Raw genomic sequence first — 112,360 nt, 5'->3', positions numbered from 1 at the left:
GCTAATTCGGAGGGAAGTGCGACGGGACAACCGTCCATAGAGAAAACCACAGAGAACAGATGACCAGCAGCGTCACACGGGAGGTTAAGTCGTTAAATAAGGATTTGAAGAACTTTGGTTGCGGATTGACTAAACAATTGAGAACCATCACCGGACATGTAGCAGCTGCCGAAGGCTGCGTTCGGCTGCGAAGCAGACGTTAAATCAGCCAATGCGGTATGGCAGGTTCATCCGGTGCCAGAATGTGCGTCTGCTTCGCAGCCGGACGCAGCCTTCGGCAGCTGCTACAGGGAGTACGGGGTGTTATTTAATTTCTAAATACTGCTTGGGACTTTCTGATTTGCGGCCCGCAGGCCTCGCGCGCCTAATCGGCGCCTTGTCATTCAAGGTCCGATAGATGGAAAACGTTCGCGCAATCTCCCGCCCCGCCGTCTGGCTGATGTTCAGCATCATTCTTGTCGCCCTGAACCTGCGGCCTTCCATGGCCGCCGTCGGTCCTTTGCTGTCGGCGATTCGCGGTGACATTGCGCTCAGTTTCAGCCTGGCCTCGCTGTTGACCATGCTGCCAGTGATGGCGATGGGACTGGCGATGTTCTTTGGCCTGAGCGTCAGCCAACGAATCGGCGAACAACGCACCGTGGTGCTCTCGCTGCTGATCATCGGCGTGGCCACGGTGTCGCGGTTATTCCTCGATTCCGCGGCCGAACTGATCCTCAGCGCCGTGCTGGCGGGTATCGGTATCGCGCTGATCCAGGCATTGATACCGACGCTGATCAAATCCCGCTTCAGCGACAATGTTTCCATGTGTATGGGGCTCTACGTCACATCGATCATGGGCGGCGCAGCGATTGCGGCGTCGTTTGCGCCGCTGGTGATGATCCGCACTGGCAGCTGGCGTGTGGGCCTGGCGATCTGGGCGGCGCTGGCGCTGGTAGCGCTGCTGTTTTGGTGCGTGCAACGTGAAAGGCTGCCTGCTCAGGCGCAGCGCAATGGGTCGTTCTTCGGCAATTCCCGCGCCTGGCTGCTCGCAATCTTCTTCGGTCTGGGCACGGCGTCCTACACCTGCGTGCTGGCCTGGCTGGCGCCGTACTACGTGGAAAAAGGTTGGAGCGAACAAAACGCCGGGTTGCTGCTGGGGTTCCTGACCGCCATGGAAGTGTTATCCGGCCTGCTGACACCGGCCATCGCCAACCGCAGCCATGACCGGCGCGTGGTCCTGGTGGTGTTGCTGGCGCTGATCATGGCCGGTTTCTGCGGGCTTGTTCTCAGCCCACAACACCTGACTCTGTTGTGGCCCTGTCTGCTGGGGCTTGGCATCGGCGGTCTGTTCCCGATGAGCCTGATCGTGTCCCTGGATCATCTGGACAACCCCCGGCGTGCCGGTGGCCTGACTGCGTTCGTGCAAGGCATCGGCTACCTGATCGCCGGTCTCTCGCCGCTGATTGCCGGGATGATCCGCGACCAGCTCGGCAGCTTCGAATGGGCCTGGTGGTCACTGACCGGCGTCATGGCAGTGATGGTCCTGATGGTCTTGCGCTTCGATCCGCGGCATTACGCCCAACACATTCGCTGACCCGGGAACCCACATCATGAAACACACTGGCTTCGCCGCCGCTCACCTCGGCATGTTGCTCTGGGCACTGTTGATCGCTGCATCGTTCTCGGCGGCAGCACAGGTCAGCCAGGCCATCGACCCGATCCTGCTGACCGGTTTGCGCCTGCTGTTCTGCGCCTTGGTGTTTTTGCCGCTGTTGCTGTTCAAGGGCGATAGCGCCATGACCGTCCGCGGACTGTTCGGCCATGCCGTGCTCGGCTTGCTGCTGGCGGCGTATTTCGGCTCGCTGTTCGAGGCGTTGCGCTACACCTCGGCCGTCAACACCGGAACGATGTTCACCTTGGTGCCACTGCTGACATTGCTGTTCGAAGCGGTTTTGATGCCCGACAGCCACCTGAAACAGCGGGTGCTGCCGATGCTGATGGCCGCTGCCGGGGCCGTGTTGCTGGTGTTGAAAGGCGCAGACCCTGGTGAGCTGCCATCGCTGTATGCAGTGTCGGTGTATGGCGTCGGTTGCGTGGCGATGGCGCTTTACTCGCCCCTGAGTCAACGACTCAAGGCCCGCAGTCTCAAGGGGCGCGGCCCGGTGGGCATGACTTTCTGGAACATGCTGTTCGGCGCGTTGTTTCTGCTGGCATTCTGTGGGCTCAGCGGCGGCTGGCGATCGGCGTCATTGCTGACCGTGAGCGATTTCTGGTGGCTGATTTACCTGGCGGTGTTCGCCACGCTGGCGACCTTCTGGCTGCTGCATCGGGCCATCGGCGTTATCGCCCCTTCCTCGGTCATTTCCTACATTTACCTGAGCACGCTGCTCCTCACCGTTTTTCACTGGTTCTGGTTCCGTCAGCCGCCACTGCCGCTGGAAATCATCGGCGCGCTGCTGGTCGGAATCGGTATGTGGGCCTTGCTGATGTCCAGTCGCCGCGGGGTGCCTGCAGCCGTTCAGGGCTGAAGACCGCTGGAATTGCCCCACAACTTTCCATGAAAAAGCCTACAAGGCATTCTCCTGGCACCATCGTTCCGTTAGGATCTGTCGCACAAGTTTGCGCACAGTCAGCGCAAGGAGCACAGCGAGACCCAACGGATGCTGAACAGTAACTTGCTTAGAAAGCTCGATATGCAGGACCTCATGGTGTTTATTGCCGTGTATGAGCAAAGCAGCGTCAGCGGTGTATCCGAGGCGCTCTGCGTCAGCCAGTCCACCGTGAGTTACTGCCTGAAAAAGCTGCGCACCAGTTTCGAAGACGAACTGTTCATCAATACCCGAGCGGGTATGCGTCCCACCTACAAAGCCAGCACCATGTACACCCACGTGCTGAAGATCCTGGAAAGCATCAACCTGTGTCACGCCGGTGCGCCAGCATTCGACCCCACCCTGCAACCCGTCACCTTCAATATCTGCGCACCGGAATACTTCGAGCAGTTGATCCTGCCGCGCCTGTTGAAAAGCTTCGATTTCGCCGACCTTCCAGTGATGGTCAACATGCACAAGTTCGAAACCGACATCCCGGCCGAAGAGCTACGCGACGGCAGCCTCGACCTGGTGATTTGCTTCGGCCCGAACTTTCATCGCAGTCACGGCGATTTCAAATCCCGGATGCTGCTGGAGGATGACCTGGTCTGTGTCTTCGATAAACGTGCCTCACCACCGGAGCGGCGTTTAAGCCTGCAAGCCTTTGTTGAACGCCGGCACGTGTTCCCGACACCTTGGACGTCCAGCACCAACATGGTTGACGGCTGGTTGGCGCAGCAGGCGCAAAAACGCCAGATCGTCGCGCGCTCCAACAGCTACAGCGCGGCACTGAAGATGATCACCGGCACCGACTTCATCCTGACCCTGCCTCGGCGTATCCAGCAATTGCTGGCCAACGACGCGATCTTCAAACATTGCGAAGCGCCCAACGGCTTGCCGGGATTCAGCCTCGACATGCAGTGGAGCCAGAATGTCGATCAGGACAGCGCCAACACCTGGCTGCGCGAGCAAGTGGTCAAGGCCTGCACCGAGCAGGAAATGGCGTGAAACTCAGAGGGCTATCTTGGTGTAGGAATCTCGATCGATGTCGAGGATTTCGACGGCCAGCTGGACTTCAATGCCCGTCGGCCATTCACATAGCTCCTGCACCACAGCCAGCAAACTTTCGGACAACTGCTGCTTGATCTGTGGCGAACGACCGCTCAACAGCGCCAGTTTCACGTGCACAAAGGCTCGCTCACCTGACAACGTGCCGACCTTGAACGTCTCAACCTTCACCGCTCGGCTCTTGATGTCGTATTCGGCAGCAAACTGACCGGAAGCCACCAACGCATTGTTGAGTCGGATCAACGCCACGTCAGCATTGAGCTCGGGCAGGTTGGCGGTGTATTCCATGTGCAGGTGAGGCATGACTGAGCTCCTGAAAGTGGGCAGAAAGATCGTACATATATCACAGCATCGCCCTACTCACTCGGGCGGTAAAACCGCGCGCTCACTCATGAACGCCTCCAGCCGTGACCTCAACCAGCGCTCGGCCGGGTCGGTATCGACATGGCTGAGCCAGACCATCGAGAGGTCCAGAGTAGGCGTCTTGAACGGGAACGGTTCCTTGAACAGCTGGCCGGACGCGGCCATCGCTTCGGCGGCGTAGTCCGGCAGACTGGCAATCAGATCGGTCCCGGCCAGCAAGGCCGGCAACGAGCTGTATTGCGGCACGGACAGGACCACGTGGCGCGTGCGACCAATCTCCGCCAGCCACTCATCGGCGTAGCCACTGACATTGGCGGTGTGGGAAACCAGTACGTGCGGTCGCGCGCAATACTCATCCAGCGTCAGCGGTGTGTCCGATGCGTCCGCGCGCAAAATGTTGGGCAGGATGTGCCGCAACAGCTTGCGCTTGGCGTTGGCCGGCAGCCCGCGAGTCTGGCTGATACCAACGGTGATATCGCCGGACGCCAGCAAGTCCGGAATCCGCCAGTAATCGACATGCTGCACCACGAACACCACCTTGGGTGCTTCCTGGCGCAAGGCACGCAGCAATGGCGGCAGCAGGCCAAACTCGACATCGTCCGACAGCCCGATACGAAAGGTCATGGTGCTGCTGGTGGGGTCGAAATCATGGGTCAGGCTCAACGCCACCGATAACGAATCCAGCGCCGGCGACAGGTGCAGAATAATTTCCTCGGCCCGCGCCGTCGGCTCCATACGATGGCCGACGCGAATGAACAGCGGGTCGTTGAACATCGTGCGCAAGCGATTGAGCGCCGAACTGATGGTCGGCTGGCCGAGAAACAATTTTTCCGCCACCCGGGTGACGTTGCGCTCGAGCATCAGCGTTTCAAACACCACCATCAGGTTGATGTCGGCCTTGCGTAGTTCGTTACGATTCATCCACTGACCCCGCTCCCAAATCCGAAGGCAGTTTAGGTAGCTGCCGCAATCGGCGTCTATGCGACTCAAGCACATTTCGTTTAACGAAAATGCAGACCACCGACCAATCCTACGTCCCTTTCCTGATTTCGTTGCTCGTATGGCGGGACTCGCTTGCGCCACTAAGCTCAGCAACGTTTGGGGCAAAACGGCCCTGGCCATCGAAAAACATTTGAACTCAAGGGAGCCTAATCATGGCTAGAGATAAAGCGAAAGACGACAAACACTTCAACTGCACCCAGGACCATGAAGCCGATTACGTCGCCGGCCTTTACCCTCACGCAAAGGAAGAGGTTAAAACGTTCCTCAGGTCGGCCTGCAAGGATAATTCCCTGCACAACTCCACCCACAAGGATGTCTACGACCTGATCAAACGAAAACTGGGGCATTCACAACCATAAGGAAAGCCACTCGATCAAAACAAAGCTGCTCTGACTGAGCAGCTTCACCGTCTGAAGACTAGATTTCCTTGACCGGCGTCTGATCGTGGGTCCCTTTGATCAAGCTGATGGCATGCACACAATCAGACTTGTTGACGTAAGCCTCCCCACTGGCAATCGTTTCATGGTTACCCGCCCTCAAACGCCATCGCCATTGACCTTTGCCGGTCTGTGCGGTGCCACGGGTTTGCCTGTAAATCTCAAAATACATTGCTCGCTCCTTGCGATTGCTGATGACGGCAGATCAGTGATCTGCGAAACGAGAGTAGATGAGGTTTTTTTGCAGCAGGGTCTTTCAATGTCAGGGGATGTTTCGCAGATACAGCCTTGATTGATGGGACAACCAATAGATTCGGGGAACGGTAAATCGGGTGACTGCGCTGAGTAACTTTTCCCTTGAAAAGGCATATTTTTCTTACGCTGCGATGCTGTTCGGTCCGACGCAAAAAACACTGATTCGAACCTTTGATGATCGCCCGGTAATACATGCCTTACAGACTGCTCACTGATTCTTCTGTTGGGAAGAATCGTCAGCTGACAAGGCCAAAGGTTGTTCTTCCATCAGCACGTCAACTTCTTTAAATTCTGCTTCAGGCTGAGCCGGCTGAGGATGGGGCAGTAAACCCCGCACAGCCCTTTCAATCAGTGAAAGGATTCCATAGGTGATGAAGCCAAAGATCAGTCCAACCACCAAAATGCTCAAAGGGTGCACCTGCGCTGCATCGGGGCTTTCCAACATGTAGCTAAAAGCCTGAACGGCAACGGTCAGGCATGCCGTGAATGCGGCCACCAGCTTCACAAACACCCAAAACCGTCGCCATCTGTTCATGCATCCCCCCGACATCCGGTGATTTGCCCTGTATTGCATGATAGCTAATGACCAGAGTTACACCGAAAACCAGAAAATGCTGATGTGAGATCGGCGCAACTGTCTGATCGAAATCACTCATCGATCCAGCGTATCTTGGCGGAGTTAGCGGCAACGCGGCTGCGGAGGTGCGACGCGCTATCAGATGCTTATGCCAAACAGACTTACGAGGCTCATGATGAAAACCACGGACAAGTCGGATGGCACTTCGGTTACTGCGCCAGTCGAGAAGACGTCAACCGCCAATGCCTGGCGTACCATGCCTGGCGGCATCTGGGCGCTAGGCTTCGTCTCGATGCTGATGGATATCTCCTCAGAGATGATCCATGCCTTGCTGCCGCTCTATATGGTTACCGTGCTCGGGACCTCCGTTTTGGCGGTGGGTCTCATTGAAGGTATTGCCGAGGCTACGGCCTCGATCACCAAGGTATTCTCCGGGGCGCTCAGTGATCGATTGGGCAAGCGCAAGCTGCTCGCAGCGTTGGGCTATGGGCTGGGGGCACTGTCCAAACCGATCTTTCCTTTGGCGAGCTCGCTGGACTGGCTGATCGGGGCTCGCTTTATCGACCGCATTGGCAAAGGTATTCGCGGCGCCCCGCGCGATGCATTGGTGGCCGACATCACACCGCCGGCGATACGGGGGGCAGCTTTCGGCCTGCGGCAAACTCTGGATACCGTGGGTGCATTCCTGGGTCCGTTGCTGGCGATCGGATTGATGTGGCTGACCGCGAACCACTTCCAGACTGTGTTCTGGGTCGCCGTCATTCCGGCCTTCCTTGCCGTCGCAGTGCTGCTGGTGTTCGTTCACGAGCCCAAACAAGCGGAAGGAACGCGTCGGGTGCGTGCGCCTTTGAGTCGGCGGGAATTAGCCCGACTGGGCGCTGGCTACTGGTGGGTGGTGGGTGTTGCTGCGGTGTTCACCTTGGCCCGTTTCAGCGAAGCCTTTCTGATACTGCGCGGCCAGGCCGTCGGGCTCGCGCCGATGTGGGCGCCAGCGGTGCTTGTTCTGATGGGAGTGGCCTACTCACTGTCAGCCTATCCCGCCGGGGCCTTGTCTGATCGTGTCAGCCGCGTGGCGGTGCTCGGCGCAGGTCTGATTTTGCTGATTGCTGCCGACCTGACCCTGGCGTTCGCGCCGGGTATCGAAGGCCTGATCGTCGGCGTCGTTCTATGGGGCCTGCACATGGGGTTTACCCAAGGAATATTCGCCGCCCTGATCGCCGATTGCGCACCGGCTGAACTGCGCGGGACGGCATTTGGCATGTTCAATCTGTTAACCGGGTTGGCCTTGCTGCTGGCCAGCGTCATCGCTGGAGCGCTGTGGGACACGATAGGCTTCCAAGCCACTTTCCTGATGGGTGGCGGCTTTGCTGTTCTGACTTTGTTGGGATTGTGGGTGATCAAGGCGAGAGTTCAGGTTCGATAGCAAAGAGCAATACCTGAACGAAACGCCAGAAACGAAAAAGCCCCTGAAATCTTTAACAATTTCAGGGGCTTAGTCTTATTCAATAATGGCGGAGAGATAGGGACTAATCCGACTATTTAACCCAGCAAATACGGGGCTTTCTAGCCTTCCAGAGAATTTTGCTACAAAAACTTGCTACAAAAATCTTATGATCCGGGCATCAGCCCTCTAGTAGAGTAATGACATGGCATCAATTTGATACTGCGTTCAGGCACCTTTCATGTGCGTCTGGTCATCCCTAAAGACGTTCGGCACATCCTGAACCGTAGGCGAGCCGCCGCCCGCTAAAAATCAATAAGAATTACAAATAGTCTGTGTCCCAATTTTATTGCAGTATGTTGTTTTGTTTTGATTTTGAGAGTCGCTCAAGTCTTTCCATGTCTGAGCCTCGCGAGCAACCTGCTCATTATTTGCATCTATTTGATTTTTTCTCTGAGCAACCTGCATTGCTAGTGTGTTGCAATCGCCTTGCGATGGATTAACGGTATCAGCTACACGGCTAACGCGGCTTTTCAAAACTTCAAAATTGAATTGGTAGGTGTTCAAATTCCCTTCTGCATATGATTGGGCTCGGGCACCAACCTCTGGCGTAACATAGCCAGTCACAACGCACTTATGGATGCCTGTAAGCAATGTTGCGAACGCAGTGTACTGATCGTCTGAAAGCGGTGGCTTTTGCGTGACGCAGCCACTCAGCAGCAATCCAGCAACCAGCATAAAAATTATTTTTTTCATTCGCCATCCTTAGAGATCGTTGAGTGGTGGCCCAGCAGTGGCACCATTCGTTGATTCTACCCAATCCTACGGTTGCAGTGTCATACGCCGCGTATCCGGCGATTTTATGCGCTGGTACAAGTCCCAGCACTCAAAACCACCTCGATCTAAAAACGCACCGTTTGCCGGGCGTGTCGCAACCGGGAAAATCGGCTTCTATTCATCAATTTATTTACCACACGTTATGCATTTCGGTTTCGGCGATTTGCTAGAAATCGGATTACTCGCAAAATACTGCAAAGCACCGATCCAATTAGTCTTTATCTCGTACCCCTCAAATATAGGTACAGAGATTTCTGCAGGGTTCCATTCCGGCCGAGAAACACTCTCGAAGACGCTTTTGGCTTCCTTGTACTGAGTCCATTTGTGGAAGACATTTTTTCCATATTGAGCTTCTAGCAAAATATGAATAGCGGCAATCGCATCAAGCAAATTTTTGAAATTTGCATTTTTCAGGCTTCCGCCTCGATTGTGTTTCACTGAGTTATACGCGTCATACCATTCAAGCGTCTGCGTTGGTGATTGATTGTTCCAGTTAGCAAATGGCTGGAAAATCTTTAAATTCGGATATTGACCCAATACAACCTTGTATTCATTTAGCTTGAGTATTGGTAAGCAATGGATGTAGTCGGTCGTTTTATAGGATTTTTGTTGGGGATACCCGTTTTCCATCAATACCCTGAGCAAAAGGTATTCGACCTCAGTACATGCCAAAATCAAAAGCTCGCGTATCTTATGGCCGTAAGATTCAAAATTTGTAACCGATGGTTCAACAACGTAGAGAAGTGAATCTAATGAATCCTGAATCGCTTGGTAGGCTCTAATTTCTTGGTAGTAGCTATCCCCTACGTAGTTAAATTGAAAATTTCCTCTGCTGATTCGAGAGAAGAAAAATCCGGGATTCGCCACTTCAACCAAGTCGAGCACGTCAATGTTAATACTTTCGCAAAACCGAAGCAAATAAAAATAAATTGATTTTTCCGTTGGTTTTAAAATATCCCCACCCGCAAATCTTTTATCGTAATCACTTGAAGCTTGTTGAGTCCATTCCTTCCAATCTCGGCAATCGTATGTATAGAACTGACTATCTACATACAGATGAACTACGTTGCCTTCTTTTTGAAAGATTCCTAATAGGCCGTCCCGATTACGGAAAGCATAGCTTTGTAGCATCGTCTAATCCTTGAGCAATTTATCGTTAATCCAGTGAACAGATCACCGGAAAAGCGAAGCGAACACCAGAAAAATCCGCATTTGCGGCCTTACACTCTAAAATTGACGGAGAATTACCGCAGGCGATTACCTGTAGTCCTCGTAAGGAGTTTCCTCTACTGAGAATTCAATCCCGCCCGATAGACCTTGAACGCTTATGTCCATATCTTGAATTGTAAACTCTCCATCATCCACCTCATACGAAAGGTCGATCTCAACCGTAAACTCTAGCTTTCCTTCATCTACCTGAGTCGTATCTTCAAAGGTGTATATGACATCATCTTCTCTGTCATATCGACCATTTGCGTAGTCAGGTCCCGTAACAGACACACGGTAGTGCACCTCAACATCGCAAACGATTTGACAGTTCTCATCGTCAATATGGATGATAGATGGCTCAAAATCTCCAACACCGAGAATTGAGAACTCATCTACCTCCGCATCTTCCCACGTTGACGAGTTATAAGCATCGGCATCTTCAATTTGAGATTTTATACTCTGCTTAATATCTGCCTCATGCTCTTCGATATATTCTTTGATGAATTTCGAACGATCTTCATCATGGGCGTTATAAAGGTCGAGAAGTTTGCTTAGGCTGTCGACTTGGATGAATCGGGGGTTTTCTTCGCAGAAAGTAATCAAGTCCTTATCTTCGGAAACAACATATATTTCTTCGTGACCCTTCAAAGCACCACGAACAGCCAAAAGGGTAAACGCGTCAGGAAATTCATTTTTTTTCTTTCCACCTTGAAATGGTGGTTTTTGATCAAAGTACATCTCGACAATTTCGTTTCCATCTACTTTGCTTAAATCAACAATAGTAGTATTTGAATCATCGAGAAACTCATCGAAAACTTGAATTGCATGGTTTTCTATTTCTTTTTGATCGAAAGGCACAAATAAATTTTTAATGATATCGTCATTAGAATTCGTCAGGATTTTCGCTTTACGGCGAAATGCATTCACTCCATTGATAGCATCTCCAATGTGCTCACTTATTTTACGTTTTACTTCTCGGATAACTATCGTGCTGGTGATGTGATTTAGCTCACCATCACTACAAATATCTTTGAAAGACTCTAAGATCTTGGATGAGAAATCCAAACCAGCCTTCACAAAAAACTCTGTATCTACGAAGACATTCCTTGTTTGTAGCGGCATCGCGACCTCCTGAGATGACGGCTATTTGCTGCTCATACTCACCGTGCCACCGAAGCAAATCAACCCTCCTTTGGTTGATCTTTTCCTGCAGAGCCGCAGAGCCGCAGAGCCGCAGAGGGGGCTTTTAATGCACAATCGCTCGCGTGCTATGCAAAGCGAGGCGAACCCCCACTGTTTCGCACCATAGGCGGTCACACAGGGTGCTAGCCAATGAGACGTAGCGGTAGGACTTGATCGCTCAATCAGAAAATACAGACGAAAAAAAACAGCGATTTGGTCGCTGCAGTTTGGCAAAAAATTGCTGCAAACTACTGCTACAAATCACTGTTTCTTAACCTTCGCAACTCATTGATTTACAAAGGTTTTTTAATAATGGCGGAGAGATAGGGATTCGAACCCTAGGTACCGGTGAAGGTACAACGGATTTCGAATCCGTCCCATTCGGCCACTCTGGCATCTCTCCAACGGCGCGCATCATAACAACACTTTTGCCGGAAGCGAACCCCCTAAGCGAAATTTTTCCGTGCTATCAGATGCTTGCGTCGATTAAAGCGGTACGCCCAGACGATTGGCGACTTCTTCGTACGCTTCGATGACGTCACCGAGGCCCTGACGGAAGCGGTCCTTGTCCATTTTCTTGCCGGTGGCCTTGTCCCACAGGCGGCAGCCGTCCGGGCTGAATTCGTCGCCCAGGACGATGGAGCCGTCGGAGAACACGCCGAATTCCAGTTTGAAGTCGACCAGCAGCAGGCCGGCGTCGTCGAACAGTTTGCTCAGGACTTCGTTGACCTTGAGCGACAGTTCTTTCATGCGAACCAGTTGCTCGGCGGTGCCCCAACCGAAAGCCACGACGTGGGATTCGTTGATGAACGGGTCGCCCTTGGCGTCGTCCTTCAGGAACAGTTCGAAGGTGTAAGGGTTGAGCTTCATGCCCTCTTCAACGCCCAGGCGCTTGACCAGGCTGCCGGCGGCGTAGTTACGCACGACGCACTCGACCGGGATCATGTCGAGCTTCTTCACCAGGCATTCATTGTCGCCCAGCAGTTTGTCGAATTGGGTCGGCACGCCGGCTGCTTCGAGTTTCTGCATGATGAAGGCGTTGAACTTGTTGTTCACCATGCCTTTGCGGTCGAGCTGCTCGATGCGCTTGCCGTCGAACGCCGAAGTGTCGTTGCGAAACAGCAGGATCAAGCGGTCAGCGTCGTCGGTCTTGAAAACCGATTTGGCTTTGCCGCGGTAGAGTTCTTCACGTTTTTCCATGATGGGCTCCGCTTGCTAAGTAGGTGGGCTAGGCGATGTGTCGCCAGTCGAGCCCTGAATCTTGATCGGCCAGTTGCAGCCAGTCCGGGTCGCACCCGAGGGTGTCGACAAAACATTGCCGGGCCAGCTGCGGCAGGTTGTTCTTGCTGCTCAGATGGGCCAGGACCAGGTGTTGCAGGCCTTGCCAGCCCAACTCGGACACCAGGAATGCCGCCTGATGGTTGTTCAAATGCCCCAGTTCACCGCCTACCCGCTGCTTGAGAAAGTACGGGTAATGACCGCGAGCCAGCATGTCACGGCAATGGTTGGACTCGATCATCAACGCATCGAGGTCCCGATAACCGTCCAGCACCTTGTTGCAATACGAGCCCAGGTCGGTCAACAGGCCGAAACGCCGCTCACCGTCACTGAAGACGTATTGCGTCGGTTCCTGTGCATCATGGGCCACGGCAATGACGCCGATGCTCAGTGCGCCGATCTGCAGTTGCTCGCCGCCGGCCAGTAGGCCAGCCGGTTCTATGGGTTTGCGCATCCCGCGCAGGGTACCGCGACTGAGGTAGACAGGCAGATTGTAGCGCCGAGACAGCAAACCCACGCCATGCACGTGGTCGGCATGTTCGTGGGTCACGAGTATCGCGCTCAGCTGCGCAGGGTTCACACCCAGGCGCAGCAGGCGTTTTTCGGTTTCCCGCAGGGAGAAACCACAATCCACCAGCACATACGTGTCAGCGCTGGCTATCAGCGTGCCGTTCCCTTGGCTACCGCTGCCGAGAACGGCAAAACGCATGTGATCAGCCCAGATTGTCCTGAATCACGCTCAATACCTTGCGCGCCACATCTGCCGGCGCCACGGTGTTGATGTTTTTCTCTACGGTGACCTGGACGTTTTCGCCAACCTTGCTCAGGCGAACCTGATAACGCTCGGCACGGGCTTCAACTTCTTCCTTGTCCGGCTTGCTGCCGAACAGACCACTGAAGAAACCTGGCTTCTCGTCCTTCTTCTCGGCTTTTTCGGCCAGGTTGATGTAGTAGAGACCCAGGCTGCGGTTGATGTCTTCAACGCGCCACTCGCCCTGTTCCAGCGCACGACCGACGCTCGACCAGGCACGATCCAGGTCGGTGCCGACGTTCAGGACAGGGTTACCGCTGCCGTCTTCGCTCAGGCTGACACGACTTGGCGTATCGGCGTCACGCGAAGCCAGCATGGAGACCGAACCGCCCTTCTCCGAAGTGCGACTCATGCTCGCGAGCATGTCGTCGACCAGTGCCGCGTCCAGGCCAGTGTTGACCGAACGGTTGGTGAAGGCCACGTCGGCGGTGCTACCGGCAGGACGCTCGGCGCTGACCACGTAGATTTCGCTGGTGTTGCGCTGCACGCCTGGCTCGATGCGGACCCGCACGCGGGTTTCGCTGTCAGCGCCGACACCGGCTGCGCTCAGGCGCTTGGCCATCGCTGCGGACAGCTCGTCGGAATGCTGCCAGGTGGTGGTGAATTCGCCGGTTTGCGGACGCTGTTCGTCCAGACGGAAACCGTTGTCCTGGAAGAACTGCACGGCCACTGGCCAGGCTTCGGCCGGCGGGTTCTGAGCGACGATCCAACGCGAATCACCGGTCTTTTGCAGCGAGTAGGCGCTGGCGTCAGCCGCTGCCGACAACGGCTGCGGACGAGGAACGATGTACTCGCCCTTGACGGAGTCATCGGCCACGTTGCGCGGGATCGGCAACAGCGGATCCAGACGTTTGGCGGTGCTGACATCCGGCGGCAGTTGCATGGGTGCAGTCTGTTGCGCTTCCAGGTAATCGCTACCGCGGTCACGGAAATAACCTTCCGGGCCCCAGACCCATCCACAGCCACTGGTGCTGGAGATGATCAAGGCAAGTGCGGAAAGTCCGGCCAATCGCTTCATGCGTAGTACTTCCTCAATTAAACCAGGACGCCGCACTGGCGCAGGGCCGTGCGAAGCGTTTCATGACAAGGTGCGCTCAGCCAGGTCAGCGGCAGGCGAATGCCTTCGTGCATCAGGCCCATTTCGACCAAAGCCCACTTCACCGGAATCGGGTTGGCTTCGATGAACAGATCCTTGTGCAGCGGCATCAATTTTTCGTTGATTGCCCGTGCAGTCTCGGCGTCGCCCTTGAGCGCCGCCTCGCACAGGTCGGCCATTTCGCGCGGGGCGACGTTGGCGGTGACGGAGATGTTGCCCTTGCCGCCCATCAGGATCAGCTCGACAGCGGTCGGATCATCGCCGGACAGCACGATGAAGTCCTTGCTCACGCCATCAAGGATTGCCTTGGCACGCTTCATGTCGCCGGTGGCTTCCTTGATACCGATGATGTTCGGCACAGTGGACAGGCGAATCACGGTCTCGGCCTGCATGTCGCAGGAGGTGCGGCCAGGAACGTTGTAGAGGATCTGAGGGATGTCGACCGCTTCGGCAATGTGCTTGAAGTGCAGGTACAAGCCTTCCTGGGTCGGCTTGTTGTAGTACGGAACGACCAGCAGGCAGGCGTCGGCGCCGGCCTCTTTGGCGTTACGGGTCAGTTCCACGGCTTCGCGGGTCGAGTTGGCGCCGGTACCGGCGATGACCGGAATACGGCCATTGACCTGCTTGACCACGGCCTTGATGACGGCGATGTGTTCGTCTACGTCGAGGGTTGCCGACTCGCCGGTAGTACCGACCGCGACAATGGCATGGGTGCCGTTTTCAAGGTGGAAGTCCACGAGTTTGCTGAGGCTGTCCCAGTCAAGACGCCCTTGTGCATCCATGGGTGTGACCAGTGCCACCATACTGCCCGCAATCATGAAACCGCTCCTGCCGGAAAAAGAGAGCGGTAATGGTACTGGCGCCAAGATGCTTGTACAAGCGAAGTACTGCGCTGCTGCCATTCCCCTTGGCGCTGCTTTTCGCTACCCTTCAGACTTTGATCGGTACTGATAAGCTCGTACGCCGGGTTCCAGCCTCCATTTTCGGCATCACAAGCCCCGATCCAGCGTTGCCGCCCCTCGCTCCTGCCTCACTGGAGCATGTTGCAACCTTGTGGCTCGGGTTTTCTGAATTCGCATCCGCAGGCTCGTTCCCGGAAAAAAGCCCTTGGTCGTACCGACCGCTCATCGCTTTAGGAATGCTGCATGTCCACCCCCACAGTTCGCGAACAATTCCTTGTCATCAGTGCCCTCGGCGCCAACCCCATGGAGCTGACTAACGTCCTGTGCCGCGCCAGCCATGAAAACCGCTGCGCCGTGGTCACCTCTCGCCTGACACGTCATGGCGAGTGCAGTGCGTTGATCCTCGAGATCTCCGGCAGCTGGGACGCCCTGGCGCGCCTCGAAGGCAGCCTGTCGAGCCTCGCCAAGAAGCACGCCTTTACGGTCAACGTAGTGCGTAGCGCGGCGCTGGAGAATCGTCCTCAAGCCCTGCCATACGTCGCTTATGTCAGCTCGGCTTACCGCTCGGACATCATCAACGAGCTGTGCCAGTTCTTCATGGACCACAACGTCGAGTTGGAAAACCTGACCTGCGACACCTATCAGGCTCCGCAAACCGGCGGCACCATGCTCAATGCCACGTTTACCGTGACCTTGCCGGCCGGTGTGCAGATCAGCTGGCTGCGCGATCAGTTCCTGGACTTCGCCGACGCGCTGAACCTGGATGCCCTGATCGAACCGTGGCGCCCACAAAACCCAATGTAAGGAAGCTTTCATGGCCGTTGCCATCGACCAACCGGTTGCCGACTTCGAAGCACCCGCCACCAGCGGGCAGACCGTCAACCTCGCGAACCTCAAAGGCAAGCAGGTGGTGATCTACTTCTATCCAAAGGACAGCACGCCAGGCTGCACCACTCAAGGCCAGGGCTTTCGTGACCAGCTCGACGCCTTTAAAGCCGCCAATACCGAAGTCTTTGGCGTGTCTCGCGACAGCCTGAAATCACACGAAAACTTCAAGGCCAAGCAGGCGTTCACCTTCGAGCTGATCAGCGACAAGGAAGAAGTGCTCTGCCAGCAGTTCGACGTGATCAAGCTGAAAAAGCTCTATGGCAAGGAATATATGGGCGTTGATCGCAGCACGTTCCTGATCGACAAGGATGGTGTGCTGCGTCAGGAATGGCGCGGAGTGAAGGTGCCGGGGCATGTGGATGCGGTTTTGGCTGCAGCTCAGGCGCTGAACAAGGCCTGATTTTTAGCGTCCTTTCGGACGCTTTCGCGAGCAGGCTCGCTCCCACAGTTGACCGAGTTGTCCAGACAAACGCGGTTGAATGCGGGAGCGAGCCTGTTCGCGATGAGGCCCGACTCCCACCGCATATTCAATGTTCGCAGTTAAAGCAACGGCGCCACCACCGGCTCTTTGCGCGGCCACGCATCCAGTACGGCCTTGAACAAGGTTGCTAGCGGAATCGCAAAGAACACACCCCAAAAGCCCCACAGCCCGCCAAACAACAGCACCGCGCAGATGATCGCCACCGGATGCAGATTGACCGCTTCCGAGAACAACAGCGGCACCAGCACGTTGCCGTCCAGCACCTGGATGATTCCGTAGACCGCCATCAAATAGATGAACTGATCGCTCCAGCCCCACTGGAACAGTGCAATCAGCATGACCGGCACGGTCACCACCACGGCACCGACGTAAGGCACCACCACCGACACGCCCACCAGCAATGCCAGCAACGCCGCATAGTTAAGCCCCATAACCACAAAACCTATGTAGGTCACGCCACCGCAAATGAAAATCTCGATGACCTTGCCGCGAATGTAATTGGCGATCTGCCTATTCATTTCATGAGCGACGCGGGTGATCAGCGCCCGCTCGCGGGGCAAGTAACCCCGCACCCACTGACCGATCATCTCCCGGTCCTTGAGAAAGAAAAACACCAGGATCGGCACCAGCACCAGGTAGATCATGATGTTCACCAGCAACGGCAGACTCGACAGCGAGAACGTCAGCGCCCACTGACCGAACTTGCCGATCTCGCCCCGCGCCACTTCGATGGCCTGCAGCACCTGCTCATCGGACACCAGATGCGGGTAGCGCTCGGGCAGCAGCAATAACAGCGACTGCCATTTGGCGAGCATGCCGGGTAACTCGTTGAACAGCGTAATCAACTGATGCCAGAGCAACGGCACCACAATCACGATGAACACCAGCAACAGCCCCATGAACAACGCAAAGACCAATCCCACCGCCACCCCGCCCGGCGTGCGCAGGCGTTCGAGATTGACGACCAACCCTTGCATCAAATACGCCAGCACCATCCCGGCCAGCACTGGCGCAAGCATGCCGCCCAGCGTCAGTACGGCGGTAAACGCCAGAAACAGCAGGACCGCCAGCACCACGGCCTCTTCATCGGAGAAGTAGCGCTGAATCCAGTCGCGTAACACTTTGAACATCAATAATCCTTAGAAATGAACGCAGCAGAATTCAGGCTTTTTTCAACCAGTAGCGGTAAACACCCGCTTCATCTTCTTCACGAAGCAGGGTATGACCGGCCAATCGGGCAAAGGTGCGGAAGTCGCGCTGCGAGCCCGCATCGGTGGCAATCACCTTCAGCACTGCTCCGCTGGCCAGTCGATTGAGTTCCATCTTGGCCTTGAGCAACGGCAAGGGGCAATTCAGGCCGCTGGCATCGAGCTCGGCGTCATGGGCTACAGCGTCGGTCATTGCATCACTCCGGGGGCAGGTGGTCGAGCGGCTAGAATATCTGGTCCGAAGCGTAGTGTCCGGCTACAGTAAGGTCTTTGTCGACTAAGGCTTTGTGCATGACTTTTTTGCGCCCTACCCTGCTGACGCTCGCTTGCCTGCTCGCCTCACCGGGCTTCGCCGACGACCTGCCGTCACTCGGCGACGCCAGTTCTGCCATTGTCTCGCCGCAACAGGAACATCAGTTGGGCCGTGCCTGGCTGGCGTTGTTGCGCAGCCAGGTTTCGCAACTCAACGATCCACAGCTCAAGGACTACGTCGAATCCAGCGTCTACAGGCTGGTAGAGACCAGCCAGGTCAATGACCGGCGCCTGGAGTTCATCCTGATCAACAGCCCGCAACTCAACGCCTTCGCCGCACCAGGCGGCATTGTCGGGGTCAACGGCGGCTTGTTCCTCAATGCCCAGACCGAGGGCGAATATGCCTCGGTACTCGCTCACGAATTGGCTCACTTGTCGCAGCGCCACTTCGCCCGTGGCGTCGAAGCACAACAGCGCATGCAGGTGCCGATGATGGCCGCGCTGCTGGCCGGGATCGTGATTGCCGCAGCCGGCGCCGGCGATGCCGGGATCGCGGCCATTGCTGGCACTCAGGCGGCAGCCATTCAGGAACAGCGGCGTTTCTCTCGCCAGAACGAACAGGAAGCTGACCGCATTGGCATCCTCAACCTGGAAAAGGCCGGTTACGACCCGCGGTCGATGCCGACCATGTTCGAGCGATTGGCGCGCCAATATCGCTTTGACGCCAAGCCACCGGAATTTCTGCTGACTCACCCAGTGACCGAGTCGCGGATCGCTGACACGCGCAACCGCGCCGAACAGGCAAAACCCGGCGGCATCGAAGACTCTATGCGCTATCAGCTGATTCGTGCACGGGTCCAGTTGATCTATGAAGAAACCCCAGGCCTGGGCGCCAAACGCTTTCGTGCCCAGCTTGAAGAAAATCCGAAAAATGATGTCGCTCGCTATGGCCTGGCCATCGCCCAGATCAAGGGCGGCCAGTTGAATGAAGCACGAGAAAACCTCAAGGGGCTTCTGGCCAAATCGCCGAACGAGATCATCTACAACCTGGCGCAGGTCGATCTGGACATCACCAACAATCGTCTGCCGGACGCCCAGGCTCGGGTTGACCGAATGTTGACGCAGTATCCCGGCAACTATCCGCTGAATTCGGTGCGTGTTGACCTGCTGCTCAAGCAGAACCGTGCGCCCGATGCGGAAAAAGCACTGGAGAATCTGCTCAAGAGCCGCCCTGACGATCCAGACGTCTGGTACATGGTGGCCGAGACTCGCGGTCTGTCAGGCAACATCATCGGCCTGCATCAGGCCCGCGCCGAGTATTTCGCCCTGGTCGGGGATTACCGCCAGGCCATTCAGCAACTGGACTTCGCCAAGCGCAAGGCAGGCACCAACTTCCCGCTGTCATCGCGTATCGACGCACGGCAACGCGAGCTGATGGAACAGGAACGCATGATCAAGGACATGATGGGCTGATCTGCCTTTCAAACAAAAAAGACGGGCACAAAAAAACCGCCTCTTTCGAGGCGGTTTTTTATTTAGCCAACAACCGGATTATTCAGCCAGTTTGAAGGTAATGAAACTGGCGCGACCTTGACGCAGAACCCGCATCGACACCGAGCGGTTCTTCGGCAATGCCTTGGCAATATCCGTGAACTCCTTGGCAGAACTGATTGCCTGGTTATTCAGGTGAGTGATCACATCGCCTGGCTGCAGGCCAATCAGAGAAGCAGGACCGTCCTGGACTTCCTTGATGACGACGCCGCCTTTGAGGTCGTAGGTTTTCTTCTGCTCATCCGTCAGCTCGACCACGGAAACACCCAGCCGGTTACTGCTGCGCTCGATGGTAGATTTCGGCAGCGAATCCAGTTCTTTGCCTTCTTCCGGGATAGCGCCGACAGTCAACTCGACATTCTTGCGCTTACCGTCACGAATCACTTCCAGATCAGCTTTCGAGCCGGCCTTCAGCGCGCCCACCAGATGTGGCAGATCGGCGGACATGACGATCGGTTGACCGTTCATGCTCAGAATCACATCCCCTACTTGCAGGCCACCCTTGGCAGCCGGGCCGTCGTCCTGGATCTGAGCCACCAGCGCGCCGGCTGGCTTCTCCAGGCCGAACGACTCGGCCAGATCCTTGTTCACTTCCTGAATCACCACACCCAACCAGCCACGGCTGACTTTGCCACCGCTTTTAAGCTGATTGGAAACGTCCATCGCGACGTCGATCGGGATCGCGAACGACACGCCCATGAAACCGCCGGATCGCGTGTAGATCTGCGAGTTGATGCCGACCACTTCACCGGCCAGGTTGAACAGCGGCCCCCCAGAGTTACCCGGATTGATCGGCACGTCGGTCTGGATGAACGGCACATAGTTTTCGTTCGGCAGGCTGCGACCAACGGCGCTGACGATCCCTTGGGTCACGGTATGGTCGAAACCGAATGGCGAGCCAATCGCCACGACCCATTGGCCGGCCTTCAGGTCCTGGGATTTGCCGAGCTTGAGGACTGGCAGATCCTTGCCTTCGATTTTCAGCAGGGCCACGTCGGAGCGCGGATCGGTGCCTACCAGCTTGGCTTTCAGTTCGCTGCGGTCAGCGAGGCGAACGAGGATCTCGTCTGCATCGGCAATCACATGGTTGTTGGTCAGGATGTAGCCATCAGACGAGATGATGAAACCCGAACCCAGGGATTGGGCTTCACGCTGACGATCCCCACGTGGCGTACGCGGCTGTGGCGGCATACCGCGCTCGAAGAACTCGCGCAACATGGGCGGCAAGCCTTCAAGGTCGGGCATCTGCTCGTTCACTCTGCGATCCGGCAGCTTCTGCGTGGTACTGATATTTACCACCGCGGGCGAGGCCTGCTCGACCAACTGAGTGAAGTCAGGCAACTCGACCGCCTGAACAGCGACCGCCTGGCCCAGCACCAGCACAGTGGCAAAAATAGAAAGATAAGATTTCAAGCGTGGTATCGACATACGGCTCCCGTTACGACGAGCATGGTTAAGCGATATGGAGCAAGGAACACCGGGAACGATACGCCGGTATTTTTGTTCCGGGAACAACAAACAAGGCCAGAGCCGAGAGGCTCTGACCTATAAAAAAATTCGGGGATATTTGCAAGTTGAAATGCTCACCAAACATTTCGATTTCAGCTCGCTACTTGGTTGCAGTGGCGTCGCTGCGCATGGACAGCGCAATCCGTTCGGCGGTGCCTATCGGAATTTCACCGACCACGGTCACCATCATCTCGCCTTGCGGGGTAGTCAAGCGTCGGGAAACTGCAGCGGTCGGCCCCAACTGGGTGCGAGTGTCGGTAATTGTTGCGCCATTCAACGGCTCAAGGAAAACCGAGAAACGGGCCAGACCATCGTCATACATCAGACTGTTGACTTGGGTTTTGGTCTCTGGATCTTTGCGGGAAGTACTGCTGGCCAGCTCGAAACCTGGTGGTAACCAGTCCGAACGCCATACTTGCGCGGACTTGATTGCAGAGGCCTTGTCACTGTCGAGGGCGATGGTTTTGCAATCGGGGCCAGGCTGCAAGTCGCGGTCGGAAGGAACATCGGCGGTATCCAGTCGTGTGAACTGGAATCGCTCCAGCAACTGCCCACGTTCATTCAGAAGCAATGATTTGAGAGGCAGGCCGGTTTCTTTATCCAGATGCAATTCAAAACCGTAGCGATGTTGATCACGAGGTTTCAGTGAAACGATTACTGCCGCACGCCCAGCCACACGCGACTTGCCAATGACGGCAAGGTCGTACCAATTCTTGAGCTTTTGTGGATCGAGTGCACGAGCAGCGGAGCTGGGGGAATCTCCGAGTCCTGCGATCAGAATGCCGCTGACGCATTGAGTACGTCCATCAATGCGCACGACTTCCTGTGCCGAGCCGTCGAGCTGGAGTAAACGCTCGCGGACCTTGCCATCCTGGACGAGGTGCCAAATGTTGTGGGTAGAGAAACTACCGCTACGCTCGTAGACGAATGTACCGTGAAAGCTTTGCTGTTGCTCGGCTTGGCCCAGACGGGTCAACCAGTCCTGGGCTTCATCAGCATGGGCTGGAACAACAAACCAGCCACCGAGCAGAAGCGTAAGTAGAGGGATGGCGCGCATGATCCTCCTTAACGGTTTTCCAGGCTTGCTGCACGAGCGTAAGGCAGAGCGCTCTCAGTACCTTTCAGTGCAGCCTGTTGAGCATGTTGGCGCAAATAGCCTGGCAGACGCTGATCGTGCCAACCTGGCTGACCTTGCAATACGCCGTTGGCCATAGGACCAGTGGCTTCCGAACCCTCATTGTAGCCTGCCAATACAGCTGGACCCTTGACCTGAGGAACGGCCAAGCCTGGTTGACTGGAATGTTGAGCCAGTTCGACCCCAGCGATCTCGTCCTGGTTATACAGACGAACACCTGCCAGTACGGCGAGGGTTACCGAAGCAGCGACCGCCAGGCGACCCAGGCTGCGCCATGGACCACGGGTGGCTTTTGCTGGTACGGCTTCGTCAGCCAGCGCAGCAGAGACTGCCGCAGCGATATCCAGACGTGGAAGCAGCAAATCCTTGTGCATAACTGCCCGAGCGATTTGATAACGAGCCCAGGTATCACGGGTTTCAACATCGTCAAAGGCATTCAATACCCGACGCAATTCCAATTCGTCCGCTTCGTTATCCATCACTGCGGACAGCGATTCCTGCAGGGCTTCACGACTCATGGCGTTCCTCTCTTGGCTGTCGCCGCTGTCTCAGTTTTCCTGCAACAACGGCTGCAGGGCTTTATCGATGGCTTCCCGAGCGCGGAAAATCCGGGAGCGCACGGTACCCACCGGACACTGCATGACGGCCGCAATGTCCTCGTAACTCAGACCATCGAATTCACGTAAAGTTAAGGCCGTACGCAAATCTTCTGGAAGTTGCTGAATGGTTCGATGGACGGTGCCTTCGATCTCATCCCGCAGCAATGCACGTTCTGGCGACTCGAGATCCTTGAGGCCATGATCGCCATCGTAGAACTCTGCATCCTCGGAACTGACATCGCTATCCGGCGGCCGACGGCCGCGTGAAACCAGATAGTTTTTCGCCGTGTTGATGGCGATGCGGTAAAGCCACGTATAAAACGCGCTGTCTCCGCGAAAATTTCCAAGTGCACGGTACGCCTTGATAAAGGCTTCCTGCGCCACATCCTGGGCTTCATGGGTGTCGTGCACGAAACGCACGATCAACCCGAGAATTTTGTGCTGGTATTTCAGCACTAGCAGATCGAAAGCTCGCTTGTCGCCGCGTTGAACGCGCTCGACCAGCTGCTGATCCTCTTCCTGGGTTAGCATGAACACTCCTCGATAAGCTCGGAGGAGACTTGCATAACTAAACGACCAGACTTGCAAACATAGACTCGGGCTTTTCGCAAAAGTTCTCCCCCTCCAAGCAAGTTTCCTGCGGGCTCTGATTTGGCACGCACGAAAAGCGCAGCGCGGGTTAACCCGGCTGCGCGAATAATCTTGTCATCGGATTCACCGACAAGGATCAAAAATCACAGATCCCGCGCTGAAGCCGATACTGTCCCTTGAATCAGGCAACGGTCTATTGAGCCCGGGCCTTTGGCAAAAGTTCCAAATATTTATAGCTGTGCAAGACTGACATTGTGCAACCGTGAATAGAAAAAGACTGTTAAATCGCTGATACAGTCGTCTTGTCGCCGAGCCAGCCGAAAAACCATCCGACGAAGCGTCAGGTATTTTCCGTCACAGTAGTTTCACAATGCCATGTGTGCTCGCTATTGTGCCGCTCCCCCCCTCTATATACTAGTGGGCTGTGTGGCTGTCTTGACTCGCCGATCCAGCTGTCTTGCGCCAACCCCGACCCGGGTCGCTTTGAGCGGAATCCTGAAATGAGCCAACAGTTTCAACACGATGTTCTGGTAATTGGCAGCGGTGCTGCCGGCTTGAGCCTTGCGCTGACCTTGCCCGGTCATTTGCGCATCGCCGTACTGAGCAAAGGCGACCTCGCCAATGGCTCGACTTTCTGGGCGCAGGGTGGCGTCGCAGCCGTCCTGGATGACACCGACACCGTTGAATCACATGTCGATGACACCCTCAACGCTGGCGGCGGCCTGTGCCACGAAGACGCCGTGCGCTTTACCGTCGAGCACAGTAAAGAGGCGATTCAATGGCTGATCGACCAAGGTGTGCCCTTCACGCGCGATGAACAGTCCGGCACCGAAGATGGCGGATTCGAGTTCCACCTGACCCGCGAGGGCGGTCACAGCCATCGGCGCATCATCCATGCCGCCGATGCCACCGGCGCAGCGATTTTCAGAACCTTGCTCGACAAGGCCAGGCAACGACCGAACATCGAACTGCTGGAGCAACGGGTCGCGGTCGACCTGATCACCGAAAAGCGCCTGGGCCTTGAAGGTGATCGCTGCCTCGGCGCCTACGTCCTCAATCGCGGGACCGGTGAAGTCGACACCTACGCCGCTCGCTTTGTGATCCTCGCATCGGGCGGTGCAGCAAAGGTCTATCTCTATACCAGCAACCCCGACGGCGCCTGCGGTGATGGCATTGCCATGGCTTGGCGGTCGGGCTGCCGGGTGGCGAATCTGGAATTCAACCAGTTCCATCCCACTTGCCTGTATCACCCGCAAGCCAAGAGTTTCCTGATCACCGAAGCCCTGCGCGGCGAAGGCGCACACCTGAAGCTGCCCAACGGCGAACGCTTTATGCAACGCTTCGACCCTCGCGCCGAGCTGGCCCCACGCGACATCGTCGCCCGGGCCATCGACCATGAAATGAAGCGCCTGGGCGTCGATTGTGTCTACCTGGACATCAGCCACAAGCCGGAAGCGTTCATCAAGACTCACTTCCCGACGGTGTACGAACGCTGCCTCGAATTCTCCATCGACATCACCAAACAACCGATTCCAGTGGTTCCGGCGGCGCACTACACGTGCGGCGGCGTGATGGTCGATCAGCAGGGGCGCACCGACGTGCCTGGGCTATATGCCATTGGCGAAACCAGCTTCACCGGCCTGCACGGTGCCAACCGTATGGCCAGCAACTCGTTACTGGAGTGTTTCGTTTACGCGCGCTCGGCGGCGGCGGACATTCTGGAGCAACTGCCGCAGGTTTCGATTCCGGTTGCCCTGCCCGTCTGGGATGCGAGCCAGGTCACCGACTCCGATGAGGACGTGATCATCGCGCACAACTGGGACGAACTGCGGCGATTCATGTGGGACTACGTCGGCATTGTGCGCACCAACAAGCGCTTGCAACGGGCGCAGCACCGCGTGCGTCTGTTGCTGGATGAAATCGACGAGTTCTACAGTAACTACAAGGTCAGTCGGGACTTGATCGAACTGCGTAACCTGGCCCAAGTGGCCGAACTGATGATCCAGTCAGCCATGGAACGCAAGGAAAGTCGCGGTCTGCATTACACCCTCGACTACCCGAACATGCTGCCGATTGCCCTGGACACTATTCTGGTGCCGCCCACCTACGTCGACTGAACGTCAACCGAACCCGCAGGCGCCGATGCAGATCCGCCGCCTGCGAGTCACGGGGCACACAAATCGCCCTGACCCGTCGTTCACCCCGCAGGCGAAAACGCAGCACAACCAGCAAAGGTAGCGCCAGGCTGTCCGGTCGTAGCTGCACCGATTGCCAACCCGCCTCCTGATTCCACAACTGCCAGCCATCGGCATTGCGACGCAAGCCGCGAAATGCCCTTGGGTGTGTCAGCAGAATCTGTCGCGGTAGCGCCCAGGCGCCGTGAGCCAGACAGCAAAAAGCGCCGAGCAGACTGGCCCAGACCGGTAGAGAGAGAAGACACAGCGAGCCCAGCGCGAACAGCTGGGCCAGAAGATACGCCGCCAGCAACTGCCGCGAGGCATGCCAGCGGCATTCGAACGCATTACTTTGGCTGGACACGATCCAGAATCATGCGAACCATGCGCTGAAGCTCGGGATCTTCCGATTCGGCGCGTTCCATGAACCAGCCGAACATGTCCTGATCTTCGCATTCGAGCAGCTTGCGGTAGCAATCGCGGTCGACATCGTTGAGGTGCGGATAGACCTCTTTGACGAACGGTACCAGCAACACGTCAAGCTCAAGCATGCCGCGGCGGCTGTGCCAGTAGAGGCGATTCAGTTCAACATCTTCGACCATGGAGCGCTCCTCAAATAGGCGGCAAGTATACAGCCCCAGGCGGAGTCGGACACTCGGCTTTGGTCGGCCACCAACGATCCTTTGTGAACTACCCATTTCAAGAGCGCCCCCTTATGATGTCCCCCAGACTCTTTACCCTGCGATGACCCATGGCCGATTCTGCTTTTTTCTGCACCCTGTCTCACGAAGGCGTTCTCGCAGTACGCGGCGCGGATGCCGGCAAATTCCTGCAAGGCCAATTGACCTGCAACCTCAATTACCTGAGTGACACCCAGGCCAGCCTCGGCGCCCGCTGCACGCAGAAAGGCCGGATGCAGTCGAGTTTCCGCATCCTGCTCGAAGGCGACGGCGTTCTGATGGCCATGGCCACCGAACTGCTGGAACCGCAACTGGCGGACCTGAAAAAGTACGCCGTATTTTCCAAATCCAAACTGACCGACGAAAGCGCAGCCTGGGTCCGCTTCGGCATCGACCATGGCGATGCGGCACTGATCAGCCTCGGTCTTGATCTTCCTGCTGACACCGATAGCGTCGCGCGCAATGACGGCCTGATCGCCATTCGCGTCTCGCCGTACCGCGCCGAACTCTGGGTCGCCGCCGACCAGGCCGACCTTATCAAGGGCAAGCTGTCCGCCGTATTGACCGAAGGCGCTCTGAATCAATGGCTGCTGGGCCAGATTCGCGCCGGGATCGGTCAGGTCATGCCGAGCACTCGCGAGTTGTTCATCCCGCAGATGCTCAACCTCCAAGCCGTGGGAGGCGTGAGCTTCAAGAAAGGTTGCTACACCGGCCAGGAAATCGTCGCGCGCATGCAGTATCTGGGCAAACTCAAGCGTCGCTTGTATCGCCTGGCACTGGACGCCAACGAGTTGCCTGAACCTGGCACCCAATTGTTTTCCCCTACCCACGGCAGCTCTATCGGCGAAGTGGTGCTGGCCGCTAACGCCGGGCAAAACATTGAACTCCTGGCCGTGCTGCAAGCCGAAGCAGCAGAAGGAGGTGATATCCATCTGGGCGCGCTCGAAGGGCCAGCCCTGCACCTGCTCGACCTGCCTTACGAACTGGATCGCGATCGCGAAATCCAGCGTTAACAGCAGCATTTGTCGCAATACCTAGAGAAACGAAATGAGCGAGCTGGCGGAAAAGGTCCAACAGGATTTGGTTGAGGCCATCGATAACGATGACCTGGTTCTGCCAACGTTACCGGAAGTGGCCCTGCAGATTCGCAAGGCCGCCGAAGACCCGGAAATCAGTGTCAGCACCCTGAGCAAAGTGATCGGCCGCGATACCGCGCTGTCGGCGCGTCTGATCAAGGTGGTCAATAGCCCGCTGCTGCGTGCGACCCAGGAAGTCACTGACCTGCACACGGCAATCACTCGACTGGGCATCAATTACAGCAGCAACTTGGCCATCGGCCTGGTCATGGAACAGATTTTCCATGCCCGCTCCGAAGTGGTGGAACACAAAATGCGTGATGTCTGGCGCAAAAGCCTGGAAATCGCCGGGATCAGCTATGCATTGTGCCGCCGCTACACGCAACTCAAGCCCGACCAGGCAGCCCTTGGCGGACTGGTGCATCAGATCGGTGTATTGCCCATCCTGACCTACGCCGAAGATCACTATGAACTGCTGGCTGACCCGGTCAGCCTCAATCATGTGATCGATCACATTCATCCACTGCTTGGCGACAAGCTGCTCAGGGTCTGGGAGTTTCCGGAAATGCTGGTACAGGTGCCGGGGCTTTATCTGGACTTCAATCGAGAGTCAGAGCGGGTCGACTATGTCGATCTGGTGCAAGTGGCCAGCCTGTATTGCCACAAGGACACCGACCATCCCCTCGCCCGTATCGACGCATTCAGCGTGCCGGCGTTCAAAAAGCTGGGAATTGATCCGGAGAACGAGGCGATGTGCCGCGATCTGGAAGAGTCGCGGTCGATGTTTTACTGATTACTGTGGCGAGGGAGCTTGCTCCCGCTCGGCTGCGCAGCAGTCGTAAACCCGATAAATACGGCTTATCTGAATTAACGCGGTGAATGGTTTTGGGGCCGCTTCGCAGCCCGGCGGGAGCAAGCTCCCTCGCCACAGGTGTTTCAGCAACCTACCCGGCGATAAAACTCACCCGCACCTTCAACCCCGCCTGCTCGCCATCGTGCAGGCTGATTTGAGCCAGGTGTGCGCGGCAGATCTCGCCAACAATCGCCAGCCCCAACCCCGAACCGGCCACCTGCTGGTTGCGTCGGTAAAAGCGCTCGAAGACCCGATCGCGTTCTTCAAGAGGAATGCCTGGGCCGTCGTCCTCGACCTCCAGCACGGCCGGTGCCGTGACCCGAAGAATCACGTTGCCCCCCGACGGTGTATGGGCCAGTGCGTTATCCACCAGATTGCTCAACAGTTCATTCAACAGCGTTGGCTCGCCGCGTAACCACACCGGTTCATCCGCTTCCAGCGCCAGCGCCACACCACGTGCGTGGGCCAGCGGCGCCATGGCCATGCCGAGTTCGCGAGCCAACTGACTGAGGTCAAGTAACTGCGCGCCGCCCTCGGCGATGGCCCGGGCGCCATTTTCGACCCGTGCCAGCGAGAGCAATTGATTGGCAAGGTGGGTCAAACGGTCCGTGCCTTGGGCGACGGTTTCCAATGTACTGCGCCAGGTTTCGGGTTCGGTCGAGCGCAACCCCAGCTCCAGTCGCGCCTTCAGCGCCGCCAGGGGAGTACGCAGTTCATGGGCGGCATCGGCGATGAACTGCGCCTGACGCTCGAACTGCCCGCGCAGGCGCTCGGTAAAGTGATTGAGCGCACGCACCAAGGGCCACAACTCGTGCTGCACTTCCACTAACGGTAATGGCCGCAGATCGTCCGGCTGACGCTCTTCCACCGCGGTGCGCAAGCGTTCCAGCGGACGCAACGCGGCGCTGACCGCAAACCACACCAACAACAACGCACCCACCGCCAGCATGCCCAGACGCAGCAACGTGTCCGCCGCCAGGCTGCGGGCCATGCTGACCCGCGCCTCATCGGTTTCCGCCACGCGGATTTCCGCCATGCCGTTCATGTTCGGTTCGCTCACCGGTTTGAGCAGGCTCACCACACGGACGTTCTGCCCCTGATACTTGGCGTTATAGAAACGCGCCAGTGCCGGATAGTCATCGGTTCGCGGCGTTCCCGGCGGCGGTGGCGGAAGGTTTTCGTAACCGGAGATCAGCTTCTGATTGATGTCGTTGACCAGGTAAAAAATCCGCCCTGCGCTGTCGTAGGCGAAGGTGTCGAGGGCCACGTAGGGCACGTCGGCGCTCAGCGTACCGTCACGTTGGGAGACGCCCGCCGCGATGGTCCGCGCCGAGGCCAGCAAGGTCCGGTCATAGGCGGTGTCGGCCGCTTCGCGACCGTTCCAGTAAGCGCTCAAACCACTGGCCAGCATCAACACCACCAGCAACAACGCCAGATTCCACAGCAACCGCCAACGCAGGCTGCTGGGCTTATGCATCGCGGCTTTCCAGCAAGTAGCCGAGACCGCGGAAAGTCACGATGACGACCGGCTGGCCGTCGAGCTTTTTGCGCAGGCGATGGACATAGATCTCGATGGCGTCGGGGCTGGCCTCTTCGTCCAGTCCGAAGACTTGCGAGGCCAGTTGTTCCTTGCTCATCACCCGGCCCGGACGGGCGATCAGGGCTTCGAGCACCGCCTGCTCGCGGGAGGTCAGGGTCAACAACTCTTCGCCGAGGGTGAAGCGCCGGGTGTCCAGGTCATAGGCCAGCACGCCGCAGCGCTGCAGGCGTTCGCCGCCGAGCACACTGCGGCGCAGCAAGGCTTTGACCCGGGCTTCGAGTTCGGTCAGTTCGAAAGGTTTGGCCAGGTAATCGTCAGCGCCGAGGTTCAGGCCGTGGACCCGATCCTTGACGTCGCTGCGGGCGGTCAACATCAACACCGGCAGGTTCTTGCCCCGCGCTCGCAGGCGCGCCAGCACTTCGAAGCCATCCATGCGCGGCAAACCGACGTCGAGGATCGCCACCGCGTATTCCTCGCTGCTCAACGCCAGGTCGGCCGCCACGCCGTCGTGCAGCACATCCACGGTCAGCCCGGTGCTCTTGAGCGCCTGGGCGACACTTTCGGCCAGCTGCAGATGGTCTTCGACGAGCAGAACACGCATGGATCCTTACCTCATTCAGGGATGGCCGACGCCATTCTTTGGCGCGGAGTTTACAGCCGCAACCGCCGCTGTGAAGCCCGAAAACCGTGAAAGTCTTCTGAAAGGTTAGCGAAAGGTTGGCCGGTTAGAGTCCAGCCACGGACAGTTTCGACTGCCGTCGCTACCGCACATAGCGTACGAAAAACGCCTCGAAGCGTTTTCGCCAATAAGAACAATAAAACGGAGTACTTCAAGATGCTGTCCATGCAGCTCCAGGCTTGCCCGCCTGCTCGCTTTTCCCGTCTCAGCCACACCGCCCTTGCCAGCGCCGCCGCCCTCGCCGGCTTTTCGCCGTTGAGCCAGGCTGCCTTCTTCGAAGACAGTACGGCAACCTTCGAAACCCGCAACATGTATTTCAACCGCGACTTTCGCGACGGTACCAGCGCCCAGCAATCCAAGCGGGACGAATGGGCCCAGGGGTTCATGCTCAACCTGCAATCGGGTTACACCGACGGCACCGTGGGATTCGGTGTCGATGCGCTGGGCATGCTGGGGGTGAAACTCGATTCTAGTCCGGATCGCACCGGCACCGGTCTGTTGCCGACCCATGACGACGGGCGCGCGGCGGATGAATATTCCAAGCTCGGCCTGACCGGCAAAATGAAAATCTCCGACACGGAACTGAAAATCGGCAGCCTGATTCCGGAATTGCCAATACTCAAGGCCAACGACGGGCGCATTCTGCCGCAGACCTTTGAAGGCGGCCTGCTGACCTCCAAGGAGATCAAGAACCTGACCTTCACCGGCGGGCGCCTGGAGAAAGCCAAGGACCGCGACAGCACCGACTTCGAGGACATCGCCCTCAACAACAAGAACAGCCGCTTCGCTGGCACCGTGGCCGGCAAGCACTTTGATTTTGGCGGCGTGGATTACAAGTTCACCGACAAAATCATCGGCAGCTACCACTTCGCTCAACTCGATGAAGTCTATAACCAGCATTTCCTTGGCGTGGTCGCCTCGCAACCGTTCGGCCCCGGCACGTTAGGCACCGATCTGCGCCTGGCTATCAGTGACGACGAAGGCGCAGCCCGGGGCGGCAACATCGACAACCAATCCCTGAATGGGCTGGTGAGCTACGCCTTGAGCGGGCATAAATTCAGCGCCGGCTATCAGTACATGTCCGGCGACAGTGCCTTCCCTTATGTCGATGGCAGTGACCCGTACCTCGTCAACTTCGTGCAGATCAACGACTTTGCCGGCGCCGAAGAACGTTCCTGGCAGGCTCGCTACGACTATGACTTTGCCAAACTCGGCATTCCCGGCCTGAGTTTCATGAGTCGTTACCTGAGCGGTGACAACATCAAGCTCAAGAACGGCGACGAAGGCAAAGAGTGGGAACGCAACACCGAAATCAAATACGTCGTACAAAGCGGCGCGCTCAAGGATGTCGCTGTGCGCCTGCGCAATGCCACTTACCGTTCCAACTATTCCGCTCGCGATGCCGATGAAGTGCGTCTGCTGGTGAGCTATAGCGTTGCCCTTTGGTAATTCAGTACGTCCATAACAAAAACTCCAAGGAGACTTGAATGAACCTGTCACTGCGTAAAGTTGCTCTCACCGCCAGCGCCCTGCTTTTCGCCGGCCAATTGCTCGCCGAACCCAAACGCCCGGAATGCATCGCCCCGGCCTCGCCAGGCGGCGGTTTCGACCTGACCTGCAAACTGGCGCAAAGCGCGCTGGTGAATCAGAAACTGCTGACCAAGCCGATGCGCGTGACCTACATGCCAGGCGGTGTCGGCGCGGTAGCGTACAACGCGGTGGTCGCCCAGCGTCCGGCCGATGCCGGCACGCTGGTGGCGTGGTCCAGCGGTTCGCTGCTGAACCTGGCCCAAGGCAAATTCGGCCGTTTTGATGAAAACGCCGTGCGCTGGCTGGCGGCCGTTGGAACAAGCTATGGCGCCATCGCGGTGAAAAGCGATTCGCCTTACAAAACCCTGGACGATCTGGTTCAGGCATTGAAGAAAGATCCGAGCAAAGTGGTGATCGGCTCCGGCGGCACCGTCGGCAGCCAGGACTGGATGCAAACCGCCCTGATCGCCAAGGCAGCCGGGATCAACCCGCGCGACCTGCGTTACGTCGCCCTCGAAGGCGGCGGTGAAATCGCCACTGCCCTGCTCGGCGGCCACATCCAGGTCGGCAGCACCGACATCTCCGACTCCATGCCGCACATCCAGAGCGGTGACATGCGCCTGCTGGCCGTGTTCTCCGAGAAGCGTCTGGACGAGCCGGAAATGAAAGACATTCCGACCGCCAAAGAGCAAGGCTACGACATCGTCTGGCCAGTGGTTCGCGGCTTCTACCTCGGGCCAAAGGTCAGCGACGAAGACTACGCCTGGTGGAAAGACGCGTTCGACAAGCTGCTGGCTTCCGAGGAGTTCGCCACGTTGCGCGATCAGCGTGAACTGTTCCCGTTCGCCATGACCGGCCCGGAGCTGGACACCTACGTGAAGAAGCAGGTTGCGGACTACAAAGTGCTGGCCAAAGAGTTCGGCCTGATTCAGTGATCGCCTCTGTCTAGCGGCTGCGGCCCCCGTTCTGGAGGGCCGCGGCACAGGAGTTTCCCATGCTCTTACAACGCATTTTTGCTTCAGCGCTGTTGCTGGTCTGTGTTGGCCTGGCGCTGATGGCGTGGCCGTATCAAGCGTCTTTTTCCTACGAACCGGTGGGGCCGCGGGCCTTCCCGCTATTGATGCTCGGCCTGATGGGCCTTGGTTTGCTGTACATGGTGTTTCGTCCGACACCGATTGTGCACAGTGACGATGACCCGAAACTGGACCGTGAAACCCTGATCAAGATCGGCATCTGCGTACTGCTGTTGCTGGTGTTTGCCGGGGCCTTCGAACCCCTCGGTTTCATCGTCGCCAGCATTCTGATTGGAATCCCCATGGCACGCCTGTATGGCGGCCGCTGGCTACCCAGCACGGTGATCATCAGCCTGATGGCTATCGGTCTTTATCTGCTGTTCGACAAAGTGATGGACGTGCCACTGCCACTGGGCGTGCTCGACGTTCTGGAGAACTGATATGGATACTCTTGGCTATTTGGGTCAGGGTTTCGGCGTCGCGCTGAGCCCGTACAACCTGGTGACCGCTCTGTGCGGCACCCTGATCGGCACCGTCGTCGGGCTGTTGCCAGGCCTGGGCCCGATCAACGGCGTGGCGTTGCTGATTCCGATTGCGTTCGCCCTCGGTCTGCCGCCGGAATCGGCGCTGATCCTGCTGGCGGCGGTGTACCTGGGTTGCGAATACGGCGGCCGGATCAGTTCGATCCTGCTGAACATTCCAGGCGAAGCGTCCACCGTCATGACCACCCTCGACGGTTACCCGATGGCCCGCAAGGGTCTGGCCGGTGTAGCGTTGTCGCTGTCGGCGTGGAGTTCGTTCATCGGTGCGTTCATCGCCACTTGCGGCATGGTGCTGTTCGCCCCGCTGCTGGCGAAATGGGCGATTGCCTTTGGACCGGCAGAGTATTTCGTGCTGATGGTGTTCGCGATTGTCTGTCTTGGTGGCATGGCCGGCGATCGACCACTGAAGACTTTTATCGCCGCGCTGATCGGTTTGTTTTTGTCGACTGTCGGGATCGATGCCAACAGCGGCGTGTACCGTTTCACCGGGGACAACATCCACTTGACCGACGGCATTCAGTTCGTTGTGCTGGTTCTCGGCTTGTTCTCCATCAGTGAAATCCTTCTGCTGCTGGAAAAAACCCATCGCGGCCAGGAAGCGGTGAAAGCGACCGGCCGGATGATGTTCAACTTCAAGGAAGCCTCGGCTGTCTTCTTGGTGAACATCCGTTGCGGTCTGCTCGGTTTCATCATGGGCGTGTTGCCGGGTGCCGGCGCCACGTTGGCCAGCGCTGTGGCCTACATGACCGAAAAACGTATCGCCGGCGCCAATGGCACCTTCGGCCAAGGCGACATGCGTGGCCTCGCGGCGCCGGAAACCGCCATCGGCGGCGCAGCCTGCGGTGCCCTGGTGCCGATGTTGACGCTCGGCGTTCCGGGTTCCGGTACCACGGCGGTGATGATCGGCGCGCTGTCGCTGTACAACATCACCCCGGGCCCGCTGTTGTTCCAACAGCAACCGGACATTGTCTGGGGCCTGATCGCTTCGTTGTTCGTCGCCAACATCATGCTGGTGATCCTCAACATCCCGATGATCCGCATCTTCACGCGCATCCTGGCCGTGCCGAACTGGGCGCTGGTGCCCGTGATTGCGATCATCACCGGGATCGGCGTCTACGCGGTGCATGCCACTACCTTCGACCTGTTCCTGATGATCGGCATCGGCATCTTCGGTTACATCCTGCGCAAGCTGGACTTCCCGTTGTCGCCGGTTCTGTTGGGTTTCATCCTTGGCGGCCTGATGGAGCAGAACCTGCGTCGCGCCCTGTCGATCTCCAATGGTGCATTGGAAATCCTTTGGTCGAGCCCGATCACCTTCGGTGTCTGGGTACTGACCGCAATCATGCTGTTCATGCCGATCCTGCGAATCTGGCGCAAACGTTCGGTCGCCCGGCGCGTTATCGCCGATGTCTGATCGAACACCCTTCAAAGCCTGGTGGGGAACCCCGCTGGTCGGTCTGCTGGGCGGTTACCTGGCCAGCCAGATCGGCTGGCCACTGCCATGGATGGTCGGCTCGTTGCTGGCGATCATCCTGGTGCGTTGCCTGACACCCTGGCAATTGGCGGAAATCCCTGGCGGCCGCAAGTGCGGCCAGTGGATTGTCGGCATCGGCATAGGCCTGCATTTCACCCCGGTGGTGATGGAGCAGGTCCTGAGCCACTTCGGCCTGATCTTCTTCGGTGCTTTGGTCACCAGCCTCTCGGCGGTGGTCGGGGTCTGGTTGATGCGGCGTACCGGTGAAGATCGCGCCACCGCGTTCTTTTCCAGCATGCCCGGCGGCTCCGGGGAGATGGTCAACCTCGGCGCGCGTAACGGCGCGGTGCTCAGTCGTGTGGCGGCGGGGCAAAGTCTGCGGGTGTTGGTGGTGGTGCTGTGTGTGCCGGCGGCGTTCAAGTATTGGCTGGGTGACGGTGCCCCGCTGTCCCATGCCACTTCCGTTGACTGGCGCTGGCTGGCGCTTCTGTTCCCGGCGGGCGCCCTCACCGCCTGGCTCTGGGAGCGTCTGCGTCAACCCAATCCGTGGCTGTTCGGGCCGTTGCTGGTGAGTGCAGCGGTAAGTATCGGCTGGGACCTGCACATCGGCTTGCCCAACGGCGGCAGCCAGATCGGCCAATGGCTGATTGGCAGCGGGTTGGGATGTCACTTCAATCGGCAGTTTTTCCGGCGTGCGCCGTCGTTTATGGGGCGGACCTTGATTGGCACGGGGCTGAGCATGTTGATCGCCACGCTGGCAGCATTGGGGTTGAGTGCGCTGACGCATCTGGATTTGCGTTCGCTGACGTTAGGCATGATGCCCGGCGGGATTGCGGAGATGAGCCTGACGGCAGAGACATTGCAGTTGTCGGTGCCGTTGGTGACGGCGATGCAGGTGATGCGGCTGTTGTTTGTGTTGTTTCTGGCGGAGCCGTTGTTCAAGTATTGGAATCGGGTGCCCGACGCCCCCTAACCTGATCGTTCCCACGCTCCGCGTGGGAATGCCTCAACGGACGCTCCGCGTTCGGCTTTGGATGGGACGCAGAGCGTTCCGGGCTGTATTCCCACGCAGAGCGTGGGAACGATCATTACGCGACCGGTGGTAACCGCCATTCGATCGGCGTCTCGCCATTCTGCTCAAGATATTTATTGGTTCGACTGAAGTGCCCGCATCCAAGGAAGCCACGATAGGCGGACAGCGGTGACGGATGCACCGACGTCAGCACCAGGTGCTTGGTGGCATCGATCAGTTTCTGCTTGCTCTGGGCATGGGCGCCCCACAGCATAAACACCAGATGCGGCTGATGTTCACTGACCACTTCGATGATCCGATCGGTGAAAAACTGCCAGCCCTTGTCCTTGTGCGCGTTGGCGTTGGCGCGCTCCACGGTCATGGTGGTATTGATCATCAGCACGCCCTGGTCAGCCCAGCTTTGCAGGCAACCGTGGGTCGGGATGTCGATGTTCAGATCGCGTTTCAACTCTTTATAGATGTTCACCAGCGACGGCGGCGCCGGTACGCCTGGTTGCACCGAAAAGCACAAGCCGTGGGCCTGCCCCGGACCGTGGTACGGGTCCTGGCCAAGGATGACGACTTTGACTTTATCCAGCGGCGTCGAATTGAGCGCGTTGAAAATCATCGGTCCTGGCGGGTAGATTTCCTTGCCTGCCGCGCGCTCCTCTTGCAGGAAATTGCGCAACTCTGCCATGTAGGGCTGGTCGAATTCGGCACGCAGTGCCTCCTTCCAGCTCGGTTCGAGTTTGATACGGTCGTCAGCAGTCATGGTTACATCCGGCAAAAACAATGGGGCGAACCCTAGGAAAGCCCATCACGCTTGTCAATTGATCTGACGCAGATCCGGCACTTTCCTACATAACGATCATACTGAACGCTCAAATTCCTGATCGAGGTCACGATGAATCTGCACTTCGAAGAACTCACTGGCACCGACGGCGCACGCATCGGAGTCGCCAGCCTGGATGCCGAAAAGTCCCTGAATGCCCTGTCCTTGCCAATGATCAATGCCTTGCGCGATCAACTGGACGTCTGGGCCAAAGAGCCACAAATCGTCTGCGTCGTACTGCGCGGCAAAGGTACCAAAGCCTTTTGCGCCGGCGGCGAAGTCCGCAGCCTGGTGGAAGCCTGTCGTGCCCATCCCGGCGAGGTGCCGTCGCTGGCCGCGCTTTTCTTTGCGGCGGAATATCGCCTGGACTTCAATCTGCACACCTATCCTAAACCGCTGATCTGCTGGGGGCATGGCTATGTGCTCGGCGGCGGCATGGGGCTGTTGCAAGGGGCGGGCATCCGGATTGTCACGCCGAGCACCCGCATGGCGATGCCGGAGATCAGTATCGGTTTGTACCCGGATGTCGGGGCCAGCTGGTTCCTGTCGCGGCTGCCCGGCAAGCTCGGATTGTTTCTCGGCCTGACCGGCGCCCATATGAACGGTCGCGATGCGATCGATCTCGACCTGGCCGACCGTTTTCTGCTCGATGAACAACAGGAAGATCTGATGGAAGGCCTGCTGCAGTTGAATTGGCAGGAACAGACGCCAATGCAGCTGAACAGCCTGCTCAAGGCCTTGCAGCAGGAAGCCCTCGCGCAGATGCCCGAAGCCCAGTGGCTGCCACGTCGCCAACAGATCGATGAGCTGCTGGATGTCAGTGACGTGCGCTGCGCCTGGAAGGCCATCAGCCAGTTGCGGGACTGCACCGATCTGCTGCTCAGCCGTGCCGCGAAAACCATGAGCGAAGGCTCACCCCTGACCGCGCATCTGGTGTGGGAGCAGATCGCCCGCGCCCGGCACATGTCGCTGGCGCAGGTCTTTCAGATGGAATACACCATGAGCCTCAACTGCTGCCGTCATCCTGAGTTCAGCGAAGGGGTGCGCGCACGGTTGATCGACAAGGATCAAAAACCCCATTGGCACTGGCCAGACATCAATACCCTGCCGGATGCAGTGGTAGAAGCGCATTTCCACAAGGCCTGGGAAGGCCGGCATCCTCTGGCCGATCTGTAGGAATACTGAAATCCGGGCATAAAAAAGCGGCGCTTTGTGCGCCGCTTTTTTATGAGTGTTTAACGGTGGCCGCCTCGTCCATTGTGCTCGCCGCGACTGTTGTGGTCGCCTCGTCCACCACGGTTGTCGCGTCCGCCATGTCCGCGATAGTCGTTGCTCCGTCCACCGCGGTTGCGGCCATCCCAACCGCCACGGTTATGGCCATCCCAGCCGCGATTCTGATGAGCCCGGTAATCGGCTCGTGGCGACGACTGGTAATAGCGTGGTGCCGGTTGATAAACCCGCGGCTGATGGTAATACCGCGGCGTTGGCTGGTAATACCGCGCTGGCGGTGCGTAGTACCGGCGAGGTTGCGTGTAGTAACCGCCGCCACCTGAGTAGTAAGGCCCGCCACCGGAATAATAGGCTGGCGAGGTATAGACCTCGGAACGGTAATAGCTGGCTCCTCCATCGGAATAGGGCACGCATGCACCAAGAGACAATCCCAATACAGCAATCAGAAGAATTCGCAGATACATGGCGGCCTCCTGGACCGCGAGTGAGCCACACCAGCGACGCTGGCAGGCGACAGTCAATTATTCGGTGACTGTCGAAAGATCAGACATCGTTTTGCAAATCTGGTGCGTTCGCGAAACAGATTGAAACAAGTCACCGATGAAAGGTTTTTCATCCATTCATCCGCTGATTAATGGTGGCCACCACGATATCCACCTCGGTAATGACGTGGCGAATGCCCACCCCAATAGTAGTAACGATAGCCACCATAAAAGCGCGGGCCGTGGTAGTGGCGCGGGCCGTAATAGTAGGGATAGGGCGAATAGCCGGGATAGTAATAAGGCGCGGAATACACATCGTAGCCCCCGGAGTAGTAGTAGCAGCCGGACAATCCCAGACCGAGTACAACACCGAACAACAGTCGACGAAACATGGCGGCCTCCTGAAAGACCACAGCCGGAACACGCCGGCTGACACCTGTTTTGACTGGCAACGCTGCGCCGAGTGCCGAACCGCCTGGACCTTCAGATCAGCGGCCGGCCCGATCCATTGCGGTGCACCCATGCACCATCACAAGGCAACGCCGCCACCTCTTGCGAGCGCGCCAATTGCGTAAACGCCCACGCTAGAGCGCTCGAGCGGAGTTGGCACGGCTCTCGCTTTAACAAAGACGTGCAGGAGTCATCACAGGTTCGCAGCACCACAATTTGCAATGGCTGACTAGGGTTCCGGCTCGCTAAGGCGAGTGGCTGGTCCGAGAGTTGGCGACCTCCAGTTGAGGTTACACGGCGGGATAAAAGCCCGGGAGACAAGCCACCGTTCACGGTGCCGCGTTGACTCCTGCCCGCCCTTGATCAACTGGAGAACCACCCATGCTCAAGCTTCGTTTACCCGCCCTGCTCGCCGCTGCTTTCGCAGCCTTCGTGAGCGTCTCGTCCCAGGCCGCACAGAAAGACCACTTCAGCGTCTGCTGGACCATCTACGCCGGTTGGATGCCGTGGGAATATGCGGGCAGCCAAGGCATCGTCGACAAATGGGCGAAAAAGTACGGCATCACGATCGATGTGGTGCAGCTCAATGACTACGTCGAATCCATCAACCAATACACCGCCGGCCAGTTCGATGGCTGCACCATGACCAACATGGACGCGCTGACCATTCCGGCGGCCGGCGGCGTCGACAGCACCGCGCTGATCGTCAGCGATTTCTCCAACGGCAACGACGGCATTGTGCTCAAGGGTGACGGCAAGAAAGTCACCGACCTCAAAGGTATGGACGTCAATCTGGTGGAACTCTCGGTTTCCCACTACCTGCTGGCCCGGGCGCTGGATTCGGTTGATCTCACCGAGAAAGACCTGAAAGTGGTCAACACCTCCGACGCCGACATCTCGGCGGCCTTCAACACCGATCAGGTCAACGCCGTCACCACCTGGAACCCGATGCTTTCGGACATCAAGGCCAAGCCTGCGGTGACCGAAGTGTTCAACTCCAGTCAGATCCCCGGCGAAATCATGGACATGATGGTGGTCAACAGCGCCACCCTCAAAGACAACCCGGCCCTGGGCAAAGCCCTGACCGGCGCCTGGTTCGAAGTGGTCGAGTTGATGAACGCGAAAAACGCCGCCAGCAAAGCCGCCCTCGAACACATGGCCAAAGCCTCGGGCACCGATCTGGCCGGCTTCCAGTCGCAACTGGACACCACCAAACTGTTCGCCACCCCCAAAGAAGCCCTGGCGTTCACCACCAGCAAGCAATTGCCGGAAACCATGCGCAAAGTCGCCGAGTTTTCGTTCCAGCACGGCTTGCTCGGTGAAGGCGCCAAGGACACCAGCGCAGTCGGCATGGCCTTCGCCAACGGCGTGACCAGCGGCGACAAGACCAACCTCAAGCTGCGCTTCGACCCGACCTACGTGCAGATGGCCGCCGACGCGAAGCTGTAATCAGGAGGACCTGGCCATGCGCCTGATCAATCGCCACCCGGATCGCCCGAGTCGCCTGCTGTTGGTGATCCTGCCGTTCGCCCTGGTGCTGTTCGCCTACTTCATGGGCTCGGCTGAGCGGCTGACGGACAACCCCAATGACAAGCTGCTGCCGAGCGCCGTGCAAATGACCGACGCGGTGAAACGCCTGGCGTTCACCGCCGACTCCCGCACTGGCGACTATTTACTTTGGCAAGACACCGCCTCCAGCCTGCGGCGCCTGGCCATCGGCCTTGGCATCAGCGCGCTGGCCGGGCTGTGCCTGGGCATCGCCGCCGGTACGCTGCCACTGTTTGGCGCGCCGTTGTCGCCGTTACTGACAGTGCTGTCGATGGTGCCGCCGCTGGCGATTCTGCCGATTCTGTTCATCGTGTTCGGCTTGGGGGAGTTGTCGAAAGTGATGCTGATCGTGATCGGCATCACCCCGTGCCTGGCCCGTGATCTGGAGCAACGCGCCCGGGAAATTCCCGTCGAGCTGCTGATCAAGGCCCAGACCCTCGGCGCTTCGACCTGGACGCTGATGCTGCGCGTGGTGCTGCCGCAACTGTTGCCACGTTTGTTGATCTCGCTGCGGCTGATGCTTGGCTCGGCGTGGTTGTTCCTGATCGCCGCCGAAGCCATCGCCTCCACCGACGGCCTCGGCTACCGGATTTTCCTGGTGCGCCGCTACTTGGCGATGGATGTGATTTTGCCCTACGTGGTGTGGATCACCCTGCTCGCCTGGCTGATGGATTGGGGCCTGAAACGCCTGACCCAACGGGCGTTCCCTTGGTATGAGGGGGCCCGCGCATGAGCTTCATCACAGTGAAAAATGTCTGGCAGCAATACGCCGATCAGGTGGTGCTCGAAGGGCTGAACCTGAACGTCAACGAGGGCGAGTTCTGCACCTTGGTCGGTGCGTCGGGTTGCGGCAAGTCGACCTTCCTGCGGCTATTGCTGGGCCAGGAACGCGCCAGTCGCGGCGAGATTTTGTTGGATGGCCAGGCCTTGGCCGGCGAGCCAGATGCCAGTCGTGGCGTGGTGTTCCAGCGCTACTCGGTGTTCCCGCATTTAACGGTGCTGGACAACGTCGCCCTGGGCCTCGAACTGCCGCGCTCGCCGCTGCTCGGGCGGTTGTTCGGCAGCGCTAAAAAAGACGCTCGCGAACAAGCCTCAGTGCTGCTGCACAAAGTCGGCCTCGGCCATTCGCGGGACAAGTACCCAGCCCAACTCTCCGGTGGCATGCAACAACGACTGGCGATTGCCCAGGCGCTGATCATGAAACCTCGGGTGTTGCTGCTCGACGAACCGTTCGGTGCCCTCGATCCGGGCATCCGCAAGGACATGCACGCTTTGCTGCTGGAGCTGTGGCGCGAGACGCAATTGACGGTGTTCATGGTCACCCATGACCTGTCCGAAGGCTTCAGCCTCGGCACTCGCCTGTTGGTGTTCGACAAAGTCCGCGTCGACCCGCACGCCCCCGGCGCCTATGGCGCGCGCATCACTTACGACATCCCTTTGAACAGCGACCGCCGCGCCCATCGCGCCGCCGCCGTCGACGCCTTGCCGGCTGATCTGGCAGGCACGCTTCGTACCGCTTAAGAGGACTTTTCATATGACTGATTCGACTCAACTGTTCCCGCCCTTCGCCGAAGAAATGCTCCCCGGCGGCGGCCATCGCTCCTTCGTCCTGAAACGCGGCCAACTGCTGCGCCTGACCGACCTGCGTGGCGGTGCCAACGTCAGCCTGACACTGCTCAACGCCAACGAAAAAACCGAACGCCTGAACCTGCCCGACAGCCTCAAATGCCAACACACCGCCAAGCTCACCACCGGCCATTGCCTGTACTCGGACATGGGCCGCGTGCTGGCTGCCATTACCGCTGACACCTGCGGCTGGAGCGACAGCCTCGGCGGTGTGCTCTGCGCTGAAGAGGTCGCGGAAAAATACGGCGCGGGGCGCTATCAGGAACTGCGCAACGGCTTCTTCCGCAACGGCACCGACAACCTGTTGGTGGAATTGGGCAAGTGGGGGTTGGGCCTGTCCGATTTGCTGATGACGCTTAACTTGTTCAGCCGCGTGAATGTCGATGAGGCCGGACATTTCCACTTCGTCGAAGGCCATTCCAGGGCCGGCGACTACATCGAGTTGTATGCGCCGATGGACACGCTGGTGGTGCTCACCGCGCTGCAACATCCGATGGACCCTTCACCTGAATACGCGCCGAAACCGCTGAAACTCAGCTGGATGAACGCTGACGCCAGCGTCGCCGAACACTGCCGCACCTCGCGCCCGGAAAACGAGCGCGGCTTCATCAACACCGACCGTCTGTTCGCCTGAGGATCGCTGCCATGTCACTCGCAATCGCTACTGCTCAACAGCTTCCCGAAACCGCGATCTACCGCGCCACCATCCCCGCCGGGGAACCATGGCTGATGGAGGTCAAGGCCGGCCAGACCTTGCGCATCCTCGACCTGGAAGGCAACCAGGCGGTCGACACTTTGTTCTACAGCGTCGCCAATCCAAAGGAGCGCTACGACGTGCAACGCACCTTGCGCCGACAGAACAGCGTCTACCTGAGCACCGGCAGCGTGCTCTATTCCAACCTCGGCAAACCGATGCTGACCATCGTCGCCGACACCTGCGGCCGTCACGACACCCTCGGCGGCGCTTGCGCGCAAGAGAGCAACACCGTGCGTTATGCGTTGGAGAAACGCTACATGCACAGCTGCCGCGACAACTACCTGCGGGCCTGCATCCACGACGGGCGATTGGGCAAGGGCGACATCGGACCGAACATCAACTTCTTCATGAACGTGCCGGTCACGGCGGATGGCGGGCTGACGTTTGAAGACGGCATTTCGGCGCCGGGCAAATACGTCGACCTGCGGGCCGAGATGGACGTGATCGTGCTGATCTCCAATTGCCCGCAATTGAACAACCCGTGCAACGCCTACAACCCCACCCCTGCGGAGCTGCTGGTATGGAACTGAAATTAGCGCGGTTGCGTCGATGGTTGTTTGCCCTGTGCCAGGCCCGCTCAGGCCAGTGCCTCAAACAATAAGAACACCCTAAATCCAATGTGGGAGCGAGCCTGCTCGCGATAGCGTCAGCACATTCACCATAAATGTCGACTGACACTCCGCTATCGCGAGCAGGCTCACTCCCACAGGGGTTCGGTGGTGTTTTTGAGTGAACTGTTTTTGCCGTCGGGGACGACCTCGGCGCTTATCGAAAAACTGCGGGACGGCCCGCATCCCAAGTCGAGGCTGATGCGCTATCGCCTCCAGGGGTTATGCCATGTTCGAAAAAGTCCTGATTGCCAACCGTGGCGCCATTGCCTGTCGCATCCTGCGCACCTTGCGTGAGTTGCAGGTCCAGGGCGTTGCCGTCTACTCCGAAGCCGATGCCGCCAGTTTGCACATTCTGCAAGCCGACGAAGCCCACAGCCTCGGTGAAGGCGCAGCCGCCGGCACCTATCTGGCCGTCGAAAAAATCCTCGCCATCGCCAAATCCACCGGCGCCACGGCGATCCATCCCGGCTACGGTTTTCTCTCGGAAAACGCCGCGTTCGCCGAAGCGTGCGAAGCCGCCAACATCGCCTTCATCGGCCCGACGCCCGAGCAGCTGCGCGTGTTCGGCCTCAAGCACACCGCCCGCGCCTTGGCCAAGCGACACGGCGTGCCGATGCTCGAAGGTACCGAATTGCTCGACAGCCTCGACGCGGCGCTGATGGCTGGCGAACAGGTCGGCTACCCAGTGATGCTCAAAAGCACCGCCGGCGGTGGCGGCATCGGCATGCGCGTGTGTCGCAGTGCGGCCGAGTTAAGCGAGTCCTTTGAAGCCGTCAAGCGCCTGGGCCAGAACAACTTCAGCGACGCCGGGGTGTTCATCGAAAAGTACATCCAGCGCGCCCGCCATCTGGAAGTCCAGGTGTTCGGCGACGGCCAGGGCGAAGTCATTGCCCTCGGCGTGCGCGACTGCTCGGTGCAGCGGCGCAACCAGAAAGTCCTCGAAGAAACCCCGGCACCGAACCTCCCCGAGGGCATGGCCGAAGAGCTCTGCGCGGCGGCGATCAAACTGGCGAAAGCGGTGAATTACCGCAGCGCCGGCACCGTCGAATTCGTCTTCGACAGCGAGGCTCAGCGTTTCTACTTTCTCGAAGTGAACACCCGTTTGCAGGTGGAGCACGGCGTCACCGAGCAAGTCTGGGGCGTGGACCTGGTGCGCTGGATGGTCGAACTGGCGGCGGGGGATTTGCCACCGTTGAGCACGTTGAGCCAAGGCTTGAAAGCCTGCGGCCATGCAATTCAGGCACGGCTTTACGCCGAAGATCCGGGTCGCGAGTTTCAGCCGAGTCCAGGCTTGCTGACCGCCGTGAACTTCCCTGCCGCCGATGGCAAACACCTGCGCATCGACACCTGGGTCGAGGCCGGTTGCGAGATCCCGCCGTACTTCGATCCGATGATCGCCAAGGTCATCAGTTGGGCGCCGACCCGCGAAGAAGCCGCTGCCGATCTGCATCAAGCGCTGGGCGACAGCCTGCTCTACGGCGTGGAAACCAACCGCGATTACTTGCGGCAAATTCTGCTCGATGTGCCCTTCGCCAGCGGCCAGCCGTGGACCCGTTGCCTGGAAAGTTTGGTCTATCAGGCCAACACGTTTGAGGTGCTCAGCGCCGGCACTCAAACCAGCGTTCAGGACTATCCCGGCCGCCTCGGTTACTGGGCCGTGGGTGTGCCGCCGTCAGGGCCGATGGACAGTCGCGCGTTGCGTTTGGGCAACCTTTTGCTGGGTAACTATGAAGGCGCCGCTGCGCTGGAAATCACCATGAGCGGGCCGCTGCTGCGCTTCAATTGCGACGCGGTGGTGGCGGTGACCGGGGCCGTGATTCCACTCACCCTTAATGGTGATGTGGTGCCGATGAACACGGCGTTGCTGGTACCGGCGGGCGCTACGTTGAGCCTGGGTACGATTGCCGGTGCGGGCGCGCGCAGCTATCTGTGCCTGCGCGGTGGCCTGCAAGTACCGGATTATCTGGGCAGCAAAAGCACCTTCACCCTCGGCCAGTTTGGTGGGCATGGCGGGCGCGCGTTGCGAGCCGGGGACGTGTTGCACGCCCTTGCTTTGAGCGATCGCAGCAGCGGTCTTCAACTGCCTGAAGAACAGGTCAGCGAGTTGCCCATCGTGCGGCAAATCCGGGTGATCTACGGCCCTCACGGTGCGCCGGAATATTTCACCGAAAACTACATGAGCACCTTCTTCGCCACCCAGTGGGAAGTGCATTTCAACTCCAGCCGTACCGGCGTGCGGCTGATCGGGCCGAAGCCTGAATGGGTGCGCGCCGATGGTGGTGAGGCGGGTCTGCATCCGTCGAACATCCATGACAATCCGTACGCCATTGGCGCGGTGGATTTCACCGGGGACATGCCGGTCATCCTCGGTCCCGACGGCCCTAGCCTCGGCGGGTTTGTTTGCCCGGTGACGGTGATCGAGGCGGATCTTTGGCAGCTTGGGCAACTCAAGGCTGGGGACAAGGTTCAGTTCCTCCCGGTCGATCTCAAGACCGCCCGCACTCTTGCCCTGAAATGGAATACCCCCTGTAGGAGTGAGCCTGCTCGCGATGTCGGCAGTACAGCCAACATTGATGTGACTGACACACCGCTATCGCGAGCAGGCTCACCCCTACAGGGACTTGTGTCGCCTGTGGTATTGGATTTGGGTCAGGACGATACGCGTCTGGTGGCGAGACTGTCCGGCGACACACATTTGCTTTTGGAAATCGGCGCACCTGAGTTGGACCTGGTCCTGCGCTTCCGCGCCCACGCACTGATGCAAGCCCTGGAAAGCCAAAACCTGCACGGCGTCATCGACCTCACTCCCGGCATCCGCTCGCTGCAAGTGCACTACCAGCCCGAACAACTGCCGCTGGCCGATCTGCTCGGCATCGTCGCTGGCGAGTGGGACGCCGTGTGCGCCGCCAAGGACCTGCAAGTGCCCTCGCGCATCGTCCATCTGCCGCTGTCCTGGGACGACCCGGCCTGCCAGCTGGCGATCGAAAAATACATGACCACCGTGCGCAAGGACGCCCCGTGGTGCCCGAGCAATCTGGAGTTCATCCGACGCATCAATGACCTGCCGAACCTCTACGAAGTGCAGCGCACGGTGTTCGACGCCAGCTACCTGGTGATGGGCCTGGGCGACGTCTACCTCGGTGCGCCGGTCGCCACGCCGCTCGACCCGCGGCATCGTTTGGTGACCACCAAATACAACCCGGCGCGCACTTGGACCGCGGAAAACTCGGTGGGTATCGGTGGCGCCTACATGTGCGTTTACGGCATGGAAGGCCCTGGCGGTTATCAGTTCGTCGGCCGCACGTTGCAGATGTGGAATCGCTATCGCGAGGTCGCCGCATTCGATAGCAAACCGTGGCTGCTGCGCTTCTTCGATCAGATCCGTTTCTACCCGGTCAGTGCCGATGAACTGCTGCGCATTCGACGGGATTTCCCCCTCGGGCGCTTCGATCTGAACATCGAGCACAGTCAGCTGAATCTGGCGGATTACCAAGCCTTCCTGACGAAGGAAGCCGAGAGCATTGCCGCGTTTCGCGATCAGCAAAAAGGCGCGTTCAACGCCGAACGCGAACGCTGGATCGCCAGTGGCCAAGCGCATTTCGACAGTGAAGAACTGATCCCGGAAATCACTGACGACGCACCGCTGGCCAGCGGTCAACAGAGCGTCGACAGCCACATCGCCGGCAACCTTTGGCAGGTTCAGGTTGAAACCGGTAGCCGGGTCGCCGCGGGTGATGTGCTGGTGATTCTGGAGTCGATGAAGATGGAAATCCCGCTGCTCGCGCCCGTGGCCGGAGTGGTACGCGAGATTCGCGTGCAGCCGGGTTCGGCCGTGCGCGCCGGACAGCGCGTCGTGGTGCTGGAACTTGAGTGAACCCACTTTGAAAAGGATTAATGCGATGAACATCAATCTGCAACTCGACGCCCTGCGCAGCGCTTATCGCATCGGCAACATCACGCCCCGTGAACTGCTGCTGAGCCTGCGCGATAAAGCCGCGGCGCTGAACCCGGATTATCACCTGTTCATCCACTTGCTCAGTGTTGAAGAACTGGAACCGTACCTCGCCGCACTCGACGGTCGCGACCTCGACAGTTTGCCGCTGTTCGGCGTGCCATTCGCGATCAAGGACAACATCGACCTGGCGGGCATTCCGACGACCGCGGCGTGCCCTGCATTTGCCTACGTGCCGGAGCGTTCGGCGACCATCGTCGAGCAGTTGCTGGCACTGGGGGCGATTCCGTTGGGCAAGACCAATCTTGATCAATTCGCCACGGGGCTAAATGGCAGTCGCTCACCCTACGGCGCATGCCCGAACAGCGTGTTGCCGGAGTATCCGTCGGGCGGCTCCAGCGCCGGGTCTTCACTGGCGGTGGCACTCGGCGTGGCGAGCTTTTCCCTGGGTACGGACACGGCAGGCTCCGGGCGTGTGCCGGCTGCGCTGAACAATCTGGTGGGGTTGAAAGCCAGCAAAGGGTTGATCTCCACGGCCGGTGTGGTGCCGGCCTGCCGCACCCTCGATTGCGTGACCACGTTCACCGCGACGGCTCGGGAAGCCAGTCAGTTACTTGCGCTCACTGCGCACCTTGATCCCCGCGATGAATACAGCCGCAGCAATCCGTTGTGGAATGACGGCTCGGCGTTTGGTGCGCCTCGCCCCTTCCGCTTTGGCGTGCCGCGTGCTCAGGATCTGGCGTTCTTCGGCTGCCCTGAAGGCCCGTTGTTGTTCGGTGATGCCATCGATCAACTCAAAGCCTTGGGCGGTGAAGCCGTGGAACTGGATTTGTCGCCGTTCCTTGAAGCGGCGCGTTTACTCTATGAAGGCCCCTGGGTGGCTGAGCGCTACAGCGTCGCCGGCGAATTGATGGAGCAAAATCCTGAAGCCGTACTGCCGGTAATTCGCGCGGTGCTGGCCAAGGCGCCAGCGGTGAACGGCGTGCAAACCTTCCGCGCCCAGTACCGGCTGCAAGCGCTGAAAGCGCTGTGCGACAAGGCGCTGGACGATCTCGACTGCGTGCTCACACCCACCATTGGCCGCCCCGTCACGCTGGCAGAACTGGACGCCGAGCCGGTGCTACGCAATTCGGAACTGGGCTACTACACCAACTTCATGAACCTGCTCGATTACGCCGCCGTCGCCGTGCCCAGCGGTTTCATGGGTAATGGTTTGCCGTGGGGCGTGACGTTGTTCGGGCGGGCGTTTACTGATCAGTATTTGTTGGGTGTAGCGGATGCGTTGCAGCGCCAGCTAGGTTTGGCGACACCGGTTCCGTCGTCTGTCGCACGTCACGACCGGGCGCGATTGGTGGTGTGTGGTGCGCATCTGGATGGGCTGGCGCTGAATTGGCAATTGAAGCAGCGCGGAGCTCGACTGGTGGAGACGACGTTCAGCTCGCCGGACTATCAACTGTATGCCTTGGCCGGCGGCCCGCCGTTTCGTCCCGGAATGGTTCGCGTGAAGGACGGGGGTGTGGCGATTGCGGTGGAAGTGTGGGAATTGCCAAGCTGTGAGTTGGGTTCTTTTCTGACCGGAATTCCGGCGCCGTTGGGATTGGGCAAGGTGCAATTGGCGGATGGGCGTTGGGAAAGCGGGTTTATTTGTGAGGCGTATGGGTTGGAGGGAGCAGCCAATATCAGCCATTTAGGCGGATGGCGGCGTTACCTCGCTCAATAAGGGACGCGGAGCGTCCCGGGCGGCTTTCCCACGCAGAGCGTGGGAACGATCGACTCAGGGACGTGTGAACGATCGTTCGCCCCGCACATCGAGCAGTTATTTCCCGGCAGTGCCATTAGAATACCTGCCAGCTGACCGTAAGCATCGGCCTGCCTCCCCGCAGGCCGATGACACCTTGCACACGCTGCTGTCGAGAACGGATCATGCGATGTACCGGGCCAAGCAAGCCGGCCATAACCGCACCTGCGTGGAAATGCCTCACTCCAGTTATGAATAACCCTACATGAATAAGCCAGATTTCTGCCCGGCCTGCGGCGCCTCCAACGACTGTACCCTGGCCGACCCGCGAACCGCCGATCGGGCCTGCTGGTGCTACGGCGTCAGCATCGACCCGGCGGTGCTCGAAGCGCTGCCACCCGAACTGCGCGACAAATCCTGCTTGTGCCCACGCTGCGCGCAAGTCGAGGCGCAGCTGTAGGCACCCGCACAATCGATCACGTAAGATACGTCCCCCTTTCCTGCCGATCCCTCGTCATGCGCATCGACCGTTTCCTCAGCAACCTGCCGCGCTTCAACCGTAAGCAGGTACGTCTGTTGCTGGTGGAAAAGCGTGTCAGGATCGACGGAAAAGTCGTCAGCGATCCTCACGCCGACGTACTGGAATTCAGCCGCGTGGAAGTCGACGATGAGCTGCTGCAAGTCGGCAAGCCTGCACGCTACTTCATGCTGCACAAACCGTCTGGCTGCGTCAGTGCCACCCGCGATCCGCAACACCCGACCGTGCTCGACCTGATCCATGAGCCGGACAAGGAAGACCTGCACATCGCCGGGCGCCTGGACTTCAACACCACCGGCCTGATGCTGATCACCAACGACGGCAGCTGGTCGCGACGCCTGACCCAGCCGCAAACCAAACTGCCCAAGGTCTACTACGTCGAGACCGAGCAAGAGATTGGCCCGCAATACGCATTGAAATTCACCGAAGGCCTGTACTTCGCCTTCGAAGACCTCACCACCCAACCCGCCGAGCTGGCCGTACTCGGACCAAACTGCGCGCGGCTGAGCATCGTCGAGGGCCGTTATCACCAGGTGAAGCGGATGTTCGGCCATTTCGACAACAAGGTGCTGCGCCTGCACCGCGAAAGCATGGGCCCGTTGGTGCTCGACAGTGCCCTGAAACCGGGCGAGTACCGCGCATTACGCACCGAAGAGATTCAATTGATCTAAGCAGACGACCGCTCAGCAGAAGTTGTCGAACAATTTTCCAAAGATACTTGCGCGATGACGTGACCCCTGCTTGAATCAGGACGTCGGCCGAAATGTGACCGACGAGTCACAACATACTTCTAAGAAACTTTTTGCCGGTAGAGAACCCTCAGGTTCCGCTTTCCCCCGGCAGACTGCCCGCCAATAACAATACCCGTCGACCGGACTGCAATGGATCGACATGGGCCTCTCAAATTCCAGGCGTATGCCTACCTGTCACAAAGCTCGTGCAATCTGATTTGCACGCATACCCGCTTGCCAGGAGTCTTATGACATGAGGCCAGAAATCGCTGTGCTGGATATACAGGGTCAGTATCGGGTTTACACGGAGTTCTATCGCGCAGACGCCGCAGAGAAGACCATTATTTTGGTCAACGGCTCGATGGCCACGACTGCGTCGTTTGCACAAACCGTGAAAAACCTTCACCCGCAGTTCAATGTGGTCTGCTACGACCAGCCCTACGCGGGCAAGTCGAAAGCCCACAACCTGCACGAAAAATTGCTGACCAAGGAAATCGAAGGGCAGATCCTCCTGGAGCTGATCGACCACTTCGCCGCCGAACACGTGCTGTCGTTTTCCTGGGGTGGCGCCGCGACCCTGGTCGCCCTGGCCCAGCAGCCACGGCGCATCGAAAAAGCCGTGATCAGCTCGTTCTCTCCGGAGATCAACGCGCACATGCTCGACTACCTCGAGCGCGGCATCGATTACCTCGGCAGCCGGGACGGTGATCGGGTGGGCAACCTGGTGAACAGCACCATCGGCAAACACCTGCCGACCCTGTTCAAGCGCTTCAATTATCGGCACGTCAGTTCCCTGGCCGAGCATGAGTACGGGCAGATGCACTTCCACATCAGCGATCTGCTGCACAGTGATCGCCAGTGCTTCTTCAAGGCCGCGGAGAAAGTCAACGTACCGGTGCTGTTCATGAACGGCGAATGGGACGAGTACACCGCTGCCGACGGTGCCCAACTGTTCGCCAATCATGTGCAACACGCGACTTTCACCACCCTGCAGGCCACCGGCCACTTTCTCGACATGGAACACAAAGCAGCTTGCCGAGACAGCCGCAACGCATTGCTGGGCTTCCTGAAACCTTCACAACACGAAAGTCGACCGCGTTATCACTACGTCCAGGACCAACATGCATTGGCCATCTGAAACAGTGTCATCGCGAGCAAGCTTCGCCCTACGGTGTTGAATGCATTCCTGTAGCAGCGAGGCTTGCCCGCGATAGACCGTCATGCGGTCTCTGCTTTCGTTTCTTTTGCGCTAAAGCCGTCCCACGCAAAGAAAAACTTCATTTCCACGGCCACATCTGGTACAAAGTCAGCCGCTCAGCGGGTGTCGTATAATGGCATTACTCCAGCTTCCCAAGCTGATAACGAGGGTTCGATTCCCTTCACCCGCTCCAACCGAATTTTGTCTCACGTCAGAATGTTTTTGACGGGAGACGCAAGAACACAAAAACCGGTCCGTTGTGACCGGTTTTTTTGTGCCCTGGATTTGGGTTGCCGGGGAACCTGCCGGGAGCATCAGAGCGCATGCTTCCCGTCCCCATGCCCCAATGATAGGCAGTGCTATACTTTTTTATGATTTGAATGAAGCGTACAGCGTTGCCCAAGGGGGTTGATACCGACTGCAAATCTCGATTGGCGCTGCAAGACTAAGGAGGTCTACGGCAAGCACGAGATGGGAGGTGTGGCATGAATCGACACTATTACATCAGCAACAATCTCGACGATCTTGAAGCCGTTGAAAATGAGCTGGAAGCCAGCGGCATCAATTCCGAACAAATTCATGTGCTCAGTCAACACGTTGCCGAAGTTGAACAACATCACCTTCACGAAATCAACTCGTTAATGGAACAGGATGTTGTCCACTCTGGCGAAATTGGTGCAGTGATCGGTGTGCCCCTCGCAGCGTTGGTTCTTGGCGTCGCCTATTGGCAGGGCTGGACCGAATCCGCCGCCGGCTGGACGCCTTTTGTCTTTCTTGCCGTTGTTGTATTTGGCTTCTGCATCTGGGAAGGCGGTTTTTTTGGCATCCAGGTGCCAAACACTCACTTCCGCAGTTTTAAACAGGTGGTAGAAGAGGGAAAACATATTTTCTTCGTCGATGTCGAGCCGGATCAGGAGTCGGTATTGGACCGGGTAATCGAACATCACCCAGCGCTGGAGATTGCCGGCACGGGAACGGCAGCCCCCCACTGGACAGTGGCCTGGCAGCACAAATGGCATCAGTTCAAGCGAGTCATATCGGGTTAGCCACAGGAGACTGACAGCCATCCAGAAGCTGCTTACTGGCCGAAGGAAATGACCCGACTGAAGAAAACATAGTCTGCCTCGGTGGCCATCAGTCCAACCAGCACCAATAAACACAAAGGTGGCAACAGTATGGCGTAGACCATGGCCAATCGTTCCCAGGCCATGTGCATGAAGATGGAGACAATTAAACCTGCCTTCAACAACATGAAAGTGATAATCAGGGACCACCGAAGGTAACCATGGAACTGGAAATAGTCGACAAGGTACGACAGCGTGCTGAGGACGAATAACAGCCCCCAGATTTTAAGGTACAAGCTGATTGGATGTTGCTGACCTTGAGCATGTGCCATCACCCGTGCTCCTCTACCATAAATAGAAGAAAGCAAAAATAAACACCCACACCAAATCCACGAAATGCCAGTAAAGCCCGGCTATCTCGACGTTCTGATAGTTTCCAGAGCGCTCATAATCTCCCCGCCATACTTTCATCGCCACAATGCTGAGGTAAAGGGCGCCGATTGACACATGCAGTCCGTGAAAACCGGTAATCATGAAAAAACTGGCGCCAAACTGCGCCGCTCCCATAGGGTTCCCCCAGGGACGCACGCCTTCTGCGATGAGCTTGCTCCATTCGAAGGCCTGCATGCCGACGAAGGTCACACCCAGGGCAGCGGTCGCCAGCATCAGGGCAGTGGTTTTCGCGCGATCACGGCGGTAAGCGAAATTGACGGCCATGGCCATGGTGCCGCTGCTACTGATCAGCACAAAAGTCATGATGGCGATCAGAATAAGTGGGATCGACTGACCGCCGATCGTCAATGCGAACACTTCGCTGGGGTTCGGCCAGGCGGCGGTGATGGTCATGCGTACCGACATGTAGCCGGTTAAAAAACAGGTGAATATAAAAGTATCGCTGAGCAGGAATATCCACATCATCGCCTTGCCCCAAGGCACCTGCTTGAAAGCCTCCTTATCCGAGGACCAGTCGTTGGCGATGCCCTGCCACCCGGCTACAGGCGGCAAGCCGGATGGATTGGATGAACTGGAGTCGCCTGGGGCAAGTGGATGCGATGCCATGGCTGTTCACCTCAGGCCGCAGAATCTGGCGATCGCTTCGTAGGTTTGCGGCGTGCTGGCCAGCAAAGCGAAGAGCACGAACCAAAGGCCCAGTAAGTAATGCCAATAGATGGCACTCAGCTCTACGCTGGCGCTGAGTTGCGGCAACGGCACGCGCTGCAGGAATTTAGCAACGATTATGCCCCACGCTATCAACCCGCCCAGCAGGTGGAGCGCATGCAGGCCGGTCAACAGGTAGAAGAAGCTGTTGGCCGGATTGCTGGCGAGAAAGTAACCCCAGGCGACAAACTGCTGCCAGACCCAGAGTTGACCCACCAGAAAAGCAATGGCGAATACGCCCGCCAACGCAAAACCAATTACAGTTGCACCCAGTTGCGCCCGTCGGGCGGCCATACGCGACCACTGCAGTGCGACGCAACTGAATACCAGAAAAGCCGAGTTCAGCCATAGCTGCGAAAGATTGGCTAACGGGGCCATGGGCTCTGTCAGGGGTAGCCAATCATTCATTTGTGAACGGGCAATAAAGGCGAGCAAGAAGAGGAAGAATAACGAACTCACCACGACCAGGAATAAGCGCAGGCCTGTTCTTGCGATTTGGTTTCGATCGGCACCTTCACCCGCCTGAATACCCTCCGGATTTCGATTCCAGCTGCCGCCGGGGTCAGCGCCATCGGCGTTTCTCAATAGCAACCTGCTCATGTTTTAACGTCCGCTATCCTGGTTCCGGCACTCTGTTGCCGCATCTGCTCCAACTCCTCGGCGGAGACTGTTTGCGGAACGAAATCCTGCTCTATTCCCGGCACGCTGTAGTCATAGGCCCAACGATGCACAACCGGCAGCTTCGCGCCCCAATTACCGTGTATCGGCGGGGTATTAGGCGTTTGCCATTCCAGACTGGCCGCGCCCCAGGGATTACTGCCTGCGGGCTTGCCCTTGAATGCACTCCAGGCCAGGTTGAACAGAAACAACAACTGGGAAACGCCGACGGTCAATGCGATTACTGTTATGACGGCGTTCAACTCTTGTGCCGACTGCGGAATGAACGCGTAGTTGTCATAAGCGTAGTAACGGCGTGGCATGCCCTGGAAACCCAAGTAATGCATGGGGAAGAAGATGGCGTAGGTCCCCAGGAAAGTAATCCAGAAATGCAACTTGCCCAGGGTGTCATTCAACATGCGCCCGGTGACTTTAGGGAACCAATGATAGATGCCGCCGAACACCACCAATACCGGCGCAACCCCCATCACCATATGAAAATGCGCTACAACGAAATAGGTGTCCGAGAGCGGAATATCCACGATCACATTGCCGAGAAACAAGCCGGTCAAACCGCCGACCAGGAAGGTGACGATAAAGGCCAGGGCAAACAGCATCGGCACGGTCAGATGGATGTCGCCGCGCCACAGGGTCAGCACCCAGTTGTAGACTTTCAGTGCGGTCGGCACCGCGATGATCAAGGTGGTGACGGCGAAGAAAAAGCCAAAGTACGGGTTCATTCCGCTGACATACATATGGTGCGCCCAGACCACAAAGCTGAGTACGCCAATCGCAATAATGGCCCACACCATCATTCGGTAACCGAAAATGTTTTTACGCGCATGCGTGCTGATCAAGTCGGAGACCAGACCAAACGCAGGGAGCGCAACGATGTAAACCTCCGGGTGGCCGAAGAACCAAAACAGGTGCTGGAACAATATTGGGCTGCCACCCTGGTGATCGATCTGCTGCCCCAGCGAGATCATCGCCGGCATAAAGAAGCTGGTGCCCAACAGCTTGTCAAACAGCATCATGACCGCACTGACGAACAACGCAGGGAAGGCCAGCAAGGCCATGATCGAGGCCATGAAGATGCCCCATACGGAGAGCGGCATGCGAAACAATGTCATGCCGTGCGTGCGCGCCTGCAACACCGTGGTGACGTAGTTCAACCCGCCCATGGTTGCTGCAACAATAAAAATCGCCAGTGAGACTAGCATCAGGACGATGCCCCACTCGACCCCCGGTGTCCCCTGAGAAATGGACTGTGGCGGATAGAGGGTCCAGCCCGAACCGGTGGGGCCGCCAGGAACAAAAAAACTGGCGAGCAACACCACTACCGCTAGCAGGTAGAACCAGTAACTCAGCATGTTGACATAGGGGAAGACCATGTCGCGGGCGCCCACCATCAGCGGGATCAGATAGTTACCGAAGCCACCCAGAAACAAGGCTGTCAGCAAGTAAATGACCATGATCATGCCGTGCATGGTCATCGCCTGATAGTAAGCACTGGCGTCCATGAACTCCAAAGCGCCGGGGAAACCAATCTGTATGCGCATCAAGCCGGACAACACCACGGCGATAACGCCCACGAACAAAGCCGTCAAGGAATATTGAATGGCGATGACCTTGTGGTCCTGACTCCAGATGTATTTGGTCAGGAAGCTTTTGGGTTCGTGTAGTGCTTCTGTTTCGGCTTGCTCCGCATAGGCCATCACGTCATCTCCTGTCGAAGTTTCGGTGCATTCCTGGCTGCTTTACGGCTACTTCCCTGGCTCCGCCTTGCTCGCATCAGCGTCGGCTTTCGCTTTGGATTTGATAAAAGCGATCAGTGCGTTCAACTCCTGATCACTCGGGGTAAAGGCCGGCATGACGGCTGCGTAGCCCTTGACGATTTTGGCACCGGGATTAACAACCGAATCTTCTATGTAGCCCTCATCGGCCTTTACCGTCGAACCGTCGGCAAGGGTTACGGTCTCGCCATACAGGCCTTGCCAACTGGGGCCGACGCCCTTGCTGCCATCAATACTGTGACAGGCCAGACAGCCGAGCGACTCGGCCAGCCGCTGCCCCTGCGTCGCCAGGTCGTCACCTCTGTCGAGTTTTTCGCTGGCAGAAGGCTCTTGCTGCGCGACACCCAGTGATTTGATCAGGGCGACGACAGCACCCAGTTCATCTTCAGTGAGAGTATAGGCCACCATGACTGGCGGGTAGCCCTGCACCAGTCGGGCCTTCGGATCGAGGATCGACTCTTTCAGGTAGGCCTCATCGACCAGCGCACTGGAGCCATCGACAAACTGTTCAGTGCGGCCGTACAACCCCTTCCATCCCGGGCCGAGACTGGTACTGCCATCCTGGCTATGGCAGGCACCGCAGCCGTATCTTTCGACCAACTGGCGACCTTTTTCCAGCACGCTGTCCTGACTGGGTTTGGCAGCTGCCGTCAATGTCTGCGCAAAAGTCGGTTGGCTGTTCAGCCATTGATCGAAGGTGGCCTGATCTTCCACGATCATATGGCCACGCATGTTGTAATGACCGACGCCACAATACTCGGCACACAGGACTTCATACTTCCCGATTACAGTTGGCGTAAACCAAAAGTACGACACCATCCCCGGCACCATGTCCATCTTGCTGCGAATCTGCGGTATATAAAAATTGTGCAGTACATCCTTGGAACGCAATAAGACCTTCACCGGCTGATCGAGCGGAAGGTGAACTACATTACTTCTGACAAGTACATCATCCTGTCCGACAGGATCCTTGGGATCAAGACCTAGAGGATTGACCGAATCAACAAACTTTATATCCGACTTACCCAGTTTCCCGTCCAGGCCCGGAAAACGATAAGCCCATTGCCACTGCTGGGAGACCACTTCAAGTTCTAAAGCATTTTTCGGCACCCGAATGAAATCGTCATAAACAACCAGCCCTGGCGCCAACATCGCGGCAATACCTATTGAGGTCACGATAATTAACCATGTCTCCAACTTTTTGTTTTCTGGCTGGTAGGCCGCCCTGACACCTTCCTTGTGACGGAAACGTATCACCGCCAATGCCATGAACAGGGTAACGGCGATGAAAAATATTCCGCTGATGACCAGGGTGATGAACAGTGTGGTGTCGATCGATCCCCAGTTGGACGCTGGAGGAGCAGCATGCCAAGGCGCTAATAGATGGAACAGCACGGACGCAATAACGATTAGTACAAGAATAATTGCCATTGCCATTTTGACTTCATCCTATTCTTGTTACTCATCGGTATGCCTAAGCATCACCACAGAACAACACCGTCAAATCGATACTAATCTGACGCCAAAACAGGCTAGACAAAGACCACCTGTCTTTGTGGCAAAGTCCGCAGGAAGTATAGTTCATGGTCGAAACAGGCGCTTTTCGTTAAAAGCCTTGAGGGCTTGGATATTCCAACTTCAGCGCCAACTTGATCACTTAAAATCGATTCGCTATATAACTGTAACTATTAAGTAACACATCTTGCCTGGGCGCCACGTCGAGTAAGCGAAACGCGGTCGCCAGCTATAATTAGCTTTGATTACGCAAGGCAAAGACCGGTGAAAGCGCCCACCAAGTCCTTGCCTATGCATAGCGGTCAGACAAGTGACGGCCCGGAGCGATAGAGTCCGGCCCGTCCATAACGGAGGTTTCGTCATGAGTGCCTTGACGATCGAAGGCTGGTGCAAAGTCAACGGAGCACAAAAGTCGACCCCGATGGGTGAAATCCATTTTTACGTCGACGGCCCCCTCCATCGAGGTCTGGAGGAAGCTGAAGAACGCCTGCAACAGACCCATGAGCGTGAAGCCATGGTCGATGTCGACATGAGCTCACTGGAGTTGAAATTGCCAGAGGGATATGGCCCTTTGTCCGACTGCCAAATGCGCGTTTATATCCATAACGAGCGCGGTCAGTTCCATTTGGTCGGGCATCGAGCGAGTGATGGAAGCTTGATTTATAGCAACGCGGTTTTGATTGATCAGTTGCTTGACTAGCTACAGCGAGAGGCTCGGCCATGAGTACGAGAAAGGGACAGAGCGGGACCTGTCCCTTTTTCATCAACGCATCAGCGCGTCGCAACAATAAACAACCGCGGGAACGGCAGCAGCACTGAACCATCGGCCAATGGGGGATAGGCCCGCTCGATTGCTGCTAGATACTGCTTGAGATACTGCGCCCGCTCCGCCTCATCCAACGGATCAAGAAACGGCCGCAATCCGCTGCCCTTGAACCACTCGACCACACCCGACGCACCGCCAGCCAGTGGATGATAGTAAGTCGTGCGCCACACATCGACACGGGAACAATGGGCTCGCAGCATCGAGTAATAATCACTGGCATCTGCCATCTCCGCCCGCTGTCCGGCGGCGCCCGCCAACTTGCCCACCCATGGACCATCGGCTGCAACTTCGCGCATCAAGCGATGCGAAGGTTCGTTGAGATTGTCCGGCATCTGGATCGCCAGGCTGCCACCAGGCGCCAGCTTGCTCACCAGTGCAGGCAGCAACTTCGCGTGATCAGGTAGCCACTGCAACACCGCGTTGGCGAAAATCACATCGAACGGGCCGTTTTCGTTCCAGGTATCAATATCAGCCGTATCGAACTGCACCTGCGGCAAGCGCTGGCGGGCGGCGTCGATCATATCGGTCGAACTGTCCAGGCCACGCACCGTGGCATTGGCGAAGCGCTCAATCAGCAACTCGGTCGAGTTGCCGGGGCCGCAGCCGATGTCGATTGCCAAGCGCACGTCCATAGCAGGGATCGCGGCCAGCAAGTCACGCGCGGGGCGTGTGCGTTCATCTTCAAAAGCGACGTATTGTTTGACGGACCAACTCATTGCGTTCTCCTGTCGGTGCGTTGTTGTAGCAAGAGGCGGAAAACCGGTTCGCTACGATACCTCCACCGGTGCGGGATGGAACGTACGAAGAGAACTTGAATGAACATTTTTTATCGCTAAATCTTTTGAAGTGATAATCAAATCAACCGTTCGTCGAACTAGAAGCGAAGCAATTTTGACAGCCTAAAATTCACCTCTATAGTCCAATCGCGGCCCGTCGGAAGGAACCCGAACCCGTTAGTTTGCACGCAAGGAGCAAGGCCAGCTCATGCCCGTGACAGGTGGGTTCCGCCCGTAGTGTGTTTGCAACGGCCGTAAGGCAAGCAAGCGTTGTTGTGCCTGGAAGATGCCAGGCATTCACTATGAACAAGGAGCTTTACCATGTCTCGAGTCACGGATGTACTTGTTTCAATCGACACTGAAACCATTCTGAAAAACTACCCGAACATCAGCAAAAACCCTGCCTCGCCGACGTTGATCGACGTCAATCATGTGTACATGGTGACCAATCAGAACAACGTCGTCAGCGGCCAGGCCGGTGGCGAACTCAACTTGAAAGCCCAGGTAGGCGACTTGATTCGCTGGCGTGAAACCAGCCTGTCGCAGAGCTTCGAGACGGCAGTGATTTTCTACAAGTTCATTGGCAACGTCGGCAACGAGTTGATCTCAACACCCACGCCCCGCAAGGCTACAGCGTGCGTTGCCGTCCCCAACACCAGCAACCCGTCGGTGCCTAGCTGCCAGAAAGTCGACAACCATTACTGGTCTTCGGAAACACTTTCGTGCGGTAGCGTGACCTACCACTTCCATTTCCTGATCGTTGATCGCGACTGCAAGATTGTAGGCTGCTGCTCGTGGGACCCGTTCATTACCATCCGAAACTGACGATGACCAGGCCCCTTGGCGACGAGGGGCCTACCGAGTTCGTTGCCGCCTGGGCCGGGACGGGATGTCCTGCTGAGCCGACGCGGCTGTCGTTATGCAGCAACATCATGAAAGGAATCCATGATGACTTCCGAACCGATTACCTCACCCTCGACGAGCATCGCGCCAGCCAATAATGTGCTGCTGATCGTCGATGCCGAATCACTGCTTTCACGCTATCCGCAACCTAGTCCTGATCCGCAAAATCCGACCAGGATCGAGGAAGGTTTCATCTTTCCCATCAGCGGCACAAAACCCACACAAAGTACAACTAATGACAGCCTAATGACGATTACCGCCAATAACGGAAAGAACTTCCAAATCCGTGGCAGGACCGTCAGCTTGCTCGCCGAACACAGTGTGGTGTTCTACGGAATGTCTGTCGGTGATGCCGGGGTACTTTCACCGCCCGAACTGGTCGTCCACGCCAACCTGACAGTCCCTGCACCCGATCCCGAAAACCCGACCCAACCGGGCAGCCACACGGCCGATGATCATTATTGGCACTGCACGCAATTGGCGGCTGGGGTGGCGGCGTGCGAACTGCAATTCATGCTGATCGATAAAAGCTGCGAGGCATTGGGGTACTTCAGTTGGTCGGTGGACGTGAAGTTGGTGGAGTGAACAGAAATCCAAAAAAAACCGGCTTCATGGGCCGGTTTTTCACCTGTCAGTTGGCGTGGCTAGTCGTAATATCCAACGGTCTTCTTCAAGTGATCCGAGTATTCGTAGATATCGTCTATCGAGTTAATTGCGTGCCGGGTTTCATTTTTCTCTTCGTCAAAAATCCCGATGTACTTCTGTGAACGATTGAAGTGCAGGCGACAGATAGGTTTGCGGTTGTTGTCGTCAAGCAGGATGCCGAAGTAACTCTGGGTATCGCGCTGAACAATCCGCTTGGCATCGACAACAGACCGAACAACGGCACGGACGATGTGATACCCCTCCAGCTCTTCCAGCGTAGTCAGAACCTTGTCCTCTGACTCGTCCCGCAAATCAGACGGCTCGGCACCACTGGATGAAACCGGCAAAGAGGCTAACGCGGGTTGGATGGCGCCGCTCATGGCCGACTTGAGCCTGTCGTTGATTTGGTCGTTGAGAAACTGCACCACGGCTTTTCTTGTTAGCTCATGGAACTGCTCACGGACCTTCTGAGTGATCACCCCGTCATACACGCGCGACGCGAACACCTTCACAAAGTCGTCATCAGGCTTGCTGACCTGCGAAGCAATGACCTTTTTGATTTGGCTGACGTACTTCAACTCACCTGCGGCGCTAATGATGGAATCCACATCGAAGGCCGACTTGGTGAGCTTGACCAACTCGGGGACGGAATACTCGTCGATATCCAGAAGGTCGAGTTCAAGAAATGGCTTCTCATCCATCTTGTTAGGCGCATCGAGGTCGGTGAAAAATTTGTAGACCTGACCGTTGGTAAGGATAGAGATTCGAGCGCTGGTGACGTGGAAGTAGCGAAACAACTGGGAGGCGTGATTGATGTGCAACGGCTCGCCTATTTTTTTGCACTCGATAAGGATTTGAACCTCTCCCCCCTTCATGATTGCGTAATCAATCTTCTCTCCCTTTTTCGTTCCAATGTCGCAAACGAATTCAGGAGTGACCTCCGTCGGGTCGAAGACATCGTAGCCCAGCACCGTGCTGATAAATGGCATGACAAAAGCGTTCTTGGTCGCTTCTTCCGTCTTAATGGCAACGCCTTGCAAACGAACTTTGGCGGCTAAGCTAGCTAACTTTTCGAAGAATTCCATGAGTGGCCTCTTATCTGGTTCGATCCGTGTGTTTGCATGCTGGCAAATTGACTGCCTTTGATACTAGACACAAACCGGCACAAAGAAAGAATCCAGCCAGGAATTGGGAACAACAGAGATTTCTTCCATCCCTATCTTGCTCAATTCGTCCTACAAGATCGCCAGATCGCAGTCTCGGCCGCTCCTCCGACCTACCGAGATACGAGCCACCGGCTTTTCATTGAACCCGGAATTTAATCAGAATTTTCAACATGCCAGTGCTGTCTGAAAATCAGGCGCATCCCTATAAGGAGCACGGCTATGAAATTCGCAAACGTCGCTCAGAAACTTTCCCTGTGGGCCGGCAGCCCCAAGACGTTCATGGGGGCGATCATTCTGATTTTTCTGTGGGGTTTGAGTGGGCCGATTTTTCACTTTAACGACACCTGGCAACTGATCATCAATACGTCGACCACCATCATCACCTTCCTGATGGTGTTCCTGATCCAGAACACCCAGAACCGCGATACGGACATTTTGCACTTGAAGGTCGATGAGTTGCTGCGGGTGACGAAGGAGGCGCAGAACGCAATGCTCGGGCTTGAGGCGCTGGACCTCAAACAGTTGGAAGCGCTGCGAAAGAAGTATCGGCAACTTGGCGAGGGCGAAACGATTTCCCTGGACGGCACTGTCGTCCAGGAAAAAGGCAAGCAGGATCTGGATGAAGGCTGATCGGGCTCATCGCGGGTGACTCGAGGTCACCCGCATTTTTGTGGGTTAGCGACTGGCTTGCAGCGCCTTGGCCATTTCCAGGTGGTTCTGCAGCTTGGGCAACGTTTCTTCGGCGAAGGCTTTGATTTCAGGCACATCGATGGTCTGCGCTGCCTGTTGAAGCTGTTCGATGGCTTCCTGGGTGGTTTTCACCTGGCTGGCTGCGTAGGCCTGGTCGAAGCTCGCGCCGTCCTGCACTTGCGGCATCAAGGCTTTGGCTTTATCGACGACTTCGTCGCGCGGAGCTACCGGCAAATCCAGTTGCTTGGCAATTTTCGCCAAGTGCTGGTTGGCGGTGGTGCGGTCATTGATGACGACGATGGTGTAGTCCTTGACCACTTGGGATTCGGTTTTCTGATGCGCCAGGCGGCTGGCTTCGATATCGGCCATGCCTTTGGCCGACGCATCGTTAATGAATTCGGCGGGGGACTGGGCAAAGGCACTGCTCGCGCACAGGCCCAGCAATGTGGCAAAACTGGCATTGCGTAATCGGGTGGCCATCCGGCTCATGGTCGCGCCCTCCTCGTTAAAAATTCAAACGGGAGCTTACGCTCCCGCCTCTCAATCAAAACTACCTTCACCGCTACTTCGATTTCTGACCACCTTTGCGGCCCATATCGGGTTTCGAAGAGTCTTTATCGACGGTCGTGGTGGTAGTTTTCCCACCTTTGCGACCGGCTTCAGACGCCTTCGTTCGATCGTTGCCGAAGTTTCCCGAGTTCGAGTTTCTTGAGTTAGGCATGATTCTCTACCTCTTGGTAATGATCGCGGCGAGCAGAAGCCCGCATAGAATCAGAATTTCGATCACCACAAAGGTTTAGAAAAATTGAAATCGCCGCGACGAACGGTGGCAGATTTTTCAGACGCCGAGGCGCTGTTGATGTTGGCGCTTGGCGACGTACATGGCCTCATCGGCATGTCGGAACAACTGCTTTTCTTCAGTGCCGTCGTCGGGGTATCGCGCAACGCCGATGCTCGTCTGGATGATCAGGCTGTGGCCGTCCAGACGCAGGGGTTGAGCCAAAACCTGTCGGATTTTTCCCGCCACGCTGTGGGCATCTTCGGAGGCGTGGATGCTGTGCAACAACACCACAAACTCATCACCGCCGATGCGTGCCACCGTGTCGGTTTCTCGAACGCAGCCTTTGAGCCGGTTGGCGACCGCTTGCAGCAGCATGTCGCCGACCGCATGGCCGTAGGTGTCGTTGACTTGCTTGAAGCGGTCGAGGTCGACGTATAGCAGTGCCATTCGGCCAGAGTCCGCCCGCGCCAGCGCCAGTGAATCTTTAAGCCGGTCCCGGAGTAACTCTCGGTTGGGCAACTGAGTCAGTTGGTCGTACTGGGCCATGTGCTGGAGTCTGGCATGCAATTGCTTGCGCTCAATCGCAGTGGCGACCTGGGCGCAAACGTATTGCAGCAGCTCCTTGTCCTGTTCGGTGTAGCGCTCACCACCGGGCACGCTTTTAACAATCAGCGCACCAATGGTGCCGTTTTGTGAACTCAACGGCACACCCAGCCAGCAAGGTGAATGCGGACCCGCGACCAGCGCCTCGAACCCTTGCGGCAAATGGTCCTGATCCGGGGTCAGCAGAATCGGCTGGCCGCTGCGAATCACCTCCGCACAGAGACGTCCGGTGATCGTTCCGGGCTGCTCGGGTTGCCGCTCCAGGTCGTCGACGTGATAAGGGAAATTCAGCTGGGCGCAGTGTTCGTCATACAGCGCCACGGAGAAGTTCAGCGCCGGCAGCCATTCGCCGATGATCGAATGGATGCGCTTGAACAACGCCAGTAAGTCTTCCGCCGCGTGGGCCGCTTCGGAGATCGCATACAACGCCGCTTGCCGGGATTCGGCCTGTTTGCGCTCAGTGATGTCACGTGCCACGGCGATGCGCAGTTGGTCGACCTCCGACCAGCGCGCCGACCAGAGGATGTGCGCCACTCGGCCATCTTTGCGCAGGTAGCGGTTTTCGAAATTGAGCTTGGGTTCGCCGCCCATGATCTCCCGCGCGGCATCGAGGGTGCGCTGACGATCGGCGGGATGCACCAGATCAATCATCGGCTGGCCGATCAGCTCTTCGGGGGTATAGCCGAAAATACGCTCGCAGGCCGCGCTGACAAATACGAAGCGACCTTGTTTGTCGACCGCGCAGACGGCGTCCAGCAAGAGATCGATGTAACTCGCCAACGGCGCGGAATTTCTGGTTGCCATAGTGCGGTGAGCGTGTCCGGCCAATGCAGCAATAAATAACCTTCCCTGCCCCATCAGTACAACTGACGCTTCCTTGCAATCAGCCTCACGCCTTGTTCGTCACCAACCCCGGCAATGCATGCGCCAGGGCATTGATGGCGAATCCGATAAACATCACCCCACACAACCGGGTGATCAGCAGCTCATGGCGCTGGTACAACATGCGTACCTGCCGCGCACCGACAATGCCAATGAGGATAGCGTAGGCCATGAGACCACCAACGAAGCTCAGGACAATCAGCCACGGCAGCATCGACCAGTGCAGCAGTTCGGCACGGCTGGACAGCAGCGCGGTAAAAGTCGCTACCGCCACCGGGTAAGCCTTCGGATTGGTCAGGCCAAACAGAATACCGTGCCAGAACGGCTGCCGCGCCGGGCCTTGAGGTGCTTCGTCACTGCTGCGACGAGCGCGAACCGCACGCAGACCAAGCCAAAACAGGTACAGCCCGCTGAGTACGCCCAGCACATCGAATGCGCTACTGCCGATTTCCCGCGCACCGACAATCGCGATCAGCGCAGTGCTGCACCAGACCACATCCCCCAGCAAATGCCCGCAGAGAAACCCCGCCCCGGCCCTTCGACCGCGCGCCGCACCAATGCCAAACACTGCCAATACACCCGGCCCCGGCGTGATGCCGTAGATAAAGCCTGAGGCGAGAACAGCCATTAGCAGCGATGGGGTCATTGGAAGTCCTGTTGAGCCGGGGTGAATGCACGCAAGTCTATCTCAGGTTCCCGGGATCCGACTTACAGATCGTCGAAGAACTTCATTCCCGCATAGGGACGTTGCCGACAGGCTGCCAGCCGTGACGCCAGATCGCCAACATGGGCTTCGAGCTTGTGCCCGTCAGGGTCGAGGAAGTAGAAGGATGCGCCTTCGCTCCGGTTATCACGCCATTCCCGGACGTCGGCGGATCGCAGGCGTTCGACGAAGAGCGGGAAGTCTGTTGCGTTAATGCCGAAGGCGAAATGGGTGTAATCGGCGGCGGGTTCAGAGTTGCGCAGTGGATCGAGGGAAAGACACAACCAAAGACCCGGCAGCGAGAGATAGGCGCCAGTGTCCCAGGTGGCTTCAAGCTGAAGTTGCAGCAGATCGCGATAGAACGCCACGCTGCGGTTCAAATTGGTGACGGCGAGGGTCAGGTGGTTGAGGCCGCTGAGCAATTTTTCACCTCAATCGTTAATTGATGAGCCGGTTTGATCGCCACGTACTATCCCTTCCCCAATCTGCCCATTCAACCAGTTCAACGCCTGATCCCCGCCCCGCCGCTTGTGCCAAACCAACACAAACGTAAACGGCGGAATATGAAACGGTGGCGGAACGACGATCAACGACTGCTCATCGATATTGAGCAACCCTCGGGAAGCGACGGTGAGGATCAGGTCGGTGCCGCTGATGAATTCCGGGGCGACGCTCCAGTGCGGCAGGCTGATCGCCACGCGACGGCGTTCACGCAGGGCTGTCAGGGCTCGTTCGATTTCCGGGGTGCCACTGCCGCGCATTTCCAGCAGGACGTGGGGGCGGGCGAGGTAGGTTAGCAGGTCGAGCACGCCATTGGCGGGCAGGCTGTTGCGGTCGACCAGACAGGCATAGTGCTCTTCGAACAGCGGGGTGCTGCGCAACTCGTTCGGCAACTCTGGAAACACGCCTGCAGCTACGTCGATGTCGCCGTTGAGCACACCCTCGAGCATGCCTTCGCGGCTGGCATGGCTGATTTGCAGGTCGATGCCCGGCGCTTTCCTGCGCAAGGTCCGTATCAACCCCGGCAGGACGATTGCAGCACCGTAGTCGGACATAGCCAGTCGAAACGTGCGCTTGGCGGTGGCCGGATCGAAGGTATTGGGTGCCAGCAGCGATTGCACTTGAGCCAGGGCTTCTGCCAACGGTGCCATCAACTCCAGGGCTCGCGGGGTTGGCACGAGGCTGGCGCCCGCCCGCACCAGCAAAGGATCGCCGAGCAGGTCACGCAATCGCGCCAAGGCATGGCTGACGGCCGGCTGACTCAAGTGCAGGCGCTCGGCGGCACGGGTCACGTGTTGCTCGCTGAGCAAGGCGTCGAGGATCACCAGCAAATTGAGGTCGACGCGGCGAAGATCATTCATCTGATGCATGTTCTGGATAGCTATTTGGAATTTAAATCTGCGCGACGAATACTCTAGAGTCCAGCAAAACCTGTTGGAGATTCATCATGAGTACGTTGCATTGGGCCGGGCTGTTGCTGCTGGCCGTGATAGCCGGGGCGGTGGTGCCTTTTCAAAGCGCAATCAACGCCAACCTCGGGCGTGGCTTGGGCCATCCGTTGTGGGCGACCCTCGCGTCGTTGTTGATCAGCATTGTGGTGGTGTTGCCGGTTATGTTGGCGCTGCGTTTGCCGTTGCCGTCACTGGCGTTCATCAGCAAGGCGCCGCTGTGGATGTGGACCGGCGGTGCGTTTGGGGTGTGCTTTATTTCGTTGGCGCTGGTGTTGCTGCCCAAGCTCGGGGCGTCGGGGTTTATGGCGTTGGCGCTGGCGGGACAGGTGGTTGCGTCGCTGGTGCTGGATCACTTCGGGTGGTTTGGGTTGGTGGAGCGGGAGATGACGTTGCCGCGGGTGTTTGGGGCGGTGTTGTTAATGGCTGGAGTGGTGTTGATTCAGTTCGGTGGCACATTGGAAAAAGCGATAACAGCAACGTCTTGATCGTTCCCGCGCTCTGCGTGGGAATGTAGCCCGTGACGCTCCGCGTCGCTGGACACGGAGCGTCCCTTGAAGCATTCCCACGCAGAGCGTGGGAACGATCATCTTCTTGCGATCGCAGCCTTCGCCAGCTCCAGCAGTGATGCGTGGTCGGAGCAGGAACCGGCGTAGCCTGCGAAACTTTTAAAACTTGTCGAGCGTGCGCAGCTTTTGCGGCAACCCCCACAGCAGTAGCGCGACGGCGATCAGCGCACAGACGCCGATGACATACAGCGCCGGCGTGGTGCTGCCGGTCAGGTCTTTGATCCGCCCCACCATCACCGGGCTGACGATGCCGCCGAACTGGCCGAGGGTGTTGATCACTGCGATCCCGCCAGCAGCCCCTGCCCCCGCACCGGCCAGCAGCTTGGGCGGCAGGGTCCAGAAGCTTGGGATGGACGCGATGATCCCGGCACCGAGCAAGCCTAGCGCGACAATCAGGAAGGTCGTGTGATTAGCGAAGATCCCCGCACAGAAGAACCCCGCCGCGCCCACCGCCACCAGACCTGCGACAAATTTGCGTCGCTCGCCAGTCGAGTCGGACAACCGCCCGATCACCACCATGGTGATCGCGCCGCAGATGTAAGGGATGGCAGTCAGCAAACCGATCATCACCGGGCTTTCGGTGCCAGCGCTGCGTATCAGTTGCGGGGCCCAGAAGTTCAAGCCGTAGGACGCCACCTGAATCAGGAAGTAGATCAGCCCGAGGGTCAGGAAACCCGGAATCCGCAGTGCGGCGAGCAACGAGCCGCCACTCTTGTGCGGTTCATGGTGCGCAATACGGCTGGCCAGCAGCGTTTTCTCTGACGGCGTCAGCCAATGGGCGTCTTCGATGCGGTCCTTGAGCAACGTCAGCACCAGCAAACCGAGGCCGATGCAAGGCACGCCGCCCAGCAGAAACAGCCAGTGCCAGCCGCGCATATCGAGGACCCCGTCGAGGTGTTGAAGCACCAGCCCGGAGAACGGAGCCCCGACCAGACCGGCAAACGCCGACGCCAGAAACAACATCGAGGTGATGCGCCCGCGATAGTGCTGCGGGAACCACAGCGTCAGGTAATACAGGACTCCCGGCGCAAAACCGGCCTCCATCGCACCAATCAAAAAGCGCAGCACGTAGAACTGCCATTCGCTGTTGACGAAGACCATGGCCGCAGTGGCGAGCCCCCAGGACATCATGATCCGGGCGATCCAGCGCCGGGCGCCGACCTTGTACAGCATCATGTTGCTCGGCACTTCGAAGATCACGTAACCGACCACGAACAACCCGGCGCCGAGGCCGTAAGCGGTGTCGCTCAGGCTCAGGTCGGCCTGCAATTGAAACTTGGCGAAGCTGATGTTGATGCGGTCGAAAAACGCGAACAGGTAGCAGACCATGATCAACGGCATCAGGCGCCAGGCGACTTTGCTGACCAGGGCTTTTTCTTCGTCGTGGTTAACGGACGGGCTCGCGCCCGCCTCCAGTACATTAAGGCTCATGAGATTCTCCAGGTGGACTGCCCGTGGGTGTCCGATTGTTTTTGTTGTCTGGTTGAGAGGCTGTATGTGAGTGTTTTTACTGTGGGAACGAGCCTGCTCGCGATAGCGGTGGTTCAGTCGACATCTATGTTTGATGTGAATCAGTCATCGCGAGCAGGCTCACTCCTACAGGGGGATTCGGTGTGGTCAGGAAGGGCTTGGGTGCAGATCGCAATTGCGTCCGGCCTTGGCCAGTTGACCGGGCACTTCGTGGCCCAGCAGCGCGGGCAGTCCTCGCGACAATTGCAGCAGCAGCGGCAGATCGATGCCGGTGTGAATGCCGATTTCATCGCACAGGTTGACCAAATCTTCGGTACAGATATTGCCCGAGGCACCCGGCGCGAACGGGCAACCGCCGAGGCCGCCCAGCGCCGCGTCAAAGCGTCGGGCACCGGCCTCATAAGCGGCCAGTACGTTGCACAAACCGAGGCCGCGGGTGTTGTGGAAATGCAGGGTCAGATCAGCGGGCGAAACTCGTTGCAAGACCCGCCGCACCAGCCGATCGACCTGCCGCGGATTGGCCATGCCAGTGGTGTCGGCCAGGGTAATGCCCTGGATCCCGAGTTCCTGATACGCCTCGACGATTTGCAGCACGCGATCTTCATCGATCTTGCCTTCAAACGGACAGCCGAAGGTGGTGGCGATGCTGGCGTTGAGTCGCACCGTCGTTCCGCGAACGTATTGCACAACCTCGCCGAACGCGGCCAATGAGGTTTCGCAACGCATGCGCATGTTGGCCAGGTTGTGGGTCTGGCTGGCGGACATCACCAGGTTCAACTCGTCAGCCCCAGTCGCCAGTGCTCGTTGTGCGCCTTTCAGGTTGGGGATCAACGCGACGTAAATCACCCCGGGTTGCCGGGCGATGCCCTTGAATACCAGCTCACCATCGCGCAGCGCCGGAATCGCCTTGGGCGAAACGAACGAACCGGCTTCGATGCGGCTGAAACCAGCCAGCGACAGCTGATCGATCAAGGCAATCTTGTCGACGGTTTCGACCCAGGTCGGCTCGATCTGCAAGCCGTCGCGGGGGGAGACTTCCTGAACAATCAGGGTCTCGGAAAAACCAGTGATCATTGCACCACCCCTTGAGCCTTCAGCCGTTCGATGTCCGAATTCGCAAGGCCCAGCCCCGCGAGGATGGCATCGGTATGCTGGCCCAACGCAGGCCCGGACCAGTTCACGCCACCGGGCGTCTCGGACATTTTCGGCACAATGCCGGGCATCTTCACCGTGGCACCGCCGGGCAGGTCGGCGTTGAGCAGCATGTCCCGCGCCTGATAGTGCGGATCGGCGACGATATCGGCGACTGAATAGATGCGCCCGGCCGGGACTTCGGCGGCTTCCAGTGCCGACAACACATCGTCGATCGGCAGGCTGCTGGTCCAGTGGGTGATCGCCGCGTCGAGCACGTTGCTCTTGGCGGCACGCCCGTCGTTATGGGCGAATTCCGGCGCATCGGCCAGGTCACGGCGACCGATGACGTCCATCAAGCGCTTGTAGATCGGGTCGCTGTTGCCGGCGATCACCACGTAGGCGCCATCGGCGGTCAGGTAAGTGTTGGAGGGCGCGATGCCCGGCAAGGCCCCGCCGCTGCGCTCCCGAACATGGCCGAGCATGTCGTATTCCGGCACCAGGCTTTCCATGACGTTGAACACACTTTCAGCCAGCGACACATCGACGACTTGCCCACCGCCCTGCCCGGTCTTGACCCGCAGCAGCGACATCAGGGCGCCGATCACCGCATGCAGTGAAGCCAGGGAATCGCCGAGGCTGACACCGACCCGGGCCGGCGGTGAACCGGGGGTGCCGGTGGTGTAGCGAATTCCGCCCATGGCCTCGCCGATTGCACCGAACCCTGGGCGATCGCGGTAAGGGCCGGTCTGGCCATAACCGGATATGCGCACCAGCGTCAGGTTGGGATTGAGGGCATGCAACACGTCCCAGCCCAGACCGAGTTTCTCCAGGGCGCCGGGGCGCAGGTTTTCGATCAGCACGTCGGCGCTGGTCGCCAGTTGCTTGACCAGTTCAATGCCTTCGGGGGATTTCAGATTCAACGCCAGGGACTTCTTGTTGCGCGATTGCAGGTACCACCACAGCGACGTGCCTTCGTGCAGCTTGCGCCATTTGCGCAGCGGGTCGCCCTGACCCATGGCTTCGATCTTGATCACGTCGGCGCCGAACTCGGCGAGCATGCGCGCGGCGAACGGCGCGGCGATCAGCGTGCCGATCTCGATCACTTTGATTGCACTCAAGGGGGCAGTCATCGCGGGGTACCTCATGTTGTTCTTGGAATTGAGCCAAGGCTAGAGGACCACGGGCGAAGGAATCCAACCTTCAGTTGGCAACGAGCGTTCGCGAAACGCGAACGGTCTGAAAGACTACTGCGACCTCAGGTCAGCCATCGCGAGCAGGCTCGCTCCCACAGTTGATCTGCGGCGCACATAAATCCCCTGTGGGAGCGAGCCTGCTCGCGATAGGGCCAGTCCATCCAATCAAGAATAATCAGACCTCGCCGCGCAAATGCTCGAACAACATCCGGCTCACCGGCGACAGCGCCGCTTCATCGCGTACCACCAGAACCAACGCGCGATCCGACCAGTCATCCGTCAACGGCACCGCGTGCAAGCCCAACGCCCGACCAAACAGCTCATAGGCTTTTTGCGGCAGGATGCCGATGCCCATGTTGGCCTGGACCATCCGGCACATGGCGTCGAAACCCGGTACATGAATCCGTAACCGCAGCACTTTGCCCGCCTCGCGCGCGGCTGCGTGGGTACGCATATTGATTGAACTGGCGGAATGCAGACCGACGTAATCGCTGCCCAGCGTATCGACGAAGGCCAGGCTGGAACGACTCGCTAACGGATGATCGGGCAGCATCAACACCATCAATTTGTCCTGTCGATAAAGCACGCTGTGCAGACCTTTGACGTCGCTGTCACTGGAGCAGATCCCAAGGTCCGCCACGCCATCCAGCACCCCCTGAATCACCCCGCTGCTGGGGCGTTCTTCGAGGTCGGTCTTGACCTGAGGATGACGCTCGGAAAAGTCCCGCAGGTCTTCGGGCAGGAATTGAATGATCGCCGACAGGTTGGCGAGCATCCGCACATAGCCGCGAATACCGTGGCTGTGTTCGCCCAGTTCGAGCCCCATTTTCTCGACGTTGAACAGCATCTGCCGAGCATGGTGCAACAAGGTTTCACCGGCCGGCGTCAGGGTCATGCCCTTGGCCTGGCGCACGAACAGGCTGATGCCCAGCGCTTCTTCCAACTCCATCAGCCGCTTGCTGGCCGCCGACACGGCGATGGCTTCACGCGCGGCGGCGCGGGTCAGCGTGCCCTCCTCGTGAACGGCGACAAACAGCTGGAGAGTGATCAGGTCGAGGCGGCGGATCAGGCTTTTTTGCAGCATGGAGGGCTCGATGACTTCTGTTCGACAGAGTCGGCAGGATAGCCCGGTTTTTACGCGATTCGGCAAAGCAATTAGCCCACAGGCGGTTCTGGCCGCCCTATTGCGTCGCGGTGTTTGGCCAGTCTTTGAGTTATTGGATCAGCCTGTTTCTGGCCTGGCGTTGGGCGCGATGCTCGCGCCCGGCCGCAAGACTTCCTAAAACGCGCTGCGGAAAATCTCCTCGATCTGGCGCTGATCCGCCACGCGTGGATTGGTCAGCCCACACGCATCTTTCAAGGCATTGCTGGCGAGCATCGGGATGTCGTTGAGCTTGGCGCCGAGCTCACGCAAGCCGGCAGGGATTTCCACGTCCTTGGATAGACTGCGGATCGCCACAATGGCCGCCTGGGCGCCCGCTTCCGGGGTGAGGCCGTGAACATCGGCACCCATCGCAAGGGCGACATCGGTAAGGCGATCGGCGCAAACCAGCGCGTTAAAGCTTTGTACGTGAGGCAACAAGACCGCGTTGCACACCCCATGCGGCAAGTCGTAGAACCCGCCCAACTGGTGGGCCATGGCGTGGACAAAACCCAGGGATGCGTTATTGAACGCCATGCCGGCGAGGAACTGCGCGTACGCCATGTTTTCCCGCGCGGCCATGTCGCTGCCGTCGCGGACGGCCAGGCGCAGGTTGTTGCTGATCAAGGTGATCGCCTTCAGCGCGCAGGCATCGGTGATCGGATTGGCCGCCGTGGAAACGTAGGCTTCGATGGCGTGGGTCAGTGCGTCCATGCCAGTGGCGGCCGTCAGGCCCTTGGGCATGGCGACCATCAGCGCCGGGTCGTTGACCGACAGCAGCGGCGTGACGTTGCGATCGACAATGGCCATTTTCACGTGACGGGATTCGTCGGTGATGATGCAGAAACGGGTCATCTCGCTGGCGGTGCCGGCGGTGGTGTTGATGGCGATCAGCGGCAGTTGCGGCTGGGTGGATTGATCGACGCCTTCGTAATCGCCAATCTGCCCGCCGTTGGTCGCGCACAACGCGATGCCTTTGGCGCAGTCATGGGGCGAACCGCCGCCCAGGGACACAACGAAGTCACAGCGGGTTTCTTTCAGCAGACCCAGGCCGATCTCGACGTTGGCGATGCTCGGGTTAGGTTTGGCGCCGTCGAAAATCACAGAATCGATGTCCTGCTTCGCCAGCTTCTCGGCAATCATCTTCGCTACGCCTGCCTTGGCCAGCCCGGCGTCTGTGACGATCAATGCCTTGCGAAAACCATACTTGCGAATGGCGTCCATGGCTTCGTCGAGGCAACCAATGCCCATGATGTTCACGGCGGGGATGAAAAACGTGCTGCTCATGAGCGAGTCTCCTGGCTGAGGCCGAATCGTTAGCGCCGATCCAGCGGGGACCCACAGGATCGACCTATCGGTCACGCAGTAACTTGATCTGGCTCAAGTCTTGGTCGTGATAAAGTCGCCGCCCATCAGCCCCTTTGTTTTGAGACTTTGACCGCAATGACCGATTTCCAGGATGTTGATGCCCAACTTGAAGACTGGAACGCCTTGCGCGCCACCGCCTCGTTCAGCGGCCTGCTGGTGGGCAACGGCGCCAGTCGCGCCGTGTGGGACGATTTCGGCTACGACTCGCTGTTCGAAAACGCCCGTACCGTCGAAGAAAAACCCCTGAGCCAATCCGAGCTGAGTGTGTTCGACGCCATGCAGACGCGCAGCTTCGAGCAGGTGCTCAGCGCGTTGAAAACCACCAGCCGGGTCAACAAGGCCCTGGCCGTGAGTTCCGCCGCGCCGCGCAATCGTTACTACGCGATCAAGGAAGCGCTGATCAACACCGTGCACGCAGTGCATATCCCGTGGCGGCTGGTGGTGCCTTCGTCGCTGGCGACGATCAATCAGGAACTGGGCCGCTACCGGACCGTGTTCACCACCAATTACGATCTGCTCAATTACTGGGCGACCCAGCACCAGCCTGATGCCATCAGCGACCTGTTTCAGGGTGCAGAATCGAGCTTTGACCTGAGCGCCACGGCGACCGATAAAACCCGCCTGCTTTACCTGCATGGCGGCTTGCATCTGGTGCGGAATCAGGACGGCACGGCGCGCAAACTGATGTCGACCGAGGGCACGTTGCTCGGAAGTTTCGCGATCAACAACACGATCAAGACCCTCGACGATGTGCCGCTGTTCGTCAATGAAGGGCCGGCGCAGGACAAGCTCAAAACCATTCGCAGCTCGGACTACCTGTCGTTCTGCTACGACCAGTTACTTGGCCATGGCGACGGGTTGTGCCTGTTTGGCCATGCCCTGGGTGAGCAGGACAGCCACATCATCCACGCCTTGCGCCAGGCGAAACCGCAACGGGTGGCGATCTCGATTTACCCGCGCAGCAAGGCCTTCATTCAGCACCAGAAACGACACTACGCGAAGGTGTTTGAAGGCACCGGGAGTGAGTTACGTTTTTTTGATTCGAAGACCCATGCGTTGGGCAGCCCGAAGCTGACAGTTCCAGTCGAGGTCTGAAGACCATAAAGATCGTTCCCACGCGGAGCGTGGGAACGATCAGCGGTGTGTTTAGAGCACCGGCAGGGTCTTGTCCTTGATCACCGTGGTCGGCCCGTTGGCTTTGACGCTGGCGATGCCTTTCTCCAGCGCAGCAGCGGAGGTGTAAGCCTCGCTGCTACCGATGATCTCGTGGTTAGCAGCCTTGAGGTTGAAGTAAGGATGGCCATCCTTGGTGGTTTTCTTTTCGTAGCGTTCATCCTTCGGGCTGTTGCTTTGAACCGACACGATGCCTTTTTCAGCGGCAGCGCGGGTGGTGTACAGCTCGCTGGTGAGAATGGTTTCCGCGTTGGCGGCTTTCAGTACGAATTTGAACTGACCATTACTGCTTTTGCTCACTTCATACCATCCAGACATGCTCTTTCTCCTTGGCAATTGAGAGGTTTCGCGCTTCAGAGTAAAGACCAGGCGGGGATTTTTGTCGCCTGTACCGGCCTCATCGCGAGCAAGCCCGCTCCAACAGGGGAATTGTGTACATCGATCCATTGTGGGAGCGAGCCTGCTCGCGATGAGGCCGGTAAGGTCAGCACAAAAATCACCTACTTCACCACCGCCCGCACCACTGATAACTCCAGCGGCTGCACCCGTCGCTGACTCAGATAACGGGTACAACTGACCCGCAAAAACGAGGCGAAATTCACCACCTCGCCGCGGTAGTCCATCACCTCTTCATACAGCTTGGCGATCAACTGGTTGGTGGTCATGCCGTCGACCTCGGCGATTTCGCTGAGGATGTCCCAGAACTGATTCTCTAGCCGCAGGGTGGTGACCACCCCGCAGATGCGCAGCGAGCGGGAGCGCGATTCGTAGAGAATCGGATCGGCCTTGACGTAGAGCTCGCACATGGAAAGGTCCCTCGTTACAGCGTGATTTTGGTGCCCAGCAACCCGAGGAAACCGGCGAGCCAGCTCGGGTGCGCCGGCCAGGCCGGGGCAGTGGCCAGATTGCCCTGAACGTGACCTTCCGTCACCGGGATATCGATGAACGTACCGCCGGCCAAGCGCACTTCCGGGGCACAGGCCGGGTAGGCGCTGCACTCGCGACCTTCAAGAATCCCTGCGGCCGCGAGCAATTGAGCACCGTGACACACGGCGGCGATCGGTTTGCCGGCCTTGTCGAATGCGCGCACCAGCTCCAGAACTTTTTCGTTCAGGCGCAGGTACTCCGGGGCACGACCACCCGGCACCAGCAGGGCGTCGTAGTCTTCGGACTTGACCTTGGCAAAGTCGAAGTTCAGGGCAAACAGGTGACCGGGTTTTTCGCTGTAGGTCTGGTCGCCTTCGAAGTCATGGATCGCTGTACGTACGGTCTGACCGGCTGCTTTGTCCGGGCAAACGGCATGCACCGTGTGGCCGACCATCAACAGCGCCTGAAACGGCACCATCACTTCGTAGTCTTCGACGTAATCGCCGACCAGCATCAGAATTTTTTTAGCGGCCATGGGGAGGACTCCTCTGGGAAATACGTAGGAGTATTCAAGGTAGTCCTTATCCGCGGGGTCGGGTAATAACCAGCTACTACCTGATGGACCGCGATGACGCCCTCAAACTGTACGGATAACTCTGCGCCTAGCTGTAACAGCAGCAAACGCCGGGTTTATGGCTAGATGAAGGCCTTCCCGCCACCCTCGATTCTGGTTGCCATCATGTCCTCGCGCGAAAACACCGGCATGGCCCTCGGCCTGCTCGGCGTTGTGATCTTCAGCCTCACCCTGCCCTTCACACGGATCGTCGTGCAGGAACTCCATCCGCTGCTCAACGGCTTGGGCCGAGCACTGTTCGCGGCGGTTCCGGCGGCGATGTTGTTGCTGTGGCGTCGGGAAAAATGGCCGACCTGGAAACAGATCAAAGGCCTGACCCTGGTGATCGCCGGTGTGATTCTCGGCTTCCCGGTGTTGTCGGCCTGGGCCATGCAAACCTTGCCGGCGTCCCACGGTGCATTGGTTAACGGCTTACAGCCGTTGTGCGTGGCGCTGTACGCCGCGTGGTTGTCCCACGAACGCCCGTCGAAAGCCTTCTGGGCCTGCGCCGCACTGGGCAGTGCGCTGGTGCTGGGTTATGCGCTGATCAGCGGGGCCGGCAGCATTCAGGCCGGTGATTTGCTGATGCTTGGGGCGATTGCCGTGGGCGGTTTGGGGTACGCCGAGGGCGGCCGATTGGCCAAGGAGATGGGCGGTTGGCAGGTGATCTGTTGGGCGTTGGTGCTGTCGACGCCGTTGCTGATCGGGCCGGTGCTGTACCTGGCGCTGCAACATCAGGGCGAGATTTCGGCCAGGACCTGGTGGGCGTTTGGTTACGTCTCGCTGTTCTCGCAGTTCATCGGTTTTTTTGCGTGGTACGCCGGGTTGGCGATGGGGGGGATTGCCCGGGTCAGTCAGATCCAGCTGTTGCAGATCTTCTTCACCATCGCTTTTTCGGCGTTGTTCTTCGGCGAACACGTCGAGCCGATCACCTGGCTGTTTGCCGGCGGGGTGATCGTGACGGTGATGCTGGGACGCAAGACCACCGTCAAGCCAGCGCAGATTGCTACAGCCTGACCCCGGCCCGGCAGGAGCAAAGCTTGCTCCTACAGGGATTGTGATCAGAGGTAGCCGTCAGCCCGCAGCAGGGTTTCCAGGCAATGTTCGCTGATGTGGTAGAAATCCTTCAGCTCCTGAATCTTCACCAACAGCTGGGCCGGATCAACCGGTTCGGCGCGTTTGACCGCCAGGATCATCTTGTTCTTGTTGGTGTGGTCCAGTGAGATGAACTCGAACACCTTGGTCTCGTAACCGCAGGCTTCGAGGAACAACGCGCGCAAACTGTCGGTGACCATTTCCGCTTGCTGGCCCAAATGCAGACCGTATTGCAGCATCGGCTTGAGCAGCGCCGGGCTCTGGATCTGCAGGCGGATCTGTTTGTGGCAGCACGGCGAGCACATGATGATCGAGGCGCCGGAACGGATGCCGGTGTGAATCGCATAGTCGGTGGCGATGTCGCAGGCATGCAGCGCGATCATCACGTCCAGCTCGCTCGGCGCCACGCTGCGTACGTCACCGCACTTGAACACCAGCCCTGGATGCTCGAGTTTTGCGGCCGCGGCATTGCACAAATCCACCATCTCTTGGCGCAACTCGACGCCGGTCACCATGCCTTCGGCCTTCAAGGTGTTGCGCAGGTAGTCATGGATCGCGAACGTCAGGTAACCCTTGCCCGAGCCGAAGTCCGCCACCTGAACCGGTTTGTCCAGCGCCAGCGGAGAGGTGGTCAGCGCATGGCTGAAGACTTCGATGAACTTGTTGATCTGCTTCCACTTGCGCGACATCGCCGGGATCAGCTCGTGCTTGCTGTTCGTCACACCAAGGTCAGCGAGGAACGGCCGGCTCAGGTCGAGAAAGCGGTTCTTCTCGCGGTTATGCTCAGCGGACGGCACCTCACGCAATTGCTGAGGTTTGCTCTTGAACAGCGAAGACTTGCCCTTTTTGCTGTATTCCAGCTGAGCTTCATCCGTCAGCGACAGCAAATGCGCATTTTTGAACGATGCCGGCAAGAGTGCGGCGATGGTCGCTACGCCCTCGGCAACCGGCAAATTCTTGGTGATGTCGCGCGTCTTGTAGCGGTAAACGAAGGACAGGCAGGGCTGATCCTTGACCGTCAGTTGCTTGATGATCAGCCGCTGCAAGTCCACTTCAGTGCCGACGTACTTGGCCAGCACCAGTTTGATGAAGGCGTTCTGGTCAACGCTGGATTGCAACAGGTCGATGAACTGGGCGTGATGATCCGGCACGAGGCTGGCGGGAGTGGCGGTGACAGACATGGGGAAAACGGCCTCGGGCGGTGCGGATCGGGGAATGGCGGGTATTTTAGGGGGGATGGGGATTGAGGGCACGGGTAATTTCCCGAACGGTGCGACCTGTAGCAGCTGGCGAAGCCTGCGTTCGGCTGCGCAGCAGTCGTAAAATCAGCATACGCGGTGCATCAGGAAGACCGTGAATACCGAATTCACGACTGCTGCGCAGCCGAACGCAGGCTTCGCCAGCTGCTACAAGGGATGCGTCGCTGCTGAAATCAGCCTAAAACCACCAACCGATTCGGCAGCTCATTCCGCACATGCGTCACCGGCACATGCACCTTGAGCAACTCGCCACACGCCTCCACACACGTCACAAACCCCTGCAACGTCTGCCCCTGCTTCACCTGCTGAGTGAACGCCGCCACAATTTCATCCCAGTTCTTGTTGTCCAGCCGTTTCGAAATCCCCTCATCCACCAGAATTTCCACATAACGCTCGGCTTCGCAGACAAATATCAGCATCCCGGTGCTGCCCACCGTGTGGTGCAGGTTTTGCTCCAGAAACTGCCGGCGCGCCAGGTTCGAGGCGCGCCAGTGACGGACCGAGCGCGGGACCAGGTGCGTGGTGATTTTTGGAATCCTGAACACCAGGCACAGCACGATGAAGGAGATCCATTGCACCAGCAGCAAGCTGTGCATGGTCAGCCAGCCGGTCAGGTAATGCACGATACCCGGCACGACCAGCGCCAGCAGGCTGGCCCAGAGCAGCGGAATGTACGCGTAGTCGTCGGCGCGGGCCGCGAGCACGGTGACCAGTTCGGCGTCGGTGTCGCGCTCGACCCGGGCAATCGCCTCGGCAACCTTGCGTTGTTCGTGTTCAGTCAGTAATGCCATGTTTAAGAATGCCCACTCGCTATTGTTGTGTGATCACCAGCCGCCCGACGAACCGCCGCCCCCGAAACTGCCCCCGCCGCCGCTGAAGCCCCCGCCTCCACCGCCGCCAAAGCCTCCACCGCCGAACCCGCCGCTCGAACCGCCCCGGCCGCCGCCGCTGGGCAGGATCCCGAGCATCTGGCAGACAAACATCGTCAGGATGAACAGCATCACCAGAAACACGAAGATCCCCGGATGACGTGAGAGGAAGTCGCTTTCCTGATTGCCGCCGGAGTCATACACCGTGGATGGCTCATCCAGCGGATTGCCGCCCAGCACCACGAGCATCGCCGCGATTCCGTCGCTGATGCCCTTGCTGAAGTTGCCGGTCTTGAATGCCGGGGTGATCACCTGATTGATGATCACCGAGCTCTGCGCATCGGTCAGCCGATCTTCCAGGCCATAACCGACTTCAATCCGCAGCTTGCGATCGTCACGCGCCACGATCAGCAGCGCGCCGTTGTTCTTGTCCTTCTGGCCGATGCCCCAATAGCGCCCCAGTTGATAACCGAAGTCGGCAATGTCGGTGCCCTGCAAATCCGGCAGAGTGACCACCACCAGCTGCTCGCCAGTGGCTTTTTCATGAGCCTGAAGCTGTTGCGTCAGCTGCTCACGCACCGCAGGCTCGATCATCTGCGCGTTATCGACGACCCGTCCGGTCAGTTCCGGAAACTTCAACGCAGCCTGGGCCGTCAGGGCAAATACCCAGAGCAACAGCACCAGGCCAACTTTCAACACACGCATTGGCAACCTCATCCTTGGTGACGCTTCAAGCCCCTTGCGGCGCTTACTGGAACTTCACTTGAGGGGCTTTTTCCGCATCGGGGCTGGTGGCCTCGAAGGTTTCGCGGATCGGCAAATCGCTGTACATCACGGTGTGCCACAGGCGACCGGGAAAGGTACGCAGTTCCGTGTTGTATTTCTGCACGGCGAGGATGAAGTCCCGACGCGCCACGGCGATGCGGTTCTCGGTGCCTTCGAGTTGCGATTGCAACGCCAGGAAGTTCTGGTTGGCCTTGAGGTCCGGGTAACGCTCGGACACCACCATCAGGCGGCTCAAGGCACCGGTCAGCTGATCCTGGGCCTGCTGGAACTGCTTGAGCTTTTCCGGGTTGTCCAGCGTGCTGGCATCCACTTGAATGGAGGTGGCCTTGGCCCGGGCTTCGATCACCGCGGTCAGGGTTTCCTGCTCATGCTGGGCGTAACCCTTGACGGTTTCCACCAGGTTGGGAATCAGGTCGGCGCGGCGCTGGTACTGGTTCTGCACCTGGCCCCACGCGGCCTTGGCCTGTTCGTCGAGGGTCGGAATCGTATTGATGCCGCAGCCGGCCAGCAGTGTGGTCAGCAATATCAAGGCTGCAACTTGCAGGCTCGACCGATAGTGGTGTCGTACATTCATCTGGTTGATGCTCCCTTGCACATTCCGTTGAAAAACAACCTTCGAACTTTGAACCCGGCTCTTGGGGCATAATCTGCCGCCGCTACTGGATTGCATCGAGCCGATGGGCTAAAAGATGCCCCAGCGCGAAAACACGCCGAAGTGTGCTGCATTTACCTGAACAACAATAGTCGCTCCCTAAATTTTGGCTGACCGGCGCGTATTCACTGCCGTTTTGGCTTTTGAGAAAACTATTCATGAAGAAGCTGTGTTTGCTGGGCCTGTTCGTCAGCCTGGCCAGTCATAACGTATTGGCCGCTACGACGCCCACACCTCTGGAAAACAAGGACGCGTTCATCAGCAACCTGATGAAGCAAATGACCCTCGATGAAAAGATCGGCCAGTTGCGCCTGATCAGCATCGGCCCGGAAATGCCACGGGAGATGATCCGCAAGGAAATCGCCGCCGGCAACATTGGTGGCACGTTCAACTCGATCACCCGCCCGGAAAACCGTCCGATGCAGGACGCGGCCATGCGCAGCCGGTTGAAGATCCCGATGTTCTTCGCCTATGACGTGATCCACGGCCATCGCACCATTTTCCCGATTCCGATTGCCCTGGCCTCGAGTTGGGACATGGACGCCATCGGCCTGTCCGGGCGCATCGCCGCCAAGGAAGCGGCGGCAGACAGCCTCGACATCACCTTCGCGCCGATGGTCGACATCTCCCGCGACCCGCGCTGGGGCCGGACTTCCGAAGGCTTCGGCGAAGACACGTACCTGGTGTCGCGCATTGCCGGCGTGATGGTCAAGGCCTTCCAGGGCACGGGCGCGAACGCGGCCGACAGCATCATGGCCAGCGTCAAGCACTTTGCCCTGTACGGCGCGGTCGAGGGCGGTCGCGACTACAACGTCGTCGACATGAGCCCGGTCAAGATGTTCCAGGACTACCTGCCACCGTACCGTGCGGCTATCGACGCTGGTGCTGGCGGGGTAATGGTCGCGCTGAACTCGATCAATGGCGTGCCGGCCACCGCTAACACCTGGCTGATGAACGACCTGCTGCGCAAGCAATGGGGCTTCAAGGGCCTGGCCGTCAGCGACCACGGGGCGATTTTCGAGCTGATCAAACACGGCGTCGCCCGTGACGGTCGCGAGGCCGCGAAGCTGGCGATCAAGGCCGGCATCGACATGAGCATGAACGACACCCTCTACGGCAAAGAGCTGCCGGGGTTGTTGAAGGCGGGTGAGATTCAGCAAAGCGACATCGACAACGCCGTGCGTGAGGTACTCGCCGCCAAGTACGACATGGGCCTGTTCAAGGACCCGTACCTGCGCATCGGCAAGGCTGAGGATGATCCGGTCGACACGTACGCCGAAAGCCGCCTGCACCGCGCCGAGGCCCGTGATGTTGCGCGCCGCAGCATGGTGTTGCTGAAGAACCAGGGTGAAACCCTGCCGCTGAAGAAAACCGCGAAAATCGCCCTGGTCGGCCCGCTGGCCAAGGCACCGATCGACATGATGGGCAGCTGGGCCGCCGCCGGCCGCCCGGCGCAATCGGTCACCCTGTTCGACGGCATGACCACGGCACTGGGCGGGCAATCGACGCTGATCTACGCCCGTGGCGCCAACATTACCAGCGACAAGGAGATCCTGGATTACCTGAACTTCCTCAACTTCGACGCACCGGAAGTGGTGGACGATCCGCGTTCGGCCCAAGTGCTGATCGACGAAGCGGTGAAAGCCGCCAAGGATGCCGATGTGGTAGTGGCCGCGGTAGGCGAGTCCCGTGGCATGTCCCACGAATCGTCGAGCCGCACCGACCTGAACATCCCGTCCAACCAGCGCGACTTGATCAAGGCCCTGAAGGCTACTGGCAAACCGCTGGTACTGGTGTTGATGAACGGCCGTCCGTTGTCGATTCTCGAAGAGAAGGAACAGGCCGACGCGATCCTGGAAACCTGGTTCAGCGGCACCGAAGGCGGCAACGCTATCGCTGACGTGCTGTTCGGCGACTACAACCCGTCGGGCAAACTGCCGATCACCTTCCCGCGTTCGGTGGGTCAGATTCCGACCTACTACAACCACCTGAGCATTGGCCGGCCGTTCACGCCGGGCAAACCGGGCAACTACACCTCGCAGTATTTCGATGACACCACCGGGCCGCTGTTCCCGTTCGGCTTCGGTCTGAGCTACACCGATTTCAGCCTGAGCGACATGGCGCTGTCGTCGACCACACTGAACAAAACCGGCAAGCTCGACGCCAGCGTCATGGTGAAAAACACCGGCAAGCGTGACGGCGAAACCGTGGTGCAGTTGTACATCCAGGACGTGACCGGCTCGATGATCCGCCCGATCAAGGAACTGAAGAACTTCCAGAAAGTCATGCTCAAGGCCGGCGAACAGAAAGTCGTGCGCTTTACCATCACCGAAGATGACCTGAAGTTCTACAACACCCAGCTCAAGTTCGCTGCCGAGCCGGGCAAGTTCAATGTGGAGATCGGCCTGGATTCCAAGGACGTGACGCAGCAGAGCTTCGAGTTGCTGTAATCCCTGAAACACCGCAATAAAACTGTGGGAGCGAGCCTGCTCGCGATGAGGCCATAACATTCAGCATCTTTGTAGAATGTTATGCCGCCATCGCGAGCAGGCTCGCTCCCACATTAGATTTCAGTGAATTCGAGGATTGAGCTCAGCCCCGTCGATCCAGCAGATTCACCACCAGCCGATCCACCCATCCCCACACCCTTTGCTTCACCCGCCGCCACAGCGGCCGGCGTTGCCATGCGTCCAGGCTGACTTCCTGGCTCTGCGCAAAGTCCCGCTGGAAACTCGCCGCCACCGCCCGCGTCAGTCCCGCGTCCAGCGCCTCAAGGTTGGCTTCCAGGTTGAAGCGCAAATTCCAGTGATCGAAATTGCACGAGCCGATGCTCACCCAGTCGTCGACCAGGACCATTTTCAAGTGCAGGAAACACGGCTGGTATTCGAAGATCGCCACCCCGGCCTTGAGCAATCGCGGGTAGTAGCGATGTCCGGCGTAGCGCACCGACGGGTGATCGGTGCGTGGCCCGGTCAGCAGCAGGCGCACATCGACACCGCGGGCGGCAGCCCGGCGCAGTGAACGACGGACTTTCCAGGTCGGCAGGAAATACGGCGTCGCCAGCCAGATTCGCCGTTGGCCGCTGTTCAGAGCGCGAGTCAATGATTGCAGGATGTCCCGGTGCTGGCGGGCGTCGGCATAGGCGACCCGGCCCATGCCCTCGCCCATGGACGGCACGCGTGGCAGACGCGGCAAGCCGAAATGAGCAGAAGGTTTCCAGGCGCGCCGATGACGGTTGGCGATCCATTGGCGGTCGAACAGTAACTGCCAGTCGATGACCAAGGGCCCGGTGATTTCCACCATCACTTCGTGCCATTCGCTGGTGTCTTCGCCCGGTGTCCAGAATTCATCGGTCACCCCGGTACCGCCCACCACGGCCATGCTCTGATCGACCAGCAGCAACTTGCGGTGATCGCGGTAGAAGTTGCCCAACCAGCGCCGCCAGCTCAGGCGATTGTAAAAACGCAGCTCAACACCCGCCGCCATCAGACGCTGACGCAAGGTCAGGGTGAACGCGAGGCTGCCGTAATCATCGAACAGGCAGCGCACGCGCACGCCTCGTTCGGCAGCCTGGACCAACGCCTGAACCATCGCTTCGGCACAGGCTCCCGCCTCCACCAGGTACAACTCCAGTTCGACCTGCTCTTCGGCGCGGGCAATCGCGACCAACATCCGCGGGAAAAACTGCGGCCCGTCGATCAACAGTTCAAAACGGTTGCCTTCACGCCAGGGGAAAATTGCGCCAGCCATGTCAGCGCGCCGTGAAAATCAGTACCGCACCCACCGGCACCGACAAACTGATGGCCGACAAACCGGCGACCTTGCGCAAACTTTCCAGCCCGGGGGCCAGGTCGAAATCCGCGGCATTGATGATCAGCGGTTCGAGGGTTACCACCTGGAAGCGCCGGTCATCGAGACGAGTCGCCAGCAGTTCGGCGTTGTATTCGTGTTGTTTGCCATGCAGGTTGACGGTCAGCGGCAGGCGCAATTCAAGTTGCGCGCCGGGCGCCAGATCGTTGATCGGCCGCAGATCGATCTGCGTGGTGATCAGCGCTTGGGGAAACGTCTGGATCTCAAACAGGTCCTTGCGCATGCGTTCATCGCGCAGCGGGATGCCACTGTTGACCGAGTCCATCTCGACTTCCACCTCGGCCAGGCCTTTAGGGCTGACCTTTCCGTGCAGCACCAGAAAGCGTTGCACCTCGGAAATATTGGTGTTTTTGGTGCTGATGAATGACAGCCGCGATGACTCACCGTCGAGGTACCAATTGGCCTGGGCCGACACGGTGACACCGGCCAGCAGCAGGGAGGCGAGGGTTTTGCAGAGGAAGCGGTTGAACATAGAGACTCGTGGGGCAGATAAACCTGCACGAACCTTAACCGCCCGCGAGCCAATTGCAAACGTGTAGCAGCTGGCGAAGCCTGCGTTCGGCGGCGCAGCCGTCGCCAATCCAGCCACCTTGCTCTTTCTGAAACACCGCAGAGCGTGGTTTTACGACGGCTGCGCCGCCGAACGCAGGCTTCGCCAGCTGCTACAGGGAAAGTGGCGTTTCAAGGTGATAAGCGGCAGCCCTGGCGTTCGCTGATCCATTGCGCGCTGTTGCTGCGTCCCATGCCGCTGACGGTGACGCGCTTACTTGTGGCGTCATCGGTAAAGCCGCTGGTCGGCAGCCACTGCTTCACGTAGCCGCGGCAGTACTCCGCCGGGTTGTTCATCACGTAACGGCACGAACAATATTCCTTGGCGGTGTAGGCGCTGATGATGTCCGGGAAGGCCCCCAGCGCCACGCGCTCTTGCCAGATCCAGCCGAGCAAGGCGATCAGCAGGATCAACAACAGCGTGCCGAGCGGTCGACGACGAACAAAGCTGCGACGCTTCATGGCTGCACCTTCGCAGCAAATGCCTGGAGCACGAGTCTGAGCAAATCGTTGTGCCGGTAGCTGCCGTCGCGGTCATCGCCGTAACGAACGATCACCAGGTTTTCGCCGGGAATCACGTACATCGCCTGCCCCCAATGACCCAACGCGGCGAAGGTGTCGGCAGGTGCATCGGGCCAGGGTTTTGCGGCGCCTTCCACCGCGCGGTTAAGCCACCAATGGCCGCCGGGCACAGCCTCGTCTTGATTGGCTTGATAGCGGGCGAACGGTTCGCGGTTGAACGTGACCCAGTCCCTGGGCAGCAATTGCCGCTCACCCCAACGGCCGTCGCGCGCCATCAATAGCCCGATGCGGGCCAGGTCTCTGGCGGTGAGGTAGACATAGGACGAGGCAACAAACGTACCCGTGGCATCCGTTTCCCACACCGCGCTGCTAATCCCCAAGGGTTCGAACAAAGCCGTCCATGGATAGTCCGGATAGCGGGTCGGGCCGACGATGGTTTTCAGTGCAGCGGATAACAAATTGCTGTCACCGCTGGAGTAGCGGAATGCCTGACCGGGTTTGGCGTATTCACGGTGATCGGCGGTGAACGCGGCCATGTCCGGGTGGCCACGGGTGTAGAGCATCGCGACCACCGAGGATTTCAACGGCGCGTATTCATAGTCTTCCTGCCAGTCCAGACCCGAGGCCCAATGCAGCAGGTCGGCCATGGTCATCGTCGGGTGTTTTTGCAGCGGTGGATAAAATGTCTGCACCGGGTCCTGGAGCTTGAACAGACCTTCGCCATAAGCCACGCCGAGGAGCGTGGCCATCAGGCTTTTGCTGATGGACCAGGTCAGGTGCGGGGTGTCGGCGGTGGTCGGCCCGGCGTAGCGTTCGTAGATCAGTTGACCGTCGCGGATCACCAGCAAGGCGTCGGTGCGGATGCCTTGTCGGGTGGCCTCATCACGGGGTGGGAAGGCGTAAGTCTCCAGCGCTTGAAGCGCCGGCCCGCTGACTGTCGGACCGGTTGACCATTGCTCGGCAGGCCAGTATTCGGCGTGGGCCGTGAGGCTGAGCAACAGCCCTGCAATCAGGGACAAGCCTTTGAACATGGTGGGGGCTCGGAGGGATGGACCTGCTGAGCCTAGTCGCCATTGATGACAGTTCCGGGATTTGTGTTGCCAATGAGGTCGTCTTCGCGGGCAAGCCCGCTCCCACAGGGATTGTGTGTTGCTCACCATCTGTGTCGCACACCGCTCACTGTGGGAGCGGGCTTGCCCGCGAAGGGGCCGGTCAATCCAGCGAAGAACCCGCGAGTGCCTTGGCCAACCGCTTCCCCCGCGCCCCCGCCGCCAACTCCATCACGCCCTGATCACGCTGCCACATCTGCGCCCAATGCTGCGGGCCATCGGCCAGTGCCAGAGCCAGCTCGGCCTTGAGCCCATCGAACTGCGCAAACAAGCCACCGAGCAACACATGCCCGGACGGATTATTCGGCGCCTGCCGGCTGACTTCCGCGCACCCGGCCAGCAGCGCCAGCAAACGCAGTTGCAAGGCTTGCGGCCAGTCGCTGTCCTGACCGATGCCGTACAGCCAGGCGGTCATGGCGCTCAACACGTAAATGTCTTCAAGGGTGCGGAATGGTTTGATGTAAGCCTCCCAGCCATCCCCCGCCAACAGTTCGCACTGAGCGTTATCGAGAAACAGCCGACCATGGCTGATGTCTGGCATCAACGGGATCGCCGGTAGTTTCTCCAGGCGCACGCCCGGCTCATCGGGATAGACCACCGCCAGACTCAGGCGCGGTTTTTCATCGGGGGCTTCACTGCGAGCAGCGATCAGCAGCCAATCGGCGGCATCGCCTGCGGTGACAAAATCCTTGCGCCCGCTCAGACGCAAATCCCGCAGACGGGTCTGCATGTCCGCTACCCGCAGGCTGCGCTGTTCGGTCGCGCACAACGCGCCGAGGCTCGGCGGTGCGCTCGGCCAGAGCATGCGCAACGCTGCCTGATAGCCCACCAGAAACGCCAACCCGGGCGTTGACATCAAACGCCCGCCGGCCACCGCCAGTTCGAACGGCGTGACGTTGCCCAACTGGTGCAACAAAGTCGCGAAACCCTCGCTCAGGTCCGGGTTGGCGGGCAGGCGTTCACAGCGGCGCAGCAGGTTTTGCCAGAGCATAAGAGGCTCCTCAAAGGCTGTCATATAAGCATCACCAAAGCTTCATGGCGATGACACCGGGGCTACATAGCCTGACTTTGCACAACACGGCTGCATAAAGAAAGTCGATCGGCTGCAACCCAAGACGGGTGACCGGCCCGTACGGAGATTCGCAATGACTCAGATCGCCCGCATCAGCGACACCGGCAATGAACGCCGCCTGCAAGCCGAACGCCTGGTGGGCGCCGAGGCCTTGCAGGAAGCCCAGGCCCTGCGCTTCAACGTGTTCAGCGGCGAATTCAACGCCAAGCTGAAAGGCGCGGAGCTGGGTCTGGACATGGATGACTATGATGTTCACTGCGCCCACATCGGCGTGCGTGATTTGAACACCGGGCGTCTGGTGGCGACCACCCGTTTGCTCGACCACACCGCCGCCAGCAGCCTGGGCAAGTTCTACAGCGAAGAAGAATTCAGCCTGCACGGCCTGGTCCATCTCAAAGGCCCGATCCTGGAAATCGGCCGCACTTGCGTCGACCCGGCCTACCGCAACGGCGGCACCATCGCCGTACTCTGGGGCGAACTGGCCGAAGTCCTGAACCAGGGCGGCTACAGCTATTTGATGGGTTGCGCGAGCATCCCGATGCAGGACGGCGGCATTCAGGCCCACGCGATCATGCAGCGCCTGCGCGAACGTTATCTGTGCACTGAACACCTGCGGGCAGAACCGAAAAAACCGCTGCCGAGCCTCGACATCCCGTCCAACGTCATCGCCGAAATGCCACCGCTGCTCAAGGCCTACATGCGCCTTGGCGCGAAGATCTGCGGCGAGCCGTGCTGGGACGAAGACTTCCAGGTCGCCGACGTATTCATCCTGCTCAAGCGCGACGAGCTCTGCCCGCGTTATGCCAAGCATTTCAAGGCGGCCGTATGATGAGTCGGCTGCGGATTTACGCGCGGATTGCGCGAGTGTTGGTGGTGGTGGCGCTGGGGTTGAGCATGGCCGGGGTGTTCGGGTTGTTCGAACGTTTGGGGATTGCTCATTCGATGGTCCGGCGCCAGCGCTGGTCGCGATTTTTCATGGCGCGCCTGAGCAATGCCCTGCCCTTTCACGTGACCGTGCACGGTGAATTGCCGAAGTCGCCGATGCTCTGGGTCAGCAACCATGTGTCCTGGACCGACATTCCGCTGCTAGGCATGCTCACGCCGCTGTCGTTCCTGTCCAAGGCCGAAGTGCGCACCTGGCCGGTGGCGGGCTGGCTGGCGGCCAAGGCCGGCAGCTTGTTCATTCGCCGAGGGTCGGGCGACAGCCAGTTGATCCGCAAACAGATGACCCGTCATCTGGAGCAGGAACATCCGCTGCTGATGTTCCCGGAAGGCACTACCACCGATGGCCGCACGTTGCGCACGTTTCATGGTCGATTGCTGTCGGCGGCGATCGACTCCGAAGTGAAGTTGCAGCCGGTGGCGATTCGTTATCTGCGCGACGGGCAGCTCGATTCACTGGCACCGTTCATTGGCGATGATGATTTGCTCTCGCACTTGATGCGCTTGTTTGCCCATGATCGGGGTGAGGTGGAGATTCATTTGCTCAAGCCGATCGCGTGCGAAGGTCGCGAGCGTGCGGCGCTGGCGTTTGAAGCGCAGCAGGCGGTGCAGAAGGCGTTGTTTGGGGTGATTCCGCAGGCCCAACCGGAACCTCTGCGCCCCGCAATCGCGGCTTGAACACATATCCCTGTGGGAGCGGGCTTGCCCGCGATGAGGCCGGATCATCCAACATCTATGTTGACTGAACCACCTCAATCGCGGGCAAGCCCGCTCCCACATTAGATCTGCTTCGTTTGCGCGAAATCCTGAAGCTGCGGATAGAACAACCGAAAGTCCTCGCTCAACGGTTCATACAACACCCGCAATTCCTGCATCGCTGCGGCCAGCTCCTCCGGCCGCGTCAGCCGCCGTGAAATCCCCCGCAGCACCTGCTCCAGCACCGCAAATTCCCGATAAGAACCCAACCAGTCATTAGCGACCATGTGCGGCGCGATCTGCGCCAGACGCTCCGGCAATTGCGCCTCGGCGGACAGCACCCGGTACACACCCGAAGTGAATTGCTCCAGCGGCTGGTCGGCGTACAACGTCCAGTCCCGCGCCAGGCAATGGTCGAAAAACACGTCAAGCACGATCCCGGCGTAACGCCGGCGGGTCATGGAAAACCGTGACAACGAAACGTCCACCAACGGATGACGGTCGGTAAAGACATCGATGCTGCGATGCAGCTGGATGGCCGCTTCGATCTCCGGATCGAACTGCCCTTGCAGCCGCCCTTTGACGAAATCGCCATACAGACTGCCGAGCAATTGACCGGGGCGCTGGCCACCGAGGTGCAGATGTGCGAGATAGTTCATGCCGCGCAGCTTAGCACTACGCCCTCAATATCGTTATAACCCGATATACCGAATTACTCGGTCGTCAGACCAAAATCATATTGGTATATCGCGAAGTACCGATTTAAAGTTCGCCTCATCGCGATATAGCGTTTTATTCATCACGAGCCCAAACCATGACCATCGACCTCGACGAAATAATAAAAGCCCTGGCACACCCAGTACGCCGAGACATCCTCATCTGGCTGAAAGATCCCAAAACCCAGTTCCCGGAACAGCTCCACAACCACGAGTACGGTATTTGCGCCGGACAGATCGATCAACGCTGCGGCCTGTCGCAGTCGACCGTGTCCGCCCATTTGGCGACCTTGCAACGTGCGGGACTGATCAGCAGCCAGAAAGCCGGTCAATGGCACTTCTTCAAACGCAACGAGGACGTGATTCAGGCGTTCCTCGACGCCATCGTCAAGGAGCTCAGCGCTCCGACAAGGAACTGAACAATGCCCCTCTCGCTACTCATTCTGGCCTTGAGCGCCTTCGCCATCGGCACCACAGAGTTCGTCATCATGGGCTTGCTGCCCGATGTGGCGGCCGACCTCGGTGTGTCGATCCCAGGCGCCGGCTGGCTGGTGACCGGTTATGCCCTGGGCGTGGCCATCGGTGCGCCGTTCATGGCACTGGCCACCTCCAGATTGCCGCGCAAGGCTGCGCTGGTAGCGTTGATGGGGATTTTCATCGTTGGCAACCTGCTCTGTGCCATGGCTACCGACTACAACGTGCTGATGTTTGCCCGCGTGGTCACCGCCCTCTGCCACGGTGCGTTCTTCGGTATCGGTTCGGTGGTGGCGGCCGGTCTGGTGCCGGCGAACAAGCGCGCTTCGGCCGTAGCCTTGATGTTCACCGGCCTGACCCTGGCCAACGTACTCGGCGTTCCGCTGGGCACCGCACTCGGTCAGGAAGCCGGCTGGCGTTCGACCTTCTGGGCGGTGACCGTGATTGGCGTGATCGCATTGATCGGCCTGATCCGCTTCCTGCCAGCCAAGCGCGATGAAGAGAAACTCGACATGCGCGCCGAACTGCGCGCCCTCAAAGGCGCCGGGATCTGGCTGTCGTTGAGCATGACCGCGCTGTTCGCAGCTTCGGTATTCACCCTGTTCACCTACGTCGCCCCGCTGCTCGGCGATGTCACTGGCGTCTCGCCCAAAGGCGTGACCTGGACCCTAATGCTCATCGGCCTGGGCCTGACGGTCGGCAACATCATCGGCGGCAAACTGGCGGACAAAGGCATGGCCGCCACATTGATCGGCGTCTTTATCTCGATGGCGGTGATCTCGACCGTACTGACCTGGACCAGCGTTGCGCTGATACCAACCGAAATCACCCTGTTCCTCTGGGCCACTGCGTGCTTTGCCGCCGTGCCCGCCCTGCAAGTGAACGTGGTGACCTACGGCAAAGCCGCACCGAACCTGGTGTCGACCCTGAACATCGGCGCTTTCAACATCGGTAACGCACTGGGTGCCTGGGTCGGCGGCAGCGTCATCGCCCACGGTTTCGGCCTGACCAGCGTTCCTCTCGCGGCAGCCGCACTGGCAGTACTTGCCCTGCTGGTGACCCTGATTACTTTCCGTCAGAACGGCAATCCCGAACTGGCCCCTGCTACCAACTGATCTCTACCGGAGAGCTATTTCATGACGACTATTTTCGATCCGATCAAACTGGGCGACCTCGAGTTGGCCAACCGCATCATCATGGCGCCGCTGACCCGCTGCCGCGCCGACGAAGGCCGCGTGCCAAACGCGCTGATGGCCGAGTACTACGTACAACGCGCCTCGGCCGGCCTGATCCTCAGCGAGGCCACTTCGGTCACGCCGATGGGCGTCGGTTACCCGGACACCCCGGGTATCTGGTCCAACGATCAGGTACGTGGCTGGGCTAACGTAACCAAGGCTATCCACGGCGCGGGCGGCAAGATTTTCCTGCAACTGTGGCATGTCGGCCGTATTTCCCATGGGTCGTATCTGGACGGTGAAACACCGGTCGCACCGAGCGCCATTCAGCCAAAAGGCCATGTCAGCCTGGTTCGCCCACTGGCCGACTTCCCAACCCCACGCGCCCTGGAAACCGCTGAAATCGCCGACATCGTCGACGCCTACCGCGTCGGCGCCGAGAACGCCAAGGCAGCCGGTTTCGACGGTGTGGAAATCCATGGTGCCAACGGCTACCTGCTCGACCAGTTCCTGCAAAGCAGCACCAACCAGCGCACCGACAACTACGGCGGTTCCGTGGAAAATCGCGCTCGCCTGCTGCTGGAAGTGACCGATGCCGCGATCGAAGTCTGGGGCGCGGGCCGCGTGGGTGTGCACCTGTCACCCCGTGCCGATCTCCATGACATGGGCGATGAAAACCTGTCCGAGACCTTCACTTACGTTGCTCGCGAACTGGGCAAACGTGGCATCGCCTTCATCTGCTCCCGCGAGAAAGAAGATGGCGACAGCCTGGGTCCACAATTGAAAGAAGCGTTCGGCGGCCCGTACATCGCCAACGAACGCTTCACCAAGGACAGCGCCAACGCCTGGCTCGCCAGCGGCAAGGCCGATGCGGTGGCCTTCGGCGTGCCATTCATTGCCAACCCGGACTTGCCGGCACGGTTGAAGGCCGATGCGCCGCTGAACGAGGCGCGTCCTGAACTGTTCTACGCCAAGGGCCCGGTCGGCTACATCGACTACCCGGTGTTGTAAGCATTCCTCACCTTGAAACGCAAAAGCCCCGACTCGAAAGAGCCGGGGCTTTTTTGCAACCGGGTTACTCACAAAATCACTACAAATCAGGTAGCTCACTACCTATCAAGCGGGCGAGCGTACGTATATAAAAGCACCCCCATTAGGTATTTTGTTTCATTTGCGCAGACTGGGGCTCAAGCGCAGCATATCCAACCCGGTATCAACCAAACGCTCGGCATCGATATGCAGTTGAAAGCTGTCGGGCGCCAACAGCCACTGATACAGGATGCCATCGATATACGCATGAATGCTGATGGCCGCTCGCGCAGTGTCGAGGTCTTCCGGTAACTGCCCCCGGTTGACCGCATTACTCAGGGCCAGGGCGATTCGCACATTGCAATCGAGGCTGACCTCTCGACGCTGTTGGCGCAGGTCGCACATTTCATCGGTGAATTCGCACTTATGAAACAGAATCTCATTGATGCGTCGGGTTTTCGGATCCAGGGCAACTTGATGAAACAAATGAATCAGCAGTTTGCGCATACAACCCAAGGGATCGAGCTCATCTTCGCTTTCACTGGCCTTGGCCATTTCATCCAGCGGCTCATGCAAGGTATCAAGCATGGCCTGCACCAGATCCGCCTTGTTGCTGAAATGCCAGTAGATAGCGCCGCGAGTGACCCCGGCCAGGGTAGCGATATCCGCCAGTGTCGTGCGCGCCACGCCCCTTTCGTAAAAGGCCTTTTCTGCCGCTTCCAGTATCTGGCTGCGGGTTTCTTGAGCTTCCTCTTTGGTGCGACGGACCATGGCAGTACAACCTCAATCAGGATGCTTCAGCGATGTCTGAACATCAGCTGAATAAAAGTGGAGCGATCGCTCTCGGGCGTCGTCACCGGCCTACAATTCGAACCCTTGAACGGCTTTCGTAACGATGTGGATACACGGCCAAGGTATTTACAAACAACCATGAACGTAAGTATATTCCTTAGCAAGCTACTTATCCACTCAGCGCACATTTTTTACTTCTCTACATTTCGAGTGCGCAATTTGCGCGCCTGACCCGAGGATTTTCATGCAATTCAAGCCAGCTGTTACCGCTCTGGTCACCGCCCTCGCCTTGGCATCGCTGCTCAGCGGATGCAAAAAGGAAGAGGCGGCACCTGCCGCACCACCCCCTCAGGTCGGCGTCGTTACTCTGCAACCTCAAGCCTTTACCCTGACCTCCGAACTTCCGGGCCGTACCAGCGCGTACCGCATCGCCGAAGTTCGCCCTCAGGTCAACGGCATCATTCTCAAGCGCCTGTTCAAGGAAGGCGGCGACGTCAAGGCCGGCCAGCAGCTGTATCAGATCGATCCGGCGGTTTATGAAGCCACCCTGAAAAGCGCCCAAGCCAACCTGCAGCAGACCAAATCGATTTCCGACCGCTACAAGCAGTTGGTCAACGAACAGGCTGTGAGCCGTCAGGAATACGACACGGCCCTGGCTAACCGGTTGCAATCGGAGGCCGCCCTGCAAAGCGCCCAGATCAATGTGCGTTACACCAAGGTTTACGCGCCTCTCTCCGGCCGTATCGGCCGCTCGACTGTGACTGAAGGCGCGCTGGTTACCAGCGGCCAGGTCGAAGCGATGGCGGTGATTCAGCAACTGGACCCGATCTACGTTGACGTCACCCAGTCTTCGGTTGAGCTGCTGGAACTGCGCCGCGAACTGGAAAGCGGTCGTCTGCAAAAATCCGGCGACAACGCGGCCAAGGTCAAGTTGACCCTCGAAGACGGCAGCCAGTACAAACAGGAAGGCAAGCTCGAGTTCTCGGAAGTCTCCGTGGACCAGACCACCGGTTCCGTAACCTTGCGTGCGGTATTCCCGAACCCTGACCACACCCTGCTGCCGGGCATGTTTGTACACGCCCAGTTGCAGGCCGGTGTGAACAGCGCGGCGATCCTCGCCCCGCAACAAGGCGTGACCCGTGATCTCAAAGGCACCCCGACCGCGCTGGTCGTCGGCCCGGACAACAAGGTCGAACTGCGTCACCTCAAGGCCAGCCGCACCGTCGGCAACCAATGGCTGATCGAAGACGGCCTGAAGGCTGGCGACCGCCTGATCACTGAAGGACTGCAATTCGTTAAACCTGGCGTCGAAGTTAAGGCCAGTGAAGCGACTAACGTTGGCGCAAAGAACCCGGCCCCCGCACAGGTAGCTAACAAGGCTTCCAGCGGCAAAGGGGAGTAAACCATGTCCAGATTTTTTATCGACCGTCCGATTTTTGCCTGGGTAATTGCCCTGGTCATCATGCTGGTCGGGGCACTATCGATCCTCAAACTGCCGATCAACCAATACCCGAGCATTGCGCCTCCGGCCATTGCGATCTCTGTGACCTACCCGGGCGCGTCTGCACAAACCGTGCAGGACACCGTGGTCCAGGTGATCGAGCAACAGCTCAACGGTATCGATAACCTGCGTTATGTCTCCTCGGAAAGTAACTCCGACGGCAGCATGACCATTACCGCGACCTTCGAGCAGGGCACCAACTCCGATACCGCGCAGGTTCAGGTCCAGAACAAGCTGAACCTGGCCACCCCGCTGCTGCCACAAGAAGTGCAGCAACAGGGTATCCGCGTGACCAAGGCAGTGAAAAACTTCCTGATGGTGATCGGCGTGGTGTCGCGCGACGGCAGCATGACCAAGGACGACCTGTCCAACTACATCGTGTCGAACATGCAGGACCCGATCTCGCGGACCGCCGGTGTCGGTGATTTCCAGGTCTTCGGTGCCCAGTACGCGATGCGGATCTGGCTCGACCCGGCCAGGTTGAACAACTTCAACCTGACCCCGGGCGACGTGAAAACCGCCATCGCCGCGCAAAACGTCCAGGTGTCGTCCGGTCAACTCGGTGGCTTGCCTGCCGTGGCCGGTCAGCAATTGAACGCGACTATCATCGGCAAGACCCGTCTGCAAACCGCTGAGCAGTTCAAGGCCATCCTGCTGAAGGTCAACAAGGATGGTTCGCAAGTGCGTGTCGGCGATGTGGCAGATGTCGCTCTGGGTGGTGAAAACTACTCGATCAGCGCCCAGTTCAACGGCAGCCCGGCCTCGGGTCTGGCGGTGAAACTGGCCAACGGTGCCAACGCCCTCGACACTGCAACAGCGCTGCGCAAGACCATCGAATCCCTCAAGCCGTTCTTCCCGCAAGGGATGGAAGTGGTATTCCCGTACGACACCACTCCAGTGGTGACCGAGTCGATCAAGGGTGTGGTTGAAACCCTGGTCGAAGCGATCGCGCTGGTGTTCCTGGTGATGTTCCTGTTCCTGCAAAACTTCCGCGCCACCGTCATCACCACAATGACCGTGCCAGTCGTATTGCTGGGCACCTTCGGGATCCTCGCGGCGTTCGGCTTCAGCATCAACACCCTGACCATGTTCGGTATGGTACTGGCCATCGGTTTGCTGGTGGACGACGCCATCGTCGTGGTGGAGAACGTCGAACGGGTGATGAGCGAAGAAGGCCTGTCACCCAAGGAAGCCACCAAGAAATCCATGGGGCAGATCCAGGGTGCGCTGGTCGGTATTGCCCTGGTGCTGTCGGCGGTACTGTTGCCGATGGCATTCTTCGGCGGTTCCACTGGCGTGATCTACAAGCAGTTCTCGATCACCATCGTCTCGGCCATGGCCCTGTCGGTACTGGTCGCCCTGATCTTTACCCCGGCGCTCTGCGCCACCATGCTCAAACCGATCCCCAAGGGTGAGCACGGCGTCCCGAAACGCGGATTTTTCGGCTGGTTCAACCGCAACTTCGACCGTAGCGTGAAAAGCTACGAGCGCGGCGTTGGCAACATTCTGCGCAACAAGGTGCCGTATCTGCTGGTGTACGTGATCATCGTCATCGGCATGATCTGGTTGTTCCTGCGCATTCCATCCGCGTTCCTGCCGGAAGAAGACCAGGGTGTACTGTTTGCCCAGGTGCAAACCCCGGCCGGCTCCAGTTCCCAGCGCACGCAAGTGGTGGTGGACGAGATGCGTGAGTTCCTGCTTCGTCCGGGCACTGAAGGCGGCGAAGGTGACGCAGTGGCCTCGGTGTTTACCGTGACCGGCTTCAACTTCGCAGGCCGTGGTCAGAGTTCGGGTATGGCGTTCATCATGCTCAAACCGTGGGACGAACGTAACGCCGAAAACAGCGTGTTCAAAGTCGCGGCCCGTGCCCAACAGCATTTCTTCACCTTCCGTGATGCCATGGTGTTTGCGTTCGCCCCTCCGGCAGTGCTGGAACTGGGTAACGCCACCGGTTTCGACGTGTTCCTGCAAGACCGTGCCGGTATCGGTCACGACGCACTGATGGCTGCACGCAACCAGTTCCTCGGGATGGCGGCGCAGAGCAAGGTGCTGTCGCAGGTCCGCCCGAACGGTCTGAACGACGAACCGCAATACCAACTGGAAATCGATGACGAGAAGGCCAGTGCCCTGGGCATTACCATCGCCGACATCAACAGCACCCTGTCGATTGCGCTGGGCAGTAGCTACGTCAACGACTTCATCGACCGCGGTCGGGTGAAGAAGGTTTACGTGCAAGGCCAGCCGGGGGCGCGCATGAGTCCTGAAGACGTGAAGAAATGGTACGTACGCAACAGCGCCGGCACCATGGTTCCCTTCTCCGCGTTCGCCAAGGGTGAGTGGATTTACGGTGCGCCGAAACTGTCGCGTTACAACGGCGTAGAAGCGATGGAAATCCTCGGTGCCCCGGCCCCCGGCTATTCCACTGGTGAAGCCATGGCCGAAGTCGAAGCCCTGGCCAAGAAACTGCCGGCCGGTGTCGGTATTTCCTGGACCGGCCTGTCGTACGAAGAACGACTGGCGGGTTCGCAAGCGCCGGCGCTGTTCGCGTTGTCGATCCTGATGGTGTTCCTGTGTCTGGCCGCGTTGTATGAAAGCTGGTCGATTCCGATTGCGGTGGTGCTCGTGGTGCCGCTGGGGATTATCGGTGCCTTGATGGCGACCAGCTTGCGCGGTCTGTCCAACGACGTGTACTTCCTGGTGGGCCTGTTGACCACCATTGGTCTGGCGGCGAAAAACGCCATTCTGATCGTCGAGTTCGCCAAAGACCTGCATGAACAGGGCAAGAGCTTGCAGGAGGCCGCCATCGAGGCATGCCGCATGCGTTTGCGCCCGATCATCATGACCTCCCTGGCGTTTGTCCTCGGCGTGGTGCCACTGGCCATTTCCAGCGGCGCCGGCTCGGGTAGCCAGCACGCCATCGGTACGGTGGTGATTGGCGGTATGATCACCGCCACCGTTTTGGCGATATTCTGGGTCCCGCTGTTTTTCGTCACCGTGTCGGCCATGGGGCAGCGCAAAATCGTTGACCAGGACGACGCTCTTGAACCTTCTAAAGAGGCTGGCTTATGAGCAAGTCGCTACTTTCCCTGGCTGTTGCCGCCTTCGTGCTCGGTGGCTGCTCGCTGATTCCCGATTATCAGCAGCCTGAAGCACCGGTGGCGGGCCAGTACCCGCAAGGTCCGGCGTATTCGTCGGCCCAAGCGCCTGCCCAGGCTGCCGCCGAACAGGGCTGGAAGCAGTTTTTCCATGATCCGGCGCTGCAACAACTGATTCAGATCGCCCTGGAAAACAACCGTGACCTGCGTGTCGCGGCACTGAACATCGACGCCTTTGCGGCTCAATACCGCATCCAGCGTGCCGATCTGTTCCCGGCCGTGTCGGCCAACGGCACCGGCAGCCGCCAGCGGGTCCCGGCCCGGGCATCACAGACCGGCCAAGCGGACATCACCAGTTCCTACTCGGCCACCGTCGGCATCAGCGCCTATGAACTCGACCTGTTCGGTCGGGTTCGCAGCCTGAGCGAAGAAGCGCTGCAAAAGTACTTCGCCACTGAAGAAGCGCGCCGCAGCACGCAGATCAGCCTGGTGGCCAGTGTGGCCAACGCCTACCTGACCTGGCAGGCCGACAAGGAATTGCTGAAACTGACCCAGGACACCCTGGCTGCGTTCGAGGAGAGCTACAAGCTCACCGCTCGCAGCAACGAAGTAGGGGTCGCCTCGGCGCTGGACCTGGCCCAGTCGCGTACCTCGGTGGAAAACGCCCGCGCGCAAATGGCCAAGTACACTCGTCAAGTCGCCCAGGATGAAAACAGCCTGGTGTTGCTGCTCGGCACGGGCGTCCCGGCCAATCTGCAAGCGGCCAAGCCGTTGGCTGACGACCTGCTGAGCGAAGTGCCGGCCGGTCTGCCATCGGACTTGCTGCAACGTCGTCCGGACATCCTTCAGGCCGAATACAACCTGAAAGCCGCCAACGCCAACATCGGTGCGGCGCGGGCTGCGTTCTTCCCGAGCATCAGCCTGACAGCCAACGCCGGGACCCTGAGCCCTGACCTGTCCGGCCTGTTCAAGGGCGGTTCGGGCACCTGGTTGTTCCAGCCGCAGATCAACCTGCCGATCTTCAACGCCGGCAGCCTGCGCGCCAGCCTGGATTATTCAAAAATCCAGAAAGACATCGGCGTGGCGAACTACGAGAAGTCCATTCAAACGGCCTTCCAGGAAGTCGCCGACGGCCTGGCCGCCCGCCAGACCTACACCGATCAGTTGCAGGCCCAGCGTGATTTCGTCACCGCGAACCAGGACTACTACCGTCTGGCCGAGCGTCGTTATCGCATTGGTGTCGACAGCAACCTGACCTTCCTCGATGCCCAGCGTCAGCTGTTCAGTGCTGAACAAGTACTGATCACCGACCGTCTGGCGCAACTGGTCAGTGCCGTCAATCTGTACAAGGCACTGGGCGGTGGCTGGAACCAGCAGACGGCGAAGAACGAGCCGTTGAAAGAAGAAGCGCCGAAGATGAAGTTGTTCTGATAGCGCGGTAAAACAGGAAGCCCACCGATTGGTGGGCTTTTTGTTGTCTGCAGGAAAGGGTGTGTTGTCAGCTCTGACGCCATCGCGAGCAGGCTCACTCCCACAGTTGATCTCTGCTGGTCATCAATATTGTGTTCACCCTAGATCCCTCTGTGGGAGCGAGCCGGCTCCGGGCGGCGTTCCGACGATGAGGCCGGAACAGACAACACAAATCCCCGGCCAATCTTATGTTCGATAATCGCCCAAAACCCGCTTTCCCCGATTGAACCCTCCCGCCCATCCCCCGCACCATTCGTCGCACAAGACCAATAACATCAGGTTCGACACCATGCCCCCGCGCCCTGCCCTGTCCGGCTGATCCCGTTCGTTTTTATCCCGAATTCAGAATTTTTGTCTGCAACCCTACGTTGCGGCAGCGCCCCGTTTCACGCCTAAAAAATTAGAGAGACCCGAGCACATGACACCTTCCACTACGCAATTCTTATTCCCCAGCCTCATCGCCGTCGCACTGGCCAGTACCGCCCTGCCCGCCATGGCCGAGGAGTCAGGCTTTGTCGAAGGTGCCAAGGTCAACCTGAACCTGCGCAACTTCTACATCAATCGCAACTTCACCAACCCGACCAAAACCCAGGGCAAGGCAGAAGAGTGGACACAAAGCTTCATCCTCGACGCCAGGTCCGGTTTCACCCAGGGCACCGTCGGGTTCGGCATGGATGTGCTGGGGTTGTACTCGGTGAAACTCGACGGTGGTAAAGGCACGGGCGGTACGCAGTTGCTGCCGCTGGATCACGACGGGCGCCCGGCAGACAACTTCGGGCGCACCAACGTGGCGTTCAAGGCCAAGCTGTCGCAGACCGAAGTGAAGGTGGGCGAATGGATGCCGGTGCTGCCGATCCTGCGTTCGGACGACGGTCGTTCGCTACCGCAAACCTTCCGTGGCGGCCAGATTACCTCGAAAGAAATCAACGGCCTGACGCTCTACGGCGGCCAGTTCCGCGCCAACAGCCCGCGCGACGACAGCAGCATGAACGACATGTCGATGAGCGGAAAACCGGCGTTCACTTCCGACCGTTTCAACTTCCAGGGCGGCGAATATGCCTTCAACGACAAGCGCACCCAGATTGGTCTGTGGAATGCCGAACTCAAGGACATCTACAGCCAGCAATACGTGAATCTGATCCACAGCCAGCCCCTCGGCGACTGGACCCTGGGCGCCAACCTCGGTTTCTTCTACGGCAAGGACGACGGCAGCGCCCGGGCCGGCGAGTTGGACAACAAGACCTGGTCGGGCCTGTTCTCGGCCAAATACGGCGGCAACACCTTCTATGTCGGCCTGCAAAAACTCACCGGCGACAGCGGGTGGATGCGGGTCAATGGCACCAGTGGCGGCACCCTGGCCAACGACAGTTACAACGCCAGTTATGACAACGCGAAAGAAAAATCCTGGCAGGTACGGCATGACTACAACTTCGTCGCCCTCGGCATTCCCGGCCTGACCCTGATGAACCGCTACATCAGCGGCGACAACGTGCACACCGGCACCATCACCGACGGCAAGGAATGGGGCCGCGAAAGCGAACTGGGCTACACCGTGCAGAGCGGCGCGCTCAAAGACCTCAACGTCAAATGGCGCAACTCGACCATCCGCCGGGACTTCAGCAACAACGAGTTCGATGAAAACCGGTTGATCGTCAGCTATCCGATCAGCTTGCTATAGCCGCGTATGGCAGCGACCGTTGGATGAAAACGGTCGCATGCCGGTACCACCTGTCGGCGCGAACTAGCGCTTTGTGTGTTCGCAGATACAGTCAAGAAGCGTGTTTAATTCTCCATCCTGATGTAGGAGCCCCTTTTTTCTTCCGTTATCTCCGGATGCTGTACGCGAAGCTGCCATGACCACGGAGGTCAGGTATGAGCAAGCGAATAGTTATCGTCGGTGGCGGCGTAGGTGGAACCATGTTGGCCAATCAACTGGCCAGCAAGCTGTATCCAGAAATCCTGCGCGGCGAAGTCTCGATTGCACTACTGTCCAACTCCCCCGATCACTACTACAAACCTGCGTTCATGTACGTGGCGTTCAACCAGTTCTTTGAAGAAGAACTCAAGCGCCCGGAACGCTCACTGTTGCGCCCGGAAATCAGCTTTTACGTCGAAGAGGTCACGGGTTTCGATTTCCCCGGACAATCCCTGAAAACCCGCAACGGCAAGCGCTATGGCTATGACTTTCTGGTCATCGCAACCGGTTGCGTGCCCGCGCCAGAGCGTATCGAGGGCTTGAAAGAAGCCGGTGACCACTTCTACCAATATCAGCCCGCCCGGCAGCTGGCAGAACGGTTGAACACGATCAAAAAAGGCCGGATCTTCATCACGGTGTCTTTTCCGCAGACACCCAACGTGCCGCACCAATGCGGCATTGCGCCGGTAGAAACGACGTTGATGCTCGACGACTTGCTGCGTCGTCGGGGCGTGCGGGACCAGGTGGAAATCGTCTACACCTACCCGACCACGGCTCAGCTACTGCGTAACTGCCTGTTCCTGCAACGCCCTACCGGGGAAATCCTGCCCGGCATTTTCGAGCAGAAGAACATCCGCTTCCAACGCGGCTTCACCCTCAGCCGTGTCGATCCCGAGCGAAAAATCGCCTACTCCGAAGAAGGCGAAGAGCAACCCTTCGACATCTTGATGGCGACACCGCCGATCCGCGCCGTCGATGCCGTGCTGGAATCCGGAGCGTCTCAAGCGCTCAACAACGAAGGCTGGCTGCCGACCCACCACGAGACCTTGCAGGTCTACGGCCTGGAACACGTCTATGTGATTGGCGACACCGTCGATCTGCCGGTGAGCAAGGCCGGTGGTGCCTGCCATAACCAGGCGCCGGTCATCGCCAACAATATTGCCGCCGAGATTCGCCTCGGCGCGCCCAACAGTGTCTATGACGGAAGGGTTCAGGCCGTGGCGCAGATGGGCCTCAACGCCGGGATGCCGCTGTGGTACGACTACGCCCATGACGTCCTGCCGACACCGCCGACCAAACTCGGCGGCCTGCTGAGACATGGCTTCAATCGTGGCCTGTACTGGGCAGTAGCCCGTGGAATGCTTTGATCTGCTCAGGGAGGAACAACCCGTGACGAACCTATCAGATGAAACCCTGGCGACCAGCGCTGCCGGCATGCCCGCAACGCCAGGACTCGCCGCCTTGATGGCGAAACTTCAGCCGCTGATCGACGGCGGTCGGCTGGACAACATTGTCGATGGGCTATCGCTGGTCTCGGACATGACCGACCTGCTGGACGCAGCGATGGTGGAAAAACTGGCGCGATTGTTCGAAAACGCGACGGCGGCCACCTGGACCGTCAGTAACGCCGTGCGCCTGGCCAAGGCCGAGGTCGCCGCCGCCCCCGAGCCACCGGGAGTCTATGCGTTGCTCAAACTGCTGAACGACCCGGACACGCGCAAAGGCGTGGCGGTTGTCCTGAAAACATTGAACGTCATCGGAAGACAACTGTAACCGCCAGAGAGGATCACCTCATGAGCGTCAAACTTGAATCGGCAGGGAAAGCCTGCACCGACTGGGACGCCAAGGCGTACCAGCAGTTTTCCCGTCTCAGGCAACGACCGGTGAATGAATTGCTCGACCGTGTCGAACTCAAACAGCCCAAGCGCATCTACGACTTGGGATGCGGCACCGGCATCGCCACGCAACGGTTGGCCAAGCGCTGGCCTCGAGCGCAGTTGCAGGGCATCGACAGTTCCGAGCAAATGCTGGACGAAGCCCGTTGCCTGCCGATCAAGGCGTCGTGGAAACACTGCGATCTACTTGACTGGCAACCCGAACAACCGGCGGACCTGCTGTTCGCCGCCGCCGTGCTGCACTTCGTCAGTGGTCACGAACAGTTGTTGCCGCGACTGCTCGCCCAGCTCAACCCGGGTGGTTGCCTGGCCGCGCACATGCCCGACTGGCGGGATGCGCAGTGGTATCAACTGATGCTCGACACCCTTGAAGACGCAGGCCCCGGAGGCAAACCACTGGGCACACCGCAATTGCGCGAGGCCATGGCGGCGCGGCCGCTGTTGTCGTTGGAAAGTTACTATCGGTTGCTCTCGCCGATTACCCGGACACTGGATATCTGGGAGACCGAACAGCTACAGGTTGTCGACGGCAAGTCGCCGATCTATGACTGGGTCAAAGTCTCGGCGTTGCGCCCGGTGATGCGGGGGTTGAAGGACGATGAACAGGCGCGGTTCATCTATCACTACCTGATGCGCGTGCATGCGCATTACCCGCCGGAGAGTGACGGCCACACGTTGTTTCCATTCAAACGGATATTCATCGTCGCCACGGTTTAAAAATGTGGGAGCGAGCCTGCTCGCGATGGCGATTCAACCTTCAGCATCGATGCAAGCTGACCCACCGCTTTCGCGAGCAAGCCCGCTCCCACAGGGGATGTTCTGTGAACACAAGCATTGCGTTACAACCGGATCACTGTAGGAGTGAGCCTGCTCGCGATGGCGTCAGCTCAGACACCGCAAATCGCCAGGCTCACTCCCGCGATTCAACCCCCAATTCATCCCACACCGACTCCGCCAGGTGGAATGTCGCGTTCGCTGCCGGAATGCCGCAGTAGATCGCGCTCTGCATGATCACTTCCTTGATCTCACCGCGGGTCACGCCGTTGTTGGCGGCGGCGCGCAGGTGCAGCTTGAGTTCTTCATTGCGGTTCATGCCGATCAGCATAGCGATGGTGATCAGGCTGCGGGTATGACGCGGCAGCCCCGGACGGGTCCAGATGTCGCCCCAGGCATGGCGGGTGATCATTTCCTGAAATTCCGAGTTGAACTCGGTCAGCGCATTCAGGCTGCGGTCGACGTGGGCGTCACCGAGTACCGCGCGACGGACTTTCAGGCCCTCGTCGTAACGTTGTTTCTCGTCCACAACAATCCCCTTAATCAGCTGACAAAAACGTCACAACCCGGTCACTGAACGCAGCGCCAGCCTGGACGTTGGACAAGTGCGCGGCATAGAACTCGGCGTACTCGGCGCCCTGCACGTGTTCCTGAATGAAGTGCCCGCCGGACGGCGGCGTGACCGGGTCTTCGGTGCCGGCGATGACCAGCAGCGGCACCTTGATCGAGGACAGCTGAGCGCGGAAATCGGCATCGCGCACGGCGGCACAATTCGCGGCATAGCCTTCAGGCGAGGTGGCCGCGAGCATGTCCGTGATTTTTTTCGCGGCAGCAGGATTGGCTTCAGCAAAATCCGCGGTGAACCAGCGTGCAATCGACGCATCACGCAGCGCGACCATGGCGGCCGGACCGTCACGCAGCACGGTTTCAATGCGCGGATTCCACACCGACGGATCGCCGATTTTCGCCGCGGTGTTGCACACCACCAGTTTGTTCAGGCGATCACCCGCGTTGATCCCCAGCCACTGGCCAATCAGCCCGCCCATGGACAGACCGCAGAAATGCGCGCGTTCGATGTGCAACGCATCCAGCAGCGCCAGCACGTCATGGCCCAGTTGCTCGATGCTGTATGGCCCCGGCGTAACCAGCGATTGGCCATGACCCCGGGTGTCGAAACGCAGCACGCGAAAATGCTCGGTGAACGCCGCAATTTGCGCGTCCCACATGTGCAGGTTGGTGCCCAGCGAGTTGGACAGCACCAGCACCGGCGCATCCACCGGGCCATCGAGTTGCGGCCCTTGAATCTGGTAGTGCAGTTCGCCCTCGGCGAGTTGTACGAAAGCCACAGCAATCTCCTTCAGGCAGTCAACGCAGAATGTTCAGCCACCGCTCGCTCGACCCAGGTATGGGCCTGACCGAGGTAATGGGCGGGGTCCAGCAAATGATCGAGTTCAGCATCCGACAGTTCGGCGGTCACTTGCGGCTCGTCGCCGAGTACCGCTCGCAAATGACGTCGTTCAGCCACCGCGCGCTTGCAGCATTGCTCCAGCAAATGGTGCGCGGTGTCGCGGCCGACCCGTTGGGCGAGGACGATGCTCACCGCTTCGGCGAGCACCAGCCCTTGGGTCAGATCGAGGTTTCGGGCCATGCGCTCGGCGTCCACTTCCAGCCCATCCGTCACCAGCAACGCTTGTTTCAGACTGCCGGACACCAGGCAGCAAATCTCCGGCAGGGTTTCCCACTCGGCATGCCACAGGCCCAGGCTGCGCTCGTGTTCTTGAGGCATGGCGCTGAACAGCGTCGAGAGCAAACCCGGAACCCGCGTTGCAGCACTGATCAGCACTGCCGCGCCCACCGGGTTGCGCTTGTGCGGCATGGTCGAAGAACCGCCCTTGCCCGGCGCGGATGGTTCGAACACTTCAGCGGCTTCGGTCTGCATCAGCAGGCTGATGTCACGGCCGAGTTTGCCGAGGCTGCCGGCGATCAATCCCAGTACCGAGCCGAACTCCACCAAGCGATCTCGCTGGGTGTGCCAAGATTGATCCGGCAGTGTCAGTTTCAATTCTTCAGCCAGCGCCTGGGCAATCGGCATCGCCTGCTCGCCGAGGGCCGCCAGGGTTCCGGAGGCGCCGCCGAATTGCAGCACCAGCAGCCGCGGTTTGAGTTGTTGCAGACGTTGGCGGCTGCGAGTGACCGCTCCCAGCCAACCGGCGATTTTCATGCCGAGGGTGACGGGTGTCGCGTGCTGTAACCAGGTGCGCCCGGCCAGCGGTGTGGCGACGTAGCGTAACGCCTGGGTCGCCAGCGTTTCGCCCAGTTGCGCCAGATCGCTTTCGATCAGCGCCAGCGCGCCACGCAGTTGCAACACCAGGCCGGTGTCCATCACGTCCTGGCTGGTCGCGCCCAGATGCACATAGCGCTCGGCTTCGGCATGGTTGGCCGCGATCTGTTTACCCAGCACCTTGACCAACGGAATCGCCGAATTGCCCGCCGTGGCAATCGCCTCGCCGAGAGCCGCAAAGTCGTAATGCCCGGCCTGACACGCCGCTTCAATCGGCGCGACAGCCGTTTGCGGAATCAGCCCGACTCGCGCCTCGGCCCGAGCCAGTGCCGCTTCAAAATCAAGCATTGCCTGAACCCGCCCCTGATCGCAGAACACCTCACGCATGTCGCGGGCGGTGAAATAGACATCGAATAATTGATTGCCCGGTCGCTCATTCATAAGCAGTCCCTGGAGGCGTGGGCCACGCCGGCCCACGGGTAAAGATCAAAGGTCGTTTTCCAAATACTTCGCCTGTTTCGGCAAGCGCAGACTGAACAGGAACGCCACCGCCATCATCACCGTGACGTACCAGTAGAAGGAGTTTTCCATGCCCACGGCCTTGAGGCTCAGGGCCACATATTCCGCCGAACCACCGAAGATTGCATTCGCCACCGCGTACGCCAGGCCGACGCCCAATGCGCGCACTTGCGGCGGGAACATTTCGGCTTTTACCAGGCCACTGATGGAAGTGTAAAAACTGACGATCGCCAGTGCCACGGTAATCAGTACGAAGGCCAGGAACGGGCTGCTGACGCTTTTCAGGCTCAGCAGGATCGGCACGGTGAACAACGTCCCCAGCGCGCCGAACCACAGCATCGAGTTACGTCGACCGATCTTGTCCGCGAGCATGCCGAACAGCGGCTGCATGCACATATAAAGGAACAGTGCGCCGGTCATGATGTAGCTGGCGGTCTTGGCGTGCATGCCGGCGGTGTTCACCAGGTACTTCTGCATGTACGTGGTGAAGGTGTAGAAAATCAGCGAGCCACCGGCGGTGTAACCGAGCACGGTAATGAACGCAGCCTTGTGGTCGCGGAACAGCGCACGGATGCTGCCGGCGTCCTTGTTTTCGCGCATTTCCTTGCTGGTGGTTTCCTTGAGCGAGCGACGCAGGAACAGCGAAATCAACGCTGCCGCCGCACCGACGACAAACGGGATCCGCCAGCCATAGGCGCGCAAATCATCCTCAGTGAGGATTTGTTGCAGGACCACTACCAGCGACACCGCCAGCAATTGCCCGCCGATCAGCGTCACGTACTGGAACGAGGCGAAGAAACCGCGCTGGCCCTTGAGGGCGACTTCGCTCATGTAGGTCGCGGTGGTCCCATACTCACCGCCCACCGACAGCCCCTGCAACAAGCGGGCGAACAGCAGCATGATCGGCGCCCAGACGCCGATGTCCTTGTAGGTCGGCAGGCAAGCGATGAGCAACGAACCGAAGCACATCATCAGAATCGAGATCAACATCGAATTCTTGCGTCCATGCTTGTCCGCCAGCCGGCCGAAGATCCAGCCGCCGATAGGCCGCATCAGGAACCCGGCGGCGAATACGCCAGCCGTATTCACCAGCTGCACAGTCGGGTTATCGGACGGAAAAAAGGCAGGGGCGAAATAGATCGCGCAGAAGGCGTAGACGTAGAAGTCGAACCATTCGACGAGGTTGCCGGACGAGGCGCCGACAATCGCGAAGATCCTTTTACTGCGCTCTTCGCCGGTGTAGAGGGCTGTAGTAGCGGTGTTGGTTGTCATTGTTTTTTACTCAATGGGGACTGCAAAAGCCTAAACACACTTCTTAACGATCCCGTTTCAACGATGCACTCTTCACACTGATCGTTCCCACGCTCTGCGTGGGAATGCATCCCGTGACGCTCCGCGTCACAGTGGACGCAGAGCGTCCATGGCGGCATTCCCACGCAGAGCGTGGGAACGATCAGGTTGGAATCAATAATCGAAGAACACCGTCTCGGCGTCGGTGCCCTGCAGGATCACATTCCACTGGTACACACCGGATGCATCCTGCTTCGCCAGCAAGGTGCTGCGACGTTCAGCCGGCACACATTCCAGCAGCGGATCCGCCACGTTGGCCGGTTCGCCGTCAAAGTAAATCCGCGTCAGCAAGTGCTTCACCAGCCCGCGAGCAAACACCAGCACCACCAGATGCGGCGCCTGAGTCGTGCCTTTCAGGCCTTCCACCTTGCCCGGCTTGATCGTGGTGAAACGGAAGCGCCCTTCGGCATCCACCGGCACCCGGCCAAACCCTTCGAAGTTCGGGTCCAGGGGTTTGTCCTGATCGTCTTCGGGGTGGTCATACTTGCCGGCGGCGTTGGCCTGCCAGACTTCCAGCATCGCGTCGTTAACGATGTCGCCGTTGCCATCGATGACTTGCCCGGTGATCGCCACGCGCTCGCCGAGGGTTTGTTCGACGGTCAGGTCTTCGCGGTTCAGCCAGGTCAAACCGATGTGGTAATACGGTCCGACGGTGTGGGATGTGGTCGCGTTCAGCGTCATCTTATTTCTCCATCGGCGTGGCTTCGCGGCCGCGCAAGACGATGTCCCAGCGATAACCGAGGGCATAGGAAGGGATGGTTTTTTCCAGGTCGAAACTGGCGATCAAACGCTCTTTGGCGCTGGTATCCGGTACGCAGTTGTAGATCGGGTCATACGCCAGCAGCGGATCGCCCGGGAAATACATCTGCGTGACCAGCCGCGTCAGAATGCTCGGCCCGAACAGTGAGAAATGGATGTGTGCCGGGCGCCATGCGTTGTGGTGGTTGCCCCACGGATAGGCGCCGGGCTTGATGGTCTGGAATTGATACCAGCCATCGGCGTCGGTCACGGTGCGGCCAGTGCCGGTGAAATTCGGGTCCAGCGGTGCGTCGTGCAGATCGCGATCATGGTTGTAGCGACCGGCGGCGTTGGCCTGCCAGATTTCCACCAGAATCCCCGGCACCGGCAAACCATCTTCATCCAGCACGCGGCCATGAATGATGATGCGCTCGCCCAGTGGCTCGCCCTTGTGCTGGGCGGTCAGGTCGTTGTCCTGCGCTTGAATGCGCTCGGCACCGATGGTCGGACCGGTAATTTCCGACAGCGAATGGGGCAAAAACACCAACGGCTTGGACGGCGAGCGACGGTTGGTGGATTGATAGGCCGGGTGCAGGTATTCCGGCTGGGTGCCCTCTTGCGGGCGGCGGTAACCAGGCTTGTCAGTCATGGAGCTTTCCTCTGTTCTTATTCATCAACGCTACGCGTCAGACCCGTTCGATCGCCAAGGCCAGACCCTGGCCGACGCCGACGCACATGGTCGCCAGACCTTTCTTGCCACCGGTCTTTTCCAGCTGATGCAGCGCGGTCAGGACCAGGCGGGCGCCGCTCATGCCCAACGGATGGCCCAAGGCAATGGCGCCACCGTTGGGGTTGACCTGGGCCGCGTCATCCTCCAGCCCCAGTTCGCGCAGCACCGCCAAACCCTGGCTGGCGAAGGCTTCGTTGAGTTCGATCACGTCGAAATCGCTGACGGCCAGGCCGAGACGCTCGGTCAGTTTGCGCACCGCAGGCACCGGGCCGATCCCCATCACCCGGGGTGCGACACCGGCGCTCGACATGCCCAGCACTTTGGCGCGGGCGGTCAGGCCGTGCTTCTTCACCGCTTCGGCGGAGGCCAGAATCAATGCGGCCGCACCGTCGTTCACTCCGGAAGCATTACCGGCGGTGACGGTTTTGTCGGGGCCATTGACCGGTTTGAGTTTGGCCAGGGTTTCCAGGGTGGTGTCGGCGCGCGGATGCTCATCCTGGCTGACGACACTTTCCCCTTTCTTGTGGGCAATCCGCACTTCAACGATTTCTTCGGCGAAAAATCCTGCGGCTTGCGCGGCGGCTGTCCGCTGCTGACTGCGCAGTGCGAAAGCGTCCTGATCCTCGCGGGAAATTTCGTAATCGTCAGCCACGTTGTCGGCGGTCTGTGGCATCGCATCCACGCCGTATTGGGCTTTCATCAACGGGTTGATGAAACGCCAGCCGATGGTGGTGTCTTCCAGCTTCATGTTGCGCGAGAACGCCGCATCGGCCTTGCCCATCACGAACGGTGCGCGGGACATCGACTCGACGCCGCCAGCAATTGCCAGCTCCATCTCGCCACTGGCGATGGCGCGGAACGCCGTGCCGATGGCATCCATACCCGAGGCGCAGAGGCGATTGAGGGTCACGCCCGGAATGGTTTCCGGCAGGCCCGCCAGCAACAACGCCATGCGCGCCACGTTACGGTTGTCTTCGCCGGCCTGGTTGGCGCAACCGAGGAACACCTCGTCCACTGCGCTCCAGTCCACCGACGGGTTGCGCTCCATCAGCGCCTTGATCGGCACGGCGGCCAGATCGTCGGCACGAACCGCCGACAAGCCACCGCCGAAACGGCCGATGGGGGTGCGAATCGCATCGCAGATATAAACGTCACGCATCAGGCTTCTCCCGGTGCTTGGCCGTGGGCGGCGGCGGTGCGGGCTTCCAGATCACGCAGCGCCTTCAGTTCGACTTCGGTCGGCTCGGCGGTGTTTTCAACATGGTCGGCGAAGCGAATCGCCCAACCGGTAGCCGCGGTCACTTGCTCACGGGTCACGCCCGGGTGCAGCGCAGTGACCACGAATTCATGGGTGCCGGCTTCCGGTTCCATGATGCACAGGTCGGTAATGATGCCGACCGGGCCAGCGCCCGGCAGGCCGAGACGCTTGCGCGAATCACCGCCCTCGCCATGGCCGACCGAAGTAATGAAATCGAGTTTGTCGACAAAGGAACGCGCCGACTGCTTGAGGATGATCAACACGCTTTTCGCCGAACCAGCGATCTCTGGCGCACCGCCGGCACCCGGCAGGCGGACTTTCGGCTGATGGTAGTCGCCGACCACGGTGGTGTTGATGTTGCCGAAGCGGTCGACTTGCGCGGCGCCGAGGAAACCGACGTCGATGCGCCCGCCCTGCAACCAATAGCGAAAAATCTCACCGGTCGGGACGACAGTGTCAGCGGTTTCCGCCAACTCGCCGTCACCGATCGACAGCGGCAGTACGCTTGGCTTGGCACCAATCGGACCCGATTCATAGATAAGGACTACATCCGGCGAGGAAGTCAGACGCGCCAGGTTGGCGGCTTTCGACGGCAGGCCGATGCCGACGAAACACACCGAACCGTTTTTCAAACGACGGGCAGCAGCGACGGTCATCATTTCATTGGTGGTGTAAGTCATTACTTGGCCTCCGAAGCAGCGGCCAGCTTGGCCTGGAACTCGCTGAAGTCAGCGCAGCCGTGGATGTACTCGTTGATCCACGCAGTGAAGGTTTCACGGTCGCGGGCAATCGGGTCCCAAGCC

General features: G+C 58.9%; 114 protein-coding genes, 2 tRNA genes, 1 pseudogene and 1 riboswitch (1 of these 118 cut by a window edge). Of the genes and pseudogenes, 51 read left to right on the top strand and 66 right to left on the bottom strand.

Features of this window, described 5'->3' with window-relative positions; all coding sequences use genetic code 11:
* Positions 1 to 397 precede the first annotated feature (397 nt).
* The 3 genes from BLW70_RS12190 (at position 398) to BLW70_RS12180 (ending at position 3,575) form a co-directional block, all read left to right on the top strand.
* A complete protein-coding gene (locus BLW70_RS12190; RefSeq protein ID WP_074874298.1) occupies positions 398 to 1,573 on the top strand; it encodes a cyanate transporter in 1,176 nt (391 codons plus the stop codon).
* Between the two features lie 16 nt (positions 1,574 to 1,589).
* On the top strand, positions 1,590 to 2,507 hold the full coding sequence (locus BLW70_RS12185) for a DMT family transporter (protein WP_074874297.1): 918 nt from the start codon (positions 1,590 to 1,592) through the stop codon (positions 2,505 to 2,507).
* Positions 2,508 to 2,639: 132 nt separating this feature from the next.
* Positions 2,640 to 3,575, top strand: a complete 936-nt coding sequence (locus BLW70_RS12180; protein ID WP_074874296.1) for a LysR family transcriptional regulator — start codon at positions 2,640 to 2,642, stop codon at positions 3,573 to 3,575.
* A 3-nt stretch (positions 3,576 to 3,578) separates the two neighbouring features.
* Here the strand turns inward: BLW70_RS12180 and BLW70_RS12175 are convergent, their stop codons facing one another.
* Positions 3,579 to 3,938 carry a 5-carboxymethyl-2-hydroxymuconate Delta-isomerase gene (locus BLW70_RS12175; RefSeq protein WP_074874295.1) on the bottom strand — a complete coding sequence of 120 codons (360 nt, stop codon included), beginning with the start codon at positions 3,936 to 3,938 and terminating at the stop codon, positions 3,579 to 3,581.
* A gap of 57 nt (positions 3,939 to 3,995) precedes the next feature.
* Positions 3,996 to 4,919: a LysR substrate-binding domain-containing protein gene (locus BLW70_RS12170; RefSeq protein ID WP_074874294.1), complete on the bottom strand. Its 924-nt coding sequence runs from the start codon at positions 4,917 to 4,919 to the stop codon at positions 3,996 to 3,998.
* 233 nt (positions 4,920 to 5,152) lie between these two features.
* On the opposite strand from BLW70_RS12170, the gene BLW70_RS12165 reads away from it, so the two are divergent.
* Positions 5,153 to 5,359 carry a hypothetical protein gene (locus BLW70_RS12165; protein ID WP_074874293.1) on the top strand — a complete coding sequence of 69 codons (207 nt, stop codon included), beginning with the start codon at positions 5,153 to 5,155 and terminating at the stop codon, positions 5,357 to 5,359.
* 58 nt (positions 5,360 to 5,417) lie between these two features.
* Here the strand turns inward: BLW70_RS12165 and BLW70_RS12160 are convergent, their stop codons facing one another.
* Positions 5,418 to 5,609 (bottom strand): YegP family protein, encoded by a 192-nt coding sequence (locus BLW70_RS12160; RefSeq protein ID WP_074874292.1) that lies wholly within the window; start codon positions 5,607 to 5,609, stop codon positions 5,418 to 5,420.
* Between the two features lie 291 nt (positions 5,610 to 5,900).
* Positions 5,901 to 6,227, bottom strand: coding sequence for a hypothetical protein (locus BLW70_RS12155; protein ID WP_074874291.1), 327 nt, complete (start codon positions 6,225 to 6,227; stop codon positions 5,901 to 5,903).
* Positions 6,228 to 6,444: 217 nt separating this feature from the next.
* Between BLW70_RS12155 and BLW70_RS12150 the strand changes: the two genes are divergently transcribed.
* Positions 6,445 to 7,692 carry an MFS transporter gene (locus tag BLW70_RS12150; RefSeq protein WP_074874290.1) on the top strand — a complete coding sequence of 416 codons (1,248 nt, stop codon included), beginning with the start codon at positions 6,445 to 6,447 and terminating at the stop codon, positions 7,690 to 7,692.
* Between the two features lie 234 nt (positions 7,693 to 7,926).
* On the top strand, positions 7,927 to 8,019 hold the full coding sequence (locus tag BLW70_RS31480) for a hypothetical protein (RefSeq protein ID WP_413037944.1): 93 nt from the start codon (positions 7,927 to 7,929) through the stop codon (positions 8,017 to 8,019).
* Positions 8,020 to 8,022: 3 nt separating this feature from the next.
* Here the strand turns inward: BLW70_RS31480 and BLW70_RS12145 are convergent, their stop codons facing one another.
* The 8 genes from BLW70_RS12145 to dapA all read right to left on the bottom strand — a co-directional run bounded on the left by BLW70_RS12145 (position 8,023) and on the right by dapA (position 14,941).
* The gene (locus tag BLW70_RS12145) at positions 8,023 to 8,466 is read right to left on the bottom strand and encodes a membrane lipoprotein lipid attachment site-containing protein (protein WP_074874289.1); all 444 of its coding nucleotides are present in this window, start codon (positions 8,464 to 8,466) and stop codon (positions 8,023 to 8,025) included.
* 207 nt (positions 8,467 to 8,673) lie between these two features.
* Entirely contained in the window at positions 8,674 to 9,678 is a 1,005-nt protein-coding gene (locus tag BLW70_RS12140) for a hypothetical protein (RefSeq protein WP_074874288.1), read from the bottom strand.
* Between the two features lie 126 nt (positions 9,679 to 9,804).
* A complete protein-coding gene (locus tag BLW70_RS12135) occupies positions 9,805 to 10,878 on the bottom strand; it encodes a PIN domain-containing protein (RefSeq protein WP_074874287.1) in 1,074 nt (357 codons plus the stop codon).
* Between the two features lie 373 nt (positions 10,879 to 11,251).
* Positions 11,252 to 11,341 (bottom strand) — tRNA-Ser (locus BLW70_RS12130).
* An 83-nt stretch (positions 11,342 to 11,424) separates the two neighbouring features.
* On the bottom strand, positions 11,425 to 12,138 hold the full coding sequence (purC, locus tag BLW70_RS12125; protein ID WP_008034929.1) for a phosphoribosylaminoimidazolesuccinocarboxamide synthase: 714 nt from the start codon (positions 12,136 to 12,138) through the stop codon (positions 11,425 to 11,427).
* A 28-nt stretch (positions 12,139 to 12,166) separates the two neighbouring features.
* Entirely contained in the window at positions 12,167 to 12,925 is a 759-nt protein-coding gene (locus BLW70_RS12120) for an MBL fold metallo-hydrolase (protein WP_008153089.1), read from the bottom strand.
* 4 nt (positions 12,926 to 12,929) lie between these two features.
* Entirely contained in the window at positions 12,930 to 14,045 is a 1,116-nt protein-coding gene (bamC, locus tag BLW70_RS12115; protein ID WP_074874286.1) for an outer membrane protein assembly factor BamC, read from the bottom strand.
* 17 nt (positions 14,046 to 14,062) lie between these two features.
* Positions 14,063 to 14,941: a 4-hydroxy-tetrahydrodipicolinate synthase gene (gene dapA / locus BLW70_RS12110; protein ID WP_074874285.1), complete on the bottom strand. Its 879-nt coding sequence runs from the start codon at positions 14,939 to 14,941 to the stop codon at positions 14,063 to 14,065.
* A 327-nt stretch (positions 14,942 to 15,268) separates the two neighbouring features.
* Between dapA and BLW70_RS12100 the strand changes: the two genes are divergently transcribed.
* Both BLW70_RS12100 and BLW70_RS12095 read left to right on the top strand, forming a co-directional pair.
* On the top strand, positions 15,269 to 15,829 hold the full coding sequence (locus tag BLW70_RS12100) for a glycine cleavage system transcriptional repressor (protein ID WP_046055714.1): 561 nt from the start codon (positions 15,269 to 15,271) through the stop codon (positions 15,827 to 15,829).
* A 10-nt stretch (positions 15,830 to 15,839) separates the two neighbouring features.
* Entirely contained in the window at positions 15,840 to 16,313 is a 474-nt protein-coding gene (locus tag BLW70_RS12095; RefSeq protein ID WP_074874284.1) for a peroxiredoxin, read from the top strand.
* A gap of 140 nt (positions 16,314 to 16,453) precedes the next feature.
* On the opposite strand, the gene BLW70_RS12090 is transcribed toward BLW70_RS12095, so the two are convergent.
* Both BLW70_RS12090 and BLW70_RS12085 read right to left on the bottom strand, forming a co-directional pair.
* On the bottom strand, positions 16,454 to 17,524 hold the full coding sequence (locus BLW70_RS12090) for an AI-2E family transporter (RefSeq protein WP_074874283.1): 1,071 nt from the start codon (positions 17,522 to 17,524) through the stop codon (positions 16,454 to 16,456).
* A 31-nt stretch (positions 17,525 to 17,555) separates the two neighbouring features.
* A complete protein-coding gene (locus BLW70_RS12085) occupies positions 17,556 to 17,795 on the bottom strand; it encodes a sulfurtransferase TusA family protein (protein WP_007930235.1) in 240 nt (79 codons plus the stop codon).
* A gap of 98 nt (positions 17,796 to 17,893) precedes the next feature.
* Here BLW70_RS12085 and BLW70_RS12080 point away from each other — a divergent pair, with 98 nt between their 5' ends.
* Positions 17,894 to 19,327, top strand: coding sequence for a M48 family metalloprotease (locus BLW70_RS12080; protein WP_074874282.1), 1,434 nt, complete (start codon positions 17,894 to 17,896; stop codon positions 19,325 to 19,327).
* Between the two features lie 78 nt (positions 19,328 to 19,405).
* Here the strand turns inward: BLW70_RS12080 and BLW70_RS12075 are convergent, their stop codons facing one another.
* The 4 genes from BLW70_RS12075 to rpoE form a co-directional block, all read right to left on the bottom strand.
* Positions 19,406 to 20,833, bottom strand: a complete 1,428-nt coding sequence (locus tag BLW70_RS12075) for a DegQ family serine endoprotease (RefSeq protein ID WP_074874281.1) — start codon at positions 20,831 to 20,833, stop codon at positions 19,406 to 19,408.
* Positions 20,834 to 21,014: 181 nt separating this feature from the next.
* Positions 21,015 to 21,971: a MucB/RseB C-terminal domain-containing protein gene (locus BLW70_RS12070; protein ID WP_074874280.1), complete on the bottom strand. Its 957-nt coding sequence runs from the start codon at positions 21,969 to 21,971 to the stop codon at positions 21,015 to 21,017.
* Between the two features lie 8 nt (positions 21,972 to 21,979).
* On the bottom strand, positions 21,980 to 22,567 hold the full coding sequence (locus BLW70_RS12065) for a sigma-E factor negative regulatory protein (RefSeq protein ID WP_074874279.1): 588 nt from the start codon (positions 22,565 to 22,567) through the stop codon (positions 21,980 to 21,982).
* 30 nt (positions 22,568 to 22,597) lie between these two features.
* Positions 22,598 to 23,179, bottom strand: a complete 582-nt coding sequence (gene rpoE / locus BLW70_RS12060; RefSeq protein WP_007944079.1) for an RNA polymerase sigma factor RpoE/AlgU — start codon at positions 23,177 to 23,179, stop codon at positions 22,598 to 22,600.
* A gap of 560 nt (positions 23,180 to 23,739) precedes the next feature.
* Between rpoE and nadB the strand changes: the two genes are divergently transcribed.
* A complete protein-coding gene (gene nadB / locus BLW70_RS12055) occupies positions 23,740 to 25,356 on the top strand; it encodes an L-aspartate oxidase (protein WP_074874278.1) in 1,617 nt (538 codons plus the stop codon).
* Here the strand turns inward: nadB and BLW70_RS12050 are convergent.
* Positions 25,325 to 25,777 carry a protein YgfX gene (locus BLW70_RS12050; protein WP_074874277.1) on the bottom strand — a complete coding sequence of 151 codons (453 nt, stop codon included), beginning with the start codon at positions 25,775 to 25,777 and terminating at the stop codon, positions 25,325 to 25,327. The two genes, nadB and BLW70_RS12050, sit on opposite strands and share 32 nt — an antisense overlap.
* Positions 25,761 to 26,015: an FAD assembly factor SdhE gene (locus BLW70_RS12045; protein ID WP_007944081.1), complete on the bottom strand. Its 255-nt coding sequence runs from the start codon at positions 26,013 to 26,015 to the stop codon at positions 25,761 to 25,763. Before BLW70_RS12045 ends, BLW70_RS12050 begins: the two co-directional genes overlap by 17 nt.
* Before the next feature lie 149 nt (positions 26,016 to 26,164).
* Here BLW70_RS12045 and ygfZ point away from each other — a divergent pair, with 149 nt between their 5' ends.
* Together ygfZ and BLW70_RS12035 are read left to right on the top strand one after the other, a co-directional pair.
* Positions 26,165 to 27,106, top strand: coding sequence for a CAF17-like 4Fe-4S cluster assembly/insertion protein YgfZ (gene ygfZ, locus BLW70_RS12040; RefSeq protein ID WP_074874276.1), 942 nt, complete (start codon positions 26,165 to 26,167; stop codon positions 27,104 to 27,106).
* A gap of 34 nt (positions 27,107 to 27,140) precedes the next feature.
* Entirely contained in the window at positions 27,141 to 27,962 is an 822-nt protein-coding gene (locus tag BLW70_RS12035) for an HDOD domain-containing protein (protein ID WP_074874275.1), read from the top strand.
* A 151-nt stretch (positions 27,963 to 28,113) separates the two neighbouring features.
* Here BLW70_RS12035 and BLW70_RS12030 read toward each other — a convergent pair whose 3' ends face one another.
* Both BLW70_RS12030 and BLW70_RS12025 read right to left on the bottom strand, forming a co-directional pair.
* Positions 28,114 to 29,499: a sensor histidine kinase gene (locus BLW70_RS12030; RefSeq protein WP_074874274.1), complete on the bottom strand. Its 1,386-nt coding sequence runs from the start codon at positions 29,497 to 29,499 to the stop codon at positions 28,114 to 28,116.
* Positions 29,492 to 30,163, bottom strand: coding sequence for a response regulator (locus BLW70_RS12025; protein WP_074874273.1), 672 nt, complete (start codon positions 30,161 to 30,163; stop codon positions 29,492 to 29,494). Before BLW70_RS12025 ends, BLW70_RS12030 begins: the two co-directional genes overlap by 8 nt.
* A 234-nt stretch (positions 30,164 to 30,397) precedes the next feature.
* On the opposite strand from BLW70_RS12025, the gene BLW70_RS12020 reads away from it, so the two are divergent.
* The 5 genes from BLW70_RS12020 to BLW70_RS12000 are packed head-to-tail and all read left to right on the top strand — an operon-like array spanning position 30,398 to position 35,773.
* On the top strand, positions 30,398 to 31,690 hold the full coding sequence (locus BLW70_RS12020; RefSeq protein ID WP_074874272.1) for an OprD family porin: 1,293 nt from the start codon (positions 30,398 to 30,400) through the stop codon (positions 31,688 to 31,690).
* Positions 31,691 to 31,728: 38 nt separating this feature from the next.
* Complete coding sequence (locus tag BLW70_RS12015) at positions 31,729 to 32,706, top strand: Bug family tripartite tricarboxylate transporter substrate binding protein (RefSeq protein WP_074874271.1); 978 nt, start codon at positions 31,729 to 31,731, stop codon at positions 32,704 to 32,706.
* 59 nt (positions 32,707 to 32,765) lie between these two features.
* Positions 32,766 to 33,224, top strand: coding sequence for a tripartite tricarboxylate transporter TctB family protein (locus BLW70_RS12010; protein WP_074874270.1), 459 nt, complete (start codon positions 32,766 to 32,768; stop codon positions 33,222 to 33,224).
* Position 33,225: 1 nt separating this feature from the next.
* Positions 33,226 to 34,740 (top strand): tripartite tricarboxylate transporter permease, encoded by a 1,515-nt coding sequence (locus tag BLW70_RS12005; protein WP_074874269.1) that lies wholly within the window; start codon positions 33,226 to 33,228, stop codon positions 34,738 to 34,740.
* Positions 34,733 to 35,773: an AbrB family transcriptional regulator gene (locus tag BLW70_RS12000; protein WP_074874268.1), complete on the top strand. Its 1,041-nt coding sequence runs from the start codon at positions 34,733 to 34,735 to the stop codon at positions 35,771 to 35,773. Before BLW70_RS12005 ends, BLW70_RS12000 begins: the two co-directional genes overlap by 8 nt.
* Positions 35,774 to 35,888: 115 nt before the next feature.
* Here BLW70_RS12000 and ung read toward each other — a convergent pair whose 3' ends face one another.
* Positions 35,889 to 36,584, bottom strand: coding sequence for a uracil-DNA glycosylase (gene ung, locus BLW70_RS11995; protein WP_074874267.1), 696 nt, complete (start codon positions 36,582 to 36,584; stop codon positions 35,889 to 35,891).
* A 132-nt stretch (positions 36,585 to 36,716) separates the two neighbouring features.
* On the opposite strand from ung, the gene BLW70_RS11990 reads away from it, so the two are divergent.
* Complete coding sequence (locus tag BLW70_RS11990; protein ID WP_074874266.1) at positions 36,717 to 37,820, top strand: enoyl-CoA hydratase/isomerase family protein; 1,104 nt, start codon at positions 36,717 to 36,719, stop codon at positions 37,818 to 37,820.
* Between the two features lie 59 nt (positions 37,821 to 37,879).
* Here BLW70_RS11990 and BLW70_RS11985 read toward each other — a convergent pair whose 3' ends face one another.
* Complete coding sequence (locus BLW70_RS11985; protein ID WP_074874265.1) at positions 37,880 to 38,338, bottom strand: hypothetical protein; 459 nt, start codon at positions 38,336 to 38,338, stop codon at positions 37,880 to 37,882.
* A gap of 167 nt (positions 38,339 to 38,505) precedes the next feature.
* Positions 38,506 to 38,748, bottom strand: coding sequence for a hypothetical protein (locus BLW70_RS11980; RefSeq protein WP_074874264.1), 243 nt, complete (start codon positions 38,746 to 38,748; stop codon positions 38,506 to 38,508).
* Positions 38,749 to 39,024: 276 nt separating this feature from the next.
* A riboswitch (guanidine-I (ykkC/yxkD leader) is annotated at positions 39,025 to 39,125 on the top strand.
* 62 nt (positions 39,126 to 39,187) lie between these two features.
* Here BLW70_RS11980 and BLW70_RS11975 point away from each other — a divergent pair.
* The 13 genes and pseudogenes from BLW70_RS11975 to BLW70_RS11915 all read left to right on the top strand — a co-directional run bounded on the left by BLW70_RS11975 (position 39,188) and on the right by BLW70_RS11915 (position 52,551).
* On the top strand, positions 39,188 to 40,255 hold the full coding sequence (locus BLW70_RS11975) for a putative urea ABC transporter substrate-binding protein (RefSeq protein WP_074874263.1): 1,068 nt from the start codon (positions 39,188 to 39,190) through the stop codon (positions 40,253 to 40,255).
* Positions 40,256 to 40,271: 16 nt separating this feature from the next.
* Positions 40,272 to 41,087 carry an ABC transporter permease gene (locus BLW70_RS11970; RefSeq protein ID WP_074874262.1) on the top strand — a complete coding sequence of 272 codons (816 nt, stop codon included), beginning with the start codon at positions 40,272 to 40,274 and terminating at the stop codon, positions 41,085 to 41,087.
* Entirely contained in the window at positions 41,084 to 41,875 is a 792-nt protein-coding gene (locus BLW70_RS11965; protein ID WP_074874261.1) for an ABC transporter ATP-binding protein, read from the top strand. The genes BLW70_RS11970 and BLW70_RS11965 overlap by 4 nt, the downstream gene beginning before the upstream one ends.
* Before the next feature lie 13 nt (positions 41,876 to 41,888).
* Positions 41,889 to 42,614 carry an urea amidolyase associated protein UAAP1 gene (locus BLW70_RS11960; protein WP_074874260.1) on the top strand — a complete coding sequence of 242 codons (726 nt, stop codon included), beginning with the start codon at positions 41,889 to 41,891 and terminating at the stop codon, positions 42,612 to 42,614.
* Positions 42,615 to 42,625: 11 nt separating this feature from the next.
* Positions 42,626 to 43,267, top strand: a complete 642-nt coding sequence (locus tag BLW70_RS11955) for an urea amidolyase associated protein UAAP2 (RefSeq protein ID WP_074874259.1) — start codon at positions 42,626 to 42,628, stop codon at positions 43,265 to 43,267.
* A 307-nt stretch (positions 43,268 to 43,574) separates the two neighbouring features.
* Complete coding sequence (uca, locus tag BLW70_RS11950; protein ID WP_074874258.1) at positions 43,575 to 47,222, top strand: urea carboxylase; 3,648 nt, start codon at positions 43,575 to 43,577, stop codon at positions 47,220 to 47,222.
* Between the two features lie 25 nt (positions 47,223 to 47,247).
* The gene (gene atzF / locus BLW70_RS11945) at positions 47,248 to 49,020 is read left to right on the top strand and encodes an allophanate hydrolase (RefSeq protein WP_074874257.1); all 1,773 of its coding nucleotides are present in this window, start codon (positions 47,248 to 47,250) and stop codon (positions 49,018 to 49,020) included.
* A 128-nt stretch (positions 49,021 to 49,148) separates the two neighbouring features.
* Positions 49,149 to 49,297, top strand: a pseudogene (locus BLW70_RS31475) (GGDEF domain-containing protein); the annotation flags it as partial.
* Between the two features lie 6 nt (positions 49,298 to 49,303).
* Entirely contained in the window at positions 49,304 to 49,498 is a 195-nt protein-coding gene (locus BLW70_RS11935) for a cysteine-rich CWC family protein (protein WP_008153014.1), read from the top strand.
* A gap of 56 nt (positions 49,499 to 49,554) precedes the next feature.
* Complete coding sequence (locus tag BLW70_RS11930; protein WP_074874255.1) at positions 49,555 to 50,247, top strand: pseudouridine synthase; 693 nt, start codon at positions 49,555 to 49,557, stop codon at positions 50,245 to 50,247.
* 313 nt (positions 50,248 to 50,560) lie between these two features.
* Positions 50,561 to 51,445 (top strand): alpha/beta fold hydrolase, encoded by an 885-nt coding sequence (locus BLW70_RS11925; protein ID WP_074874254.1) that lies wholly within the window; start codon positions 50,561 to 50,563, stop codon positions 51,443 to 51,445.
* A 179-nt stretch (positions 51,446 to 51,624) separates the two neighbouring features.
* Positions 51,625 to 51,698: transfer RNA gene (locus BLW70_RS11920), tRNA-Gly, on the top strand.
* 292 nt (positions 51,699 to 51,990) lie between these two features.
* Positions 51,991 to 52,551, top strand: a complete 561-nt coding sequence (locus tag BLW70_RS11915; protein WP_074874253.1) for an NAD/FAD-utilizing enzyme apparently involved in cell division — start codon at positions 51,991 to 51,993, stop codon at positions 52,549 to 52,551.
* Positions 52,552 to 52,583: 32 nt separating this feature from the next.
* On the opposite strand, the gene BLW70_RS11910 is transcribed toward BLW70_RS11915, so the two are convergent.
* The 5 genes from BLW70_RS11910 to BLW70_RS11890 are packed head-to-tail and all read right to left on the bottom strand — an operon-like array spanning position 52,584 to position 57,614.
* Positions 52,584 to 52,901 (bottom strand): cytochrome C oxidase subunit IV family protein, encoded by a 318-nt coding sequence (locus BLW70_RS11910; protein ID WP_074874252.1) that lies wholly within the window; start codon positions 52,899 to 52,901, stop codon positions 52,584 to 52,586.
* Positions 52,902 to 52,914: 13 nt separating this feature from the next.
* Positions 52,915 to 53,628, bottom strand: coding sequence for a heme-copper oxidase subunit III family protein (locus tag BLW70_RS11905; RefSeq protein ID WP_074874251.1), 714 nt, complete (start codon positions 53,626 to 53,628; stop codon positions 52,915 to 52,917).
* A gap of 6 nt (positions 53,629 to 53,634) precedes the next feature.
* The gene (locus BLW70_RS11900) at positions 53,635 to 54,327 is read right to left on the bottom strand and encodes a cytochrome c oxidase subunit 3 (protein ID WP_074874250.1); all 693 of its coding nucleotides are present in this window, start codon (positions 54,325 to 54,327) and stop codon (positions 53,635 to 53,637) included.
* Positions 54,324 to 56,099 (bottom strand): cytochrome c oxidase subunit I, encoded by a 1,776-nt coding sequence (gene ctaD, locus BLW70_RS11895; protein WP_074874249.1) that lies wholly within the window; start codon positions 56,097 to 56,099, stop codon positions 54,324 to 54,326. Before ctaD ends, BLW70_RS11900 begins: the two co-directional genes overlap by 4 nt.
* A 48-nt stretch (positions 56,100 to 56,147) precedes the next feature.
* Positions 56,148 to 57,614, bottom strand: a complete 1,467-nt coding sequence (locus BLW70_RS11890; RefSeq protein ID WP_074874248.1) for a cytochrome c oxidase subunit II — start codon at positions 57,612 to 57,614, stop codon at positions 56,148 to 56,150.
* A 439-nt stretch (positions 57,615 to 58,053) separates the two neighbouring features.
* Between BLW70_RS11890 and BLW70_RS11885 the strand changes: the two genes are divergently transcribed.
* Positions 58,054 to 58,392: a hypothetical protein gene (locus BLW70_RS11885; RefSeq protein ID WP_074874247.1), complete on the top strand. Its 339-nt coding sequence runs from the start codon at positions 58,054 to 58,056 to the stop codon at positions 58,390 to 58,392.
* A 71-nt stretch (positions 58,393 to 58,463) separates the two neighbouring features.
* Here the strand turns inward: BLW70_RS11885 and tam are convergent, their stop codons facing one another.
* Positions 58,464 to 59,234, bottom strand: a complete 771-nt coding sequence (tam, locus tag BLW70_RS11880; protein ID WP_074874246.1) for a trans-aconitate 2-methyltransferase — start codon at positions 59,232 to 59,234, stop codon at positions 58,464 to 58,466.
* A 381-nt stretch (positions 59,235 to 59,615) separates the two neighbouring features.
* On the opposite strand from tam, the gene BLW70_RS11875 reads away from it, so the two are divergent.
* Positions 59,616 to 60,119: an inclusion body family protein gene (locus BLW70_RS11875; RefSeq protein ID WP_046046162.1), complete on the top strand. Its 504-nt coding sequence runs from the start codon at positions 59,616 to 59,618 to the stop codon at positions 60,117 to 60,119.
* A gap of 123 nt (positions 60,120 to 60,242) precedes the next feature.
* Positions 60,243 to 60,782: an AidA/PixA family protein gene (locus BLW70_RS11870; protein ID WP_074874245.1), complete on the top strand. Its 540-nt coding sequence runs from the start codon at positions 60,243 to 60,245 to the stop codon at positions 60,780 to 60,782.
* A gap of 59 nt (positions 60,783 to 60,841) precedes the next feature.
* On the opposite strand, the gene BLW70_RS11865 is transcribed toward BLW70_RS11870, so the two are convergent.
* Positions 60,842 to 61,927 carry a type I restriction endonuclease gene (locus BLW70_RS11865; protein ID WP_074874244.1) on the bottom strand — a complete coding sequence of 362 codons (1,086 nt, stop codon included), beginning with the start codon at positions 61,925 to 61,927 and terminating at the stop codon, positions 60,842 to 60,844.
* A 300-nt stretch (positions 61,928 to 62,227) separates the two neighbouring features.
* Here BLW70_RS11865 and BLW70_RS11860 point away from each other — a divergent pair, with 300 nt between their 5' ends.
* On the top strand, positions 62,228 to 62,638 hold the full coding sequence (locus tag BLW70_RS11860; protein ID WP_074874243.1) for a low affinity iron permease family protein: 411 nt from the start codon (positions 62,228 to 62,230) through the stop codon (positions 62,636 to 62,638).
* 45 nt (positions 62,639 to 62,683) lie between these two features.
* Here BLW70_RS11860 and BLW70_RS11855 read toward each other — a convergent pair whose 3' ends face one another.
* The 6 genes from BLW70_RS11855 to BLW70_RS11830 form a co-directional block, all read right to left on the bottom strand.
* Entirely contained in the window at positions 62,684 to 63,187 is a 504-nt protein-coding gene (locus tag BLW70_RS11855) for a DUF4142 domain-containing protein (protein WP_074874242.1), read from the bottom strand.
* A 73-nt stretch (positions 63,188 to 63,260) separates the two neighbouring features.
* Entirely contained in the window at positions 63,261 to 63,419 is a 159-nt protein-coding gene (locus BLW70_RS11850; protein WP_074874241.1) for a KGG domain-containing protein, read from the bottom strand.
* Between the two features lie 117 nt (positions 63,420 to 63,536).
* Entirely contained in the window at positions 63,537 to 64,886 is a 1,350-nt protein-coding gene (locus BLW70_RS11845; protein ID WP_074874240.1) for a sensor domain-containing protein, read from the bottom strand.
* Between the two features lie 85 nt (positions 64,887 to 64,971).
* A complete protein-coding gene (locus tag BLW70_RS11840; RefSeq protein WP_074874239.1) occupies positions 64,972 to 65,610 on the bottom strand; it encodes a LysE family translocator in 639 nt (212 codons plus the stop codon).
* Positions 65,611 to 65,672: 62 nt separating this feature from the next.
* On the bottom strand, positions 65,673 to 66,089 hold the full coding sequence (fos, locus tag BLW70_RS11835; RefSeq protein ID WP_074874238.1) for a fosfomycin resistance glutathione transferase: 417 nt from the start codon (positions 66,087 to 66,089) through the stop codon (positions 65,673 to 65,675).
* Between the two features lie 9 nt (positions 66,090 to 66,098).
* A complete protein-coding gene (locus BLW70_RS11830; protein WP_074874237.1) occupies positions 66,099 to 67,037 on the bottom strand; it encodes a LysR substrate-binding domain-containing protein in 939 nt (312 codons plus the stop codon).
* A 77-nt stretch (positions 67,038 to 67,114) separates the two neighbouring features.
* Here BLW70_RS11830 and BLW70_RS11825 point away from each other — a divergent pair, with 77 nt between their 5' ends.
* A complete protein-coding gene (locus BLW70_RS11825; RefSeq protein WP_074874236.1) occupies positions 67,115 to 67,603 on the top strand; it encodes a DMT family transporter in 489 nt (162 codons plus the stop codon).
* 180 nt (positions 67,604 to 67,783) lie between these two features.
* On the opposite strand, the gene BLW70_RS11820 is transcribed toward BLW70_RS11825, so the two are convergent.
* The 5 genes from BLW70_RS11820 to yiaY form a co-directional block, all read right to left on the bottom strand.
* Positions 67,784 to 69,115 carry an MFS transporter gene (locus tag BLW70_RS11820; protein ID WP_074874235.1) on the bottom strand — a complete coding sequence of 444 codons (1,332 nt, stop codon included), beginning with the start codon at positions 69,113 to 69,115 and terminating at the stop codon, positions 67,784 to 67,786.
* Positions 69,116 to 69,301: 186 nt separating this feature from the next.
* Complete coding sequence (locus tag BLW70_RS11815) at positions 69,302 to 70,228, bottom strand: hydroxymethylglutaryl-CoA lyase (protein ID WP_074874234.1); 927 nt, start codon at positions 70,226 to 70,228, stop codon at positions 69,302 to 69,304.
* Positions 70,225 to 71,418, bottom strand: a complete 1,194-nt coding sequence (locus tag BLW70_RS11810) for a CaiB/BaiF CoA transferase family protein (protein ID WP_074874233.1) — start codon at positions 71,416 to 71,418, stop codon at positions 70,225 to 70,227. The genes BLW70_RS11815 and BLW70_RS11810 overlap by 4 nt, the downstream gene beginning before the upstream one ends.
* 238 nt (positions 71,419 to 71,656) lie before the next feature.
* A complete protein-coding gene (locus tag BLW70_RS11805; protein WP_074874232.1) occupies positions 71,657 to 72,565 on the bottom strand; it encodes a LysR family transcriptional regulator in 909 nt (302 codons plus the stop codon).
* 195 nt (positions 72,566 to 72,760) lie between these two features.
* A complete protein-coding gene (gene yiaY / locus BLW70_RS11795; RefSeq protein ID WP_074874230.1) occupies positions 72,761 to 73,909 on the bottom strand; it encodes an L-threonine dehydrogenase in 1,149 nt (382 codons plus the stop codon).
* Positions 73,910 to 74,065: 156 nt separating this feature from the next.
* Here yiaY and BLW70_RS11790 point away from each other — a divergent pair, with 156 nt between their 5' ends.
* Positions 74,066 to 75,085, top strand: coding sequence for a DUF4917 family protein (locus tag BLW70_RS11790; protein WP_074874229.1), 1,020 nt, complete (start codon positions 74,066 to 74,068; stop codon positions 75,083 to 75,085).
* A 51-nt stretch (positions 75,086 to 75,136) separates the two neighbouring features.
* Here BLW70_RS11790 and BLW70_RS11785 read toward each other — a convergent pair whose 3' ends face one another.
* From BLW70_RS11785 to BLW70_RS11775, 3 genes are all read right to left on the bottom strand, one after another.
* The gene (locus tag BLW70_RS11785; protein WP_074874228.1) at positions 75,137 to 75,481 is read right to left on the bottom strand and encodes a YegP family protein; all 345 of its coding nucleotides are present in this window, start codon (positions 75,479 to 75,481) and stop codon (positions 75,137 to 75,139) included.
* A 182-nt stretch (positions 75,482 to 75,663) separates the two neighbouring features.
* A complete protein-coding gene (locus tag BLW70_RS11780) occupies positions 75,664 to 75,969 on the bottom strand; it encodes a ribbon-helix-helix domain-containing protein (protein ID WP_074874227.1) in 306 nt (101 codons plus the stop codon).
* Positions 75,970 to 75,983: 14 nt separating this feature from the next.
* A complete protein-coding gene (locus BLW70_RS11775) occupies positions 75,984 to 76,565 on the bottom strand; it encodes a DJ-1/PfpI family protein (RefSeq protein ID WP_074874226.1) in 582 nt (193 codons plus the stop codon).
* 204 nt (positions 76,566 to 76,769) lie between these two features.
* Between BLW70_RS11775 and BLW70_RS11770 the strand changes: the two genes are divergently transcribed.
* Positions 76,770 to 77,660 carry a DMT family transporter gene (locus tag BLW70_RS11770; RefSeq protein ID WP_074880512.1) on the top strand — a complete coding sequence of 297 codons (891 nt, stop codon included), beginning with the start codon at positions 76,770 to 76,772 and terminating at the stop codon, positions 77,658 to 77,660.
* A 44-nt stretch (positions 77,661 to 77,704) separates the two neighbouring features.
* Here the strand turns inward: BLW70_RS11770 and BLW70_RS11765 are convergent, their stop codons facing one another.
* From BLW70_RS11765 to BLW70_RS11750, 4 genes are all read right to left on the bottom strand, one after another.
* Complete coding sequence (locus BLW70_RS11765) at positions 77,705 to 78,919, bottom strand: class I SAM-dependent methyltransferase (RefSeq protein ID WP_074874225.1); 1,215 nt, start codon at positions 78,917 to 78,919, stop codon at positions 77,705 to 77,707.
* Positions 78,920 to 79,170: 251 nt separating this feature from the next.
* The gene (locus BLW70_RS11760) at positions 79,171 to 79,788 is read right to left on the bottom strand and encodes a TPM domain-containing protein (RefSeq protein ID WP_074874224.1); all 618 of its coding nucleotides are present in this window, start codon (positions 79,786 to 79,788) and stop codon (positions 79,171 to 79,173) included.
* Between the two features lie 33 nt (positions 79,789 to 79,821).
* Positions 79,822 to 80,571, bottom strand: a complete 750-nt coding sequence (locus BLW70_RS11755; RefSeq protein ID WP_074874223.1) for a TPM domain-containing protein — start codon at positions 80,569 to 80,571, stop codon at positions 79,822 to 79,824.
* Between the two features lie 43 nt (positions 80,572 to 80,614).
* Positions 80,615 to 81,226 (bottom strand): LemA family protein, encoded by a 612-nt coding sequence (locus BLW70_RS11750; protein WP_074874222.1) that lies wholly within the window; start codon positions 81,224 to 81,226, stop codon positions 80,615 to 80,617.
* Between the two features lie 236 nt (positions 81,227 to 81,462).
* On the opposite strand from BLW70_RS11750, the gene bglX reads away from it, so the two are divergent.
* Entirely contained in the window at positions 81,463 to 83,754 is a 2,292-nt protein-coding gene (bglX, locus tag BLW70_RS11745; RefSeq protein WP_074874221.1) for a beta-glucosidase BglX, read from the top strand.
* Positions 83,755 to 83,896: 142 nt separating this feature from the next.
* On the opposite strand, the gene BLW70_RS11740 is transcribed toward bglX, so the two are convergent.
* From BLW70_RS11740 to BLW70_RS11720, 5 genes are all read right to left on the bottom strand, one after another.
* Positions 83,897 to 85,054: a phospholipase D-like domain-containing protein gene (locus BLW70_RS11740; RefSeq protein ID WP_074874220.1), complete on the bottom strand. Its 1,158-nt coding sequence runs from the start codon at positions 85,052 to 85,054 to the stop codon at positions 83,897 to 83,899.
* A gap of 1 nt (position 85,055) precedes the next feature.
* Positions 85,056 to 85,646: a YceI family protein gene (locus BLW70_RS11735; protein WP_074874219.1), complete on the bottom strand. Its 591-nt coding sequence runs from the start codon at positions 85,644 to 85,646 to the stop codon at positions 85,056 to 85,058.
* Positions 85,647 to 85,855: 209 nt separating this feature from the next.
* Positions 85,856 to 86,185 (bottom strand): amidase, encoded by a 330-nt coding sequence (locus BLW70_RS11730; protein ID WP_074874218.1) that lies wholly within the window; start codon positions 86,183 to 86,185, stop codon positions 85,856 to 85,858.
* Complete coding sequence (locus BLW70_RS11725; protein ID WP_074874216.1) at positions 86,182 to 87,276, bottom strand: serine hydrolase domain-containing protein; 1,095 nt, start codon at positions 87,274 to 87,276, stop codon at positions 86,182 to 86,184. Before BLW70_RS11725 ends, BLW70_RS11730 begins: the two co-directional genes overlap by 4 nt.
* A 181-nt stretch (positions 87,277 to 87,457) precedes the next feature.
* Positions 87,458 to 88,345 carry an acyl-CoA dehydrogenase middle domain-containing protein gene (locus tag BLW70_RS11720; protein ID WP_074874214.1) on the bottom strand — a complete coding sequence of 296 codons (888 nt, stop codon included), beginning with the start codon at positions 88,343 to 88,345 and terminating at the stop codon, positions 87,458 to 87,460.
* Positions 88,346 to 88,499: 154 nt separating this feature from the next.
* Here BLW70_RS11720 and olsB point away from each other — a divergent pair, with 154 nt between their 5' ends.
* Entirely contained in the window at positions 88,500 to 89,255 is a 756-nt protein-coding gene (gene olsB / locus BLW70_RS11715) for an L-ornithine N(alpha)-acyltransferase (protein ID WP_008152922.1), read from the top strand.
* A complete protein-coding gene (locus BLW70_RS11710) occupies positions 89,255 to 90,046 on the top strand; it encodes a lysophospholipid acyltransferase family protein (RefSeq protein WP_074874212.1) in 792 nt (263 codons plus the stop codon). Before olsB ends, BLW70_RS11710 begins: the two co-directional genes overlap by 1 nt.
* A 101-nt stretch (positions 90,047 to 90,147) precedes the next feature.
* Here the strand turns inward: BLW70_RS11710 and BLW70_RS11705 are convergent, their stop codons facing one another.
* Positions 90,148 to 90,723 (bottom strand): acyl carrier protein phosphodiesterase, encoded by a 576-nt coding sequence (locus tag BLW70_RS11705; protein ID WP_074874211.1) that lies wholly within the window; start codon positions 90,721 to 90,723, stop codon positions 90,148 to 90,150.
* Positions 90,724 to 90,878: 155 nt separating this feature from the next.
* On the opposite strand from BLW70_RS11705, the gene BLW70_RS11700 reads away from it, so the two are divergent.
* The 3 genes from BLW70_RS11700 to BLW70_RS11690 are packed head-to-tail and all read left to right on the top strand — an operon-like array spanning position 90,879 to position 93,440.
* Complete coding sequence (locus BLW70_RS11700) at positions 90,879 to 91,199, top strand: ArsR/SmtB family transcription factor (protein WP_074874210.1); 321 nt, start codon at positions 90,879 to 90,881, stop codon at positions 91,197 to 91,199.
* A 3-nt stretch (positions 91,200 to 91,202) separates the two neighbouring features.
* Entirely contained in the window at positions 91,203 to 92,369 is a 1,167-nt protein-coding gene (locus tag BLW70_RS11695; protein ID WP_074874209.1) for an MFS transporter, read from the top strand.
* A gap of 21 nt (positions 92,370 to 92,390) precedes the next feature.
* Positions 92,391 to 93,440: an alkene reductase gene (locus BLW70_RS11690; RefSeq protein WP_074874207.1), complete on the top strand. Its 1,050-nt coding sequence runs from the start codon at positions 92,391 to 92,393 to the stop codon at positions 93,438 to 93,440.
* A 156-nt stretch (positions 93,441 to 93,596) separates the two neighbouring features.
* Here the strand turns inward: BLW70_RS11690 and emhR are convergent, their stop codons facing one another.
* On the bottom strand, positions 93,597 to 94,229 hold the full coding sequence (gene emhR, locus BLW70_RS11685) for an efflux system transcriptional repressor EmhR (RefSeq protein WP_074874205.1): 633 nt from the start codon (positions 94,227 to 94,229) through the stop codon (positions 93,597 to 93,599).
* Between the two features lie 265 nt (positions 94,230 to 94,494).
* Between emhR and emhA the strand changes: the two genes are divergently transcribed.
* The 7 genes from emhA to BLW70_RS11650 all read left to right on the top strand — a co-directional run bounded on the left by emhA (position 94,495) and on the right by BLW70_RS11650 (position 104,624).
* Positions 94,495 to 95,652: an efflux RND transporter periplasmic adaptor subunit EmhA gene (gene emhA, locus BLW70_RS11680; protein ID WP_074874204.1), complete on the top strand. Its 1,158-nt coding sequence runs from the start codon at positions 94,495 to 94,497 to the stop codon at positions 95,650 to 95,652.
* Positions 95,653 to 95,655: 3 nt separating this feature from the next.
* Positions 95,656 to 98,820, top strand: coding sequence for an efflux RND transporter permease subunit EmhB (gene emhB / locus BLW70_RS11675; protein WP_074874202.1), 3,165 nt, complete (start codon positions 95,656 to 95,658; stop codon positions 98,818 to 98,820).
* Entirely contained in the window at positions 98,817 to 100,277 is a 1,461-nt protein-coding gene (gene emhC / locus BLW70_RS11670; RefSeq protein WP_074874200.1) for an efflux RND transporter outer membrane subunit EmhC, read from the top strand. Before emhB ends, emhC begins: the two co-directional genes overlap by 4 nt.
* 457 nt (positions 100,278 to 100,734) lie before the next feature.
* A complete protein-coding gene (locus BLW70_RS11665) occupies positions 100,735 to 101,994 on the top strand; it encodes an OprD family porin (RefSeq protein ID WP_074874198.1) in 1,260 nt (419 codons plus the stop codon).
* 194 nt (positions 101,995 to 102,188) lie between these two features.
* Positions 102,189 to 103,379 (top strand): NAD(P)/FAD-dependent oxidoreductase, encoded by a 1,191-nt coding sequence (locus BLW70_RS11660; RefSeq protein ID WP_074874197.1) that lies wholly within the window; start codon positions 102,189 to 102,191, stop codon positions 103,377 to 103,379.
* Between the two features lie 22 nt (positions 103,380 to 103,401).
* Positions 103,402 to 103,785, top strand: coding sequence for a DUF1641 domain-containing protein (locus tag BLW70_RS11655; protein WP_083383362.1), 384 nt, complete (start codon positions 103,402 to 103,404; stop codon positions 103,783 to 103,785).
* A 20-nt stretch (positions 103,786 to 103,805) separates the two neighbouring features.
* The gene (locus BLW70_RS11650) at positions 103,806 to 104,624 is read left to right on the top strand and encodes a methyltransferase domain-containing protein (RefSeq protein ID WP_074874195.1); all 819 of its coding nucleotides are present in this window, start codon (positions 103,806 to 103,808) and stop codon (positions 104,622 to 104,624) included.
* Between the two features lie 193 nt (positions 104,625 to 104,817).
* Here the strand turns inward: BLW70_RS11650 and pcaC are convergent, their stop codons facing one another.
* The 9 genes from pcaC to BLW70_RS11605 form a co-directional block, all read right to left on the bottom strand.
* Positions 104,818 to 105,210, bottom strand: a complete 393-nt coding sequence (gene pcaC / locus BLW70_RS11645; RefSeq protein ID WP_008147336.1) for a 4-carboxymuconolactone decarboxylase — start codon at positions 105,208 to 105,210, stop codon at positions 104,818 to 104,820.
* 10 nt (positions 105,211 to 105,220) lie between these two features.
* Positions 105,221 to 106,027, bottom strand: a complete 807-nt coding sequence (gene pcaD, locus BLW70_RS11640; RefSeq protein ID WP_074874193.1) for a 3-oxoadipate enol-lactonase — start codon at positions 106,025 to 106,027, stop codon at positions 105,221 to 105,223.
* Positions 106,028 to 106,038: 11 nt separating this feature from the next.
* A complete protein-coding gene (locus tag BLW70_RS11635) occupies positions 106,039 to 107,403 on the bottom strand; it encodes a 3-carboxy-cis,cis-muconate cycloisomerase (RefSeq protein ID WP_074874192.1) in 1,365 nt (454 codons plus the stop codon).
* 45 nt (positions 107,404 to 107,448) lie between these two features.
* Positions 107,449 to 108,753: an MFS family transporter gene (locus BLW70_RS11630; RefSeq protein WP_074874190.1), complete on the bottom strand. Its 1,305-nt coding sequence runs from the start codon at positions 108,751 to 108,753 to the stop codon at positions 107,449 to 107,451.
* Between the two features lie 192 nt (positions 108,754 to 108,945).
* Positions 108,946 to 109,512, bottom strand: coding sequence for a protocatechuate 3,4-dioxygenase subunit alpha (gene pcaG / locus BLW70_RS11625; protein ID WP_074874188.1), 567 nt, complete (start codon positions 109,510 to 109,512; stop codon positions 108,946 to 108,948).
* 1 nt (position 109,513) lies between these two features.
* Entirely contained in the window at positions 109,514 to 110,218 is a 705-nt protein-coding gene (pcaH, locus tag BLW70_RS11620; protein ID WP_074874186.1) for a protocatechuate 3,4-dioxygenase subunit beta, read from the bottom strand.
* A 37-nt stretch (positions 110,219 to 110,255) separates the two neighbouring features.
* On the bottom strand, positions 110,256 to 111,461 hold the full coding sequence (gene pcaF, locus BLW70_RS11615; RefSeq protein ID WP_174553782.1) for a 3-oxoadipyl-CoA thiolase: 1,206 nt from the start codon (positions 111,459 to 111,461) through the stop codon (positions 110,256 to 110,258).
* Positions 111,458 to 112,237, bottom strand: coding sequence for a CoA-transferase subunit beta (locus tag BLW70_RS11610; RefSeq protein ID WP_074874182.1), 780 nt, complete (start codon positions 112,235 to 112,237; stop codon positions 111,458 to 111,460). Before BLW70_RS11610 ends, pcaF begins: the two co-directional genes overlap by 4 nt.
* Positions 112,237 to 112,360, bottom strand: the final stretch of a protein-coding gene (locus BLW70_RS11605) for a CoA transferase subunit A (protein WP_074874180.1). It continues 734 nt past the right edge of the window; the window shows 124 of its 858 coding nt (coding positions 735–858); its start codon lies beyond the right edge, outside the window; it ends in the stop codon at positions 112,237 to 112,239. Before BLW70_RS11605 ends, BLW70_RS11610 begins: the two co-directional genes overlap by 1 nt.

The organism is Pseudomonas frederiksbergensis (genome assembly GCF_900105495.1).
GTDB lineage: Bacteria > Pseudomonadota > Gammaproteobacteria > Pseudomonadales > Pseudomonadaceae > Aquipseudomonas > Aquipseudomonas frederiksbergensis.
Note: the sequence above shows the minus strand (reverse complement) of the source record. Positions and strands in the feature narration are given on the sequence as shown.

Coding starts and splice junctions, on each gene's coding strand:
- BLW70_RS12190 (WP_074874298.1), top strand. CDS start 398: ATGGAAAACGTTCGCGCAATCTCCCGCCCCGCCGTCTGGCTGATGTTC.
- BLW70_RS12185 (WP_074874297.1), top strand. CDS start 1,590: ATGAAACACACTGGCTTCGCCGCCGCTCACCTCGGCATGTTGCTCTGG.
- BLW70_RS12180 (WP_074874296.1), top strand. CDS start 2,640: ATGCTGAACAGTAACTTGCTTAGAAAGCTCGATATGCAGGACCTCATG.
- BLW70_RS12175 (WP_074874295.1), bottom strand. CDS start 3,938: ATGCCTCACCTGCACATGGAATACACCGCCAACCTGCCCGAGCTCAAT.
- BLW70_RS12170 (WP_074874294.1), bottom strand. CDS start 4,919: ATGAATCGTAACGAACTACGCAAGGCCGACATCAACCTGATGGTGGTG.
- BLW70_RS12165 (WP_074874293.1), top strand. CDS start 5,153: ATGGCTAGAGATAAAGCGAAAGACGACAAACACTTCAACTGCACCCAG.
- BLW70_RS12160 (WP_074874292.1), bottom strand. CDS start 5,609: ATGTATTTTGAGATTTACAGGCAAACCCGTGGCACCGCACAGACCGGC.
- BLW70_RS12155 (WP_074874291.1), bottom strand. CDS start 6,227: ATGAACAGATGGCGACGGTTTTGGGTGTTTGTGAAGCTGGTGGCCGCA.
- BLW70_RS12150 (WP_074874290.1), top strand. CDS start 6,445: ATGAAAACCACGGACAAGTCGGATGGCACTTCGGTTACTGCGCCAGTC.
- BLW70_RS12145 (WP_074874289.1), bottom strand. CDS start 8,466: ATGAAAAAAATAATTTTTATGCTGGTTGCTGGATTGCTGCTGAGTGGC.
- BLW70_RS12140 (WP_074874288.1), bottom strand. CDS start 9,678: ATGCTACAAAGCTATGCTTTCCGTAATCGGGACGGCCTATTAGGAATC.
- BLW70_RS12135 (WP_074874287.1), bottom strand. CDS start 10,878: ATGCCGCTACAAACAAGGAATGTCTTCGTAGATACAGAGTTTTTTGTG.
- purC (WP_008034929.1), bottom strand. CDS start 12,138: ATGGAAAAACGTGAAGAACTCTACCGCGGCAAAGCCAAATCGGTTTTC.
- BLW70_RS12120 (WP_008153089.1), bottom strand. CDS start 12,925: ATGCGTTTTGCCGTTCTCGGCAGCGGTAGCCAAGGGAACGGCACGCTG.
- bamC (WP_074874286.1), bottom strand. CDS start 14,045: ATGAAGCGATTGGCCGGACTTTCCGCACTTGCCTTGATCATCTCCAGC.
- dapA (WP_074874285.1), bottom strand. CDS start 14,941: ATGATTGCGGGCAGTATGGTGGCACTGGTCACACCCATGGATGCACAA.
- BLW70_RS12100 (WP_046055714.1), top strand. CDS start 15,269: ATGTCCACCCCCACAGTTCGCGAACAATTCCTTGTCATCAGTGCCCTC.
- BLW70_RS12095 (WP_074874284.1), top strand. CDS start 15,840: ATGGCCGTTGCCATCGACCAACCGGTTGCCGACTTCGAAGCACCCGCC.
- BLW70_RS12090 (WP_074874283.1), bottom strand. CDS start 17,524: ATGTTCAAAGTGTTACGCGACTGGATTCAGCGCTACTTCTCCGATGAA.
- BLW70_RS12085 (WP_007930235.1), bottom strand. CDS start 17,795: ATGACCGACGCTGTAGCCCATGACGCCGAGCTCGATGCCAGCGGCCTG.
- BLW70_RS12080 (WP_074874282.1), top strand. CDS start 17,894: ATGACTTTTTTGCGCCCTACCCTGCTGACGCTCGCTTGCCTGCTCGCC.
- BLW70_RS12075 (WP_074874281.1), bottom strand. CDS start 20,833: ATGTCGATACCACGCTTGAAATCTTATCTTTCTATTTTTGCCACTGTG.
- BLW70_RS12070 (WP_074874280.1), bottom strand. CDS start 21,971: ATGCGCGCCATCCCTCTACTTACGCTTCTGCTCGGTGGCTGGTTTGTT.
- BLW70_RS12065 (WP_074874279.1), bottom strand. CDS start 22,567: ATGAGTCGTGAAGCCCTGCAGGAATCGCTGTCCGCAGTGATGGATAAC.
- rpoE (WP_007944079.1), bottom strand. CDS start 23,179: ATGCTAACCCAGGAAGAGGATCAGCAGCTGGTCGAGCGCGTTCAACGC.
- nadB (WP_074874278.1), top strand. CDS start 23,740: ATGAGCCAACAGTTTCAACACGATGTTCTGGTAATTGGCAGCGGTGCT.
- BLW70_RS12045 (WP_007944081.1), bottom strand. CDS start 26,015: ATGGTCGAAGATGTTGAACTGAATCGCCTCTACTGGCACAGCCGCCGC.
- ygfZ (WP_074874276.1), top strand. CDS start 26,165: ATGGCCGATTCTGCTTTTTTCTGCACCCTGTCTCACGAAGGCGTTCTC.
- BLW70_RS12035 (WP_074874275.1), top strand. CDS start 27,141: ATGAGCGAGCTGGCGGAAAAGGTCCAACAGGATTTGGTTGAGGCCATC.
- BLW70_RS12030 (WP_074874274.1), bottom strand. CDS start 29,499: ATGCATAAGCCCAGCAGCCTGCGTTGGCGGTTGCTGTGGAATCTGGCG.
- BLW70_RS12025 (WP_074874273.1), bottom strand. CDS start 30,163: ATGCGTGTTCTGCTCGTCGAAGACCATCTGCAGCTGGCCGAAAGTGTC.
- BLW70_RS12020 (WP_074874272.1), top strand. CDS start 30,398: ATGCTGTCCATGCAGCTCCAGGCTTGCCCGCCTGCTCGCTTTTCCCGT.
- BLW70_RS12015 (WP_074874271.1), top strand. CDS start 31,729: ATGAACCTGTCACTGCGTAAAGTTGCTCTCACCGCCAGCGCCCTGCTT.
- BLW70_RS12010 (WP_074874270.1), top strand. CDS start 32,766: ATGCTCTTACAACGCATTTTTGCTTCAGCGCTGTTGCTGGTCTGTGTT.
- BLW70_RS12005 (WP_074874269.1), top strand. CDS start 33,226: ATGGATACTCTTGGCTATTTGGGTCAGGGTTTCGGCGTCGCGCTGAGC.
- BLW70_RS12000 (WP_074874268.1), top strand. CDS start 34,733: ATGTCTGATCGAACACCCTTCAAAGCCTGGTGGGGAACCCCGCTGGTC.
- ung (WP_074874267.1), bottom strand. CDS start 36,584: ATGACTGCTGACGACCGTATCAAACTCGAACCGAGCTGGAAGGAGGCA.
- BLW70_RS11990 (WP_074874266.1), top strand. CDS start 36,717: ATGAATCTGCACTTCGAAGAACTCACTGGCACCGACGGCGCACGCATC.
- BLW70_RS11985 (WP_074874265.1), bottom strand. CDS start 38,338: ATGTATCTGCGAATTCTTCTGATTGCTGTATTGGGATTGTCTCTTGGT.
- BLW70_RS11980 (WP_074874264.1), bottom strand. CDS start 38,748: ATGTTTCGTCGACTGTTGTTCGGTGTTGTACTCGGTCTGGGATTGTCC.
- BLW70_RS11975 (WP_074874263.1), top strand. CDS start 39,188: ATGCTCAAGCTTCGTTTACCCGCCCTGCTCGCCGCTGCTTTCGCAGCC.
- BLW70_RS11970 (WP_074874262.1), top strand. CDS start 40,272: ATGCGCCTGATCAATCGCCACCCGGATCGCCCGAGTCGCCTGCTGTTG.
- BLW70_RS11965 (WP_074874261.1), top strand. CDS start 41,084: ATGAGCTTCATCACAGTGAAAAATGTCTGGCAGCAATACGCCGATCAG.
- BLW70_RS11960 (WP_074874260.1), top strand. CDS start 41,889: ATGACTGATTCGACTCAACTGTTCCCGCCCTTCGCCGAAGAAATGCTC.
- BLW70_RS11955 (WP_074874259.1), top strand. CDS start 42,626: ATGTCACTCGCAATCGCTACTGCTCAACAGCTTCCCGAAACCGCGATC.
- uca (WP_074874258.1), top strand. CDS start 43,575: ATGTTCGAAAAAGTCCTGATTGCCAACCGTGGCGCCATTGCCTGTCGC.
- atzF (WP_074874257.1), top strand. CDS start 47,248: ATGAACATCAATCTGCAACTCGACGCCCTGCGCAGCGCTTATCGCATC.
- BLW70_RS11935 (WP_008153014.1), top strand. CDS start 49,304: ATGAATAAGCCAGATTTCTGCCCGGCCTGCGGCGCCTCCAACGACTGT.
- BLW70_RS11930 (WP_074874255.1), top strand. CDS start 49,555: ATGCGCATCGACCGTTTCCTCAGCAACCTGCCGCGCTTCAACCGTAAG.
- BLW70_RS11925 (WP_074874254.1), top strand. CDS start 50,561: ATGAGGCCAGAAATCGCTGTGCTGGATATACAGGGTCAGTATCGGGTT.
- BLW70_RS11915 (WP_074874253.1), top strand. CDS start 51,991: ATGAATCGACACTATTACATCAGCAACAATCTCGACGATCTTGAAGCC.
- BLW70_RS11910 (WP_074874252.1), bottom strand. CDS start 52,901: ATGGCACATGCTCAAGGTCAGCAACATCCAATCAGCTTGTACCTTAAA.
- BLW70_RS11905 (WP_074874251.1), bottom strand. CDS start 53,628: ATGGCATCGCATCCACTTGCCCCAGGCGACTCCAGTTCATCCAATCCA.
- BLW70_RS11900 (WP_074874250.1), bottom strand. CDS start 54,327: ATGAGCAGGTTGCTATTGAGAAACGCCGATGGCGCTGACCCCGGCGGC.
- ctaD (WP_074874249.1), bottom strand. CDS start 56,099: ATGGCCTATGCGGAGCAAGCCGAAACAGAAGCACTACACGAACCCAAA.
- BLW70_RS11890 (WP_074874248.1), bottom strand. CDS start 57,614: ATGGCAATGGCAATTATTCTTGTACTAATCGTTATTGCGTCCGTGCTG.
- BLW70_RS11885 (WP_074874247.1), top strand. CDS start 58,054: ATGAGTGCCTTGACGATCGAAGGCTGGTGCAAAGTCAACGGAGCACAA.
- tam (WP_074874246.1), bottom strand. CDS start 59,234: ATGAGTTGGTCCGTCAAACAATACGTCGCTTTTGAAGATGAACGCACA.
- BLW70_RS11875 (WP_046046162.1), top strand. CDS start 59,616: ATGTCTCGAGTCACGGATGTACTTGTTTCAATCGACACTGAAACCATT.
- BLW70_RS11870 (WP_074874245.1), top strand. CDS start 60,243: ATGACTTCCGAACCGATTACCTCACCCTCGACGAGCATCGCGCCAGCC.
- BLW70_RS11865 (WP_074874244.1), bottom strand. CDS start 61,927: ATGGAATTCTTCGAAAAGTTAGCTAGCTTAGCCGCCAAAGTTCGTTTG.
- BLW70_RS11860 (WP_074874243.1), top strand. CDS start 62,228: ATGAAATTCGCAAACGTCGCTCAGAAACTTTCCCTGTGGGCCGGCAGC.
- BLW70_RS11855 (WP_074874242.1), bottom strand. CDS start 63,187: ATGAGCCGGATGGCCACCCGATTACGCAATGCCAGTTTTGCCACATTG.
- BLW70_RS11850 (WP_074874241.1), bottom strand. CDS start 63,419: ATGCCTAACTCAAGAAACTCGAACTCGGGAAACTTCGGCAACGATCGA.
- BLW70_RS11845 (WP_074874240.1), bottom strand. CDS start 64,886: ATGGCAACCAGAAATTCCGCGCCGTTGGCGAGTTACATCGATCTCTTG.
- BLW70_RS11840 (WP_074874239.1), bottom strand. CDS start 65,610: ATGACCCCATCGCTGCTAATGGCTGTTCTCGCCTCAGGCTTTATCTAC.
- BLW70_RS11830 (WP_074874237.1), bottom strand. CDS start 67,037: ATGCATCAGATGAATGATCTTCGCCGCGTCGACCTCAATTTGCTGGTG.
- BLW70_RS11825 (WP_074874236.1), top strand. CDS start 67,115: ATGAGTACGTTGCATTGGGCCGGGCTGTTGCTGCTGGCCGTGATAGCC.
- BLW70_RS11820 (WP_074874235.1), bottom strand. CDS start 69,115: ATGAGCCTTAATGTACTGGAGGCGGGCGCGAGCCCGTCCGTTAACCAC.
- BLW70_RS11815 (WP_074874234.1), bottom strand. CDS start 70,228: ATGATCACTGGTTTTTCCGAGACCCTGATTGTTCAGGAAGTCTCCCCC.
- BLW70_RS11810 (WP_074874233.1), bottom strand. CDS start 71,418: ATGACTGCCCCCTTGAGTGCAATCAAAGTGATCGAGATCGGCACGCTG.
- BLW70_RS11805 (WP_074874232.1), bottom strand. CDS start 72,565: ATGCTGCAAAAAAGCCTGATCCGCCGCCTCGACCTGATCACTCTCCAG.
- yiaY (WP_074874230.1), bottom strand. CDS start 73,909: ATGAGCAGCACGTTTTTCATCCCCGCCGTGAACATCATGGGCATTGGT.
- BLW70_RS11790 (WP_074874229.1), top strand. CDS start 74,066: ATGACCGATTTCCAGGATGTTGATGCCCAACTTGAAGACTGGAACGCC.
- BLW70_RS11785 (WP_074874228.1), bottom strand. CDS start 75,481: ATGTCTGGATGGTATGAAGTGAGCAAAAGCAGTAATGGTCAGTTCAAA.
- BLW70_RS11780 (WP_074874227.1), bottom strand. CDS start 75,969: ATGTGCGAGCTCTACGTCAAGGCCGATCCGATTCTCTACGAATCGCGC.
- BLW70_RS11775 (WP_074874226.1), bottom strand. CDS start 76,565: ATGGCCGCTAAAAAAATTCTGATGCTGGTCGGCGATTACGTCGAAGAC.
- BLW70_RS11770 (WP_074880512.1), top strand. CDS start 76,770: ATGTCCTCGCGCGAAAACACCGGCATGGCCCTCGGCCTGCTCGGCGTT.
- BLW70_RS11765 (WP_074874225.1), bottom strand. CDS start 78,919: ATGTCTGTCACCGCCACTCCCGCCAGCCTCGTGCCGGATCATCACGCC.
- BLW70_RS11760 (WP_074874224.1), bottom strand. CDS start 79,788: ATGGCATTACTGACTGAACACGAACAACGCAAGGTTGCCGAGGCGATT.
- BLW70_RS11755 (WP_074874223.1), bottom strand. CDS start 80,571: ATGCGTGTGTTGAAAGTTGGCCTGGTGCTGTTGCTCTGGGTATTTGCC.
- BLW70_RS11750 (WP_074874222.1), bottom strand. CDS start 81,226: ATGAATGTACGACACCACTATCGGTCGAGCCTGCAAGTTGCAGCCTTG.
- bglX (WP_074874221.1), top strand. CDS start 81,463: ATGAAGAAGCTGTGTTTGCTGGGCCTGTTCGTCAGCCTGGCCAGTCAT.
- BLW70_RS11740 (WP_074874220.1), bottom strand. CDS start 85,054: ATGGCTGGCGCAATTTTCCCCTGGCGTGAAGGCAACCGTTTTGAACTG.
- BLW70_RS11735 (WP_074874219.1), bottom strand. CDS start 85,646: ATGTTCAACCGCTTCCTCTGCAAAACCCTCGCCTCCCTGCTGCTGGCC.
- BLW70_RS11730 (WP_074874218.1), bottom strand. CDS start 86,185: ATGAAGCGTCGCAGCTTTGTTCGTCGTCGACCGCTCGGCACGCTGTTG.
- BLW70_RS11725 (WP_074874216.1), bottom strand. CDS start 87,276: ATGTTCAAAGGCTTGTCCCTGATTGCAGGGCTGTTGCTCAGCCTCACG.
- BLW70_RS11720 (WP_074874214.1), bottom strand. CDS start 88,345: ATGCTCTGGCAAAACCTGCTGCGCCGCTGTGAACGCCTGCCCGCCAAC.
- olsB (WP_008152922.1), top strand. CDS start 88,500: ATGACTCAGATCGCCCGCATCAGCGACACCGGCAATGAACGCCGCCTG.
- BLW70_RS11710 (WP_074874212.1), top strand. CDS start 89,255: ATGAGTCGGCTGCGGATTTACGCGCGGATTGCGCGAGTGTTGGTGGTG.
- BLW70_RS11705 (WP_074874211.1), bottom strand. CDS start 90,723: ATGAACTATCTCGCACATCTGCACCTCGGTGGCCAGCGCCCCGGTCAA.
- BLW70_RS11700 (WP_074874210.1), top strand. CDS start 90,879: ATGACCATCGACCTCGACGAAATAATAAAAGCCCTGGCACACCCAGTA.
- BLW70_RS11695 (WP_074874209.1), top strand. CDS start 91,203: ATGCCCCTCTCGCTACTCATTCTGGCCTTGAGCGCCTTCGCCATCGGC.
- BLW70_RS11690 (WP_074874207.1), top strand. CDS start 92,391: ATGACGACTATTTTCGATCCGATCAAACTGGGCGACCTCGAGTTGGCC.
- emhR (WP_074874205.1), bottom strand. CDS start 94,229: ATGGTCCGTCGCACCAAAGAGGAAGCTCAAGAAACCCGCAGCCAGATA.
- emhA (WP_074874204.1), top strand. CDS start 94,495: ATGCAATTCAAGCCAGCTGTTACCGCTCTGGTCACCGCCCTCGCCTTG.
- emhB (WP_074874202.1), top strand. CDS start 95,656: ATGTCCAGATTTTTTATCGACCGTCCGATTTTTGCCTGGGTAATTGCC.
- emhC (WP_074874200.1), top strand. CDS start 98,817: ATGAGCAAGTCGCTACTTTCCCTGGCTGTTGCCGCCTTCGTGCTCGGT.
- BLW70_RS11665 (WP_074874198.1), top strand. CDS start 100,735: ATGACACCTTCCACTACGCAATTCTTATTCCCCAGCCTCATCGCCGTC.
- BLW70_RS11660 (WP_074874197.1), top strand. CDS start 102,189: ATGAGCAAGCGAATAGTTATCGTCGGTGGCGGCGTAGGTGGAACCATG.
- BLW70_RS11650 (WP_074874195.1), top strand. CDS start 103,806: ATGAGCGTCAAACTTGAATCGGCAGGGAAAGCCTGCACCGACTGGGAC.
- BLW70_RS11635 (WP_074874192.1), bottom strand. CDS start 107,403: ATGAATGAGCGACCGGGCAATCAATTATTCGATGTCTATTTCACCGCC.
- BLW70_RS11630 (WP_074874190.1), bottom strand. CDS start 108,753: ATGACAACCAACACCGCTACTACAGCCCTCTACACCGGCGAAGAGCGC.
- pcaG (WP_074874188.1), bottom strand. CDS start 109,512: ATGACGCTGAACGCGACCACATCCCACACCGTCGGACCGTATTACCAC.
- pcaH (WP_074874186.1), bottom strand. CDS start 110,218: ATGACTGACAAGCCTGGTTACCGCCGCCCGCAAGAGGGCACCCAGCCG.
- BLW70_RS11610 (WP_074874182.1), bottom strand. CDS start 112,237: ATGACTTACACCACCAATGAAATGATGACCGTCGCTGCTGCCCGTCGT.